The 114,825-nt window shown below is 60.8% G+C and carries 105 protein-coding genes, 1 tRNA gene and 3 pseudogenes (2 of these 109 cut by a window edge); 65 read left to right on the top strand and 44 right to left on the bottom strand.

All coding sequences use genetic code 11. The features are described from left to right. Positions 1-138, bottom strand: the beginning of a protein-coding gene (locus tag FN060_RS21375) for a GNAT family N-acetyltransferase (RefSeq protein WP_183949855.1). Its footprint begins 294 nt before the window's first position; 138 of the gene's 432 nt are visible here — the first part of the coding sequence; the start codon lies at positions 136-138; the stop codon falls past the left edge of the window. Positions 139-286: 148 nt separating this feature from the next. On the opposite strand from FN060_RS21375, the gene FN060_RS21380 reads away from it, so the two are divergent. The 7 genes and pseudogenes from FN060_RS21380 to FN060_RS21405 all read left to right on the top strand — a co-directional run bounded on the left by FN060_RS21380 (position 287) and on the right by FN060_RS21405 (position 4,724). Continuing rightward, on the top strand, positions 287-787 hold the full coding sequence (locus FN060_RS21380) for a GrpB family protein (protein ID WP_142589952.1): 501 nt from the start codon (positions 287-289) through the stop codon (positions 785-787). A gap of 554 nt (positions 788-1,341) precedes the next feature. After that, a pseudogene (locus FN060_RS23480) lies at positions 1,342-1,749 on the top strand (AfsR/SARP family transcriptional regulator); the annotation flags it as partial. Between the two features lie 421 nt (positions 1,750-2,170). Beyond that, positions 2,171-2,500, top strand: a complete 330-nt coding sequence (locus tag FN060_RS21385) for an ArsR/SmtB family transcription factor (protein WP_142589953.1) — start codon at positions 2,171-2,173, stop codon at positions 2,498-2,500. Next, complete coding sequence (locus FN060_RS21390; RefSeq protein ID WP_142589954.1) at positions 2,500-2,961, top strand: SRPBCC domain-containing protein; 462 nt, start codon at positions 2,500-2,502, stop codon at positions 2,959-2,961. The genes FN060_RS21385 and FN060_RS21390 overlap by 1 nt, the downstream gene beginning before the upstream one ends. Before the next feature lie 163 nt (positions 2,962-3,124). After that, a complete protein-coding gene (locus FN060_RS21395) occupies positions 3,125-3,568 on the top strand; it encodes a Ros/MucR family transcriptional regulator (RefSeq protein WP_244665923.1) in 444 nt (147 codons plus the stop codon). A gap of 433 nt (positions 3,569-4,001) precedes the next feature. Continuing rightward, entirely contained in the window at positions 4,002-4,367 is a 366-nt protein-coding gene (locus tag FN060_RS21400; protein WP_235864363.1) for a response regulator, read from the top strand. A gap of 96 nt (positions 4,368-4,463) precedes the next feature. After that, a complete protein-coding gene (locus FN060_RS21405) occupies positions 4,464-4,724 on the top strand; it encodes a hypothetical protein (protein ID WP_077549632.1) in 261 nt (86 codons plus the stop codon). Between the two features lie 384 nt (positions 4,725-5,108). On the opposite strand, the gene FN060_RS23615 is transcribed toward FN060_RS21405, so the two are convergent. Further along, the gene (locus FN060_RS23615) at positions 5,109-5,378 is read right to left on the bottom strand and encodes a DUF982 domain-containing protein (protein WP_077549631.1); all 270 of its coding nucleotides are present in this window, start codon (positions 5,376-5,378) and stop codon (positions 5,109-5,111) included. Positions 5,379-5,706: 328 nt separating this feature from the next. Continuing rightward, a complete protein-coding gene (locus tag FN060_RS23435; protein ID WP_280514353.1) occupies positions 5,707-6,030 on the bottom strand; it encodes a hypothetical protein in 324 nt (107 codons plus the stop codon). Positions 6,031-6,620: 590 nt separating this feature from the next. Here FN060_RS23435 and FN060_RS21420 point away from each other — a divergent pair. From FN060_RS21420 to FN060_RS21460, 9 genes are all read left to right on the top strand, one after another. Then, the gene (locus tag FN060_RS21420) at positions 6,621-6,983 is read left to right on the top strand and encodes a hypothetical protein (RefSeq protein WP_142589956.1); all 363 of its coding nucleotides are present in this window, start codon (positions 6,621-6,623) and stop codon (positions 6,981-6,983) included. Between the two features lie 50 nt (positions 6,984-7,033). After that, positions 7,034-7,378: a hypothetical protein gene (locus FN060_RS21425; RefSeq protein WP_142589957.1), complete on the top strand. Its 345-nt coding sequence runs from the start codon at positions 7,034-7,036 to the stop codon at positions 7,376-7,378. Positions 7,379-8,130: 752 nt separating this feature from the next. Beyond that, the gene (locus FN060_RS21430) at positions 8,131-9,159 is read left to right on the top strand and encodes a LacI family DNA-binding transcriptional regulator (RefSeq protein ID WP_142589958.1); all 1,029 of its coding nucleotides are present in this window, start codon (positions 8,131-8,133) and stop codon (positions 9,157-9,159) included. Positions 9,160-9,250: 91 nt separating this feature from the next. Then, positions 9,251-9,919 carry an amino acid ABC transporter permease gene (locus FN060_RS21435; RefSeq protein WP_052637060.1) on the top strand — a complete coding sequence of 223 codons (669 nt, stop codon included), beginning with the start codon at positions 9,251-9,253 and terminating at the stop codon, positions 9,917-9,919. Between the two features lie 10 nt (positions 9,920-9,929). Then, positions 9,930-10,586, top strand: coding sequence for an amino acid ABC transporter permease (locus tag FN060_RS21440; protein WP_142589959.1), 657 nt, complete (start codon positions 9,930-9,932; stop codon positions 10,584-10,586). 49 nt (positions 10,587-10,635) lie between these two features. Beyond that, positions 10,636-11,436, top strand: coding sequence for a transporter substrate-binding domain-containing protein (locus FN060_RS21445; RefSeq protein ID WP_142589960.1), 801 nt, complete (start codon positions 10,636-10,638; stop codon positions 11,434-11,436). 50 nt (positions 11,437-11,486) lie between these two features. Then, a complete protein-coding gene (locus FN060_RS21450) occupies positions 11,487-12,239 on the top strand; it encodes an amino acid ABC transporter ATP-binding protein (protein ID WP_142590145.1) in 753 nt (250 codons plus the stop codon). Positions 12,240-12,270: 31 nt separating this feature from the next. Then, positions 12,271-13,209, top strand: coding sequence for a 2-hydroxyacid dehydrogenase (locus tag FN060_RS21455; protein WP_142589961.1), 939 nt, complete (start codon positions 12,271-12,273; stop codon positions 13,207-13,209). A 12-nt stretch (positions 13,210-13,221) separates the two neighbouring features. After that, positions 13,222-13,542 carry an EthD domain-containing protein gene (locus FN060_RS21460; RefSeq protein WP_142589962.1) on the top strand — a complete coding sequence of 107 codons (321 nt, stop codon included), beginning with the start codon at positions 13,222-13,224 and terminating at the stop codon, positions 13,540-13,542. A gap of 117 nt (positions 13,543-13,659) precedes the next feature. On the opposite strand, the gene gabD is transcribed toward FN060_RS21460, so the two are convergent. From gabD to FN060_RS21520, 12 genes are read right to left on the bottom strand one after another with little or no spacing between them, the layout of a single operon-like run. Then, positions 13,660-15,114 (bottom strand): NADP-dependent succinate-semialdehyde dehydrogenase, encoded by a 1,455-nt coding sequence (gene gabD, locus FN060_RS21465; protein WP_142589963.1) that lies wholly within the window; start codon positions 15,112-15,114, stop codon positions 13,660-13,662. 35 nt (positions 15,115-15,149) lie between these two features. Beyond that, on the bottom strand, positions 15,150-16,757 hold the full coding sequence (locus tag FN060_RS21470) for a GMC family oxidoreductase (RefSeq protein WP_142589964.1): 1,608 nt from the start codon (positions 16,755-16,757) through the stop codon (positions 15,150-15,152). Next, positions 16,757-18,181 carry an FAD-binding oxidoreductase gene (locus tag FN060_RS21475; RefSeq protein WP_142589965.1) on the bottom strand — a complete coding sequence of 475 codons (1,425 nt, stop codon included), beginning with the start codon at positions 18,179-18,181 and terminating at the stop codon, positions 16,757-16,759. The genes FN060_RS21470 and FN060_RS21475 overlap by 1 nt, the downstream gene beginning before the upstream one ends. After that, entirely contained in the window at positions 18,178-19,023 is an 846-nt protein-coding gene (locus tag FN060_RS21480) for a shikimate dehydrogenase family protein (protein ID WP_142589966.1), read from the bottom strand. Before FN060_RS21480 ends, FN060_RS21475 begins: the two co-directional genes overlap by 4 nt. Positions 19,024-19,068: 45 nt before the next feature. Beyond that, entirely contained in the window at positions 19,069-19,878 is an 810-nt protein-coding gene (gene fabG / locus FN060_RS21485) for a 3-oxoacyl-ACP reductase FabG (protein WP_142589967.1), read from the bottom strand. A 1-nt stretch (position 19,879) separates the two neighbouring features. Beyond that, positions 19,880-20,584 (bottom strand): ABC transporter ATP-binding protein, encoded by a 705-nt coding sequence (locus tag FN060_RS21490; protein WP_142589968.1) that lies wholly within the window; start codon positions 20,582-20,584, stop codon positions 19,880-19,882. Then, positions 20,571-22,328, bottom strand: a complete 1,758-nt coding sequence (locus tag FN060_RS21495) for a branched-chain amino acid ABC transporter ATP-binding protein/permease (RefSeq protein WP_244665926.1) — start codon at positions 22,326-22,328, stop codon at positions 20,571-20,573. Before FN060_RS21495 ends, FN060_RS21490 begins: the two co-directional genes overlap by 14 nt. 50 nt (positions 22,329-22,378) lie before the next feature. Then, positions 22,379-23,266, bottom strand: coding sequence for a branched-chain amino acid ABC transporter permease (locus FN060_RS21500; RefSeq protein ID WP_052637072.1), 888 nt, complete (start codon positions 23,264-23,266; stop codon positions 22,379-22,381). 57 nt (positions 23,267-23,323) lie between these two features. Continuing rightward, positions 23,324-24,526, bottom strand: a complete 1,203-nt coding sequence (locus tag FN060_RS21505; RefSeq protein WP_052637073.1) for an ABC transporter substrate-binding protein — start codon at positions 24,524-24,526, stop codon at positions 23,324-23,326. 42 nt (positions 24,527-24,568) lie between these two features. Then, entirely contained in the window at positions 24,569-26,314 is a 1,746-nt protein-coding gene (locus tag FN060_RS21510; RefSeq protein WP_210310743.1) for an acetolactate synthase catalytic subunit, read from the bottom strand. Further along, positions 26,311-27,339, bottom strand: coding sequence for an NAD(P)H-quinone oxidoreductase (locus tag FN060_RS21515; protein ID WP_142589970.1), 1,029 nt, complete (start codon positions 27,337-27,339; stop codon positions 26,311-26,313). Before FN060_RS21515 ends, FN060_RS21510 begins: the two co-directional genes overlap by 4 nt. After that, entirely contained in the window at positions 27,336-28,379 is a 1,044-nt protein-coding gene (locus FN060_RS21520; RefSeq protein ID WP_142589971.1) for a zinc-dependent alcohol dehydrogenase, read from the bottom strand. The genes FN060_RS21515 and FN060_RS21520 overlap by 4 nt, the downstream gene beginning before the upstream one ends. Before the next feature lie 127 nt (positions 28,380-28,506). Here FN060_RS21520 and FN060_RS21525 point away from each other — a divergent pair, with 127 nt between their 5' ends. Beyond that, the gene (locus FN060_RS21525) at positions 28,507-29,223 is read left to right on the top strand and encodes a GntR family transcriptional regulator (RefSeq protein ID WP_142589972.1); all 717 of its coding nucleotides are present in this window, start codon (positions 28,507-28,509) and stop codon (positions 29,221-29,223) included. A gap of 535 nt (positions 29,224-29,758) precedes the next feature. Here the strand turns inward: FN060_RS21525 and FN060_RS23325 are convergent. Next, positions 29,759-30,007 carry a hypothetical protein gene (locus tag FN060_RS23325; protein ID WP_244665907.1) on the bottom strand — a complete coding sequence of 83 codons (249 nt, stop codon included), beginning with the start codon at positions 30,005-30,007 and terminating at the stop codon, positions 29,759-29,761. A 306-nt stretch (positions 30,008-30,313) separates the two neighbouring features. Between FN060_RS23325 and FN060_RS21530 the strand changes: the two genes are divergently transcribed. The 10 genes from FN060_RS21530 (at position 30,314) to FN060_RS21575 (ending at position 47,708) form a co-directional block, all read left to right on the top strand. Further along, complete coding sequence (locus FN060_RS21530) at positions 30,314-34,918, top strand: RecQ family ATP-dependent DNA helicase (protein WP_244665927.1); 4,605 nt, start codon at positions 30,314-30,316, stop codon at positions 34,916-34,918. A 516-nt stretch (positions 34,919-35,434) separates the two neighbouring features. Beyond that, positions 35,435-36,172: a hypothetical protein gene (locus FN060_RS21535; RefSeq protein ID WP_142589974.1), complete on the top strand. Its 738-nt coding sequence runs from the start codon at positions 35,435-35,437 to the stop codon at positions 36,170-36,172. Further along, positions 36,169-37,290, top strand: a complete 1,122-nt coding sequence (locus FN060_RS21540) for a hypothetical protein (RefSeq protein WP_142589975.1) — start codon at positions 36,169-36,171, stop codon at positions 37,288-37,290. Before FN060_RS21535 ends, FN060_RS21540 begins: the two co-directional genes overlap by 4 nt. Further along, complete coding sequence (locus FN060_RS21545) at positions 37,287-38,018, top strand: hypothetical protein (RefSeq protein WP_142589976.1); 732 nt, start codon at positions 37,287-37,289, stop codon at positions 38,016-38,018. The genes FN060_RS21540 and FN060_RS21545 overlap by 4 nt, the downstream gene beginning before the upstream one ends. Before the next feature lies 1 nt (position 38,019). Further along, entirely contained in the window at positions 38,020-38,904 is an 885-nt protein-coding gene (locus FN060_RS21550) for a ComEC/Rec2 family competence protein (RefSeq protein WP_142589977.1), read from the top strand. 547 nt (positions 38,905-39,451) lie between these two features. Continuing rightward, positions 39,452-40,666, top strand: a complete 1,215-nt coding sequence (locus FN060_RS21555) for a nucleotidyltransferase domain-containing protein (protein WP_142589978.1) — start codon at positions 39,452-39,454, stop codon at positions 40,664-40,666. Further along, positions 40,663-42,381, top strand: a complete 1,719-nt coding sequence (locus FN060_RS21560; RefSeq protein WP_142589979.1) for a ThiF family adenylyltransferase — start codon at positions 40,663-40,665, stop codon at positions 42,379-42,381. Before FN060_RS21555 ends, FN060_RS21560 begins: the two co-directional genes overlap by 4 nt. Continuing rightward, on the top strand, positions 42,362-42,853 hold the full coding sequence (locus FN060_RS21565; RefSeq protein ID WP_142589980.1) for a M67 family metallopeptidase: 492 nt from the start codon (positions 42,362-42,364) through the stop codon (positions 42,851-42,853). Before FN060_RS21560 ends, FN060_RS21565 begins: the two co-directional genes overlap by 20 nt. A gap of 36 nt (positions 42,854-42,889) precedes the next feature. Next, the gene (locus tag FN060_RS21570; protein ID WP_142589981.1) at positions 42,890-44,020 is read left to right on the top strand and encodes an SAVED domain-containing protein; all 1,131 of its coding nucleotides are present in this window, start codon (positions 42,890-42,892) and stop codon (positions 44,018-44,020) included. A 169-nt stretch (positions 44,021-44,189) separates the two neighbouring features. Next, complete coding sequence (locus FN060_RS21575) at positions 44,190-47,708, top strand: DUF3427 domain-containing protein (RefSeq protein WP_142589982.1); 3,519 nt, start codon at positions 44,190-44,192, stop codon at positions 47,706-47,708. Positions 47,709-48,010: 302 nt separating this feature from the next. Here the strand turns inward: FN060_RS21575 and FN060_RS21580 are convergent, their stop codons facing one another. Beyond that, entirely contained in the window at positions 48,011-48,607 is a 597-nt protein-coding gene (locus FN060_RS21580) for a hypothetical protein (protein ID WP_244665908.1), read from the bottom strand. A 3-nt stretch (positions 48,608-48,610) separates the two neighbouring features. Beyond that, a pseudogene (locus FN060_RS23620) lies at positions 48,611-48,748 on the bottom strand (HNH endonuclease signature motif containing protein); the annotation flags it as partial. A 908-nt stretch (positions 48,749-49,656) separates the two neighbouring features. On the opposite strand from FN060_RS23620, the gene FN060_RS21585 reads away from it, so the two are divergent. The 6 genes from FN060_RS21585 (at position 49,657) to FN060_RS21610 (ending at position 55,684) form a co-directional block, all read left to right on the top strand. Beyond that, positions 49,657-50,706, top strand: coding sequence for a hypothetical protein (locus FN060_RS21585; RefSeq protein ID WP_142589984.1), 1,050 nt, complete (start codon positions 49,657-49,659; stop codon positions 50,704-50,706). A gap of 120 nt (positions 50,707-50,826) precedes the next feature. Further along, positions 50,827-52,716 (top strand): AAA family ATPase, encoded by a 1,890-nt coding sequence (locus FN060_RS21590; RefSeq protein ID WP_142589985.1) that lies wholly within the window; start codon positions 50,827-50,829, stop codon positions 52,714-52,716. Continuing rightward, positions 52,713-53,480, top strand: coding sequence for an ATP-dependent metallopeptidase FtsH/Yme1/Tma family protein (locus FN060_RS21595; RefSeq protein WP_183949853.1), 768 nt, complete (start codon positions 52,713-52,715; stop codon positions 53,478-53,480). The genes FN060_RS21590 and FN060_RS21595 overlap by 4 nt, the downstream gene beginning before the upstream one ends. Before the next feature lie 95 nt (positions 53,481-53,575). After that, a complete protein-coding gene (locus FN060_RS21600) occupies positions 53,576-53,896 on the top strand; it encodes a DUF6634 family protein (RefSeq protein ID WP_142589987.1) in 321 nt (106 codons plus the stop codon). A gap of 550 nt (positions 53,897-54,446) precedes the next feature. Further along, entirely contained in the window at positions 54,447-54,797 is a 351-nt protein-coding gene (locus FN060_RS21605; protein ID WP_142589988.1) for a hypothetical protein, read from the top strand. Positions 54,798-55,024: 227 nt separating this feature from the next. Further along, positions 55,025-55,684, top strand: coding sequence for a GntR family transcriptional regulator (locus FN060_RS21610; protein ID WP_142521647.1), 660 nt, complete (start codon positions 55,025-55,027; stop codon positions 55,682-55,684). A 6-nt stretch (positions 55,685-55,690) separates the two neighbouring features. Here the strand turns inward: FN060_RS21610 and FN060_RS21615 are convergent, their stop codons facing one another. The 6 genes from FN060_RS21615 to FN060_RS21640 all read right to left on the bottom strand — a co-directional run bounded on the left by FN060_RS21615 (position 55,691) and on the right by FN060_RS21640 (position 61,576). Further along, on the bottom strand, positions 55,691-56,113 hold the full coding sequence (locus tag FN060_RS21615; protein ID WP_142589989.1) for an allophanate hydrolase-related protein: 423 nt from the start codon (positions 56,111-56,113) through the stop codon (positions 55,691-55,693). Positions 56,114-56,172: 59 nt separating this feature from the next. After that, positions 56,173-57,222, bottom strand: coding sequence for an ABC transporter substrate-binding protein (locus FN060_RS21620; RefSeq protein ID WP_142589990.1), 1,050 nt, complete (start codon positions 57,220-57,222; stop codon positions 56,173-56,175). A 37-nt stretch (positions 57,223-57,259) separates the two neighbouring features. Continuing rightward, complete coding sequence (locus tag FN060_RS21625; protein ID WP_052637097.1) at positions 57,260-58,135, bottom strand: ABC transporter permease; 876 nt, start codon at positions 58,133-58,135, stop codon at positions 57,260-57,262. Positions 58,136-58,156: 21 nt separating this feature from the next. After that, positions 58,157-58,921 carry an ABC transporter ATP-binding protein gene (locus FN060_RS21630; RefSeq protein WP_142521643.1) on the bottom strand — a complete coding sequence of 255 codons (765 nt, stop codon included), beginning with the start codon at positions 58,919-58,921 and terminating at the stop codon, positions 58,157-58,159. A 472-nt stretch (positions 58,922-59,393) separates the two neighbouring features. Beyond that, positions 59,394-61,343, bottom strand: a complete 1,950-nt coding sequence (locus FN060_RS21635; RefSeq protein WP_142589991.1) for a DUF6538 domain-containing protein — start codon at positions 61,341-61,343, stop codon at positions 59,394-59,396. A gap of 159 nt (positions 61,344-61,502) precedes the next feature. Continuing rightward, a tRNA-Gln gene (locus FN060_RS21640) sits at positions 61,503-61,576 on the bottom strand. Between the two features lie 250 nt (positions 61,577-61,826). Between FN060_RS21640 and FN060_RS21645 the strand changes: the two genes are divergently transcribed. Together FN060_RS21645 and FN060_RS21650 are read left to right on the top strand one after the other, a co-directional pair. Beyond that, complete coding sequence (locus tag FN060_RS21645; RefSeq protein ID WP_210310742.1) at positions 61,827-63,341, top strand: Ppx/GppA phosphatase family protein; 1,515 nt, start codon at positions 61,827-61,829, stop codon at positions 63,339-63,341. Beyond that, positions 63,338-64,063 (top strand): RlmE family RNA methyltransferase, encoded by a 726-nt coding sequence (locus FN060_RS21650; RefSeq protein WP_142589993.1) that lies wholly within the window; start codon positions 63,338-63,340, stop codon positions 64,061-64,063. The genes FN060_RS21645 and FN060_RS21650 overlap by 4 nt, the downstream gene beginning before the upstream one ends. Here FN060_RS21650 and FN060_RS21655 read toward each other — a convergent pair whose 3' ends face one another. Continuing rightward, a complete protein-coding gene (locus FN060_RS21655; RefSeq protein ID WP_142589994.1) occupies positions 64,064-65,470 on the bottom strand; it encodes an MFS transporter in 1,407 nt (468 codons plus the stop codon). Positions 65,471-65,662: 192 nt separating this feature from the next. Here FN060_RS21655 and FN060_RS21660 point away from each other — a divergent pair, with 192 nt between their 5' ends. From FN060_RS21660 to FN060_RS21685, 6 genes are all read left to right on the top strand, one after another. After that, positions 65,663-66,661, top strand: a complete 999-nt coding sequence (locus tag FN060_RS21660; protein WP_142589995.1) for an MBL fold metallo-hydrolase — start codon at positions 65,663-65,665, stop codon at positions 66,659-66,661. Between the two features lie 177 nt (positions 66,662-66,838). Next, positions 66,839-68,344, top strand: coding sequence for an IMP dehydrogenase (gene guaB, locus FN060_RS21665; RefSeq protein ID WP_077548209.1), 1,506 nt, complete (start codon positions 66,839-66,841; stop codon positions 68,342-68,344). A 107-nt stretch (positions 68,345-68,451) separates the two neighbouring features. Then, on the top strand, positions 68,452-68,814 hold the full coding sequence (locus tag FN060_RS21670; protein ID WP_077548208.1) for a hypothetical protein: 363 nt from the start codon (positions 68,452-68,454) through the stop codon (positions 68,812-68,814). Between the two features lie 78 nt (positions 68,815-68,892). After that, positions 68,893-69,312, top strand: coding sequence for an MAPEG family protein (locus FN060_RS21675; protein ID WP_142589996.1), 420 nt, complete (start codon positions 68,893-68,895; stop codon positions 69,310-69,312). A 106-nt stretch (positions 69,313-69,418) separates the two neighbouring features. Beyond that, complete coding sequence (gene adhP / locus FN060_RS21680; RefSeq protein ID WP_142589997.1) at positions 69,419-70,447, top strand: alcohol dehydrogenase AdhP; 1,029 nt, start codon at positions 69,419-69,421, stop codon at positions 70,445-70,447. 109 nt (positions 70,448-70,556) lie between these two features. Continuing rightward, positions 70,557-71,432, top strand: a complete 876-nt coding sequence (locus tag FN060_RS21685; protein ID WP_142589998.1) for a dienelactone hydrolase family protein — start codon at positions 70,557-70,559, stop codon at positions 71,430-71,432. A gap of 18 nt (positions 71,433-71,450) precedes the next feature. Here the strand turns inward: FN060_RS21685 and FN060_RS21690 are convergent, their stop codons facing one another. Further along, positions 71,451-72,350, bottom strand: coding sequence for a hydrogen peroxide-inducible genes activator (locus FN060_RS21690; RefSeq protein ID WP_142589999.1), 900 nt, complete (start codon positions 72,348-72,350; stop codon positions 71,451-71,453). Between the two features lie 111 nt (positions 72,351-72,461). Between FN060_RS21690 and katA the strand changes: the two genes are divergently transcribed. After that, the gene (gene katA, locus FN060_RS21695; protein ID WP_142590000.1) at positions 72,462-73,955 is read left to right on the top strand and encodes a catalase KatA; all 1,494 of its coding nucleotides are present in this window, start codon (positions 72,462-72,464) and stop codon (positions 73,953-73,955) included. A gap of 54 nt (positions 73,956-74,009) precedes the next feature. Here katA and FN060_RS21700 read toward each other — a convergent pair whose 3' ends face one another. Further along, complete coding sequence (locus FN060_RS21700; RefSeq protein ID WP_142590001.1) at positions 74,010-74,960, bottom strand: LysR substrate-binding domain-containing protein; 951 nt, start codon at positions 74,958-74,960, stop codon at positions 74,010-74,012. Positions 74,961-75,152: 192 nt separating this feature from the next. Between FN060_RS21700 and FN060_RS21705 the strand changes: the two genes are divergently transcribed. Further along, positions 75,153-75,449, top strand: coding sequence for a YjiS-like domain-containing protein (locus FN060_RS21705; protein ID WP_142590002.1), 297 nt, complete (start codon positions 75,153-75,155; stop codon positions 75,447-75,449). A gap of 70 nt (positions 75,450-75,519) precedes the next feature. Here FN060_RS21705 and FN060_RS21710 read toward each other — a convergent pair whose 3' ends face one another. The 5 genes from FN060_RS21710 to FN060_RS21730 all read right to left on the bottom strand — a co-directional run bounded on the left by FN060_RS21710 (position 75,520) and on the right by FN060_RS21730 (position 80,883). Beyond that, complete coding sequence (locus FN060_RS21710) at positions 75,520-76,407, bottom strand: DUF937 domain-containing protein (RefSeq protein ID WP_142590003.1); 888 nt, start codon at positions 76,405-76,407, stop codon at positions 75,520-75,522. A gap of 82 nt (positions 76,408-76,489) precedes the next feature. Next, positions 76,490-77,863: a glutamate--cysteine ligase gene (locus tag FN060_RS21715; RefSeq protein ID WP_142590004.1), complete on the bottom strand. Its 1,374-nt coding sequence runs from the start codon at positions 77,861-77,863 to the stop codon at positions 76,490-76,492. Between the two features lie 113 nt (positions 77,864-77,976). After that, a complete protein-coding gene (locus FN060_RS21720) occupies positions 77,977-78,714 on the bottom strand; it encodes a 16S rRNA (uracil(1498)-N(3))-methyltransferase (protein ID WP_142590005.1) in 738 nt (245 codons plus the stop codon). Between the two features lie 12 nt (positions 78,715-78,726). Then, positions 78,727-80,232, bottom strand: coding sequence for an inorganic phosphate transporter (locus tag FN060_RS21725; protein WP_142590006.1), 1,506 nt, complete (start codon positions 80,230-80,232; stop codon positions 78,727-78,729). Positions 80,233-80,382: 150 nt separating this feature from the next. Then, positions 80,383-80,883, bottom strand: coding sequence for an NUDIX hydrolase (locus FN060_RS21730; protein WP_142590007.1), 501 nt, complete (start codon positions 80,881-80,883; stop codon positions 80,383-80,385). Between the two features lie 275 nt (positions 80,884-81,158). Between FN060_RS21730 and FN060_RS21735 the strand changes: the two genes are divergently transcribed. Genes FN060_RS21735 through glcF form a run of 3 tightly spaced genes read left to right on the top strand, consistent with a single transcriptional unit; the run spans position 81,159 to position 85,099 of the window. Then, positions 81,159-82,598, top strand: a complete 1,440-nt coding sequence (locus FN060_RS21735) for an FAD-linked oxidase C-terminal domain-containing protein (protein WP_142590008.1) — start codon at positions 81,159-81,161, stop codon at positions 82,596-82,598. Next, positions 82,595-83,797, top strand: a complete 1,203-nt coding sequence (glcE, locus tag FN060_RS21740; RefSeq protein ID WP_142590009.1) for a glycolate oxidase subunit GlcE — start codon at positions 82,595-82,597, stop codon at positions 83,795-83,797. The genes FN060_RS21735 and glcE overlap by 4 nt, the downstream gene beginning before the upstream one ends. Positions 83,798-83,800: 3 nt before the next feature. Further along, positions 83,801-85,099 carry a glycolate oxidase subunit GlcF gene (gene glcF, locus FN060_RS21745; protein ID WP_142590010.1) on the top strand — a complete coding sequence of 433 codons (1,299 nt, stop codon included), beginning with the start codon at positions 83,801-83,803 and terminating at the stop codon, positions 85,097-85,099. Between the two features lie 48 nt (positions 85,100-85,147). On the opposite strand, the gene FN060_RS21750 is transcribed toward glcF, so the two are convergent. The 3 genes from FN060_RS21750 to FN060_RS21760 all read right to left on the bottom strand — a co-directional run bounded on the left by FN060_RS21750 (position 85,148) and on the right by FN060_RS21760 (position 87,592). After that, positions 85,148-85,873, bottom strand: coding sequence for an outer membrane protein (locus tag FN060_RS21750; RefSeq protein ID WP_142590011.1), 726 nt, complete (start codon positions 85,871-85,873; stop codon positions 85,148-85,150). A 142-nt stretch (positions 85,874-86,015) separates the two neighbouring features. Next, entirely contained in the window at positions 86,016-86,663 is a 648-nt protein-coding gene (locus FN060_RS21755) for a L,D-transpeptidase (RefSeq protein WP_425312207.1), read from the bottom strand. Between the two features lie 170 nt (positions 86,664-86,833). Next, complete coding sequence (locus FN060_RS21760) at positions 86,834-87,592, bottom strand: L,D-transpeptidase (protein WP_142590012.1); 759 nt, start codon at positions 87,590-87,592, stop codon at positions 86,834-86,836. A 209-nt stretch (positions 87,593-87,801) separates the two neighbouring features. On the opposite strand from FN060_RS21760, the gene FN060_RS21765 reads away from it, so the two are divergent. Then, positions 87,802-88,431 carry a DNA-3-methyladenine glycosylase I gene (locus FN060_RS21765; RefSeq protein WP_142590013.1) on the top strand — a complete coding sequence of 210 codons (630 nt, stop codon included), beginning with the start codon at positions 87,802-87,804 and terminating at the stop codon, positions 88,429-88,431. Here the strand turns inward: FN060_RS21765 and FN060_RS21770 are convergent. From FN060_RS21770 to FN060_RS21785, 4 genes are all read right to left on the bottom strand, one after another. After that, the gene (locus FN060_RS21770; protein WP_142590014.1) at positions 88,418-89,128 is read right to left on the bottom strand and encodes an HAD family hydrolase; all 711 of its coding nucleotides are present in this window, start codon (positions 89,126-89,128) and stop codon (positions 88,418-88,420) included. The two genes, FN060_RS21765 and FN060_RS21770, sit on opposite strands and share 14 nt — an antisense overlap. Before the next feature lie 64 nt (positions 89,129-89,192). Next, positions 89,193-89,564: a CopM family metallochaperone gene (gene copM / locus FN060_RS21775; RefSeq protein WP_142590015.1), complete on the bottom strand. Its 372-nt coding sequence runs from the start codon at positions 89,562-89,564 to the stop codon at positions 89,193-89,195. Between the two features lie 42 nt (positions 89,565-89,606). After that, on the bottom strand, positions 89,607-89,975 hold the full coding sequence (locus FN060_RS21780) for a hypothetical protein (RefSeq protein ID WP_142590016.1): 369 nt from the start codon (positions 89,973-89,975) through the stop codon (positions 89,607-89,609). 40 nt (positions 89,976-90,015) lie between these two features. After that, positions 90,016-90,780 (bottom strand): hypothetical protein, encoded by a 765-nt coding sequence (locus FN060_RS21785; protein ID WP_142590017.1) that lies wholly within the window; start codon positions 90,778-90,780, stop codon positions 90,016-90,018. Positions 90,781-90,906: 126 nt separating this feature from the next. On the opposite strand from FN060_RS21785, the gene hisS reads away from it, so the two are divergent. From hisS to FN060_RS21805, 4 genes are read left to right on the top strand one after another with little or no spacing between them, the layout of a single operon-like run. Continuing rightward, a complete protein-coding gene (hisS, locus tag FN060_RS21790; RefSeq protein WP_142590018.1) occupies positions 90,907-92,520 on the top strand; it encodes a histidine--tRNA ligase in 1,614 nt (537 codons plus the stop codon). 2 nt (positions 92,521-92,522) lie between these two features. Then, positions 92,523-93,644: an ATP phosphoribosyltransferase regulatory subunit gene (locus FN060_RS21795; protein ID WP_142590019.1), complete on the top strand. Its 1,122-nt coding sequence runs from the start codon at positions 92,523-92,525 to the stop codon at positions 93,642-93,644. Continuing rightward, on the top strand, positions 93,641-94,339 hold the full coding sequence (hisG, locus tag FN060_RS21800) for an ATP phosphoribosyltransferase (RefSeq protein WP_142590020.1): 699 nt from the start codon (positions 93,641-93,643) through the stop codon (positions 94,337-94,339). Before FN060_RS21795 ends, hisG begins: the two co-directional genes overlap by 4 nt. Before the next feature lie 4 nt (positions 94,340-94,343). Continuing rightward, positions 94,344-94,946: a class I SAM-dependent DNA methyltransferase gene (locus FN060_RS21805; protein WP_142590021.1), complete on the top strand. Its 603-nt coding sequence runs from the start codon at positions 94,344-94,346 to the stop codon at positions 94,944-94,946. 67 nt (positions 94,947-95,013) lie between these two features. Here the strand turns inward: FN060_RS21805 and FN060_RS21810 are convergent, their stop codons facing one another. The 3 genes from FN060_RS21810 to groES form a co-directional block, all read right to left on the bottom strand. After that, a complete protein-coding gene (locus FN060_RS21810) occupies positions 95,014-95,469 on the bottom strand; it encodes a DoxX family protein (RefSeq protein WP_077548182.1) in 456 nt (151 codons plus the stop codon). A gap of 224 nt (positions 95,470-95,693) precedes the next feature. Then, positions 95,694-97,334: a chaperonin GroEL gene (gene groL / locus FN060_RS21815; protein ID WP_052637125.1), complete on the bottom strand. Its 1,641-nt coding sequence runs from the start codon at positions 97,332-97,334 to the stop codon at positions 95,694-95,696. Between the two features lie 60 nt (positions 97,335-97,394). Then, complete coding sequence (gene groES, locus FN060_RS21820; protein WP_077548181.1) at positions 97,395-97,691, bottom strand: co-chaperone GroES; 297 nt, start codon at positions 97,689-97,691, stop codon at positions 97,395-97,397. Between the two features lie 251 nt (positions 97,692-97,942). On the opposite strand from groES, the gene FN060_RS21825 reads away from it, so the two are divergent. From FN060_RS21825 to FN060_RS21850, 6 genes and pseudogenes are all read left to right on the top strand, one after another. Next, on the top strand, positions 97,943-98,791 hold the full coding sequence (locus FN060_RS21825; protein ID WP_142590022.1) for a TIGR01459 family HAD-type hydrolase: 849 nt from the start codon (positions 97,943-97,945) through the stop codon (positions 98,789-98,791). 10 nt (positions 98,792-98,801) lie between these two features. After that, complete coding sequence (locus FN060_RS21830) at positions 98,802-99,797, top strand: bifunctional riboflavin kinase/FAD synthetase (protein WP_142590023.1); 996 nt, start codon at positions 98,802-98,804, stop codon at positions 99,795-99,797. 101 nt (positions 99,798-99,898) lie between these two features. Then, positions 99,899-100,140, top strand: a pseudogene (locus FN060_RS21835) (BrnA antitoxin family protein). Between the two features lie 248 nt (positions 100,141-100,388). After that, positions 100,389-103,382: an isoleucine--tRNA ligase gene (gene ileS / locus FN060_RS21840; protein ID WP_142590024.1), complete on the top strand. Its 2,994-nt coding sequence runs from the start codon at positions 100,389-100,391 to the stop codon at positions 103,380-103,382. 138 nt (positions 103,383-103,520) lie between these two features. After that, positions 103,521-104,141 (top strand): hypothetical protein, encoded by a 621-nt coding sequence (locus FN060_RS21845; protein ID WP_142590025.1) that lies wholly within the window; start codon positions 103,521-103,523, stop codon positions 104,139-104,141. A 64-nt stretch (positions 104,142-104,205) separates the two neighbouring features. Then, the gene (locus tag FN060_RS21850; RefSeq protein ID WP_142590026.1) at positions 104,206-104,685 is read left to right on the top strand and encodes a GNAT family N-acetyltransferase; all 480 of its coding nucleotides are present in this window, start codon (positions 104,206-104,208) and stop codon (positions 104,683-104,685) included. Between the two features lie 13 nt (positions 104,686-104,698). On the opposite strand, the gene FN060_RS21855 is transcribed toward FN060_RS21850, so the two are convergent. Next, positions 104,699-105,148, bottom strand: coding sequence for a nucleoside deaminase (locus FN060_RS21855; protein WP_142590027.1), 450 nt, complete (start codon positions 105,146-105,148; stop codon positions 104,699-104,701). A 151-nt stretch (positions 105,149-105,299) separates the two neighbouring features. Here FN060_RS21855 and FN060_RS21860 point away from each other — a divergent pair, with 151 nt between their 5' ends. The 3 genes from FN060_RS21860 to FN060_RS21870 are packed head-to-tail and all read left to right on the top strand — an operon-like array spanning position 105,300 to position 108,591. After that, positions 105,300-107,138: a pseudouridine synthase gene (locus FN060_RS21860; protein WP_142590028.1), complete on the top strand. Its 1,839-nt coding sequence runs from the start codon at positions 105,300-105,302 to the stop codon at positions 107,136-107,138. A 5-nt stretch (positions 107,139-107,143) separates the two neighbouring features. Further along, the gene (gene rsmD / locus FN060_RS21865; protein ID WP_077548174.1) at positions 107,144-107,704 is read left to right on the top strand and encodes a 16S rRNA (guanine(966)-N(2))-methyltransferase RsmD; all 561 of its coding nucleotides are present in this window, start codon (positions 107,144-107,146) and stop codon (positions 107,702-107,704) included. A gap of 8 nt (positions 107,705-107,712) precedes the next feature. Beyond that, the gene (locus tag FN060_RS21870; RefSeq protein WP_077548173.1) at positions 107,713-108,591 is read left to right on the top strand and encodes a patatin-like phospholipase family protein; all 879 of its coding nucleotides are present in this window, start codon (positions 107,713-107,715) and stop codon (positions 108,589-108,591) included. Here FN060_RS21870 and FN060_RS21875 read toward each other — a convergent pair. Beyond that, positions 108,588-110,402, bottom strand: a complete 1,815-nt coding sequence (locus tag FN060_RS21875; protein WP_077548172.1) for a monovalent cation:proton antiporter-2 (CPA2) family protein — start codon at positions 110,400-110,402, stop codon at positions 108,588-108,590. The two genes, FN060_RS21870 and FN060_RS21875, sit on opposite strands and share 4 nt — an antisense overlap. A gap of 102 nt (positions 110,403-110,504) precedes the next feature. Between FN060_RS21875 and FN060_RS21880 the strand changes: the two genes are divergently transcribed. From FN060_RS21880 to FN060_RS21900, 5 genes are all read left to right on the top strand, one after another. Continuing rightward, complete coding sequence (locus FN060_RS21880) at positions 110,505-111,851, top strand: TldD/PmbA family protein (RefSeq protein WP_142590029.1); 1,347 nt, start codon at positions 110,505-110,507, stop codon at positions 111,849-111,851. A gap of 4 nt (positions 111,852-111,855) precedes the next feature. Next, on the top strand, positions 111,856-112,662 hold the full coding sequence (locus tag FN060_RS21885; protein WP_077548170.1) for a 3'(2'),5'-bisphosphate nucleotidase CysQ: 807 nt from the start codon (positions 111,856-111,858) through the stop codon (positions 112,660-112,662). A gap of 59 nt (positions 112,663-112,721) precedes the next feature. Beyond that, the gene (locus FN060_RS21890) at positions 112,722-112,961 is read left to right on the top strand and encodes a DUF4170 domain-containing protein (RefSeq protein WP_052641717.1); all 240 of its coding nucleotides are present in this window, start codon (positions 112,722-112,724) and stop codon (positions 112,959-112,961) included. A gap of 166 nt (positions 112,962-113,127) precedes the next feature. Further along, positions 113,128-114,447 (top strand): lipid IV(A) 3-deoxy-D-manno-octulosonic acid transferase, encoded by a 1,320-nt coding sequence (waaA, locus tag FN060_RS21895; RefSeq protein ID WP_077548229.1) that lies wholly within the window; start codon positions 113,128-113,130, stop codon positions 114,445-114,447. Next, a protein-coding gene (locus tag FN060_RS21900; protein ID WP_142590030.1) for an HAD family hydrolase crosses the window boundary here: on the top strand, positions 114,444-114,825 show its 5' portion. The gene runs 335 nt beyond the window's last position; the window shows 382 of its 717 coding nt (coding positions 1-382); it begins with the start codon at positions 114,444-114,446; its stop codon lies off the right edge, out of view. Before waaA ends, FN060_RS21900 begins: the two co-directional genes overlap by 4 nt.

A 114,825-nucleotide genomic window follows, 5' to 3' on the forward strand; every position in this document is an offset into this window, starting at 1 on the left:
CAGATTCTCGTCTTTGACCTCCTCCGGGCCGTTGCGAATATACGCGTGGCTCCCACCGAATAAGACGTGGTGCCTTATCTGATCGTAGGCAGCGGCATCGGCAGCGTCTTCAACCAAGGTTAGTACGTAGTTGGCCATCCGAACAAAGTATGCTCGCCAACAGAGCTGTCTATCAAGAAAGTCAGCGTCTGCTTCGAGCCGACGGCCATTATGGCGCAGAAGCGCCATAACGTCCTTTGAAATCATGCTCACACGCAGTAGTTTCTGACCGCCTGAGGGGGCTACAATGGCTTTGACCAGTAAAATAACACCCTACGATGCTCGATGGCCAAGCCTGTTCGATGCTGAAAAGGTCCGCGTGCAGAGGGTGTTTGCACCGCAGGTGGACGTTGAGCATGTCGGAAGCACGGCGGTCCCTGGTCTTGCCGCGAAGCCAGAAATTGACCTCCTGGTAGTGTCAGATCATCAAGATGAAGATCGGGTTGATCAGGAGATGGCGTCGCTTGGATACGAGAGAGGAAAGAACCTCTCAGTTGGGCACATGTTTTACCGACGTGATGTTGGAGGCATCCGGACCCATAAGGTTCATGTGTGTCGGCCAGGGCATTGGCAGGTCTTCAGGATGCTACGCTTTCGTGACATGCTCCGGGAGGACGGCAAATTACGGCACAAGTATCAGCGTCTGAAGCTGGAACTCGAGGCGAGAAATGAGAGCGGCATCAAAGAATACCTAGCCGACAAAGCCCCCTTCATCGATGCCGTGGTAGGACCGCCACCGGAGGCCTGAGAACCGCTTGGGCCGACAGCCGCCTTGACGCCGATTACACCACTACCGGACGTGGTCCGTCGGAGGCTACCTCTGGGGCGAAGGTAGGGGTCAGCTACGTGCCTCAAAAAGCAACTTGCACTCATCCAACCCAGGATTCTCGCACAATTTCAATGGTTTAGCAAACTTACCTTTGAATTCTCTATATTTTCCTACCGCGAGCGACCGTGGATGCCACCTCTGCCCTGGCTTCGGACATCAGTCAACAGGACGGGCGAGCGGCAATAATTTCCGCTCAAGTGGCGAATTCGGGAGCAGGTAACAAACCATATAGACGTCCCCTTTGCGCCCCCAACTCGGTCATAGAGCTCTTCACCACACCTACCCAGAAGCGGACATTGCCCCGGCGGTCGCGTGACATTGCCTGTGCACTGCTAGCGGACGTCGCGATCGCAGATATCATGTGACTGACAAGTCGCCGCGAGCGGAACATCCCCTAAGAATATGATCACGATGGGGCATCGGAGCTGATATTCCACTACCTTTCGAAGTAGTGCAGTGGTGCGAGATACAGCCTGTACCTTTTGGGCTCCTTTGCCCTGACGGATAGCACCGGTAGATCCCTCGCCCCAAAGTCGCAGAAAGCACAAGCGTTGCTGGCGATGCTCGCCTTGGCGCGACGGGGCTTACGTTCACGGGTTTGGCTGCGCGACAAGCTCTGGAGCGACCGATCCGAAGAACACGCGTTCGCTAGCCTCCGACAGACTCTGCTGGAAATCCGAAAATCGCTTGGCTCTGCACGTGAGCTCGTGCAGGCGGACAAGCTGAGCGTATGGCTGGATCTGGAGCAGGTGGAGTTGGATCTCGATCAAGCTACGGCTTGGGACAGAGCGAATGATCAACTCCTGGAGGGCATTGACGTCCGCGATCCGGAGTTTGAGGAATGGCTTAGGCTCGAACGGCAAATTTGGCAAACAGGGCTGCGGCGTGTTCGAGGGCCCGCGATGCCTGATAGAGTTGACGCGGCGGGAAGTTGGGGGGAGCATGGCCGTGCCACGTCCCTGCCGCATACTGCACAGGTGCACCGGGGGTAGGCAGAAGCGCCCGCTCCAGCCAATCGAACTTGGTCGATCTGCGTCAGGTAGGAAATGAGCGGATCAACCAGGAGGTTCAAAGTGCGCAAAGGCAGTCGGGGGAGAATCATTGGTTTAGTTCGCTTTACGTAGTCAGTTCGTCGTCACGTACGAGGACGATCAGTAGAGTGCATCGGCGGACACCCCCGACGATTCAACCTCGCTCCCAGTTCCTAGCTTTGCGCCGCCGAGATAAGTTCTAGGCGTCGAAAAAGGTAGCCGCAAGGCTATCTTTATTGACGGTTCTCAATCTCGTGTTATAGGTATCCTTATGGCTACCTTTCATCCTCACTTGCCCACGATCTTTGCTGCACTTTCAGACCCGACGCGACTGAAGGTCGTCGAACGTCTGGCAATGGGACCTGCTTCCATCTCAGAGCTTTCCAAACCTTTCGAGATGGCGGGCCCCTCCTTCCTCAAGCACATAAAGGTGTTGGAGAACGCGGGTCTGGTACGGTCCCAGAAACTAGGGCGGGTGCGGTCGGTCACATTGGTGCCGGATGCGCTGCGATGGGTAGATGAATGGGCCGACCAGCATCGTGGGCGATGGGAGCAACGCCTTGATCAACTGGGTTCTTTCCTGTCACAAGGGGACAATTGATGGACGGGCAATCACAATACCATCGCGAATTCACGCTTGAGCGCCTCTACCCCAATTGTAGGGCGCACGCCTGGTCAGCCTGGAGCATTCGCGAAAAGAAGGCCGCTTGGCTTAGGAGCGCTACGCTGGAGATGGATTTCTCGGTCGGAGGCGTAGAGCGCAGTGGATTCCGCACGGCGATGGGTCAGCACACGAGCGAGGGTCGCTATTTCGAGATCAAGGAAGGCGAGCGTATCGTTTTCGCTTACTCGATGGCCGTGAATGGGCGCGTCCATACGGTATCCTTGGCCACGATCCTATTCGAAGATGAAGGTGGCGGGACGCGCCTAACCTACACCGAACAGATGTGCGTAATCCCGCCCAGTGATGGCGCGGAGGGACGCGAACATGGGTGGGGTGCGTTGTTGGACGGGTTGGCGGGGTTTCTGGCGGCAGATACCAAGCAAGCTCGACTGAAATAATCTAGCTAGAATGTCTTCTGCAGGCCGTATGCTGAATAGCGTCTTCCTGGAAGACGGATTTACCGCCAGGCAAGCATTACAAGTTTTCGCACATTGCTTTCTGTCTGATTACGGCCAATTACAACTCCTTACATTCAAATATTGCGGATATAAGGAACGCGAATTGTCCAGCTCAGACACCTACACCAACACCGACGATTTGCTCGTTCTCACGACCGATATCGTATCCAGCTACGTCTCAAAGAATGTTGTGCCTGCTGCTGATCTTCCGAAGCTCATCCAGACAGTGCACAGCTCACTCTCCGGAGTCGGCTTGAAAGCAGAAGAGGTCAAAACAGCAGCACCAGAACCCGCTGTTCCAGTCAAGAAATCAATCAAACCAGATGCGATCACTTGCCTGGAGTGCGGGAAAGGCTTCAAATCTCTTCGCAGACACCTGAATACCCATCACGACCAGACCCCTGATGAGTATCGCGCAAAGTGGTCGTTGCCTGCCGATTATCCGATGGTCGCACCAGAATACTCTGAAGCGAGATCGTCCCTGGCAAAATCGATGGGTCTCGGACAGCGCCGAACGAAGGCCAACAAAAAGCGGAAGAGCGCTTAGGCATTTTCGAATGCAGTTACGCGGTTAGGCTCGAAACCCATTGAACTCTTTTAGTTTCTCGGGGGCACGCGGGTCGCTCAGTTCAAGCATAACTGACGGTTCTCAATGATGCCGCTTCTGGTGCTATGAAGCCCGCGAGTGGCCTGGGAGCGTTTTCCGCTTCGCGCCACAAGCGGTCATGGCGACCACCATGGTTTTGTGCAACACGGCGGCTGGCCAGACGAGCGTAGGAAGTTGTCAGATCGCGTTTTCCTCGCTCAAGCGGCCGCAGACTGGATTGGAGGCCTTTGCGCTACGCGTACTTCATGCCGTTTCGTTAGGCGGCTCTACCAAAGCCTCATCGAAATGATTCGGCAGCGCTGCAATCTCATGGTACCGTGCGAGGCACGATCCGCCGCGCCGCGTTGGACGCCCTCTGTCGAAAGAGATCACAGTGCCTGTCGCCGCCACCGTGCTAGTGGTGGAGGACGAACCACTGATCCGTTGGACCATCGCAGAAGACTTGCGCGATGCCGGGTTCAATGTTGTCGAGGCTGCCAATGCGGATGAAGCGATCCTGTGCTTGATCGATAACCGCCAGATCAGCGTCGTTTTCACTGACATCGACATGCCTGGAGCGATGGATGGGCTGAAGCTCGCAGAGTTTGTCCGAGACCGTTGGCCACCCATCAGAATAATCGTGACGTCCGGAAACTGGCGGGGCGCGGATATCGCTCTTCCGGAGACGGAGCGTTTCATTACAAAGCCTTACGATTCCAAAGTTGTCGCAAGGACAATCAACCAGCTCGTCCTGGACTAGGCCGCAGGATGGCAAGCCGCAGTGTGGCGTGGTCATCGTGTGACCTCCCAGTCGTGGAAGTATGAGCAGCGCATTCCCGTTGAAGGAGCGTACCCAATGACAATGTTGACCAGTGTCGAGCATTCAGACTTGTCCGGCGAAATCGAAGACGATGGCGTTACAGTTCAGGTGGACATCTTCCGCGCCGTAGGGAGGCAAGGGGGATGGCTCTTGGAGGTTACCTCTGAGGAGGGTGACATCACCAGGTGGGATGAGCCCTTCGCGAGTGACGAAGATGCGTGGGCGGAGTTTCTGGCGACTGCCGCGCGTGACGGCATCAGATCATTCCATTGCCACGAAAACGAGACGCTCCACTAAAATCGACTCCTCATGACCTTTCGAGCCGCTGTCCGCAAGAGCTTTGCGTTCAGGGATTCCGAGGCCTGTGTAGGAGTTTTCGCCGGAGCCTCGCCTGATGACTAGAAGCTGGAGGGGATATTCTCATGGAGCGCTTTAACATCCTAAAGAACATCGCCAGATTCGTTGAGATTCTCGGGAAGACCGAGGACCCCACTGAACGTGCTCGTCTCGAAGAGTTGCTCCGTTTGGAAGAGGTGAAGCTTGCCAACTTGAATGGGAGATGAGAGTTGAAGCGAACCGATGGCATCCGCCGGTGGAAATGGCGCTGCCGTTCTCAACGGCTGTACGAGAAGCACAAACCAGTCCATCACCCGGCTAGCCGACCTACCATTCGGTCTGCTTTTACCCGCCTCTAGCGACTGCATCATCTTCGGCACATGCAGCAACGAATGGAGCGCGTGCGAATTCCGTCTGCAGTTCTCCTCTGACTGCGGCATGGCATAGCTCGAAGGCGTGCCAATAGGTGGGCCCGGATTTACAGCGGAAGTTCTCACGCATGTGTCGTATAGCATCTGCCGGGCCGCGTATTTGCAGACTTAGGAGATCATCGGTGCCGACGTTGACCGACCGTCTCCATCGCGAAGAGAACAGAATTGTGATCACCGAGGCCATGCAAGGTCCTCTCCTAGCGAGCAGAGGGAAAATCCGCGACAGCTATTGGTATCACGACTTCACCGTCCTGTCCGATTATCCTTCAGAAGCGACCGGGATGCCCCCTTGGAGGACTGAATAGCCTCAGTTTTCCTGGACACCCTCGGGTCGACTTTTCTGCTGCTTGTCCGCCTCGACGGGTGACTGCATCCTGTTCCTGACGTGTTTGCGTTTCGGTTTCGGGAGCTTCATCGCGCGAAACGGAGACCCTGCGGCGTATTGCTCTCGCTTCAGAGGTTAAGGAAGCTTTTGGCAGCCGCGTTGTCTCGGCAGTTTCCACGGCGGCTCATCAAGTGGTGAACCAGTGGTGCTTCAGAAAAAGGCCATTTCGTGCCGGTGAATTGGGGCCCTGATCGAAAACGACTAAACCTGATCCTTCGACTTGCCTATACGTGCATTCGTAGAGCCTGCCGATCAGATGGAACGGGAGCTGACCGGATGCGTGGTTGAATGGCAGGTATCCGGGCTGGTCGAGGATGCTGAAGCCGAGACGATTGGGAAATCTGTCGTCCGCCCTCGCTTGCCGCTGCGCATTTCCGTTTTCCAGCCGATTGACCGAGCCAACAACTTTGCCTGCCGGTATGGCTATTGCTTTCGGCGTTGAGAAGCGCATAGTGCTTGCTCCAGCAGCCACTTTACGGGCGCTGTTGGCGGGGGTTGCGAGACCCCAGCCCCAACCTGAAGGAGGACCAAGATGTCTTCCGCATTTTCAGCAGCACAACTAGCATCCAGGGACGTGCGGGCAAGAACCGCAGCGATCTTTCACACGTGGGCACCAGCGCTATCCATCGGTTTCATCCTATACCTAGTGCTTCGCGATCTGCTCTAGGTGGAGCCCACGCAGAAAAGCACCTACAGGGCTTCATCATGCGGACTTTCTCAAAACGAGTGACTTTCTTGAACCCGTTTCTGCTCCCGGGCATGGTCCAACCTCACCCGCCTGGTGAATTCGACGTTCTAGTCGAGGAAGAACCACTCGACGTTATGTGGGAAGCCTATCACAGGACGCTCACCTTCATGGTGACCTCGCAAGGGCTCACTGAAGCATACAGGGTCAACGAGGAGTCCCTCGATGCACTCATAAGTGCGGATAGGGCGATCCCCGCGAACCCTACCTCGCCCGCGCTGGGACGTTGAACACGCCGCCGCCCGGCAAACCCAGTGTCGCGTCTAGCTCTGATGCAACCTTGAACGAGTTCTTCCTTGAACGTCGGCACCGCCCTTGGATCAAACGCTCGCAAGCAGCATGTTTCAACTGGAGAACATCAAATGTCGCAGCCACGTTACAAGCTTGGAGATGTCGTTGCTTTGAGGAGCAGCCCGTTTCGCCGACTGACGCAAACGGCCGACGGGCGGATTAACTCCGTCCGGAGGGATATCCAGGGAGGCGCTGAGTATCGCGTGCGTCTGACGGGAGAGGTTTTTGAACGATATGTGACCGACGCCGAGATCGACCACGCGGCATCTCAAGCACGCAATCTTGACCTGGCTGAGGCGGTGAACGGCGAATTGCCGGTGACCGGACCATCGCCCTCCTCACTCGGCACGTCCCGATGTCGGAACTGACGCGTTGCCTGGAGCTTGAGCGTCGAAACCACGGAGGAAGACGAGGGCCAATGCGTTATCTGCTTTTCCCGCTAATGGTCTTGGCCACCCCAGCCATGTCGGAAGTTGTCACCCCGAGTGACCCTTACCTTGCTGACGCCGCCATTGTTACTCTTTATCTCGACCAAGACGACAACCGCCACTGGGTAGTTGTCGGAGTCTCGAACAGGACAGAGCGGCCTTTCGATGCCAACTACTCCTGCACCCTTGCAGACGCTGAGGGGTTTGCCGCCGGAGAAGCGGGCGGTGTTGCCAGGGCAGTTCCACCACAACAGATGATTATCTCAAACAGCGTCATCTTCGCCGCGAATGTTGAAAGTGCCGACTGCCGGATCGAGTTCACCACACCGCTCTAATTCTCTGAGCGCCCGAAGGTTGGTTCGACGAGGGATGGTTCTGCCGGTGTCTACGCAATGAAGTCTAATCAGACAGCCAGAAGGTGGGAGACTTCGCTGACGGCTTTTATGACACCGCTCGGCAGGAGCATGAACAAATATGGGTTCCCCGTCAGACGGTACTTGATCTCGCGAAGCCGCAAGACCTTAGGGCTGGAGAAAGCAACCTCGTCAGCGGGGCGAGTGTGAACCGGCAGGTCCGCTTTGGGCCGTTAGCGGACAACAGCAACATTTGCTTCACTGTCAGAGTTACCTCTTTCTCCAACGCAATATCCGACGGCCAGACTCCGGCCCGTTGCGGTCGTTGCTTGCGATCCCTAGCCAGTTTTCCTAGCCCCCCGAACAGGACGGATGGCCCCGGGAACTGCCGCCAAGATTGTCCAAGTTATTGAGGAGACGTCACTTTTCCGTCCAGGAGATGGTTGCCAACTTGGATAGAAAAACCGCTCAAGAATGGCTGGCCTAGGGACCTTGGATCCTCAAATGATTTCAATAGCTAGATAGCCATTGATTTCCTATATTTTCCTGCCGCGGACGACCGTGGACGCCACCTTAGTGCCCCGGGTTTGGGCATCAGTCAACAGGGCTAACGATCGGCAATAATTTCCGATCCAAGGGCGCAAGGCTGAGGCCGGATCTCCGCGACCTTGGCTGCTGCTCTTGCTGACTGAAGTGATGCTCATTAACGATGGCGACCCTGTGGGTGCGATGAGATGTCCAGGCAAGATCAGAAACGGAACAAGGTAACGCTGCTTGACGTCGCCAAACACGCCGATGTTTCGCGTGCGACAGCGTCGCTCGTTGTTCGAAAGAGCCCGCTGGTGGGGGCTGAGACGCGAGAGCGCGTCGAAGCCGCGATGCGTGAACTCGGCTATGTCTACAACATGGGTGCTGCGAGGCTACGCGCCGAACGAAGCCACACCATCGGCGTGGTCGTGCCCAACCTCACCAATCCATTCTTTGCGGAGTTGCTGGGTGGAATGGAGGCCTCGGTCGACGCGGCCGGATTGGTAATGATCATTGCCAACAGTGGAGACGGGCCACCTCGGCAGGCGACGGTCCTGCAGCGCTTGCGCGAGCATGGCGTCGACGGGATCATTCTCTGTCCTGCTGCCGGCACTCCGAACGATCTCGCAAGCAAGGTCAGTGACTGGAAGCTTCCGGTCGTCCAGGCACTGCGACATGTGACACAGGACATTGATTATGCCGGGGCGGATTACGCAGCGGGTATGGAGGAAGCCGTGGAGTATCTCGTCTCCCTTGGCCACCAAGCTATCTGCTTTGCCGTTCATGGCCCGGTTCACTCGGCATACCATGAGCGCGTCCAGGGCTTCCGGGAGTCGATGAAGCGATTTGACTTGAAGCCTGATCTTGTCATTCGTGTTCCTGACCGCGTGGACCAGATCGCTCAGGAAGCCGATGCGCTTTTTGCGCAGGGCAGGGTGCCAACCGCAGTGATCTGCTTCAACGACCTTGTCGCGCATGGACTGGCCGCCGGCTTCTATGATCGCGGTTTAAAGATCGGTCGTGACATCTCACTGATCGGCTTCGACGATGTAGCCGACGCCGAAGCCATGCGGCCCCGTCTCACTTCCGTCTCGACCTCGCCAAGCGATATCGGTCACAACGCTGTCGCCTTGCTGCTGGAACGTATCGCGCAGCCTTCTTTGCCGCCGCGCTGCTGGATCAGCACGACGAAGCTCCACATCCGCGATTCCTGCAGTCCGCTATCATCTTCGTGAAACCGGTGGGCCACTTGGCAGTTGACTCACTCACAGCAGAAATTTAGATCGATCTAAAGGCGCGAGGAGCGCCGGGCTCGGGAGGCGCTACGTGTACGATTTCAATTTCGCGCCAGTGTTCGCTTCGTTCGACCAGTTGCTTGTGGGCGCCTGGCTGACGATCCGTTTGTCGTGCGCTGCCATGCTGCTCGGTCTGATTGTCTCGATCGTCTGTGCTTGGGGAAAGACGTCCGGCCCGTCGCTGATCCGGTTCGTCATCAATGCGTACATTGAGATTATCCGCAACACGCCATTCCTGGTCCAGATCTTCTTCATCTTCTTCGGTCTTCCATCGCTCGGCCTACGCCTTTCCCCGAATAGCGCGGCTCTGCTGGCGCTCGTCGTCAACTTCGGCGCCTACGGTACCGAGATCATCCGCGCAGGTATCGAATCCATTCAGAAGGGGCAGGTGGAGGCGGGGACAGCCCTCGGTTTGTCGAGACTGCAGGTCTTCCGCTACATCATCATGAAACCGGCCCTGCGCACGGTCTATCCGTCTCTGACGAGCCAGTTCATCTACCTGATGCTGACGTCGAGCGTCGTCTCGGTGATTTCCGCAGACGATCTTGCGGCGGCCGGAAACGATCTGCAGTCGGCCACCTTCGCGAGCTTTGAGGTCTATATCGTCATTACGCTGATGTACCTCGCCCTATCGATCGGCTTCTCGGCAATCTTCGCTGCGATCGAGAAGATGGCGTTCAAGTACCCGCTGAGCCGATAGGAGCGCAAGGATGATCAGACCCTTTGGCTGGAACGAGTTTCTCATCATCGTCATGGCGGCGCAGTGGACGATCGCGCTCTCGGCGATCGCCTTTGCCGGCGGCGGGATCGGTGGTTTGCTGATCGCACTTGCCCGCGTTTCCGATGTCCGGCCTCTGCGACTGGTGGCTCTCGGTTTCATTCGCGTCTTCCAGGGAACGCCGCTTCTGATGCAGCTCTTTCTGGTGTTCTTTGGGATGAACATCTTTGGCCTGGCGATCAACCCATGGATTGCCGCGACGATTGCACTGACACTGCACGCCAGTGCGTTCCTGGGTGAAATCTGGCGGGGCTGCATCGAAGCGGTTCCGTCGGGCCAGCGTGAGGCGGCGACGGCACTTGGCCTGAAGTATTACAACCGGATGCGCTACATCGTCCTTCCTCAGGCGGCGCGGATTGCTGTGGCGCCGACCGTCGGGTTCCTCGTCCAGCTCATCAAGGGCACCTCGCTTGCCGCCATCATCGGATTTACCGAGCTCACACGGCAGGGGCAGATCATCAACAACGCCACCTTCAGCCCGTTCATGGTCTTCGGAACGGTGGCCGCCATTTATTTCATCTTGTGCTGGCCGCTTTCGCTGTTGGCGCGGCGCATGGAAGTCAGGTTTTCTCGGGCAACACAACGTTGACGAGACCCCGCCGGCGGGAGGGCCGGCAGATCAAGAAAGGGTAGGAAACATGAACATTACCAGACGCGCAGCAGTCGCTATCATGGGCGCAGGCTTGATGGCTGCGGCGGCCTCTCTCCCCGCAGTGGCGCAGACTGTCGAGAGCATCAAGTCCGCAGGAACCGTCAAGATCGGGATGTTGGTGGACTTCCCGCCATTCGGCATCATGAATGAAAACAATCAGCCTGATGGCTACGACGCGGATGTGGCAAAGCTTCTTGCCAAGGAGTGGGGTGTCGAAGCGCAGATCGTTCCGGTCACCGGTCCCAACCGCATTCCCTACCTCCAGAGCAACCAGGTAGACCTGCTCGTCGCATCCTTGGGTATCACCGAGGAGCGTGCCAAGAGTGTCGACTTCTCTGAACCCTATGCAGGCATCTCCATCGGCGTCTTTGGTGCCGCGGATGCGGAAGTCACCAAGGCGGAGGATCTTTCCGGCAAGACCATCGGTGTGGCCCGCGCTAGTACGCAGGACACTGCAGTCACGAAGATCGCTCCCCAGGATGCGACTATCCAGCGCTTCGATGATGATGCGAGTGCCGTTCAGGCCCTGCTGTCCGGTCAGGTTGAGCTGATCGGCGTCTCGAACGTCGTGGCCGCCCAGATCGAACAGGCAGCGCCCGGCCGCTTCAACCAGAAGCTTGAGCTGAGCCAGCAGGTCCAGGGTATCGCTGTTCGAAAGGGTTCGAGCGAACTGCTAGAAGCCGTCAATGCCTTCCTCGAGAAGGTCAAGGCGGACGGCCAGCTCAGCGCGATCCACGAAAAGTGGCTCGGCACGCCGCTGCCGAACTTCGTCGCCGAAGGCAAGTAAGAGAAAGAAGGGGAGTTCCTCGCGTGGCTGATACTCATGCTAACACATCGATGACGGGCGTGCGGGGAGCTTCTGGTCCGGCGGTGACGATGGAGGGCGTCAACAAGTGGTACGCCGAATTCCACGCACTGAAGGACATCAACCTGTCGGTGGATCCCGGGGAGCGCATTGTCATCTGCGGTCCCTCCGGTTCCGGCAAGTCGACCCTTATCCGGTGCATCAACCAGTTGGAGATGATCCAGAAGGGACGGATCGTAGTTGACGGCCACGACCTGACGGCGGGCGGCAAGAATGTCGATATCGTGCGGCAGGAGACGGGTATGGTCTTCCAGAGCTTCAATCTTTTCCCCCACATGACCGTGTTGGAGAACTGCACGCTCGCACCAATCAAGGTGCGCGGAATATCCAAAGCGGAGGCTGAAGCAACGGCCATGCAATTCCTGGAGCGGGTGCGCATCCCTGAGCAGGCTCAAAAGTACCCGGCCCAGCTTTCGGGCGGTCAGCAGCAGCGCGTTGCGATCGCCCGTGCGCTGTGCATGAACCCGAAGATCATGCTGTTCGACGAGCCGACCTCGGCGCTCGACCCGGAAATGGTCAAGGAGGTGCTCGACACCATGATCGACCTTGCCAACGAAGGGATGACCATGCTGTGCGTGACGCATGAAATGGGCTTCGCCCGCCAGGTCGCCGACCGGGTGATCTTCATGGACCGGGGCGAGATCGTTGAAGTCGGTGTGCCCGAAGACTTCTTCAACAATCCTCAGCATGAGCGGACCCGCAACTTCCTCGGCCAGATCTCCTGAGCCGACCAGGCTCAGGGACGGAGTATCCAAGATGAAACCGGAAATCCTGCTCATCGAGCCAATGCTCGATGTCATCGAGGCTCGCCTCGACGAGGCTTATGTTGTCCATCGACACTATGCTGCCACTGAGCAAGAGGCCATCGCAAAAGCCCTGCCGTCAATCCGTGCTGTCGTGACGGGCGGGGGCACCGGACTTTCGAACGACCAGATCGATCGTCTGCCGGCGCTGGGCATCATTGCCATCAACGGCGTGGGTACAGACAAGGTCGACCTTGTGAGGGCCCGAGGCCGAGACATCGACGTTACAACGACGCCAGACGTGCTGACGGATGACGTCGCCGATACCGGGATAGCGCTGATGCTTGCGGTTCTCCGTCACATTGCGAAAGGCGATCGCTTTGTTCGCGAGGGGTGCTGGGCATTGGGCGAGGCCTTTCCTTTGGGAACGAGTCCGAAAGGCAAACGCCTGGGCATCCTCGGCCTAGGTCAGATCGGGCGTGCCCTTGGCCGTCGCGCGGAAGCCTTCGGGATGACCATCGGGTATTGGAATCGTTCACCACAGACTGATACCGGCTGGACAGCACATGCCACGCCTACAGAACTTGCCGCGTCCAGTGACGTGCTGGCGGTTTGCGTTGCGGCCAATGCCTCAACGCAAGACCTCGTCAATTCCGAGGTGCTGGAGGCTCTCGGGCCGAAAGCCATTGTCATCAACATCGCGAGAGGCAGCGTCCTCGACGAGGATGCATTGATTCAGGCTCTCCGGAACGGCACGCTCGCCGGAGCAGGCCTTGACGTGTTCGTCGGCGAACCGCGAATCCGTGAGGACTTCTTCACAGCACCCAACACCGTTCTGATGCCGCATCAAGGTAGCGCAACGCGCGAGACGCGGATTGCGATGGGTGAGATTGTCCTTGCTAACCTCCAGGCATTCTTCAACGGCGAAAAGCCGCCCACCACCGTCAACTGAATCGGACGTGACATGATCATTCGCCAAGCACTCTTCGAAGGTCGCATCCACGAAGGTAAGGAAGCCGCCTTCAAGGCATATGTGGCAGATAAATTGATGCCGATGTGGCTGGAGTTCCCCGGCGTTCGCGAAGTCCGCGTGCTCTATGCTATTGAGCGGGACGAGGGCGCTCCCGCTTATCCCATGGTGCTGTCGACTATGTACGACAGCCGGGAGGCACTGGATGAGGCACTGAACTCCCCGGTTCGATATGCAAGCCGGGATATGACCAAGGGCTTGCTCGCCATGTTCGACGGCGTCATCCACCACCATGTTTTTGAGCTAGAAGCTTGATTCTGCGCGACGACGGCGTTGCCGCCGCCTGAAATGTGGGGCGACGGGTAAGGAGCAGTCAATCATCTCTGCTCCTCATGCTTCTGCATACTCTATGCAGCGGGAGTCCGTCTACCTTCAGGCTACACCGCCGAGGCAGACGTACTTGAGTTCCAGAAACTCCTCGATGCCGTAGCGTGACCCCTCGCGTCCGAGGCCGGAGAGCTTGACACCTCCGAAGGGAGCTTCGGCGGTCGAGATAAGGCCGGTGTTGACGCCCACCATGCCGTACTCAAGAGCTTCCGCGACCCTGAACACCCGGGCCATGTCTTTCGCGTAGAAATAGGATGCAAGGCCGAATTCCGTATCATTGGCCTGCCGAATGACGTCTGCCTCGTCCTTGAACTTGAACAGAGGCGCGACGGGACCGAAGGTTTCTTCCCGAGCGACCGCCATCTCGGCCGTGACGTCGGCAAGTACGGTAGGTTCGTAGAATGTGTTGCCGATCGAAAGGCGCTTGCCTCCGGTGACGGTCCTGGCTCCCTTGCCCAAGGCGTCAGCCACGTGTTCTTCTACCTTTTCCAGCGCTGCCCGGTCGATCAATGGTCCGAGGATCACGCCCTCGTCAAAGCCGTTGCCCGTGACGAGCTTGCCCACAGCACCGGCCAGCTTTTCGGCGAACGCATCATAGACGCCGTCCTGCACGTAGATGCGATTTGCACAGACGCAGGTTTGGCCGTTGTTGCGGAACTTGGCGATGATCGCCCCCTCAACTGCCGCATCCAAATCCGCATCGTCGAAGACGATGAAAGGAGCATTGCCGCCAAGTTCAAGGCCGAGCTTCTTGATGGTCGGCGCCGATTGCCTGTAGAGTTCCGCACCGACTTCCGTAGAACCCGTGAATGTAAGCTTCCGGACAGTTGGGTTCGCTGTCATCTCGCCACCGATTTCTCGCGCCGAGCCGGTGATGACGCTGAATAGTCCCTTCGGAAGGCCAGCTCGCTCGGCTAGAATTGCAATGGCGACAGCCGAAAACGGCGTCTGCGACGCTGGCTTCAATACCATTGCACACCCAGCCGCAAACGCCGGCCCGGCTTTGCGAGTGATCATGGCATTCGGGAAGTTCCATGGCGTGATCGCGGCAACCACCCCAATGGGCTGCTTCATGACCATGATCCGCTTGTCGGGCTGGTGGCCAGGAATGATGTCCCCATTGATACGGCGACCTTCTTCTGCGAACCACTCGATGAAGCTTGCACCATAGGTGATCTCTCCCATGGCCTCAGCAAGTGGCTTGCCCTGTTCGAGCGTCAGGATCTTTCCAAGGTCCTCCTTGTTCTCCATCATCAATTCGAACCACTTGCGCAGCACGACACCGCGTTCCTTTGCAGTGCGTGCGGCCCACTCTATCTGCGCAATGCGAGCCGATTCAATTGCGGCGCGGGTTTCGGCCGCGCCAAGCTTCGGGACGTGCCCGATGATCTCACCGTTCGCCGGATTGTCGACCGCAATATAGTGGTCCGCGTTTGCCTGAACCCATTCACCACCGACCAAAGCCGCTTCACGGAAGAGAGATTGATCCTTGAGCTTCATTTCTTCCAACTCCTGTTGTCTTGCGCATCGTGGTGTTAGCGGGCCTCGTCGAGGATCAGGTCTGCAGCCTTTTCCGCAATCATGAAAACAGCGGCCTGCGTGTTCCCAGAAACCATGGTGGGCATGATCGAGGCGTCGGCAATGCGAAGTCCCTCGATGCCACGGACCTTGAGCGCAGGATCGGTAACGGCACCTTCGTCCACCCCCATCCGGCAGGTTCCGCAGATATGGTAGATCGTCTGGCCGTCGCGTCGGGCGAAATTAAGCCAGTCTTCATCCGTCCTGCATTCAGGACCGGGGCTCATCTCCCTGTCTCGGAAAGCGTCTAAGGGAGCCTCCTCGACGATCCTTCGAGCGACCTTCATTCCGTCCACGATAGCTCGACGGTCCTCCTCCGTTGCTAGAAAATTAGGTCGTATGGCTGGTGGCGCAAAGGGGTCGGGAGATCTGGAATGTATGGTTCCCCGCGACTCCGGCCGAAGCTGAGTGACGCCGATGGTCATTCCAGGAAGCCGATCAAGCTTACGCTCCGCTGCATTGGCGTAACTCGCATGTATGAAGAAGTACTGGACGTCGGGCCCATCCAAGCCCGGTCGGGTCCGGACGAAGCCATGGACGAGCCCGGTACCGAGCGTCAGGATGCCACTCCGCGTCGCGAAGTAGCGTGTAACCGCGAGTCCGAGCTTTAGGCCACGCGTCTGCTCGTTGAGGGTGACCGGCAGCTTCACGCGCCAATTCATCCGGGTGCAGAAATGGTCGATGTAATTTGCACCCACGCCCGGCAGAAAGTGCCGCACCTCAATCCCTAGCGGCTGCAATATCCGTGGGTCGCCTATGCCAGACAGCTCCAACAACTGCGGCGTCTGGGCAGCACCTGCGGCCAGAATGACTTCGCGTCGAGCGTGGACCTCGACGGAGCTGCTGCCCAGGCGCAGTTCGACGCCCGTCGCCCGACCGTTCTCCAGAAGAATACGCGTTACGTGCGCATTGGTTCTGACCTCGAGGTTGGGTCTGCTCATGGCAGGTTGAAGATAGGCAGCAGCCGCGCTCACCCGACGGCCACGTCGTTGGTTCACCTGATAGTAGCCGAAGCCGTCCTGACGATCTCCGTTATAGTCGGCACTGCGTTCGTAGCCCGCGCTCTCCGCCGCAGAGATGAACGCTTCGGCGATTAGCGGACGTTCCTTGACTTCAGTGACTGGCAGCGGACCACCTCGCGCACGCAAAGACGAAGCTGGGCCGTCGTAGTCTTCAAGTTTTCGGAAATAGGGGAGCACTTCCTCGAAGCTCCACCCCCGGCAGCCCTGTTGCGCCCAACCGTCATAGTCCTGCGGCTGCCCGCGTACGTAGATCATGCCATTGATCAAGGTGGAGCCACCGAGCCCCTTGCCGCGGGGAACCGAAATGACCCTGTTGCCGGTGGCCTCCTCCGGCTCGGTTTGAAAGCGCCAGTTGAAGTCCGGATTAGTGAGCAGCTTACTGAAGCCTGCGGGAATCTCGACCCAGAGGCTTCGCGCGGCCTTGCCGGCTTCCAGCAGCAGGACTGTGTACTTCCCAGATGCCGTCAGACGGTTTGCAAGAACGCAGCCAGCCGTGCCACCGCCGACGATGATGTAGTCGAATGACTCGCGATCCTGCTGCATTAGTTCACCCCCCTGATCGCTTTGGTGTGTGGGAGCGAGAAAGGAAGGATCTTGCCCGGATTGAGCAGGCCACTTGGGTCGAGCGCAGTCTTCAATGTGGAAGCGAGGCGCAGGTCGCTTTCGGGAGCAAGCCGCAGCCATTCATCCACCCGATATTGCCCCAATCCATGTTCCGCAGAGATGGAGCCCCCGTGCTTGACGACGGCATCGTGTACTATGCGGTTGATTGCCTTTTGATCGTGATCCGGTCGGAACAGGACATTGTAGTGGAGATTGCCGTCGCCCAAGTGGCCGAAGATATTGAGCCTCGCTCCGGGAGCTGCATCTACCAGAGCGGCCTCAGCATCATCCAGGAATTCGCGCAAGTGCGAAAGTGATACGGATATGTCGTGCTTCAGGCTAGGGCCGTTTCGCGCTTCCGCTTCGGTGACGTGCTCGCGCAGAGCCCAGAGCTGCCGAGCCTGCGCCTCCGATTCCGCAACAACGCCATCGATAACCCAGCCATTCTCGAACCCGCCCGCCAACACACCTTCGGCTGCGTCGCGCAGTCCGGAAAGACTGGAGGCTCCTTCAAGAAGGATGAACCAGTCACCAGTGGTGATAGGGGGCTTCAGATGCGCATGCCGGCTGACGAGATCCAGAGAGTTGGCAGAGATAAGTTCGAAAGCTGAAAGCGCTTCTCCGATCTCCTGCTGGGCGTGGCCGAACAACGAAATGGCGGCTTCAAGACTGCTAACGCTGAGGAGGGCTGTGACGGAGTGACGAGGAACGCTCACTAGCCGCAGAACTGCGGCGGTGACGATGCCCAAAGTACCCTCGGAACCGATAAACCAGTGCTTCCAGTCGTAGCCGGCATTGTCCTTGCGCAGATGGCGCAAGCCGTCTGATACACTACCATCAGCAAGAACGACCTCAAGCCCGAGCGTAATATCGCGCGTCATCCCATAGCGCAGAACATTCAATCCGCCGGCGTTCGTGGCTATCACGCCCCCGACAGTAGCGGAGCCTTCTGCTGCGATGGCGATCGGAAGCATCCGGTCCATAGTAGCCGCCTTCTCGCGAACGGTCTGGAGGATCGCACCCGCTTCTACTTCCACGGTCATGCCGATCGGATCGAGCGAGCGGATCGTCTGCATACGGTTCAGGGAAAGGACGACCTGGCCCCCAGTGGTGTCCGGGATGGCCCCGGCGGCAAGGCCGGTGTTGCCGCCTTGGGGCACGATGCTGATGCCAGAATCACCGCAAAGTCGGACGATGGCGGCCACCTGGGCTGTTGAGGCAGGGCGTACCACGCATGCTGGCACCCCCGTGGTGCTTCGCTTCCAGTCCGTCGCATAAGGTGCGGTGTCTTCTGCTGTGGTCAGGACGTATCGCTCGCCCACGATGCCCGAGAGCGCCGAGAGAAGATCGGTTCGGCTCGTCATGCCAGTGCACCCATGTGCTGCGCCATCAGCACGATCTGGGACTCCAGCATTGGTTTGCCGGGAAAGATCCTGCACCCTTTCGCCTTCGCCGCCTCAAGCAGTGGTGTCATGGCGGGTTCCATGATGGCATCCGCGACAAGCTGATCCCGATGAAGCTGTGAGAGGTCTAAGGGTGGCTCATCGCCGGAACGCATTCCCAGCGACGTCCCGTTGACGACCAGTGCATGGTCCGCAACCCGCTGAGCATTGGTTGCGACCGTAAGAGCCGGATATGCAGCTTTAAGGCGTTCGGTAAGGCTCACTGCACGCTTCACGGTCCGATTTGCGATTGTGATGTGGGTCACTCCTGCCTCGGCGAGGGCGAATGCGATGGCGCTGGAAGCTCCCCCCGCGCCCGCAACATAGGCCCTCATCCCTGCCGGATCCGCGCCTCCAACACGCAAGGCTTCAACAAAGCCGATACCGTCAAGCATGGCCCCGACCATGCGACCGTCAGGCTCGCGGCGAACGCAATTGACGGCGCCGATGTTGTGCGCAGCGTTCGTGACCTCGTCACACAGCGCGAGCATGTCCGTCTTGTGCGGCACCGTCGCAATGAAGCCCCCGAAGTTCTCCATACGCCGCAGACCATCAACAAGCTCCTTCAAGCCATCCGGTTTGACATGAAATGGCACGAGCACCGCATCCACGTCCTTCGACTTCAGCAGGGCGTTCATCACTTCCGGCGTCTTCACATGATAGATGGGATCGGCGAGAATGCCGTAGATGCGGGTGCGTCCTGTGACTGGCGGCAAGAAGCTCCGGTAGAGCTCATTGTGATCCGCGGCGATCGGAGAGGTCATGAGAGGATCCTATGCATTGCCTTGTGCGACACGTCTCGGCGTGCCTCAGGTCATGTACAGGCCACCGGCAACGTCGATGGTCTGGCCAGTCACAAAGCTTGCTTCTGGCGAGGTAAGGTAGAGGGCAAGATCGGCAACTTCCTCGGGGGCGCCCAATCGCCCCATCGGCGTCATTCGCACCTGTTCCTCGTTGACTTCGCCGGCGACGGCGCGAACCATAGGGGTTTCGATGCGGCCCGGCGCTATGGCATTGACCCTGACTCCGAAGGGTCCGAGTTCTGCGGCAAGATGCTTCGTAAAGCCGATCAGGGCAGATTTCGTTGCGGCATAGTGGCAAGCTACGATGGGCGAGTATGTCTTGCCTGCAACCGAAGACATGTTGACGATCCAGCCGGCATTCGCCTCCCGCATGCTGGGGGAAAGCGCACGGATAGTATTGAAGCAGCCCGAAAGATTGACGGCGATGACCCGGTTCCACTCCGCTGAATCCATCTCCCAGACCTTGTGTGCGATGCCTTCATGCTTCGGCGAAATCCCGGCGTTGTTCACGACAGTGTCGAAGGGGCCGCCGATCCGGCCTGCCGCATCCCCGAGTGCCTTCTCTACGGACGGATAATCCGCGACATCCAGCACCAAGGGGATGGCACCGCCCTTGCCGTCAGCTTCGATCAGCCGGACCGTTTCATTGATGTCGGCTTCGTTCATGTCAGCAACGCCGACCATAGCGCCACGTGCTGCGAAGCGCTGCGCAATGGCCCGACCGATGCCGCGCCCTGCGCCGGTCACCAGAACGCGGCGTCCAGCATGGCTCGGCCTGTAGGCGATTTCTTCCGGATTGATTTCTCGATGAGACATTTCAGATTCCCAGATATGCTTGACGGACATGGTCGTTGTGGAGCAGCGCATCGGACGTGTCGGCAAGGACGATCTCCCCGTTCTCGAGCACATAGCCCCTGTCAGCCGCCTTCAGTGTGTGGAAGACGTTCTGCTCGACGATCAGGACGGTTGCCCCTGTCTTCACAATCGTCTCGATGACATCGAACACCTGCGTGACGATGATCGGGGCAAGTCCGAGAGAAGGCTCGTCGAACATCAGGAGTTTGGGTCGAGCCATCATGCCACGGGCGATTGCGACCATCTGCTGTTCGCCGCCTGACAATGATCCGGCTTTCTGGGCAAGACGCTCGCGCACTCGCGGAAACAGCGACAGGACCTCCTCCAGAGCAGCGTCCTTGTGTTGCCGCGCCGCCTTCCGATAAGCGCCCATCAAAAGGTTTTCCTGGACCGTCATGTCCGGGAAAAGCTGACGCCCTTCCGGGATCAAGGTGATGCCTCGATCAACCATCTCGTGCGAGGAAAGCCGGGTTACATCCTCACCTTCGAAGGTGATCTTGCCTGCGGTTGGGCGGATCAGACCGGCAATGGTACGAAGGGTGGTTGTCTTGCCAGCGCCATTTGCGCCCACAATGGTGACGACTTCCCCGGCCTCCACGGCCAGCGAGATATCGTGAAGAATGGTTGTCGGGCCGTAGCCGGCGTGAATGTTCTCAAGCCTGAGCATCGATGAATTCCTTTCCAAGATAGGCCTCGACGACCACTGGATCCTTGACCACCTCGCGAGGCTCGCCCTCGGCGATGATCTTGCCGGAATTCAGAACGATCACGCGATCCGAGAGGGACATCACCGCCTGCATGACGTGCTCGATGGCAACGATGCTGACGCCGCTGTCGCGGATGGACTTCATCAGGTCGATCGCCCGGCGAACATCCGTCTGGTTGATCCCCGCCATCACTTCGTCGAGCAAGAGGATGCGTGGCTTCATCGCCATGACACGAGCGACTTCCAGCCGCTTCAAACCGCCTATCGTCAACCCGCGTGCCTCGGCATCGAGCCAGGGGCCAAGTCCCATCCGCTCAGCCGTCTCACGCGCAACTTCGCGGGCTTCTTCGACATCGGAATATCGATGGAACGCGCCGACCATGATGTTCTCTTCAACGGTCATCGCGGCGAATGGCTGGACGATCTGGAAGGTGCGGCCGACGCCAATCGTTGCGAAGTCGCCAGGAGTAGCAGGACTTTGCCAGCTACCGTCGGCGGCGCGAACAGTTACCGATCCGCTATCTGGTTTCAGGAAGCCCGAAATCATGTTGAAGACGGTTGTCTTGCCTGCACCATTTGGGCCGATCAACCCGAGAATTTCTCCTTCCCGGAGCGTGAATCCGACGTCGTTGGTGACATGAAGGCCGCCGAAATGCTTTTGCAGGTGCTCCACACGCATGACGTCGGAACCGATCGGTGCCCTCTGGCCTGCGTCTGGCGTAGCCGCGCTTGCGGCAATCGTGCCTGCCGACACGCCCCGCTCTCGCCTCTGCTTCGTGAAGCGAGAGATCAGTCCCATCAGGCCATTCGGCATGAACAGAACGACCAGCATCAAGACGACGCCATAGACGAAGCCGTGGAGGCCAAGCGCATGGGCCCCAAGCCAACCACGCGCGAGTTCGCTGATGGGTACGAGAAGAACAGCGCCGAGGAGGGGACCGAACACGGTTCCCAAGCCGCCGATCAGGGCAAACATCGCGATCTGGATCGACGTTTGCAGTGAAAACATCGCAGCGGGCTCGATGAATGTCAGATACATGGCATGAAATGTACCGACAAAGGCCGTGAGTGCGGCAGATACCGCAACGGCTGCGAGCCGCACCCGTATCGTTCCAACGCCAGCGGCCAGTGCGGCCGACTCTCGCTCGCGGGTCGCAACGAGGTAGAAGCCCATCCTGTGCGAGCGGATCCACCAGGCGACCGCCAGCGTCAGCAGAAGCAGACCGAACGCGATGAGCAATTGGGGGAGCCGGTCCCGAAAGACCATCCATTCCCAACCGATCTGCAAAGGGATCATCAATCCAGTTGCGCCACCAGTGAGTTCACGCCAATGAAGGGCGAGAACCCGGAACACTTCCAGAAAAGCAATGGTAGCAAGAGCGAAGAAAGGACCGTGCAGGCGGAAGCAGGGATAGCTGATGATTACTGCGGCCACGACGGCTATCGCAGCGCCGGCGAACATCCCGATCCACGGACTGATCCCCATGTTCATCAAGATGACACCGGTGTAGGCGCCAATCCCGTAGAAGATGGCATGGCCCAACGAAAGCTGGCCGGCAAAGCCACCCACAATGTTCCAGGCTGTTGAAAGGGCAGCGAAGATGCAGATCGTGATGAAGATATGGTAGACGAACTGGTTGCCGACCATGACGGGGATGAGGAGCAGCGATGCAAGGATCACCGCAAGGGGGATGGCCTTCAGCATCCAGCCATTGGAGGCTGCCTGCGGTCTGGGGGAAGTGGAGGAAATATCTGTCATGGCGACACGTGCGATAGGTTGAGACGCGAGCTGAACAGGCCCGACGGCTTCAGGATGAGGATCAAGAGGAACACGCCAAAGACGGCGACCTCACGAAGGTCGGAGCCGATGTAAAATCCCGCAAAGCTGTCGATCAGGCCGATGATCATGGCGCCAGCAAAGGCCCCTCCGATCGATCCAAGACCTCCCAGAACGACCACGACGAACGCGGTCAGGACGAAATATGTGCCGATACCAGACGAGGTTGGATAGAGCGGGGCGATGAGGACCGAGGCGACTCCCACACAGGCTGCGCCGATGCCAAAGGTCAGGATGTAGATCCAATTGACATTGATACCCATCAGCTGAGCAGCCGCGCGGTTTTGGGCGACGGCGCGGATGGCACGCCCGGTCTGGGTGCGCGAAAGGAAAAACTGGAGAACCACGACAACTGCAATGGAAGCAACTAGGATGGCGACCTGGCCCGAGAGCAGGCGTACAGGACCGAGCTGCAGAGGAGTTCGGAGTCCACTTGCCGGCGTGCTAGCGATGTCGGCACCGAAGACCAACAGCGCCAGGTTGATAAGCGCGGTCGAAAGTCCAACAGTAGCGAAGATCTGTATGTGATCGTCGTCGGCAGACATCAGGGGCTGTATCAGGAACCGCTGTGTCACGGCGCCCAGCAGAAAGAGGGCCGGTGCAACGAGAATAACCGTCGCAAATGGGTGGATCCCCATCCAGGTCGTCAGGACGTAAGTCAGATACATGCCCACCATGAGGAATTCCCCGTGGGCGAAGTTGACGACTTTGACGATGCCGAAGATCAAGGTCAGGCCCACGGCGACGATGGCGAATAGACTGCCGAGCATGATCCCGTTGGTGAGAACTTGTAAGAAAGTGTTCATTGGCCTCTCCAGAACAGAAAGGTGCCGGGCGGTGACCGCCCGGCACGTCAGAAGGGCTTACTCACCCAGCTTGATTGGCGTCATGGCAGCGGAATCCGGGAACACGGTGACCAGCTTTCCATCCTGCCACTGCATTCCCATCATTTCAGCGCGTTCGTTCTGATTGTCGTCGCCGAACTTGAAGCCATAACCGGCAGCGGTGACGCCAGCCTCGATGTCGATGGCCTTCACGGTGTCGACGATGGTGTCCGGCTCAAGGTCGGAGGCTTTTCCAAGGGCTTCAAGAATGACTTTTGCGCCCACATAGTTGTTCAGGGAATGTCCCGAACGGGGAGCCGAGCCGTATTTCTTCTGATACGCCTCAACGAACTGTTCCAGCCCAGGCGTGTAGCTCGTGTTGACAGTGTATTGGGTGAAGTCGACGTCCAGTACGCCTTCGATCACGTCATGGCCGACTGCGTCCGCGGTAGGTTGCATCGAGTAGCCGCCGCCGCCGCCAATGATGGCGGAAGGCTTGTACCCCGCCTCGTTCGCCTGCTGCAGAAAGAGAACCGAGTCGTTCTGGTAGGACGTCTGAAGAACGATATCGACCTCTCGGTTCTTCAGGTCGAGCACCAGGGACGACATGTCCACGATAGCCGCGGGATAGGCCTGGGTCGTCACGATGTTGAGACCGGCTTCTTTGGCGTAGGCGTTCTGCCGCTCGGCAACGGATGTACCGTAGCTGGAGTCTTCGTGGATGATCGCGATCTTCAAGTCAGCCGGCTCTTTGCCGATACCGGGTCCGACTTTCTCTACCACCATCTGAATGATCATCTTGGCCATGTCGTCAGCGGTGGGATTAGTACGGAAGAGGTATTTCATGCCGCGCCCGGTGACTTCCTCGGCCACAGCACCAAGCTCGAAGTAGGGAATACCAGCCAGCTCGGTCACCTGGCTGGCTGCAATCGAGCGTGCAGATGAATAGGTGCCAAAGATGGCTTTGACGCCTTCGAGCGAAGTCAGGCGCCGCGCCTCGCCGATTGCCTGGTTGTTGTCGACCGCATCACCTCGCACCAAGGTTATCTGTTCACCTTGAATGCCGCCGGCGGCATTGATTTCTTCTACGGCCAGTTCAAGACCACGCGCACTCTCTTCACCCAAAAGGGCGAGCTGTCCGCTGAACGGGTAAAGCGAGCCGAATTTGACTTCGGCTTGCGCCGCGGTTGCGGTCAACGCCAGAGCGATGGCAGTAGTCTTCATTAGGTACGACAGTTTCATTGTTTCCTCCCGTGAAAACGTCGTTGCTGATGGGTCTGTAGGTTAGTAGTTCAGGGCTTCCTTGCCTTCGAAGCTGGTGATTGGAGGATAGGCCCGCTGGTCGGTGATGACGTCCAGTACCGTCGTCTGTCCGCTTGCTAGCGCATTCTTCAGCGCAGGCAGGAAGTCCGATGGCTTCTCAACACGGATGCCGTCGCAGCCAACGGCACGCGCGATTGCCGCGTGATCGACGGCTTCGAAGTCACATACGTCTGTAAAGTCGCCGAAGAGGCTAAGCTCTGCGTGTTTCTGATATCCCAGAATCTGGTTGTTGAGCACGACCACCACGACTGGCAGCTTCATGCGCCGCGCGGTTTCCAGTTCCGACCAGACATGGCCGAAGCCGCCGTCGCCCGTAAGGCAGATCACGGGTGCATCCGGCCGGGCCGTCTTCGCACCGATTGCGTAGGGTAGCCCCCAACCGAGCCCTGCAATGCCTCGCGGCGTGAGAAAGCGCTGCCCGGCCTTTTGGGCCGTAAGGAAGTTTGCGATCCAGATCGACGAGTAGCTTGCATCGGCAACCGTGATGGTCTCCGGGGTCAGAACAGCGTCGATGTCGGCAAGAATACGCTCCGGGCGAAGAGGAGCCGCATCCATGTCGACGAGACGCTTCATGTCTTCGTCGTGGGCCGTGCGTCCGCTGGCGATAGTGGCTTCTAGCCTCGAGCGTCTCGACGCAACGGCCGAGAGGTCCCGCTTCCTCAGCTCGGCTTCCAACGCAGCAAGCGTCAGCTTGGCATCCCCGACCAGGCGGAGAGCCTCATAGTTTCGACCAACTTCGCTGCTCTCGATGTCAATATGGATATAGGTGGCGTTCTTCGGGTAGAGCGACCAGCTATCCGTACCGTTCTGGTTCGTCCGGTTGCCAACGAGGATGACGACGTCGGCTTCAGTGACCAATGAGCGCAGGTGGGATGAGCGGCCCCGCGGCGCCATGAAGTAGCCTACGACGCCTACGGAAAGTGGGTTGCCCTCGGCCACCGCGCCTTTGCCCATGACCGTGGTCGCAACTGGAAGGCCGAGCGCTTGCACGGCTTCCAGTTGCGCCCACGCCTGGGAGGAATGTACCCCGCCACCGGCGATGACGATCGGCGCCTTGGCAGCGGCAATCAGGTCGGCTGCGGCCGCTATCCGTTCCGGATCAGCGACAGTCCGGTCGAGCGGGAAGGCGCCGAGCGAGGCCGAACGTTGCGGCGCCGCAGGATCAAGATCAGGTCGCTCGTCCAGCACATCGAGTGGCACCAGCAGCACCGCAGGACCGGCGCGACCGCTGGCGGCTGCCGTAAACGCCATGTCGACGTAGTCATCGATGCGTTGAGGATCGGCGACCCGGCGCACCCATTTTGCGACCCCGCCAAACAAGGCGAAATGATCGAGTTCCTGGAAGGCGTTCTTGTCGGTGAACCGGCGCGACACATCTTGTACGATTGCCACCATAGGAATTGATGCCTTGAATGCTTCAGCAAGACCTGGAACGAGAAGCGTGGCCGCAGGCCCGTTTTGGGCAGTGACAACGGCAACCTTGCCAGAGGTGCGGGCATAGGCGTCCGCCATGGCAGCGCCTGCATTCTCCGTGCGATAGCCGATCTGGCGGATCCCATAGTCCGGGGCCGCGAGAAATAGTGCGGAGGGAATGCTCTGACCGAAGATTTCCTTCACGCCATGCCTTTGAAGTGCAGCCGCCAGAAGATGGGCTCCGGTCATGTTGCTGCCGGCGGACTTGACCGGATGATTGGCGACCATGTTCATGCCTTTGCTCCCTGTTGTGGCGTGTCTTCGCCGTTCGGCATGGAAAGAACGATCTTCCCAATATGTGCGCCCGTATCCATGCGGGCATGTGCATTTCGGACGTCTTCGAAGGCGAAGACGGAATCGATTAGCGGCTTCACCTTGCCTGCCTGAATGAGTGGCAGGACCTTTTCGCGTAGCGCTTTGGCGAGCTTCGCTTTCATTTCGATTGGACGAGCACGAAGCGTGGATCCGGTGAGGGTGACGCGCTTCATCAGCAGTGGCGTGAAGTCCACCTCCGCTTTCGCGCCTCCGAGGAAAGCGATCTGCGCGATCCTGCCATCAACGGCAACCGCTTCCAAGTTGCGGGCGATATAGTCACCGCCAACCATGTCCAGGATGACATCCGGACCACGCCCATCGGTTAGACGTCGACTTTCGCTGACGAAGTCCTGCGTTCGGTAATTGATCGCCGCGTCCGCTCCCAGGTCGAGGCAGGCCTGGCATTTTTCGTCCGAGCCCGCCGTTGTGATCACTTGCGATCCTAACGCCTTCGCCAGCGATATAGCCGTAGTCCCGATCCCTGATGTGCCGCCGTGGATCAAGATCGTCTCACCCGCTGCCAGGCGAGCCCGTTCGAAGACATTGCTCCACACCGTAAAGAACGTTTCCGGGAATGCGGCAGCCTCAGTGAAGTCAAGGCTGTCTGGAACTGGTAGCGTGGCCCCCTCCTGAACGATCGCCCAATCTGCATAGGCACCGCTATGAACGAGTGCCATCACTCGATCACCCTGCTTGAATTCACGGACGTCCGGGCCAACCGCTTCCACCGTACCGGCAAGCTCCAGTCCCAGAACGTCAGAAGCTCCGGGAGGTGGTGGGTAGTTGCCCTGCCGCTGCATGACATCGGGCCGATTGATGCCCGCAGCACGGACACGTACCAACATCTCTCCAACACCAGGATTCGGGCATGGACGGTTGACCAATTCCAGAACCTCCGGTCCACCCGGCTGTCTGGAAATTACGGCTCGCAAAGTAGAGGTCATACGTGTTGTCCTTCAGGAATTAGGAGGACCTTGACGGCCTCTCGGCTGCGGGCGAGTTCGAACCCCTCGGCGGCTCGTGAAAGGGGGAGGCGGTGTGTCGCTAGAGTCGACAGAAGGTGTGTGTGTTCAGCCAAGAGCAAGATTGCCTCCAGGAGCGCCTCATTGGTCGTGTCATGAGCTGCTCGGAGTTGCTTCTTCTCACGCACAAACCGGGTGAGGTCGAGCTCCAGAGGACGCGAGTGAATGCCTGCTACGACGAAGATGCCGCTGGAACGAAGAATGGCGAGACCTTCCGCCACAGACGTGCTGATGCCAGTGGCTTCCAGGACGCGGTCAACCGGCCGACCAAAATGTCGTTGAACCGCTTCAGCGAGTGTTTCAGTTGCGAGATCTACGGTGCCAGCAATGCCAAGATCCCGCGCATGTTGCAGGCGCACATCATCATTGAAACCAGCGATCAACACGTCGGCGCCGCGTTGGGATGCGACGAAAGCCATACCAAGTCCGATTGGACCAGGGCCTAGAACGACAACTCGGTCACCGTCCGAAATCTCCGCGACATTCACGGCGTGAACCGAAACCGCAAGCGGTTCTGCCAATGCAGCGATATCTAATGGAAGATTATCGGGCACCTTTCGGCAGTTGAACGCGGGGACGGTGACACGCCCGGCGAAGGCACCATCAACGTGAAGGCCGATGATGCGCCGATCGGTGCAATCCTGAGGGCGTTCGGACGAACATGCGAGGCACTTGCCACAGGCGATCGTAGGCCAGCATACCACTCTGTCACCTATCTCAATATCGAGGACGCCTGCACCGACACCCTCGACGACGCCAGAGAACTCGTGCCCCAGCGTCAGGGGCAGGCATGCTTCCATGAACTCGTAGCCTGGCGTCCACTCATAGGCGTGAATGTCGCTGCCACAGATCCCGGCTGCCGCCACCGCGACAGTCGCCATGCCTGCTGCTGGCAAAGTGGGCTCGGGGATTGTAACGATATCGGCGCCGAAAGCCGGCGTCGTCTTACGAAAGGCAAGCAAATGTCACTCCTCCGACCGCACCTTAATTGGACCTCCTCGTCCAAGTTCATGCGAGAAATAAGCTTCGCTTGAACATCTTTGGTGCTATATGTAATTTGTTATAACACTTTTTCTTAAAGGATCTCGGGTGTCAAGACGGCTGGTGCAGAATTATGAGCAGACCGGGGAGGGGGGGGACTGGGCTCGCCCGCTCGTCAAGGAAAACCTGAGCGAAAGGGCTTACTCTGACCTCAAGAACGCGCTCATGCACGGCAAGTTGAAGCCGGGCGAGCGATTAAGATTGCGCCCGATGTCGGCGCGTTTTGGGATCAGCGCGACCCCCATGCGCGAAGCCTTGCTGCGCCTCGTCAGCGAGAAGACGCTCACTTTGGACGCACGAGGCACCGTCGTCGTTCCCACCTTGAGCCTAGAGGAGCTTGTTGAGATCCGCAGTATCCGCGTCGATTTGGAGGGACGGGCGGCTGCGGCGGCGGCCGAACGCGCCACGGAAGCCGAGATCAACACCTTAGAAGCGATTCATTCAGAAATATCGGAATGTCATCGCCTTCAACAATTCGAACGGGCAATCGTTCTGAACACGGAGTTCCACCTCGGGCTCTGCCGTTCAGGGCGAATGCCCATCACCTACGATATCGTGGAAGGCCTGTGGATGCGCTGTGGCCCGATCTTATCACACCTGTACGACGGTGGCTTGCCCGACTGGGAACCGCATCCGCACAAGAGGATCATCGCTGCACTGAAGGCCGGTGATGCAGCGGCAGCCGAGGCCGCCATCAAGGAAGATATTGTCCGAGGCGGACAAGGGCTTCTTGCGCATGTGAAGGCGGCGGACAAAACGGATTGATGGAGCACCTGTTCGCTGAAGGCGCATTCCTGCGGGCATGACCAACGCGGTAGGGTCCCCAGCCAATCGTGAGGATACTCAATCTTCCGCCAGAACCGTCAGACTCTCAGCGGTCAAATCAAGCAAGTAGCTGCAATGACGTCACTTTTCTTGGTGGGGAATTGTGGCGATTGAAGTGGAGGAGTGGGTCCAAAAACGGCTTGCCTGGGCAACCTGGATTCTCACATGATTTCAAGGGCTTATCGAGTGGGCCTTGAAAGTCTCTTTGTTTTCCAATCGCGAGCGACCTTGGATGCCACCTTTGTGCCCTGGCTTTTGGCATCAGTCAACAGGGCGGGCGAGCGGCTATAATTTCCGCGTGCGGACGTGATGATTGTGGTCAGGCGGCCATAACAAGCCCTGCGGCCTCGCGCCTTCAACGCAGACTTTGTAGTGGCACAGTATGGGACTGACCCGCACACGTGGCCATCCTGCAAAGCTTCTGTGTCCCACAACTTGAACGTTGACCTTTCGCCAAACACACGACCATGATCGCTCATCGTTTCATGACGTGAATAAAACTTGATACATGGCTGAGCCTTACCAACTCCTGCTGCAGAGTTGCGTTTCGATCGACCTGGAAGTTGATCCTGCAACCGCAAGCATCTTCGCTTTTGCAGCGGTGCGAGATGATAATCGTCCCCCGATCCTGGCAAAAAAACGCGATCTCGTGATAGCCCTCGACCGCTTGGAAACAGAAGCAACCGAAGGTGTGAATCTGCTCGGCCACAACATACTTCGGCATGACTTGCCTCATCTGTTCGCGGTGCGGCCTGGGTTGGCGAATCTTCTGCGATCACCGATAGACACTTTATGGCTCAATCCCCTCGCATTTCCGCGCAATCCCTACCATCACTTGGTCAAGCATTACCATGACGGGCGTCTGCAAGCGGGTCATGTCAACGATCCTGAACTGGATGCGCGACTGGTGTTTCAGGTGCTGCGCAATCAACTCGCGGCTTTGACGCAGCAGAACGCCGACCAGCCCGATGCCATTGCGGCCTTTCATTTCCTTGCGACGAGGACGGAGAATTCAGGTGGGTTCGACGCAGTGTTTCGGGAGGTTCGCGGGGCTCACGCACCCGATCCTCTTGCAGCACAAGAAGCGATTTCCCGGCTTCTGGCGGGTCGCGCCTGCCAGAGAAGGCTCGAGCAGACGCTGGACCGTCTTTCTAATCCTCAGCTCGGTTGGCCGATGGCCTATGCTTTGTCCTGGATACTGGTCGCGGGCGGGGATTCCGTCATGCCGCCTTGGGTACGGGCGCAGTTCCGCGAGGCTGCGCTAATCGTGCGGCATCTACGGGACACCAATTGCAATAGCTCGGATTGTACTTGGTGTAGCGAGAACAACGATCCTGTCCGTGCGCTGTCGCGCTGGTTCGGGTTCGATGCCTTCCGCGCTGAGCCAGTCGATGACATGGGTCGCAGCCTGCAGGAGCGGATCGTCGATGAGACGATGCGCGGGGCAAGTGTTCTCGGTATTCTACCGACCGGCACCGGCAAATCGGTCTGCTATCAAATCCCCGCACTCTCAAAGTTCGACAAGACCGGCGCGATGACGGTGGTAATCTCGCCGCTGGTCGCATTGATGGCGGATCAGGTGCAGGGCATGGCGCGGGCAGGGATATCCTCTGCCGTAACGGTCAACGGCATGCTTTCGATGCCCGAGCGTCAGGATGCACTGGATCGTGTGCGCATGGGAGAGGCTGCGATGCTGCTGATCTCACCCGAGCAGTTGCGCAGCAACTCGGTGAGATCCGTCCTGGCACAGCGCGAGATCGGGCTATGGGTGCTGGACGAAGCGCATTGCGTGTCGAAGTGGGGCCACGATTTCCGACCTGACTACCGTTATGTCAGCCGCTTCATCAAGGAATCTTCGGGCGATGAAACGCCCGCTCAGGTGCTCTGCCTGACCGCCACCGCGAAGCCAGAAGTGGTGCGGGACATACGAGATCATTTCAAGTCATGGCTCGGACGCGAACTTCTGCTGCTGGACGGTGGCGCAGTGCGCACCAATCTCAGTTTCGAGGTCCGGGCAACGCAGCGCGGCACCAAGCTGGCGGACATTCTCGATGTGATCGAGACAAAGCTACCACAGGAGGGGGCTTCTGGTGCCGTGGTCTACTGCGCCACCCGAAGCGAGACACAGCGAGTAGCCGAGTTCCTCAAGCAGCAGGGTCTGCCGGCGGAACGGTTCCATGCCGGGCTGACACCTGAGGAGAAGGGTGACATTCAGGAACGATTTCGCGTCGGCGAGCTGCGAATTATTGCTGCGACCAACGCCTTCGGCATGGGGATCGACAAGCCCGATATCCGATTGGTGGTTCATGGCGACATTCCCGGATCACTGGAGAACTATCTGCAGGAAGCGGGGCGAGCCGGCCGTGACCGTGCCCATGCCAATTGCGTTCTGCTCTTCACCGAGGAGGACGTCGAGCGCCAGTTCTCGCTTTCTGCCCGCTCGCGTCTGGCCCGGCACGAAATCGGCGCGATCCTGAAGGCCCTGCGGCGGCTTGACGAGCGGTCGAAAAAGACTGGCACAGTCGTTGCCACCTCGGGCGAAGTCGTGCGAGCTGAACGCGATCAGGAATTTGAACGCGACACCAACACCGACGACACCAGGGTGAAGACCGCGGTGTCATGGCTGGAGGAAGCCACGCTGCTGAGCCGCGAGGAGAACAAGGTTCAGGTATTCCCCTCATCGCTCAGGATCCGCAACCTGGAAGAAGCCGAGGCGATCCTGACCAGAGCCGCCATCACCGGAACCCGTCGTAAGCAGCTTCTGGATATCACGCACCACTTGATGAACACGCCGCCCGATCAAGGCATTTCCACCGACGAGCTGGCCGGGATCAGTGGACTCACAGGTGGTATGCTGAACAAGGCATTGGCAGATCTCGAGGCGCTCGGGATCGCCCGCAACGACGTCGTGGTCACGATATTTGTCCATGTTGCGGTGGACGGTCATTCGCAGCAGCGTCTGAAGCAGGCCGCGCAGCTTGAAACGGCGCTGATCGCCCTGATGCGGGAGGCCGCCCCGGATGCGGAAGGTGCCGGAGACATTCCTTTGCATCTGGCTGAAACCTGCCAGTTGCTCCGTAACCAGGGGCACAACGCAGTGCGGCCCGACATCGTGGAAAAGCTATTGCGCAGCATGGGCCGCGATGGGCGCGATCAGGATGGTGGCAAGGGCAATCTGCGACTGCGCAAGGCTTCGCGCAACACGTTGATGGTCACGCTGCAACGGTCCTGGCAGGCGTTGGAACAGACCGCAACCCTGCGTCAGCAGGGGGCGGAACGATTGTTAGGGCACCTTCTGGGTAAGTTGCCGAAGGGTAGCCGCGGCAAGGACATCCAGGTCGAAACCACGATGGGTGACCTGCTCGCCACCCTGACAGGAGACGCGCTGCTGCGCGGCAGCGGCATTCAGGACATGACAAAACTGATGGAACGCGCACTCCTGTGGCTGCACGAGCAGGAAGTGGTGGCACTCGGCAAGGGACTGACGATTTTTCGGCAAGCGATGACGGTTCATTTGAACCCCTCGGGCGGCCAGTTCACCGTGAAGGATTTCAAACCGCTTGAGGATCACTACGCGGAGCAGACAATCCAGACCCATGTGATGGCGGCCTATGCAGAAAAGGGCCTTGCTGCGATGGAACAGGCGCTGCGGCTGTCCGAGGACTACTTTGTGCTGGAGCGCGACGCCTTTCTGCGCCGCTGGATGCCCGGCAAGGTTGGTGAGATCCGGCGTCAGACTACTGGCAGCTCTTGGAAGACGATCGTCGAGGCGCTGAAGAATCCGGTCCAGCAGGAAATTGTCGCTGACGACCGCGAACAAACAAGCGTCCTGGTTCTGGCAGGGCCGGGCTCGGGCAAGACGCGCGTTCTGGTGCATCGCATCGCCTACCTGATCCGTGTCCGTCGTGAGGACCCGCGCGGCATCCTCGTGCTGACCTACAACCGTCATGCCGCTGCCGAGATACGCATCCGGCTGCGGCATCTGATCGGCGATGATGCGGCTGCGGTGACCATATCCACCTGCCACGCATTGGCGATGCGACTGGTGGGGGCGAGCTTTGCCGGAACGGCAAGCGAGACGTCCCCCGACTTCGATGGGATCGTTATGGAAGCCGTGCGCCAGTTGAACGGGGAAGGACTGAGCAAGCCGGAGGCTGAAGCACAACGTGATACACTAATTCAAGGCTTCCGCTGGATCCTGGTAGACGAGTATCAGGACATTGGCCCCGAGGAATATGCTTTGATCTCGGCCGTCGCAGGCCGCTCGATTGACGATAAGGAGCTTAGGCTCAGCCTGTTTGCGGTGGGCGATGATGATCAGAATATTTACGCTTTCGCGGGGGCGTCCATCCGCTTCATCCGTCAGTTCGAAGCCGACTACAGCGCACGACCGATGTTCCTAGTCGAGAACTATCGCTCGACTGCGCACATCGTTGCTGCGGCCAATGCAGTCATCGCGCCGGCCGCCGCCCGTATGAAAGCCGGTCACGACATTGCCATCGATCGCAAGCGCAGCAAGGCTCCGCCGGGCGGCGAGATGGAGGCACTCGATCCGGTGGCCCGTGGGCGTGTGCAAGTGCTGGACTGCCCATCCGGCGATAATGCGCAGGCGATGACCGCGATCGATGAACTCGTGCGACTATCGCGCCTTGATCCGGAGTGGAGTTGGTCGCGTGCGGCAATCATCGCTCGCGACTGGCGGAGGTTGGCTCCGGTTCGCGCTTATGCCGAAACGCTGGGCATTCCGGTGGAGATGGCTAACGAGAGCCTGCCCAGCATCTGGCGTCTGCGCGAAATGCAGCAGTTCATCGACGTCCTACGCCGCGATAATACACGTCTGCTGGGTGTCCGTGATCTGGTGGGCGTGCTGAACGCGATACCGTCCAATCGCTGGACTGATCTGATTGGCGAAGGCATTGCCGCTTTGGCAAAAGAGCTAGCGAACAAAGCCATGCCTGTGCCTGATCTTGTCGAGTGGTTCGCCGAATGGAGCAATGACGCCCGCGGCGATCAGCATGGCCTGTTGCTGTTGACGGCGCATCGGGCGAAAGGCCTGGAGTTCGACGATGTCGTCATCCTGAATGGCGGTTGGGACCGGCCCTCCAAGGGCGAGGATGCCGACGCGCCGCGGCGACTCTTTTATGTGGCGATGACGAGAGCGCGACGTAGCCTTTCCATATTGGCCGATGGACAGCATCCTTTCGTGCCGCACGGCGAAGAGTATGTGCTGCGTCGCGCCGCGCCAACCATTGCTGATGCCGTCGATTTTCCCGCTGCGCTATACCAAGTGCCGAACCTCAAAACTGTGGACCTGTCGTGGGCCGGACGCCTCGGGGCCGGTCATCCCTCGCTTGCCGCAATCTCGGCGGCAAAGGTAGGAGACCGACTTCAGATCGTGCGCGATGGCCCCACTTGGATGATACAAGATTCTCGGGGACAAGCGCTCGGACGCATGGCCAAAAGTTGGTCGCCTCCCGAAGGTCTCAACTTCCTCCGCGGCGAGGTCGGTGCCATCGTACGGTGGCGCAGGGCCGACAACCGGGAAGAGTTCCGGGCGCATCTTCAACGAGATGTTTGGGAGGCGGTCGTGCCGGAGCTTGTGTTCGGACAAGAGATCAGGCTTGAGCCCGTTTGAGACCTTCGATTACTGAAGCGGAAGCAATTTCCGCTTTTGGCCTGAAGTTTACCCTCCCGCGGTCATCGCGGGGATGGTCGCTTCCGCGCCCCATTCCGGCCGTTCAAGTATCCTTAGCTGGTCCTGAAAGCAGACCTCGTCCGCAACACGCTACAGCCGGATGAGTGACGACCTTCGAATTCGCACGGCTGTATTGCGTGAAAAACTACTCCATCGCGCACAGAATGATGTGCGCATCTATTGGGGGATATGTGCAATGGCGGATGCGGACGCTGAGTCGGACAAGCAACAGCTAAAGGATGCTGTTCGCTCAATCATTCTTGTGCAAGGCAATGAGTTTATCAAAGAGCTATTGCGCAAGCACAAGCTACAGATCGGCACGAAAAAGGCCGACTTCTCTAAGAACATCCTTGCGGCCATCGACGCCGGAACGTTGACGAGGCCGATGATCGAGGACTGGCTCTCCGAGGTAGAGGGTTGGGGTAACCAACACATTATCTCTTCAAGCCACCCACGGTGCCTAAGGCGGAAATCAGGGGGAAGTTCGAGAAATCTGATTTCGCCAAGCTCATCGACACGGCTGTCAGCTACGAGTTCCCCAAGGACCTCGAACTTAGCGCTGTTTCGCTAACAGCCGACCACCTTTTCATCTCCTGGCACAAGGGCGCGGGCGGGTGGGAACGAACGCCGTCGAAGGACTTCGAACGGATAGAGGATGAGGAGCGCTACAAGTACCAAGCCTATCGAGAGCGGTTCGACCGTTCCGTGGTTCGCTTCGCCTGGCGCTTCACGGACCCGTTCTGCGCGGTGATGATCCAGCTGGCCGCGGAGGGTGACGCCCATACACCCATACATCTCCACGTACGCGACGATCTCAAGCACATCGGGCTCTTCGATGCGAACCCGGAGCGCATCCAGCTGAGTCAAGCATTCAAGAAAATGACCCTACAAAACGATACGTTGGTCCAATCAACCCGAATGATGACGGACGGCGGCCACGTCGACGTCGTTTCCACATTGAGCGAGGGTGGTATCGGTGATGTGGAAGCACTCCTTGAGGCCCGGCGAGGCGTCAACGATAACAGCTTTGCGGGCGCCGACGGGCAGTTCCACTTCCTCCAGACCAAGCACGACAAGCTCAGCCGCAACGTAAAGGTGCAGGGTTACGGGGTTGAAAGCCGCGTCCGGGTTTGGGTTCAGTGCAAGCGTGAGGACGTCTACATCGTTCTCGGCGTGATCTGGGCCAACCAATGAGCAAGTCAGACTTACGGAGAGAGTTCGGCAACCGGGCAGTGGATGCTCTGCTGGCTCGGATATCGAGTGGATCGTCGCCGGAGATTGACCCGAAGCTATCGGCTCAGCACTTCGATCTTCAACCGGGAACAGCGGCGGCGTTCCTGGATGCCGCTTCGGTGGCCGGCTTGGTCGAGCGCCGTGATGTTCAAGTCTGTCCGGCTTGCAGAGAAGACTTGGGTGCGCTGGATCCAGACACGGTTCTATGCCCGCTTTGTCAGGAGGCTTTTTCGGACCACGGCGGTACCGTGACTAAGGTCATTTACCGGGTAGGCGGACATCCTCCCCGCGTGATTCCGTGGGTGATCGTGATCCATGGCTTCAACACTCAAGGGGAGTGGCAGCAGGATCTCAGCTGGCGCCTGGGGAACAAGCTCAAGTACAGCGCCCCTGTGCTGATCTATAAGTATGGGCTCATTCGCTTCAGCGTCCTCGTGCGCTGGCGTCATCGGCAGCTGGCAAGGCAGCTGGGGGAAGCCATCCGTGCTGCAGTTGCGCACGCGAAGGCCAATCGAATACCCGAACCACCGGACGTAATTCTCCACAGTTTCGGGAGCCAGTTGTTTGTCCAGCTGCTCGCAATGCCGGAGTTCGACGACCTATCGTTCGGACGCGTGATAGCGGCCGGAACTGTGATCCGACCCGACTACCATTGGTCCGAACGAATCTCCCAAGGTCGCCTCGAGGGAGTGCTCTGTCACTGCGGCGGCAAGGACTGGGCAGTTCCGTTCGCACAATACTTCATACCAGGAGCTGGGCCCGGCGCGTGTTGGGGATTCAGCGACGTCGCCGCAATCAATGTAATGGACGCCGGCTACGAACATGGCGGCTGCTTTGAACTCAAGGAGTTGGAAGCCAATCTTGGGCCTGGAGGATTGTGGGATCGTTTCTTGAGGCGTCACTTCAGTGCGCTAAACGGCGATCCCAAACGGTTTCAACCGAAAGTATGGCGTCCCATGTGGGCGCCCGTTCGGGGCCTCGTCCGCGCGACCGGCGTGCTCTTGATGGCCGGACTCGCGGCGGTAGCATTGACGTTGGCTTCCTGGGCATGGCTCGCCGTTGTCGAGAGGTTCGTATGATTTCGATGCGTTCTCATTATCCATGGTGGCCATGGGAACTTCACAAGCACATCGCCGACCATGTCGGCGGGAGCGAATACTACGTGTTCGTCGAGGAGGCAGGGCCGGCAAATCCGGAAGGGCTGATGGGCCCAGACGAAAAGCCGATCGACAAGAATGTCTTTGTCGAGGAGCTCAGCCATCGGTCGTGGCGCATTCGCGCAAGTGGTATCGACGCAGCTAAATTCCGTCAGAGTGCGGACTCTTTCGAAGAGCTGGACCACAATAACGTCACAGACGGTGAGCGCAGGCGGCGGAGGAATCAGCTGAACGAAGTATTCGGTGAGCAACCACTCCCCATTTTCGACCTCTATTTGGGACCGAAGGATGCGGACTATCAATATCTCCGAGACATCCTCGTCCCGGGGTCATGGTATTGGGTTGTGGTGAGGCACCGATCTCCTGGCGAGTTTGCGCTGCCCATCTTTGTAGGCGCTCCAGAGCTGCCGGGCGGCCTGTATATGCCGGGCGCCCTCGAATTCGTGGATGCAGTGCCGCTCCCAATAGAATACCGTCTCAGGGACATATTCTCCTTGGTACACATCTCTGACGCCGAGTTTGGAGAGGAGACTGGCGGCGAAGGGGAGCCGCTCCCCCCTGAACCCGATGGGCCCCAACTAGGCCGTTGGGAGCAGCCCGCTCGGCAGCTCTACCTGACTCCGCAAGCACTCAAGAGCGCAGGAAACTGAAATGGCTGTCCGCACAAGAAAGGCGATTGCAAGTCCGGACCTGGCCAGTGTTTCCGGGGTCGCGCCATTGTCGGCTGCATCGGGGATCCTCGGGGTCCGCGTTTTCGATGTCGGCCAAGGAGACGCGATAGCTATCCTGGCGAAGGTTGGCGGCACCGAGCAAGTGGCGCTTCAACTGGACTATGGCGGCCGTGAGCGCAACCCGTTCACGACCAACGCGGACGTCGATACCCGTATGCCGGTGTCACAGAACAGACTGCTGATGCTCACGCATTGGGATGAGGACCACTGGTCATCAGCGCCAAAAGGAAGCCAGGCGAAGGGTGCCAGATGGGTGGTCCCGCGCCAAGTGACCTCACCGCGAGCGGTGCGGTTCTCTGCGTCACTCAACGACATCCATTGCATCCCCGAAAAGCATGTCGGCCAAACAATCCGGTTTACTGCCGGAAACGGCGACTACATCCTTGCGGAGAAGATTGGTTCGTTCCCCGGAGCGTTTGCCAAGAACGAGGATTGCAATAAGAGCGGTGTCGCGCTCGCCATCGTTCACCGTTCGAGCAATGGCGACGAAGCCATTCTGCTTCCTGGCGACGCTCCATTCGACAAGGTCGCCCCCTTCGTCCGTTTGGAAAAGCAGGGAGTGAGGCTCAGGGCCATTATCGCGTTTCATCATGGCGCTGGCACGAACTGGACGGCGTCCACGGACAAGCTCCTGCAGAACTGGTCGAGGGCGCCGATCCTGGATGTAGTCTTCTCTTGCTCGCGGCCTAACAGTTACAGCCATCCAGACGATGGGCGATATAAAGCTCTCTTGCCCGGTGCGAACTTCCACATGACTGCCGATCTGCGGACAAACGCGGCGGTCTCTAGGGACATCCTGTTCTGATCCGCGGGCAACACCGCGATGCTCTTGCGCCGTTGCAAGGCGCCGATAACCGTTCCGCGGCCGCATTCGGTCGTTCCGCGTTGCCCCCGTAGCTGCCAGGAGCGAACATCAGTTTGGTGCCCGGGCCTCGGTTACGTAGAGGCTGGACAGTCCGCCCTGATTGGTGCGGCTACTATTCGGCCTTCTCAAACCCGCCGCGAATCGGAATGCCTGAAGGAGACTTGCGTCGCCTTCGGCGTAACGATCAAGGGCGGAGCCGCTTACCTTTAACCGCATGTGTGTGTTCTTGCTGTGATTGGCGATTTCGTTACTTGCTCAACCCATGTGCGAGTCGCCGAAGGATGCACCTTGAACGACTGCTGACACCAACCTAGTTATGGTTAACATACGGTAAATCGCCGAGGGGCATTATCCATTCAGGTTCGTCAGTTGCGACGCACTCGGTCAGGCTTCGGGACGTAGCAACCCGAGTTGTCGGACGACATGCGCCTTCGGGCGCGAGCGCCGATGGTCGTGCTCATCAATGGGTCAGCAGGATGAGGGCGCGATGGTTACGATTACCAAGGAAGCCGAAGGCTACCTCGAGGCATTGGCGGACGAGCTCACGATCTCACCCACCAGGTACGAGCAGGCAGTCGCCCGGTACGAGTCGCTGGGCAAGTGGCTGCATCGCGACGCTTCAACGGTGAAACAGTACGACCCGCAGGTGTATTCGCAGGGTTCCTTCCGGCTGGGCACGGTGATCAAGCCCGAGGACGAAAACGGCCAGTATGATATCGACTCGGTTTGCGAATTGGCCGCTCTCAAGAAAGACCAACTGACCCAGTATACGCTCAAGGAACTGCTTCGGGTCGAGCTCGAGGCCTATCGGACGGCTCAGGCAATGGTGAAGCCGCTTGGCGAAGGCCGTCGCTGCTGGACGCTTGAGTATGCCGATGGCGCTCAGTTCCACATGGATATCGTGCCGGCGCTACCGAACGGCACATCCACGCGGTTGTTGCTGGAGTCCCGCGGCCTGGACGCCCAGTGGGCCGGCACTGCGATCGCCATCACCGACAACAAGCACCCGATCTTCTATCAGCCCACCACCGACTGGCCCCGATCCAACCCGAAGGGCTATGCCGCATGGTTTCGTTCGCGGATGGCCGTCGCCTTCTCTCGCAAGCGCCGGAAGCTCGCCGAAGCAGCGGAGGCCAGCGTTGAGAGCATTCCCGAATACCGGGTGGTCACCCCGCTGCAACAGGCAATCATGATCCTGAAGCGCCACCGCGATCAGATGTTCGCGGACCGCAAGGATGTCAAACCCATTTCAGTGATTCTGACGACCCTGTCCGCCCACGCATATGAGGGCGAGGAAACCATCGGTCAGGCCCTGGTCTCCATCTTGACCAAGATGGACCTGTTCATCGGCTTCGATGGCGCTCGGTCATATATCCCTAACCCATCTGACCCGCTCGAGAACTTCGCCGACAAGTGGACCGAGTACCCCGAGCGTCGTGCTGCATTCTACGAATGGCTGGGAGCAGCCCGGCACGACTTCTTCTATGCAGCCCAGGTAAGCAGCCGGCAGATGATCACGGACTCCGTTGCCCCCCGCATCGGTCGTGGCCTTGCCGAAAGGGCCAGGGACCGTGCGGAGCCGAAACCGGCTTCATCGCTCCTGCGCACCGCCACGGCAGCATCCGCGACGGTTGCGGCTACACCGACTTTTCCCGCGGAACGGCGCGTTCCGGGCAAACCGGCAGGGTTCGGCGGCATATGAGCTGGTGGATTTCGGATCCCGGCCGTGGCTTATCAGAACGTCGGAAGGTCGCTCGCCTCGAGCAGTCTGCAGACTGGCTCCAAAACGTACGGTGGCGCCTTGACGACCTGAGGTTACTATTAGATTTCGACATCGTCGAAGGCGATTCCAGATGGCGTCTCGTCATGCACTACCCGGACTTCTTCCCCTCTATCCCGCCGCTGGTTTTCAACAAAGACGGCGAACGTTTGTCGGGACATCAATACGGTTTATCAGGCGAACTTTGCCTGGAGTATCGGCCCGACAACTGGCAGCTCGATTGGACGGGCGCCATGATGATCGAAAGCGCTCATCGGCTCCTCGTCGGAGAGAGCGCTGAGCTGGCGGGCCAAGGGGTTCCCTCAGCTCATGTCGTCTCCGAAGGACAGCGTCTTCGCGGGACTTATCTCAGGCTGGTAATACCCGAAGAACCGTTGCGCCTGATCCAGGCAATGGACGACGGACAAGTGGTGCCTATCGAGATCGACGAACACTATTACGGCGAAGCCGCCGTGGCTCATCTGACGGCCCTCGGCCCCGATGCGGCTCGGATCTGGCATCGGAGCAAGCCCGTGTCGACGGCGGCTAACTACAAGGGTACCGCTATTCGCATCCCGCGAGGCCTTGAGTTTCCGGGGCCGATCACCTTGACGACCCTCGAGATCGCGCTCATGGCTGCGGGCCTTACGATCGACTATCCGGAGTGGCCGCCTGCCAACTATCTGCTGGTGGATGACGCGACCGCGTGGTTGGCGATGGTGCATCGCAAGGCGGATGGTAGAGTTCAGGATTACGGATACTCCACGTTTGTCATCGACGCCGACCAACAGCGACTACCCGCCGCGAACGCGGCGCTGGCCGACAAGCGGATCGCCCTGATCGGATCCGGTTCACTTGGGTCAAGGATAGCAGCGATGCTCGTAAGGTCAGGAGCCCGCAAATTCGAACTGTTCGACGACGACATCCTCTCTCCCGGCAACCTGGTGAGGAACGAACTGGATTGGCGCGGCGTAGGGGCACATAAGGCCAAAGCTTTGCGGGCTAGGCTGCTCGAAATAGCCCCAGACGCGAAGGTCACGGTGCAGATCGTGAACCTTGGCGGCCAGGAGAGTTCCGAGTGGACCGCCACCGCGCTTGAGACGCTGGCCAATTGTGACCTGATCATCGACGCCACGGCGGACGCCACCGTGTTCGGCCTCGCATCGGCCGCAGCGAGATTCAAGGGCAGACCGATGGTGTGGGGCGAGGTCTTCGGGGGCGGGATCGGCGGCATCATTGCCAGATCTCGACCAGATCATGATCCGTCCCCCGACGTGGCCCGCCGCCAGATCCTGAAGTGGTGTGAAGACAAGGGCGTAGAATGGGAGAGGTCCTCCCGCCAGCTGGATTACGGCGTGATGCGGGCGGACCAGCCGCCTTTGATCGCCGACGATGCCGACGTTTCCGTAATGGCAGGCCACCTGGCGCGTCTCGCGATTGATACGTTGCGGGGTGGCGCGAGCCAGTTTCCTGCTCCCGCGTATGCGGTCGGTCTGGGTGAGGGTTGGATTTTCACCGCCCCGTTCGATACCCACCCCATCACCTATACAGGCACGGAAGGCTGGAACGCGGGATGGTCACCCGACGAGGTGAAGCTGAAAGAGCTCGTGACCCTTCTTTTCCCAAGACAGGCCGAAGATGCAGATCGCCCTGCCTAGCGCCGTCCGCAAGAAGATCTGCAGGGAACTGGCCCTGTCTGGACGCCGGGAAACCGGCGGCTTGCTGCTCGCTGAGCAATTGGATGACCAAGGACGATTTCGTGTCGTGGACGTTACCGTGGACCCAAACGGCGGCGAGGGCGCCTACTTCGAGCGCCGCCCGGAACTGCACGCCCAGGCATTGGAAGCATTCTTCGAGAGGAACGGCAACGACTTCGGTCGTTTCAATTACCTAGGGGAATGGCATTCCCATCCGAGCTTTCCAGTAGATCCGAGCATCACCGACATTAGAACCATGCAGGCGATGGTCGAAGACGTAGGAAACATCGACTTCTCGGTCTTGATGATCGTCCGGCTGCGGATGTTCGTCATGCTGCAGGTGGGAACCTACCTGTTCATGCGGGGCCAGCACCCGCAACGCGTCGAGATGATCGACGACCCGATCCCACGGGCGAAGAAGAGATTCATCTGAAAGGGGTCGCCTCGGTGCGGCAATTGAAGGAGCAACATGTCCAAGACAGCTATCCCGGCGAAGGTTGCAAATGCCCTCTGGGCGAGGGCTGCGGGGCGGTGCCAGTTCCGAGGTTGCAACAAGCTTCTTATCGGTGACCTGATCACTGGCAAAAAGACGGGCAAGTACGGCTACATCGCCCACATCGTCGCCGACGAGGCAGGTGGCCCCCGCGGCGATGCGGTGAGATCGCCGCAGCTTGCTCAGGACATCGACAACCTGATGCTTATGTGCCCGGTCCACCATAAGGCAATCGACGTGGACCATGTGGCAGACTACGACGAAGTCGCCCTTCTGGCCATGAAGGCCGAACATGAGGACCGCATCGAGATCGTCACCGATATGGATGTCGACCGCGTCTCCCATGTCGTCAGGTTCGCGGCTGACATCGGTCAACGTGACGCCATTATTACGACGCGAGCGATCTTCGCCGCGATGCCACCTGATCACCATCCGGCGGATTTTCGGACAATAGATATCGAACTTATCGGCTCCGAATTGAAGGACCACGAGGAGGCATATTGGGCCGCACAGGACCGGAACCTGGAGGCGGCTTTCGCCCGGAAAATCAAGGAGCGGATCGAGCAAAGGGAGATCCGCCAGCTAAGCGTCTTCGCCCTGGCTCCGCAGCCGTTGCTCATCCGTCTCGGGACGCTCCTCGGCGACGTGGTGCCGGTCTCCGTGCATCAGAAGCACCGCGAACCGGACACTTGGAAATGGCTACCTGACCAGCCCCGCATCGCCTACAAGGTCAACGAATACAGTGGCAGGAAGGACGTGCAGGTCGCGTTGAAGCTCGCCCTGAGTGCCACGGTGAACGACGAGCGCATCACGTCGGCATTGGGTGAGGATACCGCCATCTGGTCGATCACCTGCGAGCAGCCTGGCAACGACATCATGCGGAGGAAGGACGACCTCGCCGCCTACAAGAAGTTGGTGCGCAACCTGTTCGACCGGATCAAGGCCTATCACGGGGAAGGCGTGATGCTGCACGTTTTCCCGGCGTTGCCGGCGTCCGCGGCGGTGGAGACGGGACGCGTCTGGATGCCGAAGGCTGACCTCACGATGAAGATCTACGACCAGAACCGTACTGCGCAGGCATTCCTCCCAACGATCACCATCGGGTAGGATACAGCGGCTAGGCTGGTAACCTCCTACTCAAGCTTGAATGTCCGCTTTTGCAACTCGCGATCGCAGCCGCTCCAGCGCAACACTCAACGCATGCTAGCCTCGGTAATTGTGTGGAAAAGCACTAGTTGTCCTGGGATACGTTGGCGACGCGGCCCATAATCTGTCAATGATCCAATGCCCATTTTGCACTGCCAAACCAGACCGCATCGCATTCATTGACGATCAGGTTGTCGCCCTGTGGGACGCCTTTGCCGTGTCGCCAGGGCATCTGCTTATCATCCCGCGACGACATGCGGCAACCTGGGACGATCTTTCAGCAGACGAGAAGCAGTCGGTCTGGCGGAACATCGACAGGGCAAAGAGTGAGATTGAACGAAAGCATCAGCCCGACGGGTACAATGTCGGGTTTAATCTAGCTGAAGCTGCCGGGCAAACGGTCCCGCATTTCCACCTGCACGTCATCCCTCGCTACGTGGGTGACGTCGAAGATCCGAGAGGCGGTGTCAGGCACGTTATCCCGCACAAGGGAAACTATCTTGCCCAGGAAGTGAGCAGCGCCGGAGCATTGAAGCGTTTAGTCACTGGCGGAACCGACCACCTTCTGCCCCATCTGATCATGCATCTGGACGAAGCAAACGCCTGCGACGTCGCAGTTTCATTTCTGCTTGATAGCGGTGCCAGACTGCTTGTCGAACATCTAAAAGATTTTTTGGCCCGTGGTGGAAGTGCCCGAATTCTCGTCGGCGACTACATGGGCGTAACTGAACCGATGGCGCTGCGGCGTCTAGCTGACCTTGACGGGGATCTGACGTTTCGGGTTTTCGAGGCGGCGGCGCAGGGATTTCACCTCAAGACGTATATCTTTTTGGCGGACAAAGAGGGTGTGGCATTCGTAGGCAGCTCGAATCTGTCAGAGGCGGCGCTGACGACATCCATTGAGTGGAACTACAAGGTCATTTCCAGCCACGACCGATCAGCATTCCCCCAGATCACCAAGGGTTTCGACGACCTCTTTGATTCATACAGCGCCGTGCCCGTCACGCCCGAATGGATCGATCGCTACGAGAAGCGAAGAAACCCGATCGGCTTCAAGGAGGCGGGCGTTGCATACGAGCCGCCGTTGCCTGCTCCCGAACCCCACGCCGTCCAACAGCAGGCACTCGCAGCACTTGAGCGCACGCGGCAAGATGGGTTCACCGCAGGGCTCGTTGTGCTTGCAACGGGCCTCGGCAAGACTTGGCTAGCCGCCTTCGACAGCGATCGCGCTGATTATCGTCGCATCCTCTTCGTCGCGCATCGCGAAGAAATCTTGAACCAGGCCGTAGAGACGTTCCGGCGCGTCCGACCGACCGCGCGGATCGGGAGGCTGTCTGGGGAGCATAAGGACGCGGACCCCGATCTCCTTTTCGCCTCCGTTCAGACCCTCGGCAAGGCCAGCCACATCAGACAGTTCAGATCCGACGCCTTCGACTATATCGTGGTTGACGAATTCCACCACGCAGCGGCGAGCACTTATCGACGCATCATCGATCATTTCGAGCCGAAATTCCTTCTCGGTCTCACTGCGACTCCCGAACGGAGTGATGGAGCAGACCTTCTCGGCCTGTGTCAGGAAAATCTTGTTTTCCAGGCCGGCATCCATGCCGGAATCGAAGGCGGCCATTTATGCCCGTTTCATTATTTCGGCATTCCCGACGATGTCGATTATCGAAACATCCCCTGGCGCAGCGCCCAGTTCGACCTAACCGAGCTAACCGCCGCCGTCGCCACGGACGCCCGCGCCAAGAATGCGCTCGAACAGTACCGCCTGCGTGGCGGGAGCAAGTGCATCGGCTTCTGCTGCTCCCAGACGCATGCCGACTTCATGGCTGCCTTCTTCAGTCGGCATGGCGTCGCTGCCGTCGCCGTACATGCCGGCGGCAACTCTGCGCCAAGGGCGACGTCCCTGCAGAGACTAGAGGCGGGCGAAATCGAAGTGGTCTTTGCCGTCGACATGTTCAACGAAGGCATCGACATCCCGAGCATCGACACGGTGCTGATGCTGCGCCCGACGGAATCGACCATCATCTGGCTACAACAGCTCGGCCGCGGCTTACGAATGTCTGCGGATAAAGACCGTCTCGTCGTCATCGACTACATCGGCAACCATCGCATCTTCCTCACCAAAGTCCGGGCGATCGCTTCCATCGCCAATGTCGACGCGTCGTCCAGCGGCCGCATCCGAGAGCTTCTGGAAAAGCTTCAAGGCGATCTGGTCAGTCTACCGACCGGTTGCGCAGTGACCTACGATCTTGCGGCGATTGAAATACTGCGCCTGCTAGTCAAGCCAACCAGCACCGAGAACGCGCTGGAAGATTTCTACCGTGACTTTCTGGAGAGGCATGGTCTGCGGCCCACGGCATCGGAAGTCTTCCACTCAGGCAACAATCCGAGAAGCACGAGCGAGCGTTCCTGGCTCGGCTTCGTGGAGCGCATGCGCGGGTTGAACGATCTGGAGCGAAGAGCCTGGTTGGAGCATCAGGAGTTCTTCCGGGAGATAGAGAAAACCGAACTGACTCGCAGCTACAAGCTCATTACTATGCTGGCTCTGCTCGACGAGGAGGCCTTGCAGAGCCGCTGCTCCGTCGATGAGATTGTTGAGCGCGTTGGACGATTTGTCTCCCGCATTAACAAGCTCCAGCAGGACTTTTCTGTCGATCTCGCGGATCAGATAGCGCTAAAGGCGCTGCTGCTCAAGTATCCGATAGATGCCCTCACGAGGCTGCGTGACAGCAACGGCGATGCCTATTTCATTCTGGATCGAGAGCACTTGGGTTTGGCACGGCCGCCACAGGACAAAGAGGCTTTCGGCAATCTACTTCGGGAAATTCTAGACTGGCGTCTGGCGCAATACCTGAGCAGAAGCGGTGGGCCCGATGAATCGGCGGACGTCGTCTGCCGCATCGCCCGGAACGCAAGCGGGCGACCCATATTGTTCCTTCCGACGACCACGGGATTGGCCCAACTAACGGAGGGCCCTCTGGATATTGTCGTCAATAGTCAGCCGATGGAAATGGTGGTTGCCAAGATCGCGATCAACGTTGTGCGAAAGGTTGGTAATGCGACCAACCTACTACCCACCATTCTACAGGGATGGTTCGGCGACGAAGTCGGGCTACCCGGCAAAAGCAATCGCGTCCGGCTCCGTTTCCAAAACGATTCTTGGGAGATGGAACCGATAGGCGCACAGAGCCAAGCGCAGGTCGGCCTGCGACTTTGGGAACGGTATTCACGGGAAGCCGTTCCTCGGGCTTTCGGCATGACCTTCGATCAGGCGACCTGGAATGCCGGCTTTGTGCCAAAGCCGCCTCATATCTTCCTTTTGGTAACGCTGGAGAAGGAGGGAATGATGGATGAGCACCGATATGCGGATCACTTTGTCTCCGCTACGGAATTCTCCTGGCAAAGCCAGAACCGTACCAGGCAACAATCGAAGCACGGTGAGATGATACGGGATCATCGTGCGCTGGGCCATCACATCCATCTGCTGGTTCGCAAGACGAAGAAGATAGGACCCAAGCCGGCACCATTCATCTATTGTGGCGAGGTCGATTTTGAAGCTTGGACAGGCGAAATGCCAATTACGGTTACGTGGCGACTGCGGGACGCGGTGCCTTCGATGCTTCTGTTACAATTGAAGGCATAGCGAGTCGGCTGCGCGAGGTGAGATGTGATTCAGCGGAGCGGCATCGGCTGGTGAATACAACAATGGCTTGAAGACCATACGTTACCCTGCTTGCACAAAAATGGCGGCTCGTACTTCGTGATCACGAGGGGTTGCTGCATAGACCTGTATGGATGGTGGTACTATAAAAGCGAACTCCACGACAAAGTCGAAGATAGCGCTGACAGCCAGCGCTTCGGGTGAAGCCTCTCGAAAAATCAGCAGTAGTCATCGATGGTTTCCTCTCCTCCCAGGGAAGCCCTTGAGCCAAGACAAGTGCCTTCTCAGCACCTTTCATATGAAAAGAAGGTGCCTAAGCTTTCGTGCACGAATTTGCCGTCTTCGAACGTCACAGACGCCAGAGACCACGGCTTGATCTCGTCGTCGCCGTGCGACCCAAGAATATACAATTTGGCGCCATCCTCAGAGATGGCAGCTTTATCGACAAGGGTCGTGGTATAGGGAGGTACTGCCACGACTGTTCCAGGTGTTAGGCGCTCATAGTATCGCGTCAGCTGCGCTTCTCCGGCTATTGAGGGGCATTGGGGGAACTCGGCCGGAATCTTCCAATTGCGCTGTACCGCCCCAATAGTTTTTGACAGGACAAGTTCTGGTGGAGGGGCTCCCACGGGAGGCATGCTACGGCCAAAGATCCAAGTGCCCAGACTTCCGCCTTGCGAAGGCCGGTCGGATTTTGCCCAAGCAAGCATGCGCTCCAAACTATAAGCCGCCTCGGCCTGGGACACCGTTCGCATCCATTCAAACTCACGGCTCAAGGTGCCATTCTTCGGATTGCGCGGATCCGCGAGAAACTCCTCGATACTACCATAGAGAGCCTCGACCCGCTTCGCGGTAATGGGATTGAGAAGAATGTTCTCCAATCTGGTGACCCAGCGAAGGTTAGCTGGGCGGTTGTTGCAACGGTTTGTGTCAATGTGATCGACAACGTGTCCGCTGCTTGGTTGCTCTCCCAGGAAAGCCGTAGCGGCTATGCGATGAACTTTGTGCCCAGAGATGCTCATTTAGCCATCGCTGGCGCTACGGGTGCCGAACGTCCATTAACTATCAAGAGAACGCTTTCGCGTGGTAGTTGACGGCTGGCGAAGAACAGCGCCATTTTCTCGCACCGAGTAACGCTCACTTCGATAAGTGCACGATTTCTCTTCTTCGAAAGTATGTAGGTGAGCATATGCGGATATAATGAAATGAGCCTAAACAGAGGATTTGCTTCTTGTGGAGCCGAGATTCACATCGGCCAGCGCCCGCAAGATTTTGCGTTCCTGCCTAGTTGAACTACTGCCCTAGAAAAAGCCAGACACCTTCTGCTGCAATCCCCGCCATGAACGCGCGACGGTAGCGGAAGCGAAGATGGCGGCTGTAGTGGAAAAGCGTCCGCTTCTTCATGAGAAGGAAGCGTCATTCTCGGAGATGTAATATGTGTTCCCGGAGTGTTCTTTTTTTGCGCCCGGGCCCCTTGCTTGTCAACATCCAGTATGACATAGAAGAACTGTCTTCATCTTCGTGAAGACTTAAGCGGCCCCCGCCCAGTGTTGACGCACCGAACGAGGGCCTGACCCGCAACCTTGATGAGAAGGAATTGGGCTATGAGTACATCTACTCTTTCCCCCGCTTTCTGGAAAGTTCTGCGCTCCGGCTGTGAACAGCTGGGTGCATCGGCGGCGTGCGTGCTGCCGCTTGCTCTCCCCCAGGCATCCGCCTGATCCTCCACATCCCTGGCTTCATTGCTGATTGACGCGCCATCCTGAGCGCTTCGCATCGTTCCGGCATCCGCATGGCCGCCGGGACGCTGCCTGGGCTCCGGTATTCTCGTCACACGCGCTGCCTGACCTCGTCGACAGGCGGGTGGAGCAGCGTGCATCCACGGCAATGAGCCAGGGCATGGCCAACCAGTTTCCATGAAGGCTATCCCATGACATCCAGACATGACCAGCGCACCGCAACCATCGTCGAACTCACCTCGGTGCCGACAAGACGCAAACGCGGGCGACCGTCGAAGGCGTCGATTGCAGCCGCCGCAGAAGCCATCCTGCCGCCGAACCAGGCGGTCCCTAGCAATTTGTCCTCCCGGTCTCGTCCCGCCTCTCATCCCACGGTGCCCGATCTGAGCGGTGCGCATGCCCTGTTTGATGGCCTCATCGAGGATGCAATGACGGCAATCGAAAAGGGTCCGTCCGTTCCGGACCAGGTCCTGGGCCGCTATGCTCCGCTGGCGTCACTGCTCCGCTCCGTCAGCTTCCATGAGGGCAGGTTGCTGGAGAGGGGGCTGGCTGTGGTTGCGGCCCTGCATCCCGATCTTCAGGTACTGGGCAAGCCCCTGAAGCTGCCACTGGTGGAGGCAGCAGTGCAGGCGATCTCGACGAATAGGTGGGAGGTTCTCGACGGTGTCTGCTTCGACGCCGATGCCGGGACCAAGGGAACGTACCGTCCCGACCTGGTCATCGTGAACAGGAAGACACGCAAGGCATTTGTCATCGACCTGAAGCGGTCGCTGGCGGCCTACGGCGATTCCACGCTTGCCGATCTGACGAGCCGCATGATGGCGACAGGCCTGGTGCTGCCTGACTTTCTCTACAAACGACACAAGCGCCTCAGCATCACCAGTGTTGACATCGCGGTGATCGACGGAGCAAGTCGCAAGAGCGACCATACCCAGGGCATCTGGAAGCTTGGCGAGCTTGACGATCTCCTCGGGCTTCCCGGCGCGGCCGCGGCCATGGAGCGCCTGCGCTCGACATTCGGCGAGAGGGTGAGGGCATTGATCGAACGCCGGGCGCTCGGAGCCCTCGGCCTGCAAAAGCCACCGCCGACCACGTCCAGCACTGCGTCCACCCGTTCGCCCAAGCATGATGGTCCGCAGGTGGAAAAGGCGGGCAGGGCCGAGGATGGCCGGAGCAGCGGTGAGACGCCCGTTGCCCGCATAGTGGTCGGTTTTGCACGATCAGCCTCTAGTTCCGGCTGATCGCCGTTTGGTGCCCGGCGGTCTTCGATCCCGATCGGGGCCGCGGAAACCTCGAGCGCAACTCACCAAGTTCAAATCCAGTGCGACGTGGAGCCTGTGGCTCTGCGAATGGAGTAACACATGCCAAATCCCGCCAAACCAGCGGTTCCACCGCCCGACACGGGCGACGATACACTCACTCATCGCGAACGTTCCGGCACATCGGCCGAGCGGATAGCAAATCACCTCATGAGACGCATTCGCCACGAGCAATTGTGGAAAAGGGTCGAGGTGGCTCGGTCCCTTGAATTGCTGGTGCCAACTCAGGTCAGCGTCAACGGCTACAGCCTGCGTCGCTACGTTGTCGCACGAAATCATGGGCTGTCGGGCAAGCCAATTACCGACCTCGCCGTGCTGCGGCGGATGTTCCTGAGCGGACGCCGGGCCCTCGGGCAGCAACTGGAAATCCCCGGGGAAGGACTGACCTCCGCTGGCGAAGCGGAGGCGCTGGCCGCTGAGCGATGCAGTATCGAATGGCCGTATATGCTGGCCCTCCTTGACGCTCTCTCTAGCGCTGACGAAACCGCCAACTTGGCGATCGTGCGCTTGTTGAGCCGGGCACTTGCCGAATGCGGGCTTCCAAGGTCATCGATGCTGTCTCGCCTCAGCCAGCCCGGCAGCCTTATTCTCATCCGCTCCGAAGTGGAGGGATTTGCCGAGAAGCTGGTGGAGTTGCTGAAGGCGGACCTTCTCTTCGGGCGCAGGACGAGGATCGAACGCCAGGGCAGCCCCGCTTCCACCGGTCGCAACCTTGGGATCAGGCCGGACCGGACGATCCGGCTGGTCAATGACGAGGATCTTGGCGACACGGACCATCGCGAGCTGGAGCAGCAGGCGGCAGAGGCGCTTTCAAGGGGCGGCCAGGTCCTGGTTCTTCATGGAGCGGACATCATCGTTCCACCCGCGCTGCTTGCAGCGGCCGACCTGGAACTGACCATCCGTCCGATCGACGGGCATCTGATCCAGCCTCTCCTGGAGATGCTCCATGTCGAAGGTGGGGAGGCGTCCTTACCCACTCCCGCAGAACTCTCCCTTCGTCGTCTCGACCACCTGATCCTTGCCCTGCGGCCGTCCCGCAGTCGTGAAGATGCCGTGCGTCTCCTCGGCGAACTGGCCCGTCTCGAGCTGGCGTCACGAGGCGAAGGCGACGGCGGATCGTCCGGCCGGTCAGGGGCTGGCGCGGGCTCAGGGAGGGAAGGGCGCAGTATCTCCACGGGAAAACCGACCGGATCGCAGCTCATCGAGCCCGAGGCCCTCGCCGACGCCTGCAGTACCAACTCCTCCTCTTCCGGCAACCCGGTTTCCCCACCAGTCAAGCCTCCCCGCCATCCGCTGACCGTGGAAACCCTGAGCGGTTACGGCGAAGCCAGGTCTTGGGCCCTCGACCTCAGGAGCGACCTCGAGCTCTGGAGGGACGGGGCGATCGGTTGGGAAGAGATGAGCACGCGCCTGCTTTTGTCCGGTCCTCCGGGGACAGGCAAGACCACCTTCGCGCGGGCGCTCTGCAACAGCCTGCAGCTGCCCATGCTGGCGACCTCCGTCGCGTCATGGCTGCAGCCGAGTTACCTCGGCGACGTCCTGAAGCGCATGTCCAGGGCTTTCGAGGAAGCGCAAAGCAACGCGCCATCCATCCTGTTCATCGATGAATGTGACGCGATCGGCAGCCGACAGGACAATGCAAGGGACCATGCGGACTACTGGAATACGGTCATTGCCCGATTGCTGGAACTGCTGGATGGCGCTGCCAGGACCAGCGGCGTCATCATCGTCGGAGCGACGAACAGGCCGGAGTTCATCGACAAGGCACTGACGCGCTCGGGCCGCCTGGAGAAACATGTCGCCATCCCGAAACCGGATGTCGATGCGCTCTGCGGCATCCTTGCCCACCATGTAGGAAGCGACCTCGCATCGGTGCTGGAAACTGCGCCCCAGGCATGGACGAGCCAAGGGGAAGCGGAGGCTGCCCGATGAGCAGCGACCGAAATCCGGCCCTCAACATCATGGATAACCAGGCCGGTGGCCTGCGGCGGCTTGCGCTCCTGTCAGCCGGTCGCACCGGAGCCGACATCGAGCGGCTGGTTCGCGAAGCCCGTCAGCGGGCGCGTCGCGAGCGCCGGTCAATGACATGGGATGATCTCGAGCAGGCTATCCGGCGGCGGCAGGCTCGTCTTCCGAACGATCTTCGCTGGCGCGTTGCTGTCCATGAATCCGGCCATTGCATTGCCAGCCTGCGCCTCAAGTTGGGGCAGGTCCGGCAGCTCTCCATCGAGGCGTCGGAGGCTGCCCTCGGATTCTTGGCCGCCGAGGCCGAGGTCCGAATCCTGACGGAGGCCAGCGCCCTCGACATGTTGTGCCTGCATCTGGCCGGACGCGCCGCCGAAGAGGTGATCCTCGGCAGCATATCCCTGGGGTCAGGGGGATCTGCAGGAAGTGACCTCGCGATCGCCACGGAGCTTGCCCTTGCACTCGAGACTAGGGTCGGCAGGGGCTCCGCCTGGCCGCTTCTCTATCGCGACGCGACCATCATCCCAGCGCTGATGTTCGTGGAGCCCGGCCTCGCTGATCGTGTCAGCGCCAGGCTTGACGAAGCCTTCGACAGGGCTCGGCGTCTCGTTGCCGAGCACAGGGACGACCTGTTGGCGCTGGCCAATGCGCTTGTCGAAAGAGACACGCTGGAAGGACCCGAGATTGCCGCGCTGATGGCCACCCCGTCGTCTGCTGGCCCTTCGTCATAGCGGCACAATCCCGACGCCGGGGCCTTCGCAGCCCATGGCACCATTCCCGACACAACCATCCTGCCGATTGGCAGCCAAACCTGAAGGAGAAGAAGATGATCATATATGGTGATGGTCCGCGCGAGATCCGCCAACTCGAGCGGATGATACAGAAGCTGCAGGCACTACTTGACGACCTGGTTGCCATCGGGGAAGGGGATCTGCCAGGCCAGGACCGCCTCGAGGACGCACCGCTCATCGACAACTGGTACCTGGCAACACGGCAGATCATGTGCCTGCGGGGTGAGATCTCCGGTCATCCGCGGCTGGGATACGCCCCGCACGGGATAACTTCCGATCTCTGGCTGCTTGCGCCGCAACGCGGCTTTGCCCGGACGATGTCACGCTACTATCGGTTGGGCACCAACGCTGAATAGTGCCAGGGATAGCTGCCCGCGCATGAGCTTCCTGCCGGTCGCCTGATGGCAGGGAGCCAAAGCTCAGGCTCCAAAATCGGAATGAGGTGTAAGCAAAGCATTCTGCCTTGCAATCAATCGCCCGCACATCATCCTGATTTGAGATGATTTGTGGTTCCGCGATTCAAGCAGGCTGGCAAGCGATTCAAGGAGCGAGATCGGCGTTACAGAACTCGACATATCCGATTCCGACACAAACGACGTTTGCGCCGCCTGACTGTAATGGCCGTTAGCGTTGCGCAGGGGCTGCTCGTCCTGAGCCGCTTCCCCCACCGGGCGTCGTGATTGCTGCGGGAGATCGACTGCGTCACACCCGCAGGCTGCCAGTGAACTGAATTGGATCGATTTGAAATGCCTTGCCTGCACCTCAGGCCGATTTGCGACGATTTGCGGTAATCCGATTCATCTCCCTGAAACTGCGATTCCGATATCCAGATCAGTGTTGCAGATGTCGAAAAATGCGATTCACATTCAAACGACGTTTGCGAGCGGGCGGAGAGGGAGCGGGCAGGTGGCAAAACGGGGCGACAAGCGGGGCGACAAGCGCCTGGCGGAACAGCGCGAGCGGCAGCAGGCTTATCGCAAGCGGATAAAGACCGAGAGGCGGCCCTCACGGGACGACATCGCCCGGGTGCTGCTGCACGTGGTCATCACCAGGAGCGCTGCCAGGGACAAGCTGGATGAGCTGGAGAAGTTCGGTGACCTGATCGTCGACAGGTTGGTGGAGCAGGGCTTCGACAAGCGTGTTTCCTATGACGCCTTCGATCAGCTGGTCGACAAATACGTGAAGCAGGGCTGGGAGTTCCGGAGAAAGACGCATATCACTACTGAGACCCCGATCGATAGCAATGACACGGAATGATGCCAACGCTCTTGATGGAGAAATCCCTAGGTTCGAATCGGACGCCAGAGCTCCGGTTCTGTCGGCGTCGATCAATTGGACTGAAACCGCCCGGAGCTGGCGTCAAGGGTGCTGTATTGCACAAACGTCGTTTTGTTGATTCATTGTATTCCCCCCGTTACTTCCTGAAACGGCGTTTACGACTGAATCGCAAATCTCGCACCGTGAACAATCACTAGGATGCCGGCATGACGATAAGGCAGAGACGGCTGACGGCAACCGACCGCATTCGGCTCGTTCTGGCGGACGAGATCGTGCTGGGGTCCATCGGCCCGGGTGTTGCGCTGGACGAGGTCTCGCTTGCTGAACGCTTCAAGGTATCCCGAACACCGGTACGCGAAGCTATCCGCCAGCTGGAGGCGATTGGATTCGTCGAAGCCAGACCTCATCGCGGCGCAGTCGTTCCCCACTTCACAAAAGAGAAGATCGACGAGATGTTCGTCGTCATGGCTGATCTGGAGGCGCTTTGTGCACGAAATGCTGCAGTCGCCATTGAGCCGGCAACGAAGCAGCAGTTGATGGACGCACACCTGGCTTGCAAGCAGGCTGCCCTGGACGGCGACATAGATGAGTACTACCGGAGAAATATCGCGTTTCACGAGGTCATCTACATCGCAAGCGGCAACGGTTTCCTGGCGGAAATCACGCTGAACGTGCGCAACCGCGTTGCACCCTTTCGCAAGGCGCAATTCCAGAGTTTCAACCGTCTGATGAACTCCGTCGCGGAACACGAGACGATCGTGAACCATATTCTTTCGGGTGAGGCCGATGCTGCGGCTGAAGCGATGACGCAGCATCTGCGGGTCGTGAGAGATTCGGTGGGGACGGTTGCCCCCACCCTGCGCTGATCCGCGTCAGGCGGCGGCCTCGACGCTCCGGCGGAAAGCACGCCAGCCGCCAAACCGGCTGATGTCCTCGGCCTCCCGGACGGCGATCTCCTCGACGAGGAAGCCCTTCGCAGCCGCCCCGCCACGCAGCTTGACCGTACCGATACCGAGCGGTGATGGAATGCGCGACACGAACAGACCGAAGGCTTTCGGCGTCAATGCCCAGACTTCCACTTCGATGGCCGCGCCAGCTTGGCTCTCCACGCGAAGAAGCCCTGGTTTCCTGGGTGCAGTGCCCGGCAGTTCGAAAAGGCGATACTCCGATGTCGTGGCGTCGACGCGTACGAATTTTGCGCCGAGTTCCACCAGTTCCTTGTTCAGCGGCATGCCGCTCAGATGGGCCCCGACCACCACTAGGTCGATCAGGTCTTCATTCTCTTTTCTTTGCATTGTGCAATTCAAGTCCGCTTGAAAGAGCCCGCCGGTAAGCCCGGCGGGCAGGTTACCCGTCAGTTCTGAGCCGTCGCTTCGGAGGCCTTCAGGACGATATCATCGGTGAGTATCGTGGAGAGATCGACCGGGCCTGCCAGTGCCTTCTGCTCGCCCTCGCCAAGCTGAAGGTAGTCCATGTATACTTTCCAGGCTTCGGGCAGCATCGTGCCGTGGACCTTAACGCTCTCGGGCGCGGTATAGTAGGTCTGGACCAGCGACCAGAACTGCGGTGCGACAGGGTTGTCACCAAGGGAGGCGGCGGCGTACTTCGTTTTCAGAAGCTCGAATGCCTTGTCGGGATTGTCCATGCCCCACTGACGGCCTTTCAGGGTTGCTCGCACGAACTTTACCAGAAGCTCCGGATCGCTGTCGTAGGTCTCGGCTCGAACCGACAGTGCGTCGCCGGGGAATGCTGCGATAGCTGCCGGAGTGATAGAGCGAGTTTCGATGCCCTGAGCCGGTATGAGCAGCAGATCGCGCTTGGCCCCGGCATAGGCTTGGATGCGGTCGGTTTCGAATGAACGGATGGTCGTGGGATCGCCTTCGCCGGCCACCACAAGCTTCACGTCCTCGCCTTCCTTCAGTCCGGTCTCGACGATCGAAGCACGGGTCATCGGAACTTCACCGCCAGCGAGATCCGAGAGGCCGATAGTCTTCCCCTTCATGTCAGCCATGCTTTTGATGTCGCTGTTTGCCGGCACCACGATGTCAAAGGTGTCGGGGTAGTACACCTGCATGATGGCCTTCAGCGGGAAGCCTCGTTGTACGGTCTGCATGGTGGCAGCCGAAGAGAATATGCCCCAGTCGACGTTACCGGCAGCCAGCTGGCGAGCAGCATCCGACGAACCCTTGGAATAGTTCAGGGTCACATCGAGGCCTTCCTCTTTGTAGTAGCCCATCTCCTGGGCCATGTAGATCGGGAACATCTGGGCAGTCGCGCCACCCTGGGCGGTAACGCCGTCGAACTTCACCAGCTCTTGTGCCTGCGATGCCGCACCCATCATGATGAGCGCCGTTGCCGTGGCGTAGGCTGTGAAGCGGGAAAGCATTCTCGTCTTGGCAGTCATTAAACGTTCTCCTAGTTGTTTGTGTGCATGCTCGGGATCAAAGTTGCTTCCAGAAGACGATCTTTCCCTCCAGCCATTCGATCAGCTGGTAGACGAAGAGGGTGAAGAGCGAGAGCAGGATGATGAGCGAGAACACTCCGGCGATATCGAGCTGGAAGTTCATCGCGTAGATCAGGTAGCCGATACCGGCCGAAGCCCCGACGAATTCGCCGACGATCACGCCCAGCACGGCCAGCGTCCAGCAGAGCTTGACCCCGGCCATCATGATCGGCAGCGCGTTGGGCAGCAGCAGATAACGGAACGTCTTCCAGCGGCCGGCGGTGAGCGATTTCATCAGCTTGATCGCGTTCGGATCGACGGAGGAGAGACCGGTCAGCGTGTTGAGAAACATCGGGAAGAAGCTCATAACAACACCGATCGCGATCTTGGATGCCTGATCGAAGCCGAACCAGGTGACGAAGATCGGTGCAAGAACGATCTTTGGCGGAGCTTGGATGGCGACCAGGTAGGGATAGAGAGTGGCGCGGACGCTGGCGAACATCGCCACACTCACGCCGAGGAGAGCCCCGCCGCCAAGTCCGAGCGCGAAGGCCCAGAGTATTTCTTGAACGGTCACCCAAACGTTGGGCCAGAATGAACTGGAGCCCACAACACGAACCGTCGCTTCGATCGTATCTATCGGCGATGGAATGATCAGCGCGTGGACAAAGCCACCCTCTGTGGCGATCGTCCAGGCGATCAGCACGAAGATGCCGAAGCCTATCGCCATCGCGCGATTGGCAATCCGCTCGCGCTTCTGCTTGATTTGCTCGGAAGCAAGAAATCTTTGGATTGTGTCCGCGTGGACGTTCGCCGCAGGCTTCACCTCCGCCGTAGCGGATGCGGAAGAGATATTAAGCGAGGCCATGTTCATTTGTCTCGTTCCTTCTGGTCATCAGTGATCGACGCCGAGCATCCGGCGGATGTCGAACACCAATTCGGAATAGCGGGGGTCGCGCATCACCTCTGGCTTGCGCGGTCGGGGAAGGTCGACGTCCACGATGCCCTCCAGGCGGCCTGGGCGCGGCGTCATCACGAAAATTCGGTCCGAAAGAAAGACTGCTTCGCCGATGTTGTGGGTGACGAAGATGACGGTCTTGCCGGTCTTCTCCCAGATACGCAGCAGCTCGACATTCATCGTCTCGCGGGTGAATTCATCGAGTGCGCCAAAGGGCTCGTCCATCAGGAGAACCTTCGGGTCGTGGGCAAGAAGCCTTGCCAGCGCCACGCGTTGGCGCATTCCACCGGAAAGCTCGCCGGGATATCTGTCGCCGAAGCCGTTGAGCCCGACCATGTCGAGCAACCTGTCGGCTTCTTCCGCCTGTTGCTTGCGATCGAGGCCGAGGATGATGCCCGGCAGCTCCACGTTTTGCCGGATGGTTCGCCAGGGAAAGAGCACGGAGGTCTGGAACATCATCCCGATCTCGGCTCGTGGCCCGTCGTGCTCCTTGTCTGATAGCAGCAGCACGCCTTCCGTCTGATTTTCGAGCCCGCCGAGGATCGACAGCAGAGTTGACTTACCGCATCCGCTTGGCCCGACCAGCGAAATGAACTCGCCTTCATTCACATCGAACGACACGTCAGACAGAGCCACCAGTGGTCCTGTCGCTGTGGCGTAGACTTTGCTGAGATGCGATCCCTCTATCAAACCGGCAGTCATGAACTTCTCCACTCGAATTGCATGCAAAATAGAATGCAATACGCGTGCCAGTTGGAAAGAAGCTATGTAAGCAGTTCGTTAGCGGAAGGGGCGTCAGGTGCCTGAAGACAAAAAATCCACCTTCGGTCGTCCATCAAGCAGAATGAGCAAAACTTGAGCGTCGATAGGGGGCGTCATACCGAGCCAATGCACCGCCGTCTGATTTAGTGCGAAGTCTGCTGTATTTGTCCTTGGTAGGGCATCGATTCATCTGAATCTGAGCGCAGGGCGGGCTTCCAGTACCATTGGCGGCTTTGATCCGAACCTTGGCGGCCGCTATGCCGACGCTGCTTGATACCGCCTTTCGCGTGTAATGTCGCAAGCGCTTGTGCGCCCAGGTGAATAGCTAACGGATGGAAGAAGCATGCCGCTGTTATTCCTGAGAGCTTGGCAGCAGCTATGAAACCGTCCTCCAACCAAGACGGCGTGGAAATCAGGCTTTTCCCTTACGCGCCCATGGCGGGGCCTGCTTGTTTTCCACCCATGGGAGAAGCTGCAGTGGAGCGGGTTCAATAGTGGCGGTGATGACCGGGTATTTGGTCAATGCGCTGCGCATCAACGGGAGGCCTGCTGGATTGGTGTAGCGTGTATTTGTTTCGCTGCCCTCGCTCAGCCTTCCCGAAATATCGTCAATCACCTCTGTTGGTACGCCTGCTTGCTTCAGTGTATCCGCCATGCCGTGGCGAAGGGCATGTAGGGAGCGCTTCCACATGTTCTCTCCGAGCGCCTCCTGCATGATCGGGGTAAACGTGTCGTAGAAGCGGTCCCCAGGGTCATTCCTGGTCCTGTCGGAGAACAGGTCTGGGAACAACGCTTCATAGCCAAGCCGCTTGATCGCCGCGTGATACTCAAGGAATCCAAGCCGAACCAGCTCATCTGGGACGGGGAGTGTCCTGTGAGATTGCGCGTTTTTCAGCCGCCGCAACGCGTTCGTCCTCAGTTGGATGACAAGTCCGTTTTCATCTTGCTCCACGTCTTCAACCGCCAGACCGGCGAACTCGTTACGTCTCGCTCCAAGATAGGTGAAAAGGATCGGGAGATAGTACAGGGCATCATGGAAGATGTGCCGGCCGGGCTTCTTTCTCCCACGCCTGCAATCCAGCGAGCCAGTATAGATCGGACTCGCAAATATGGGTGCGATGTCCTTCGGCGACGGCTTGTACTGCTGCAATCGGATCAGCCCCGCTTTCGGCTTCTTCGGGCGCAGACCCTCAAAAGACCAGTCAGCGACATCGAAACCGTGACCGCGCACGTGCTTCAGAAAGTGTTGCAGGTTCCCGAAATGCTTGCGGATAGTTGCGCTGGAAAGACCAACCTTTGCCTTCGTTCCCGCGGCCTCAGCAGCCTTCCGCAACCTGTCGCCTTCCGCCCGGAGTTCGAGCGCCGACATGGCTCTCATTCGGCTGCTTCGGCCCCAGTCCGTCGGAATGTCGTTGAAGTGCTGACGCAGGCGGCCAATGTGATACTGCTCGATCTGCCCGGAATGCTCCACGCCATGTTCTGCAAGGACAGACTTGAACATCCGCACCAGCGCCATGGCGTCTCGCGCGGTCGCCGGCTCCCATTCCTTTCCCATGTTCGCGATCAGCTCTTCGCATTCCTGCTCAAAAGCCGACACTGCAACGACCCGCTGTTCGCCGCCCTGAGGCTTAGGTGCCTTCCCCGTGCTTCTGGCGTCGGCACTGGGATCGTCCGTTCTGCTCCTCAATTTGAATTCGCTCAGGCTGCGATCCACTAGTTCGTGGCGGTCGTTGATATCCAACAGGGCTGCCGCCCGACCTTCGAAGATTTTCGACATCGCCCGCTCACGGTTAAGCGCGGTGTCCGGAATGTCGAAGTTGTAGATCAGCCGTCGGATACCGTCTTCGAAGCCCGCGCTACGCGCAATGGACAGTTCCGCGCGATAGTTCGCACCGATAGCCTCGATATGGGAAGCCGGAACTTCGCTCTTCAGGAGAAAGGCGAGGCCGGGGCAATTCCCTTCGAGGCTGAGGTCTGAACGGGTCCCGAACTTCGCGAGGAGCTGATATGCCCAGCCGACCTCAAGGTCGAGTTCCATCTCCATGACGTCGGCACCGCGCCCATTGCGCTTGGCCATGGTGCTGATGTCATCGAGCCTCTCCAGTTCCCTGTCCCGCTCGTGTTCGAAGAGTTTCTGGAGTTGCTGCTTGGACATCGTTTCCTGCGACTGCATCTTCAGTTCGGCCAGCCGCGTGTTGAGTTTGCGGCCGATGATCTGTGCCTTCCTATGATCCGAACAGTGAAGGGTCAGTGAAAGCCGGCTGCGTGGTGGGCATTGAATGAAGGCGGCTGGAATGCGTGGTCGCCAGTAGAAGATGTTTCCGCGGCGGATGAGATTCTCGACTTCGTGGCGGACAGCCATGACGAAGATACCCTGTGTCGGGCCCAAGGTGCTTGCCGCGCCAACTCCGGCTTGGGCATCACCTTTGGGCATCAGTTCTGGGCATCAGGTCGCCAATGATGCCAAAACGGGATCCGGCACGGCTGGAAAAACAAGAGAATCAGGGCTTTTTGGGAGAATTGGCTGGGGAACCTGGATTCGAACCAGGACTAACGGAGTCAGAGTCCGTGGGTCTACCGTTAACCTATTCCCCAAGAATGGCGCGGCGGCATGCGTCGCTCGGTCTGCGCGGCTTATAGCCAAAGCGCGGGCGGATGCAAATACCCTTTTTGAAAAAGTTTGTACCTTGACCGAACGAGCACTCAGGATGGCGGTTGTTCGATGGAGGGCGGCCGAAAAAGCGATTGGCGAAACCGCCGCTCGCTGTTATCTTCCGCTCAACGAAACAGATGGACGCCTGCTGCATGCCCGTGATGGCGTTGCGCGGCGAGATGGATAGAAGTGATGGACCCCGAGGGCGGCGGAAAGCCGCAGCAGGGCGGGGCATCGGCTGAACGGCGGGGCGACGCGAAGACCCGCCGCCGCAGGGCGAAGCGGAACGGCAAACGCCGTCACGCGGCGCCCAGCATGCATGGCGGACCCGCGCAGGATGCTGGTCAGCCCCATGTCGAGCCGAGCAACGCCGAAAGTCCCAAACGCAAGCGAAAGCGGCGGCGCGTGCGCTCGGCGTTAATAGCCGAAGCCATGCCGCAGGCAACCGCCGGCACACCTGCGTCTCGACCCGCCAGCGCCGATACCGGCCACCACGCGGACAGCAACCGGACACGCAAGCGCCGCAAGAAGAACCGTCATGGGCGCGAACTGCAGGGCCGTCCGCTCGCCCAGCCACGTCATGCGCCTGCTTATGCGCCCGAAAAGGCCGTCACGACGTCTGCGTACCCTCAGGCGCCGCAGGTTGCCGCGGAGCCGAGCCGGCCGTCCTTCAGGGATGACTACTACGCAGCCCTCGACCTCGGCACGAACAACTGCCGGCTTCTGGTCGCCCAGCCGACGCGACCGGGTCAGTTCCGGGTCGTCGATGCCTTCTCGAGGATCGTCAGGCTCGGTGAAGGCTTGGCCGCGAACAGTAGGCTTTCCAACGAGGCCATGGACCGGGCCGTCGAGGCGCTGAAGGTCTGCGCTGCGAAGCTTGCAAGCCGGCCCATCCGCAAGATGCGCCTCATCGCCACCGAAGCGTGCCGGGCAGCCGAGAATGGGGAAGAGTTCCTCGATCGCGTGGTGCGCGAAACCAGCCTCACGCTCGAGATCATCGACCGCGAGACCGAGGCCCGCCTTGCTGTCTCCGGCTGCTCCTCGCTGGTTGGACGGGAGACCCGATCCGTGGTGCTGTTTGACATCGGCGGTGGCTCCTCGGAGATCGCGGTCATCCGGATCGGTGATAGCCGCTCCAACAGGCTTGCCAACCATATCACCCACTGGACGTCGCTTCCTGTCGGTGTCGTGACCTTGTCGGAACGCCACGGCGGACGCGACGTGACGCCGGATGTCTTCGCCGGCATGGTCGCAGAGGTGGAGGACATGCTGGCCGGTTTCGAAGCGCCGCCGGTGACGGGCCTCCACCAGCACGATGCCGAAGGCTTCCATTTGATTGGAACCTCGGGCACGGTGACGACGCTTGCTGGGGTCCACCTCGACCTGCCGCGCTACGATCGCCGCAAGGTCGACGGGCTGTGGCTTTCGGATGCTGAGGTTTCGGCGATGCAGGCGAAGCTCTTGTCCTGGGATTTTGCCGGCCGCGCGGCCAATCCCTGCATCGGGCCGGACAGGGCCGACCTGGTGCTTGCCGGATGCGCCATTCTCGAGGCGATCCGCAGGCGCTGGCCGAGCCCGCGCATGCGTGTTGCGGATCGTGGGCTGCGCGAAGGGATTCTGACCGACATGATGGCGGATGACGGGGCCTGGCGCCGCAGCCGCCCGCGCCGCGACCTGGAGTGGCAGGGAGAGGGGAAGCGTCGATGACGAAACCACCGGTCGCGGGCAACCGGACTGGCCGCAAGCTCGGCCAGAAGGTCAAGAAGGGCAAGCTGAAGGCGTCTTCTCGGCGCTGGATCGAGCGGCATATCAACGATCCCTATGTCCAGAGGGCAAAGCTTGAGGGGTACCGCGCCCGGGCAGCCTTCAAGCTTCTTGAAATCGACGAGAAGCACCAGATCCTCAAGGGTGCTCGGCGGATTATCGATCTTGGCGCCGCCCCGGGAAGCTGGTCGCAAATCGCCGCCAAGGTGACGGGATCGACGGATGAGGATATCCGGGTGGCGGCGATCGACTTTCTCGAAATGGCGCCGCTGCCAGGTGTGAAGATCCTGCAGCTTGACTTCCTCGACCTCTCGGCCCCGCAACAACTGACCGAGGCGATCGGTGGCGCGCCGGACCTCGTGATTTCCGACATGGCCGCACCCACCACGGGTCACCAGAAGACGGATCACCTGAGGACGATGCATCTTTGCGAAGTGGCCGCCTACTTCGCGGTCGATGTCCTGAAGGAGGGTGGGCACTTTCTGGCAAAGACCTTCCAGGGCGGGACCGAACGCGACCTTCTCAACATGCTCAAGCAGAACTTCCGGCAGGTGATCCACATCAAGCCGGGCGCCTCGCGTTCGGAATCGGTCGAGATGTTCCTCCTGGCCAAGCACTTCAAGGGGCGCAAGGCGGAGGTGGAGCCGGACGACGCGGAAGCCTGATCACTCGGCCGCTTCGGCTTTGACGATGGCCTTTCGTCCATGTCCGGATACGGCGGCGCCAGCCTCCCGTTTCAGGCCAAGCAGGGGAAGGACGGCAAACACCGATACGCCGGCAACTACGAAGAATGCCAGGTGGAAATCCGCGAGTTGCAGGTGCTCGCCCGACAGAAGGGCGGACAGTTCCAGGATGAACGCGGCGAACGCCACGCCGAGCGCGAGGCTTACCTGCTGGAGTACCGAGGCGATAGACGTGGCCTGGCTCGCCTGGGAATTGTCGATCTCCGAATAACTGAGCGCGTTGCCGCCGGTGAAGAAGAAGGAGCGGCAGAGCCCGGAGAGGACCAGGAACGCAATGATCAGCGCATGCGAGGTTTCAGGCGTGAAGAAGCCGTTGACGGCGGTCGTCAGCGCGCCGAAGAGGCCGGCGGTTATCAGCGTCGCCTTGAAGCCGGTCGCGGCGAACACCCGCCTGGCGACGAACTTGACAGTCAACGCTCCGATCGCACCGGCAAAGGTGATCATGCCGGACTGGAACGGGTTGAGCCCAAATCCGAGCTGAAGCATCAGCGGCATCAGGAACGGGATCGCGCCGGTGGAAATCCGGAAGATGGTTCCGCTGAGCGTTGCGGCCCGGAACGCGTCGTTTCGAAAGATCGCGAGGTTCAGGATCGGCGCGGGGTGGCGCCGGGCGTGACGCACATAGCCTATGCCACAGGCAATGCCGATGAGGGTCGCGGTAATGCCGAAGACCGGCGGTAAAGCGGGAAGGCTGACGACGGAAAGGCCGAAGACCGTCCCTGCGGCGGCCATCGATGCCAGCAAGAAGCCGAACCAATCGATCGGTGGCGGCCGGACGGCTTCCACATTCGGCAGGTACATGCCCGACAGCCAAATGCCCGCGAGGCCGATCGGCACATTGATGATGAAGATCCACTGCCAGGCGAAGTAGGTGGTGATGAAGCCGCCAACCGGCGGTCCGGTCAGCGGCCCGATCAGGGCCGGGATGGTCAGGAGCGCCATGGCCGAGACCAATTCCCGGCGGTCGGTCGTCCTCAACAGCATGAGCCTTCCGACAGGCGTCATCATCGCGCCGCCCATGCCCTGCAGAAAGCGCGACAGGACGAACTGCAGCAACGTTCCGGAAACGGCACAGCAGATCGAGCCGATGATGAATACCACCAGCGCCAGCCGGAAGACCTTCTTGGCGCCGAAGCGGTCTGCCATCCACCCGCTGATCGGAATGAATATCGCCAGCGCCACCATATAGGATGTGAGCGCAAGCTTCAGCGTGATCGGCCCGACGCCAAGCTCGGCGGCGATCGTAGGAAGAGCCGTCGCTATCACGGTCGAATCCATCTGCTCCATGAACAGCGCGACGGCGAGGATGAGAGGGACGATGCGATTCATGACCTCGGTCGTGCGGGCAAACGGACAGGGCTTGTCTAGAGCCATCCTGCCAAATTGCCAATGTCGGTTGGTGTTCCGATCATATCCCCATCACGTCTGCGTGACGCTGCTTTCCGTGTAGGTCCAGTTGATTATCTCAGTCCGCGAAGTCCCCGCAGCCGCGAAGGGACGAGTTTTGAGGGAGACATGATCATGACCATGCCGAAACTGGGACGTCGGGCGCTGTTGGGATCCGCAGGCCTTGGAATGCTGGCTGCGCCAGCCATCGTCCGCGCCCAAGCCGCTGCCCCCGTCGCTCAGGACACAACGCAATTGGAGATCAACCGCGCCATGCCGCCGGAGACGCATCGCTTTAAGCTGGGTGACTTTGAGGTCCTTGTCGTCAAGGACGGAGCACGGCCGTCGGGTGCCCCGAACGAAACCTTCGGGACAAACCAGTCGGCAGCCGATGTCGCGGCGCTCCTTGAAGAGAATTTCCTGCCAACTGATGATTTCGTCAACAGCTTCGCGCCGACCTTGGTCAATACCGGCAGCGATGTCGTTCTCTTCGACACCGGTCTCGGTCCGGGTGGGCGCGCGCAAGGCCTCGGCCGGCTGGTGGAGGGCCTTGCAGCCGGCGGCTATTCCCCCGAGGATGTGACGGTGGTGGTGATCACCCATATGCACGGCGACCACATCGGCGGGCTGATGGAGGACGGCAAGCCCACCTTCCCGAACGCCAGATACGTCGCCGGCCAGGTCGAGTACGATTTCTGGACAGATACCGCCCGCGTCGGAACCCCGGCCGAGAACGGCCACAAGGGCGTTCTGGCCAATGTCCAGCCGCTGGCGGAGAAGATGACCTTCATCGGTGACGGCGCCGAGGTTGTGTCCGGCATAACCGGCATGGCCGCCTTTGGCCATTCACCGGGCCACATGATCTTCAATATCGAATCCGCCGGACGCCGCCTGGTGCTGACGGCAGATACCGCCAACCATTTCGTCCTGTCTCTCCAGCGGCCGGATTGGGAAGTCCGCTTCGACATGGATAAGGAAGCGGCTGCGGAAACCCGCAAGAAGGTGTTCGACATGCTGGCGACAGACAAGGTCGCGTTCCTGGGCTACCACATGCCCTTCCCGGCGGTTGGCTACGTGGAGAAGCAGGAGACCGGATACCGCTTCGTGCCCAAGTCCTACCAGTTCGAACTCTGAGCATTCCATGGCCGCACAAAAACCCGGAGACGCCGTCTCCGGGTTTTTGCTATTCCCATCATGTCATGAACGTGTTACCAGCCCTCGCCAACTTCCGAGCATTGTTTCAGGGACGCCCGGGCGGACGAAGATCGTTCCGGTGCGGTTCCCGCATTTCTGAACCGAAGGAAATTGGCCATGGCACGTATCATTGAATCGGCGACCGGCGCGGACGCGCTTACCTTTGACGACGTGCTTCTGCAGCCCGGCCATTCCGAGATCATGCCGGGGCAGACAAACATCGCCACCACCATCGCCCGCGATATCGACCTCAACCTGCCGATCCTCTCCTCGGCAATGGATACGGTGACCGAGAGCCGGCTGGCGATTGCCATGGCGCAGGCGGGCGGCATCGGTGTCATCCATCGCAACCTGACGCCGGTCGAGCAGGCCGAAGAAGTCCGGCAGGTGAAGAAGTTCGAAAGCGGCATGGTCGTCAATCCCGTGACCATCGGCCCCGATGCCACGCTGGCGGAAGCCCTCTCGCTGATGAAGGCCCACGGAATCTCCGGCATTCCGGTGGTGGAAAATGGTGGCAATGGTGGGCACAAGACCGGCCGTCTCGTCGGCATCCTGACCAACCGCGACGTCCGCTTCGCCTCCGATCCGTCCCAGAAGATCTACGAGCTCATGACGCGGGAAAATCTCATCACGGTCAACGACAACGTCGACCAGTCGGAGGCCAAGCGGCTTCTCCACAAGCACCGCATCGAGAAGCTTCTCGTGGTGGACGGGCAGGGGCATTGCGTCGGCCTGATCACCGTCAAGGACATCGAGAAATCGCAGTTGAACCCGAACGCGTCCAAGGATGCACAGGGCCGCCTGCGGGCAGCGGCCGCGATCAGTGTCGGCGACGACGGCTATGAGCGGGCGGAGCGTCTGATCGAGGCCGGGGTGGACCTTCTGGTGGTCGATACCGCCCACGGTCATTCGCAGCGTGTCCTTGATGCCGTGACCCGTGTGAAGAAGCTGTCCAACTCCGTGCGCATCATGGCCGGCAATGTGGCCACGGCCGACGGCACGAAGGCACTGATCGATGCCGGCGCCGATGCGGTAAAGGTAGGGATTGGCCCCGGCTCGATCTGCACGACGCGCATTGTCGCCGGTGTTGGCGTTCCACAGCTTGCGGCGATCATGGCCGCCGTTGGCGCCGCCCGCGACCAGAACATCCCGGTCATCGCCGACGGCGGCATCAAGTTCTCCGGCGATCTCGCCAAGGCGATCGCCGCCGGCGCTTCCGCCGCAATGGTCGGCTCGCTGCTTGCCGGTACCGATGAGAGCCCGGGCGAAGTCTATCTCTACCAGGGGCGCTCCTTCAAGGCTTACCGTGGCATGGGGTCGGTGGGCGCCATGGCGCGCGGCTCAGCCGACCGTTACTTCCAGGCGGAGGTACGCGACACGCTGAAGCTCGTACCTGAGGGCATCGAAGGTCAGGTTCCCTACAAGGGGCCCGTCTCGGCTGTGCTGCATCAGCTTGCGGGTGGCCTGCGCGCCGCCATGGGCTATGTCGGCGGCGTCGACATCCGCGACTACCAGGAAAAGGCGACCTTCGTGCGCATTTCCGGTGCGGCGCTCCGCGAAAGCCATACCCACGGCGTGACCATCACCCGCGAAAGCCCCAACTATCCGGGCGCCGGCGGCTGACCATCGCAACTCGCTCGTCAAAAGGGCGCAGCTAGGCGATTGCCAACAGCCTGGCTTCATCTAATCTCCTGCTGCCGGCGCTCGTGCCGGTTGTTTGGGGGGATTTCATGAAGAGACTTCTGGCTTGTGTGTTGATCGCCGCCGCCGCGTGTTCGCAGGCGTATGCGCAGTCGGTCAGCGAAGGCACCTATACCGTCGAAGGTACCAATCTCGACGGGTCGCCCTATCGCGGGACGGCAACGATCGAACTGACCAGCGATACAACCTGCTCCATCGAATGGGTGACGGGAGGAACGACATCGACGGGCATCTGCATGCTCTACGAGGACGCCTTCGCGGCCGGCTACGTCCTGGGGGATGCTGTCGGCATCATCGTCTACAAGGTCGTCGGGGACGGGATCCTGGAAGGTGCCTGGACGATTTCCGGCAAGAATGGCTCCGGCACAGAAACACTGACCTTGCGCGACTAATGATTGTTTCATGCTATAACCTCGGGCCATGGCTGACGGCCCGAGGCTCCGATAACCCATGAGCAGAATGAGAAGTCTATGACCTTCAGCACCATGATGATCTGGCCGATGATTGCCCACGCGGTCTTGGTCTTCGGCCTCTACTTCCTTCTCTCCAACCGTCGCATCGGCGCCGTGCGTGCCGGCACCGCCAAGGCGGAGCAGTTCAAGGACAACCGCGAAGAGCCGACCGAAAGCCTGCTCATCCACAACAACATCAAGAACCAGTTCGAGCTTCCGGTCCTGTTCCATGCCGTATGCCTGGCACTCTACGTGACGACGGCGGACAATGTGGTGACGGCGCTGCTGGCTTGGGCCTTCGTCCTGTCGCGTTACGTCCACGCCTACGTCCACATCACCAGCAACCGGCTTCGCCACCGCCGGCCGATCTGGATCACAGGCTTCTTCATCCTCATCCTGCTCTGGCTGTGGCTTGCCATCTGGCTCGTCCTTTCCTGACACTTTTTGAGTTGCGTCAACATCGGCGGTCCATTCCTCCGCTACCACCCTTCATCGGAAATGGTCGCAACGAACGCGGCCATCCTTTTCAGAGAAGGGTCGAGCGATGTCAGCAATGATGAAAGCCGCCGTGGTCCGCGAATTCGGAAAGCCTCTGGTAATCGAGGAAGTGCCGGTCCCAGAGCCCGCTCCCGGACAAATCCTCGTCAAATACGAGGCGACCGGCGTCTGCCATACGGATCTGCATGCCGCTAATGGCGACTGGCCGGTCAAGCCCAATCCGCCGTTCATTCCGGGCCACGAGGGGGTCGGCTATGTCGCCAAGCTCGGCGCCGGTGTCTCCCGCATCAAGGAGGGCGATCGGATCGGCGTTCCGTGGCTGCACACCGCCTGCGGATGCTGCACGCCCTGCCGCACCGGCTGGGAGACACTGTGCGGCAGCCAGCAGAACACCGGCTACTCCGTCAACGGGACCTTTGCGCAGTACGGGCTCGCAGATCCGGATTTCGTCGGGCGCCTGCCGGACAACCTCGAGTTCGGCCCTGCTGCCCCGGTCCTGTGCGCCGGCGTCACCGTTTACAAAGGCCTCAAGGAAACCGAGGTCAAACCGGGAGAATGGGTCGTGATCTCCGGCATCGGCGGCCTTGGCCATATGGCCGTGCAGTATGCCAAGGCGATGGGCATGCACGTAGTAGCCGCCGACATACTCGATGACAAGCTTGATCTGGCGACGAGCCTTGGTGCGGATCTCGTCGTGAATGGCAGGGCTGCAGATGCCGTCGAGCAGGTCCAGAAGGCAACCGGCGGCGTGCATGGCGCACTGGTGACGGCGGTCTCGCCTCAAGCCATGGAACAGGCCTACGGCTTCCTGCGCGCCAAGGGCACCATGTCTCTCGTCGGCCTGCCGCCGGGCTACATCTCCCTGCCGGTCTTCGATACCGTACTGAAGCGCATTACGGTGCGTGGTTCGATCGTCGGCACGCGCCAGGATCTCAAGGAATCCTTGCAGTTCGCGGGCGAGGGCAAGGTCGCCTCTCATTTCTCGTGGGACAAGCTCGAAAACATCAACGACATCTTCCACCGCATGGAGGAGGGCAAGATCGACGGTCGCATCGTCCTCGATCTCGCCGCCTGAGCCTCACGCAGAAGTGTCAGCGCTTTTCGACCGGATGATCTAGCCTTGGTCGTCCGGCCGACTGCTGTTCTCGCGGACGTGGCCGGCCACCACCCGGGAGGAGCCTGTCATGGAAAAGCCGACGATCACCCAGGCGATGATCAACGCCTATGATGAATACACCCACCTTACGCTTGATCGCCGCAGCTTCATGGAGAAGCTGACGGCACTGGCCGGCTCGGGCGCAGCCGCCGCCGCCATTGCACCGCTGCTGGCGGCCAATAGCGCGAAGGCGCAAATGGTCGCCGAGACCGACGAGCGTCTGGCGGCAGAAGACATCACCTATCCAGGCGCGGAAGGCGAGATGAAGGGCTATCTCGTCCGCCCGAAGGATGCGGGCGGCGACCTGCCTGGCGTCATCGTCATCCATGAGAACCGGGGCCTGAACGCCCATATCCGCGATGTTGCGCGGCGCATGGCGCTCGAAGGCTTCGTCGCCCTGGCGCCGGATTTCCTGTCGCCGCAGGGCGGCACGCCGGCAGATGAGGATCAGGCGCGGCAGATGTTCAGCGGGATGGATCTCGACGCCGCTGCCGCGAATGGTGAAGCCACGCGCGTGTTCCTTACAGGTCTCGACGGACCCAATGGCAAGGTCGGCGCAGTCGGCTTCTGCTGGGGCGGCGGAATGGTCAACCGGATGGCGACCCGTTCGCCGGAACTTGGGGCCGGTGTGGCCTATTACGGTTCGCAGCCGCCTCTCGAGGACGTGCCGGCTATCGAGGCACCGCTGATGCTGCACTATGCGGGGCTCGACGAGCGGATCAACGCCGGGATCGACGCCTACAGGCAAGCGCTGGAGGAGAACGACAAGACCTTCGAGATTCACGTCTATGAAGGCGTCAACCATGCCTTCAACAACGATACCTCGTCGGCACGCTACGATAAGGCTGCGGCGGATCTTGCCTGGAGCCGGACGGTGGAGTTCTTCAAGAAGCACCTGTCCTGAAGCCACAAGGGCGGGGAATCAGGTTCTTCCCGGCGCACAACTGGCTATGGCATCGGCCAGCAGCTTCATCTCGTTGCGTCGGCCGCTCGACCGGCGCCAGATCAGCCCGATTTCACGGGAGGGGGCGGGGTCCGCAAACGGCAGAATGCGGATGTCGTTGCGGGCGGTCTCCGTTGGGATCGCCATCTCCGGGATCAGGGTCATGCCCATGTCGTGCGACACCATCTGCAGGAGCGTCGCCATGGATGTCGCACCGAAGTTGACGAGGCTGCGTTTGCGCGCCGTGCCGCAGACGGAAAGTGCCTGATCACGCAGGCAATGGCCTTCCTCGAGCAGGAGCAGCCTGTCCGCGTCGACCTGCGTCTCCGTCATTGGTGACATCAGGATCGTCTCATTGTTGTTGGCTACCGCCATGTAGAAGCGGTCGAAGAACAGAGAGACGTTCTCCAGCCCTTCCGCCTGGATGGGAAGGGCAGCAATTACGGCGTCGAGCTTGCCCTCCTGGAGGTCGAGGATCAGTCGGTCGGTCACTGCCTCCCTCAGCTCGAGCTCCATTCGGGGGTGACGCTCCCGCAGGCAGGGCACGAGCTTAGGCACGAGGTAGGGCGCTACGGTGGGAATGATGCCGATCCTCACCGGACCGTCCAGCATGCTGGCGCCGCCGCGGGTGGACGCGGCCAGTTGCTCGACCTGTTCGAGGATGGCGCGGACCCGCTCAAGGACCTCTTCGCCCTTGCGCGTCAGTAGCGCGCCGCTGCGGCTGCGCTCCACCAGTCGAACCCCCAGACTATGCTCCATGTCGGCGATTTGAGCAGACAGCGCCGGCTGGCTGACATGCACCGCTTCCGCAGCGCGGCCGAAGTGTTTCTCGGTCGCAAGCGCACTGAAATACCGCATTTGCCTCAGGGTAAGAGACATAGGAAAATCCTATCATGAATCCTAGTAAATAATATTGGAAATTATGGAACCGGAGTGAGATGGTCAAGCCGCAACCTAGAACGGTTCCAGATTTCATCCAGGGAGATGACCATGTCCGATCGTCCAACAATGACGACCACGGCCGGTGCGCCGATACCGGATAACCAGAACACGATGACGGCGGGGCCGCGCGGCGGCGTCATGCTGCAGGACTACCAGCTGATCGAGAAGCTGGCCCACCAGAACCGCGAGCGCATCCCGGAGCGCGTCGTGCACGCCAAGGGCTGGGGCGCATATGGTACGCTGAAGATCACCGGCGACATCTCCAAGTACACCAAGGCGAAATGTCTGCAGCCAGGCGCGGAAACGCCGATGCTCGCTCGATTCTCCACCGTTGCCGGTGAAATGGGCGCCGCCGACCACGAGCGCGACGTTCGCGGCTTTGCGCTGAAGTTCTACACGCCGGACGGCAACTGGGATCTCGTCGGCAACAACACGCCGGTCTTCTTTATCCGCGATCCGCTGAAGTTTCCCGACTTCATCCATACTCAGAAGCGTCATCCGCGCACCAACCTGCGCTCCGCGACCGCCATGTGGGACTTCTGGTCGCTGTCGCCGGAAAGCCTGCACCAGGTCACGATCCTGATGTCGGACCGCGGCCTGCCGGTCGATCCGATGCATATGAACGGCTACGGTTCGCACACTTATTCGTTCTGGAACGATGCTGGCGAGCGCTACTGGGTGAAGTTCCACTTCAAGACGCAGCAAGGCCACAAGCACTTCACCAACGAGGAAGGCGAAGCCCTCATCGGCAAGACCCGCGAAGGCTACCAGGAAGCTCTGTTCGGTGGCATCGAGCGTGGCGAGTTCCCGCGCTGGAAGGTGCAGGTCCAGATCATGACCGAGGAGCAGGCGGAAAACACCTCCTACAACCCCTTCGACCTCACCAAGGTCTGGCCGCATGCGGAATTCCCTCCGATCGACATCGGCGTGATGGAACTGAACCGCAATGCGGACAACTACTTCGCCGAAATTGAGCAGGCCGCGTTCTCGCCGTCGAACATCGTTCCCGGCATCAGCCATTCGCCGGACAAGATGCTGCAGGCTCGCGTGTTCTCCTATGCCGACGCCCACCGCTACCGCCTCGGCACGCACTATGAGAACATCCCGGTCAACCAGCCGCGCTGCCCGGTCCATCACTACCACCGCGATGGCCAGATGAACACTTACGGCGGCCTGCGCACCGGCAATCCGGATGCCTATTACGAGCCGAATTCCGTAAACGGTCCCTTCGAGGATGTTTCCGCCAAGGAGCCGCCGCTGAAGATCTCCGGCGACATGGCCCGCTACAACCATCGTGAAGGCAATGACGATTACTCGCAGCCGCGGGCACTCTTCAACCTCTTCGACGAAGGCCAGAAGGGACGCCTGTTCTCCAACATTGCCGCGGCAATGGGCGGCGTACCGGGCGAGATTGTCGAGCGGCAGCTGGCGCACTTCAAGCTTGTGCACCCGGATTACGAAGCCGGTGTGCGTGCGGCACTGGAGCGGCTGCACGGCTACAAGGCCGACACGATTTCGGCACAGCCCACCGCCGCCGAGTAACATCGGTACGTGCTGAAATGGAAACCGGGGCCTCGGCCCCGGTTTTCTTGTTGTCTACCAGCTTGTCGCCATCTGCCCGGCCCGGACCTTGAGGGAACGACCGATCCCCTTCGGTTCGGAATCGAGGTCGTCCGGGACCACCGCCGGCGAGATGTTGTCGAGGCAGGCGGCGATGTGGTCGGTGATGGCATTCATCAGAGACGGCGAGAGGCCCGGCCGCTTCATCAGGCCTATCTGGACCGGCGGCAGCGGCGGAAAGCCGTCGCCCGAGGTTAACACCTTCATGCCGGGTCGCAACGCCGATTCCGGCAGCACGGATACCGCCATCCCGGCCAGCACGGCGGCCGCGACCACGGTCGACGACCAGCTCGTGAACAGAACCTGATATTCCCGTCCATCGGCATCGAGCGCTGAGCATGCGAGCTGACGCCACAGGCAGTCGCGTCGTCCGACAGCAAGCGGAACCGGCGCGTCCTCGCGCAGCGGATGGTTCGCCGAAGCGACCCAGCACAGGGGTTCCGTGCGAACGACGTCCGAAATCCGTGCACGCGGGTTATGCGTCACCAACGCGATGTCCAGTTCCCCCCGGGCCATCCGCTCTGCGAGGCTCGAGGAGTTCTCGCAGACGATATAGAGCTCGACGTTCGGATGCGTCTTGGCGAAGCGTCCGATGATCTCCGGCATGTAGCGGTCGGCGTAGTCGTCCGGCGTGCCAATCCGCAGCGTTCCTTCCAGTCGGTTGTCGTCGAAGGCGGCGATCGCCTCATTATTCAGCCGGATGATGCGGCGCGCGTAGTTGAGCAGCTTCTCGCCCTCAGCCGTCAGGCGATTGCCGCGCCCGTCCTTGGCGAAGAGTTGCTTGCCGATCCGTTCCTCCAGCCGCCTCATCTGCATGGAAACCGCCGACTGCGTCTTGAACACGCGATCGGCTGCCTTCGTGAAGCTGCCGGTGTCGATGATGGCGAGGAAGGTGTGGAGTTGGTCGATGTCGAGTGGAGCGGTCATTAGCGTTCATCCATCAGAGTGGCTGATAGCAACCATTAGAAACATTCGTTGGACTGATCAATAGTGTCGCGACTAAATGGCACTGTACTCACGACATCGGGTGTTCTCCCTCCACCCGTGATGACTTGGCCACCCGTCCACATGCCTCCGTGGACGGGGCGGCTATCCTCGTGCCGATGGAAAGGAATGATCATGCGCACGACCCGGATTGTTGAACTCGACCTCGCCCCGTCGCAGCCGGCGAGCCGCAGCTTCTACGCGACCACCATTGCGTTCGCGGGTTCCATCTGGCGTGTCCTGCGTAACCGTTGGGCATCCGACCGCCTGAACGATCTCGACGACCGTCAGCTCGACGATATCGGCCTGACCCGTCATGACGTCTTTGCCGCGACGCATGCCTCCCGCCTTTTTGATGATCCTGCAGCCTTGCTGGCTGAAAGCGCACGTCGCCGTGCCATGACCAGGTTCGATCGAATTCGGCGAAACTGACATTTTCCCCGCAGGGTGACAGCCAATAACCCTGCCGCTTGCCCGGCCCGGTCTCCTGGCCGGGCTTTTTTTATTCCGATCCTTGTCCGCTCGGGGCGGCCTCGCCGGTGGCCTTGGGCTTGAGGTAGGTATCGAAGATCGATTCCACGCTCTTCTGGTATGCCTTTTGCACCTCCAGTCCGCTGTCGAACATGCTTGCCAGTGCGTCGGCATAGGGATTGGAGCCAGCCTTTGCTCCCGCATCCTCGGTAGGCTGGCCGCCCGAAGACGTGGTGGGCCTGCCCGTCATCATGTCCTGGAACGCCTGCATGAAGGGATTGTCGGCAAATGGATTGGCCGCCGCCGCTTGCGGCTTCGAAGCTGCCGGCTTGTCCAGGCCCCAGGCGCTCCGCACGCTCTGCATGAATGGGTTGTCGAAGATGTCGGCTGGCGCCGCCTGCGGGCTCTGCCTCGGCTGGAGGCCAACGGTCTCCAGCCACTGCTTCGTCATCTGGCCCATCGGCGTGGATGCGAAGAAGTCGCTGCCCTGCTGCATCTGGCCGGTCGCCTGCTTGAACATGCCGCCCATCATCATGTCTGCCATGACCGGCATCATGTTGCGCAGCATGTCCTGCCCGAGCCCGGTCAGTTGTGCCGCCTGCGCGGAGACCGCACGCGCGACTTCCGGAGAACCGAATAGCTTGTCCAGTACCACATTGCCGTCGGCCATGCCCTGTGGCGTGAAAGCCTTGTTCAGGTCTTCGAAGTACTTGGCGTAGCTCCCCGACATCATCGTGTTCATCAGGGCGCCGAAATCATACGGATTGGTGGCGGTGCGCTTGAAGCCGGAGGAGAAGGCAGGAGTCAGCGCCGCCATGGCCTGCGCCACCTGCTCCTGCGCCAGATTGAACTGGCGCGCCATAGCCTCCATGGCGGTTCCGTTCTGTGCCTTCAGCATCATGTCGAACAGTGGCAGCATGGAGCGTTCCTTTCCGGTTGGCACGATAGGCTAATATATCCGGAAACTTAGCGGCGGAAACCGCTTTTTGGGAAGGGGGCGTTCAGTACTTGTATTCGTCGAAGACCGGTTCGACGCTCTGAGCCCAGCGGCCATGATAGAGCATCAACAGGTCGTCCGCGAGGGTCGCCTTCTTAGCCAATACCTCGTCCAGCGTATTCAGGAAGACCGTCTCGTCCTGCCCTTCGTCGTTGAGCCGCTTGCGAGCCGCAAGGCCGCTGCGCGAGATGCCGACGATCTCGCGGGTAATCTCAAGCAATGGCCGTCCGCCGATCTCTGCCTTCAAACCTTTCGCAGGAACCGTGTCGCGAAGCTGCAGGACATCGTCGTAGCTCCAGGTCGCGGTTGCGTCCTCCGCCGCCGCCAGGGCGCCCTCGTCATAGAGGAGACCCACCCAGAATGCCGGCAGAGCGCAGATGCGGCGCCACGGCCCTCCATCGGCGCCGCGCATTTCCAGGAAACGCTTCAGGCGTACATCGGGGAAGAGCGTCGAGAGGTGATTGGTCCAGTCACCGAGAGTCGGCTCCCACTCGGCAATCTCCCCCTTGAGCGCGCCGTTCATGAACTGGCGGAAGGTCACATGGGTGCAATCATGGTAGCGGCCATCGCGGACGACGAAATACATGGGCACGTCCAGCGCCCATTCGACATAGTCATCGAAGCCGAAGTTGGCATTGAAGACGAAAGGCAGGAGGCCTGCGCGCTGGTTGTCGGTGTCGCGCCAGATGTCGCCACGCCAGGAAAGCAGTCCGTTGGGCTTGCCTTCGGTGAAGGGCGAGGAGGCAAACAACGCTGTCGCGAGCGGCTGTAGCTTCATCGAAAGGCGCATCTTGCGCGCCATGTCCTTCTCGGAGGAGAAGTCGAGATTCACCTGGATCGTGCAGGTGCGGTACATCATGTCCAGGCCCTGCTTACCGACCTTGGGCATGTAGCGCGTCATGATCTCGTAGCGCGATTTCGGCATTCGAGGCGTTTCGGCCAGGCTCCATTTCGGGCTGCCGCCGATGCCGAGGAAGCGGATGCCCATGGGCTCGGCAACCTCGCGCAGGACGTCGAGATGCCGGTTGGATTCCTGGCAGGTCTCGTGGATGGTCTCGAGCGGGGCTCCGGAGAGCTCGAACTGGCCGCCGGGTTCTATGGAAATTGCCCCCATGCCGGTACGCTCGGCAAGTCCGATGATGTTGTCGCCATCCATGATCGGATCCCAGTCGAGCCTCGCCTGCATGCCGTTCAGCAGGGCTGAGATGCTGGCTTCGCCCGCATACGGAACGGGGCTATGGTCGGCGGCGAAAAATGCGAACTTCTCGTGCTCCGTACCGAGGCGGAACTGATCGGCGGGACGGGCACCGCTTGCGAGATAGGCGGAAAGCTCGGACACCGAGTTCAGAGGTGTCTGGTCGGTGGTGTCACGGGCCATCGAAACTACCTTGTAAGGCCGACAGGACTGTCGCGTCCGGCTGATTGAACCGGATTGATGTGCGGCGCAAGTGAATTTGTTTCAAGATGCTTTCAGAAATTCACGATGGGTCGTCATCGCCAATCGCCGATGCTGGCTTGGATCACCGCGAGCGCCGCGACGGCTGCGGTATCTGCCCGCAGGATGCGGGGACCGAGAGGGATCGGAGTGACGAAATCGAGACTGCGCAACAATTCGCGTTCCTCTTCCGAGAATCCGCCTTCCGGGCCCACGAGAAGGGCAAGGCGCTCGCCCTCAAGCGCTGCCATGGCGGCGAGGGGATTCTGGCCTTCCTCGCCTTCGTCGCAGAAGATGATCCTTCGGTCCGTCGGCCATTCGTCAAGCAGGTCGCGCAGCCGCTTCGGGGGCATGACCGGCGGAACCGACAATATGCCGCACTGCTCCGCCGCCTCGATCGCATTTGCCTGCAGGCGATCGAGGTTGGTGATCTTGCCCTGGACATGCTGGGTCATCACCGGTTGCAGGAGACCCACACCCATCTCGACGGCCTTCTGGACCATATAGTCGAGTCGACCGACCTTCAGCGGCGCGAAGAGGTATTGAAGATCCGGTGTCTCCGGTTGCGGCCGTGTCTGCTCCACACATTCGACCAACAGTTTCTTGCGCGACGGGAATGCGAGGCGCGCCATCCACTCACCGTCGCGGCCGTTAAAGATGAGGATCTCGGCTCCCTCTGCCAGGCGAAGGACATTGGCGAGGTAGTTGAACTGCTCGGGCTTCGCCTCGATCCGAACGCCGGCCGCGAGATCATTCTCCAGGAAAAGCCGTTGCATTCTAAAGTTGGCGCGCATTTCCGTTCACCCTCAGAGGAAGAACAGAGACATAACCAGATAGAGGAGCGCCGCAAGAGCGCCGGCCGCCGGGACGGTGATAACCCAGGCCGCGACGATGGTCATGAAGTGCGAGCGGCGGACGAGGTAGCGCCGGCGCAGTTCTTCCGCGTTCCGCTCCGGCCGTTCTTCGATCTCCCACTTGTCCGCCTTCATCTTCATGTACTCGACCCGGCGTTTCGAGTTGCGGGTATACCACTCGCGGAAGAAGCCGACGCCGAACACTGCCCCGACGGCGATATGGGTGGAGCTTACCGGCAGGCCGAGCCAGGAAGCGATGATGACCGTCAGCGCCGCCGACAGCGACACGCAGAATGCCCGCATCGGGTTGAGCTTGGTGATCTGCTCGCCCACGAGCCGGATGAGCCGCGGACCGAATAGCAGAAGCCCCACGGAGATGCCGAGAGCTCCGATGATCATGACCCACAACGGAATGGTTACCGCGCCGGAGACGCCGCCTCCCTGCGCAACCGAGACGATGGCCGAAAGCGGGCCGATGGCATTGGCGACATCGTTGGCGCCGTGGGCGAAAGACAGAAGCGCTGCAGAGAAGATCAGCGGCATCTGGAAGAGCTTGCGCAGCGACTGGTTGCGGTTCTCCAGCCCCTGCGACTGGCGGCGGATCAATGGCACGCTCACGGCCCAGGCGAGCGCACCTGCCACCAGACCGATGAGCACGGCGTTCAGCAACGAGACATGGACAAGCTGGCGAAGGCCCTTGAGGGCCAGATAGGAGGAAAACGCCCCGACCATGACGGCGATGAGCACCGGTACCCAGCGACGGGCCGCGGTGATCTTATCATGGCGATAGATGATGAACTCCTTGATGAAGGCAAGGAAGGCGGCCGCAACCACTCCGCCCATCAGCGGAGATATCACCCAGCTGGCGGCGATGCCGCCCATTTGACCCCAGTCCACCGATCCGAAGCCCGCCGCAGCAATGCCCGCGCCGACCACGCCGCCCACGACCGCATGGGTCGTAGAAACGGGAGCGCCTAGCCAGGTCGCGAGATTGACCCAGAGGGCGGACGACAGCAGAGCCGCCATCATTGCCCAGATGAACATGTCCGTATTCTCGAACAGCGCCGGGTCGATGATGCCCTTGGAAATCGTTTCGACGACGTCGCCGCCGGCAATCATGGCGCCTGCTGTCTCGAACACGGCCGCGATGAAGAGGGCAAGGCCCATGGACATCGCCTTGGAGCCGACCGCGGGCCCGACATTGTTCGTTACGTCATTGGCGCCGATATTCATCGCCATGTAAGCGCCGACCGCCGCCGCAGCGATCACGATGATCGCGCCTGGTCGGTCGATCACGGCGACAGCTGCGAACAGCATGGCAGCGACGAGGAAGATCAGCGCGGTTCCGGGGCCTGCCAGGCGTCGGGAGACGGAATGCGTCGCCGCTTCGACCGAACTGATCTTGTCGAGGTCTTTGTCCAGCGTCTGTTTGACGAGGCGCGGGGTCTGCTGTGCCATATCGGTTCCTTTGGCCAGGGAGCCGGCGCGACATCGGCGCCGTTGGTCATTGGTCATCGACCCTCGGGTCTTGCTGCCAGCGACTATTGCCGTTCGCCTAGCGGGATTGCACCCCTAACGCAATATGACACTTTTGTGACAGCGGCCGTATCAGCCGCTCGCCGCCGATTTCAGGGGCGACTGTTGCAGCCTTTCGCCGAAACTCAGCAGGAGCTCCTTGAGTTCCGCCTCATTTACGCGCGCTGCAGCCTCTGCCGGCGATACCCATTCCAGGCGCCGACTGCCTTTTTCCGGGAAATTTCTCGACATGTCTTCCACTTCGAGTACGTGCACCTGGACCCTCACGGGGATCTTGAGCCCTGTCTGCAACGACTTGCGGTAGTGGTAGAAGCCGAGCGGCTCCTTGTCGATCTTGCCTTTGGCGCCGGCCTCCTCGAACGCCTCCCGTTCGGCGACGGCATGTGCCTTCTTGCCCGTCATGGGCCATCCCTTCGGAATGACCCACCGGCCGGTGTCCCGGCTGGTGAGGAGAAGGATTTCGCAGGTCCCCTGCTTCTTCTTCGCCCGATAACACAGCGCGGCATACTGCTGCTTCGGCGGTCGCCGCAGCATGAGGCCGACGTCTGTCTTCAGGCGGTTCAGAAGTTGCAAAGAGGGTTCCTCCCTTGATCGGCGGTTTCCGCCAGTGACGGTCACTCAGATCCCATGATGGCGAGGCAGAAGTGAGTCGTTTTATTTTGATCTTGAAATATAGTGCTTATCCGAGGCTTGTGCAGGGATGGACCTCTCGTTTGCCCAGATAATCGCCGATGACAGGCTTCTGGAGAAAGCGTCCTGGAATGCTCATCCGTCAATGCTCATGCTGACGCATCTTGGTATATCACCATGCTAGCTGCTATGACGGTTCAAACGCGGGAGGAAGTGCCGTGTCTGATGCCATAAAGTTTCTTGAGCCACGTCAGGCCGTCGTGTCGCGGCGGGCGACCATCATCGCGGATCTCGCGGATATCCTGCCACCGGAATGCCTGGTGCACGAACCGCGTGAGCTTGTGCCGTTCGAGACTGACGCATTTGTCTCCTATCGACGATTGCCGCTCGCTGTTGTCCTGCCGAAGACGACGGAACAGGTGGCGGCGGTGATGGAATATTGCCACCGCTACGGTATTCCGGTCGTTCCGCGGGGCGCGGGCACCTCCCTCTCTGGAGGGGCGATCCCGCAGGAAGATGCAGTCGTCCTCGGACTTTCGAAAATGTCGAGGATACTCGAGGTCGATCCAGGCAATCGTACCGCAACCGTCCAGGCTGGCGTGACCAATCTGAGCATCTCCGATGCCGTCAGTCCCCAAGGCTTCTTCTATGCGCCCGATCCGAGTTCGCAGCTTGCCTGCACGATCGGCGGCAATATCGGCATGAATTCCGGCGGCGCCCACTGTCTGAAGTATGGCGTGACGACCAACAACCTGCTCGGCGTGAAGATGGTGCTGGTCGATGGAACAGTGATTGAACTCGGCGGCAAGCACCTCGACGCCGCCGGCTACGATCTGCTCGGTATCGTCTGCGGCTCCGAGGGCCAGCTCGGTATCGTCACGGAGGCGACGGTCAGGCTGATCGCCAAGCCGGAGGGCGCCCGGCCGGTTCTGTTCGGCTTTGACACCTCGGAGCAAGCGGGTGCCTGTGTCGCCGATATCATCGGTTCCGGCATCATTCCGGTAGCGATCGAGTTCATGGACAAGCCGGCGATTGAAATCTGCGAGGCCTTTGCGCAGGCCGGCTATCCCCTGGATGTCGGAGCCCTGCTGATCGTCGAGGTAGAGGGGTCGGAGGCCGAGATGGAGGCGATGCTAAAGAGCATCGTGGAAATCGCCGGCCGCCATCACGTGAAGACTGTGCGCGAGAGCCAGAGCGCAACGGAGGCGGCTCTGATCTGGAAGGGCCGCAAGTCCGCCTTTGGCGCGACCGGTCGGATCGCCGACTACATTTGCATGGACGGCACGGTACCCCTTGGCAAGCTCTCCTACGTGCTGGAGAAGACGTCGGAGATCGTCGCGCGCTTCGGCCTGAGGGTCGCCAATGTTTTCCATGCCGGTGACGGCAACATGCATCCGCTGATCCTGTTCAATGCCAATGATCCGGAAGACGCCGCCCGCGCCGAGGAGGCTGGCAATGAAATTCTCAAGCTCTGCGTCGATGCCGGCGGTTGCCTGACCGGCGAGCATGGGGTTGGAATCGAGAAACGCGACCTGATGCGCCACCAGTATTCCGATGCCGATCTTAACCAGCAGATGGCGGTTCGCGCCGCCTTCGATGCGGGTTGGCTCCTCAATCCGTCCAAAGTCTTCCCGCTGGAGGGGCGTCCGGCCGCATGACCTTCGTACCCCATAATGAAGCCGACGCCGCCTATGTCGTTCGCAATGCCGCAGCACGGGGCACGCGCCTGACGCTCTGCGGCGGAGGTACCCGCAGCGGCTTCGGCAATCCCGTCGAGGCTGACGAGCAGTTGAGCTCGAGGGGCTTGTCGGGCATCGTCGATTACGAACCCGCAGAGATGGTGATGACGGCGCGGGCCGGCACGCCGCTCGCGGTGATAGAAGCCGCCCTCGCGGCGAACGGCCAGATGATGGCGTTCGAGCCAATGGACCATCGGCCGATCATGGGCACATCCGGCGAGCCGACCATCGGTGGCCTGTTCGCCGCCAATGCTTCCGGCCCCCGCCGCTTCGTCGCTGGCGCTGCCCGTGACAGCCTCCTCGGCATCCGCTTCGTCAATGGCAGCGGCGAAGTCATCCGCGCGGGCGGGCGGGTGATGAAGAACGTCACCGGTCTTGACCTCGTGAAGCTGCTGGCCGGGTCACATGGGACGCTGGGCTTCATCACGGAGGTCACCTTCCGGGTCCTTCCCGTGCCGCAGGCGGTGGCGACCATCGTGATCTCGGGGCTGGACGATGCAGCCGCGGCACAAGCCATGGCGGTTGCCATGGCCATGCCCGTCGAGGTCTCGGGAGCCGCTCATCTGCCCCAGAGCGTGAAGGGCCGCTTCCTGAACGGAGCGTTGCCGGAAGGCGAGGCGACGGTGCTGCGACTCGAGGGGCTTCCGGCATCGGTCTCGGTGCGCCTCGAAAAGCTTGAAGCAGAAATGTCCCGCTTCGGCCCGATCTCGCAACTCGGAGGAGACGAAAGCCACAGCCTCTGGCGCGAGATCAGAGACGTCGTCCCCTATTCCGATGCCTCGTACAAACCGCTTTGGCGTGTTTCCGTTGCGCCCTCGACCGGTCATCAGCTTGTGGCCGCTTTACGTCTGGAGGCGGGGATAGACGCCTTCTACGACTGGCAGGGCGGGTTGGTCTGGATGCAGATGGAAGCTGATCCGGAAGCCGAACGTCTGCGGCGCTACATCAAGGCGCTCGGGGGCGGGCATGCGACGCTGGTGAGGGCGCCGGATCGGGTGAGGGCGGCCACGCCAGCCTTTCAGCCCGAGTCGGAGGCGGTTGCCGCGCTTTCGCTTCGCATCAAGGAAAAGCTCGATCCCGCCGGCATATTTAGCCCCGGCAAGATGGCAGGAGCCTGAGACTTGCAGACAAACTTCACGGCCGAACAGCTCGCAGATCCCTATGTGGCGGAATCGGAGAAGATCCTGCGGCGCTGCGTGCACTGCGGCTTCTGTACTGCCACCTGCCCGACCTATGTGACGCTGGGCAATGAACTCGACAGTCCGCGCGGGCGGATCTACCTCATCAAGGACATGCTGGAGAACGACCGGCCCGCAGATGCGGAGGTCGTCACCCACATCGATCGCTGCCTGTCCTGTCTCGCCTGCATGACGACCTGCCCTTCAGGTGTCGACTACATGCACTTGGTCGACCACGCCCGGATCCATATCGAGAAGACCTACCGGCGTCCCCTGATGGACAGGATGATCCGGCAGATGCTGGCCGTGATCCTGCCTTATCCATCACGCTTCCGGCCGGCTCTCGCGCTCGCCAGGCTCGGCCGTCCGTTTGCCCCGCTGCTCAGGGGCGTCAAGCCGCTGAGGCCGGTCGCGGCCATGCTGGAGCTCGCGCCGCAGGGACGGTTGAAGCATTCGGACTCGGCCCACCCCGGGATTCGGGCACCGGAGGTCGCGCGCCGCGGGCGGGTGGCGATCCTGACCGGTTGTGCCCAACCCGTTCTGGACGGCGGCATCAACGAGGCGGCCATTCGCCTCCTGACCCGGCTGGGGGTCGAGGTGGTCGTGCCGGAAGGTGAGGGCTGTTGTGGCGCGCTTGTCCACCATATGGGGAAGGAAGACCCGGCTCTCGACTTTGCCCGCCGCAATGTGGATGTCTGGACCCGCGAGATCGAACGCGGCGGACTGGATGCGATCATCATCACCGCCTCCGGATGCGGTACGACGATCAAGGACTATGGCCACATGCTGCGTCTTGATCCCGCCTACGCAGAAAAGGCAGCGCGAGTATCGGCGCTGGCAAAGGATGTCACAGAATATATTGCGACCCTCGAGCTTCCTGCGCAGGATTCAAAGGGGATGACAGTTGCCTATCATTCCGCCTGTTCCATGCAGCACGGCCAGAAGATCACGCAGCTTCCCAAGGCCCTGCTGGCGAAGGCCGGTTTCAAGGTCCGCGATCCGGCGGAGGGCCACCTCTGCTGCGGTTCCGCCGGCACCTATAACATCATGCAGCCGGAGATCTCCGCGCAACTCAAGGCCCGCAAGGTCCGCAACATCGAAGCGACGCAACCGGATGTTATCGCAACCGGCAATATCGGCTGCATGACGCAGATCGGCAGCGGCACGGCCTTGCCAATCCTGCACACCGTGGAACTTCTCGATTGGGCCTATGGCGGCCCGAAGCCTGCGAAGCTGGCATGAAAAAAGCCGGCGCGAAGGCCGGCTTTTCCAATCATCTCTGTCTCGATATCAGAACTTGAGAGAAATGCCCACGTTGACCGCGTTGGTGAGGAGCTCGGTCTGCAGCGAAGCCCCATTGTCGATGTCCACGTCAATCCAGGAGTAGTTGCCTTTGTACTCGACGAAGGCCGCCCAGCGATCGGTAATGTCGAACTTGACGCCGGCCTGTGCCTGAAGCGTCGCGCCGCCGAACTGGTACTCGGACGTGGTTCCGCTCGGACGTGTCACTTCGATATGCGGAACGTTGATGCCGACGCCCGCGCCCACGTAAGGGGTGAAACGGCTGCCCTCGATCGGGAAGCGGTAGAGCGCATTGAGCGTCAGCAGGTTGATGCCATCCGTCATCTCGAAACGGCTCCAACCGGCCTCGGTCAGCGTATCGTCGTCTGCATAGACCTTGGCATGGGTAAAATCGAGCGACAGGCCAAGGTTCGACAGCCGGCCGCCGTCGAACCAGTAGGTGCCGCGAACACCCCAATAAGGCGGCGCCTCAAAGGAGTTTCCCTCCCACCCGGCGGTGAAGTCTGCCTGGTCGGAGACGTCTATGTCGCTGTGCGGCGCTGTCTGGTAGCCGCCGTAGACGGAGAACTCCCACCCGCCGGTGCTCGCAGGAGCGACCACCGCTTCAACCGGAGCCTCGATTGGCGCCAGGTCAGCGGCTTTTACGGAGGAGACGGTGGCAAGACCGAGAACGACAGCGGAAGACAGGAGCGATACGGAGGCGAGGGTGCGCATGAGGAGCCCAAATGGTTGTGTTTCGATTCGATTATTACTCGTCCACGCGCCCAAGGTCTGTGGCATATCTGCACCACCGCCAGGGAACTTGGCCATTACCTGATCTTTGCAAAGGGAAGGGGGGCAAGTCGCCCCTTTCGCCTCACCCGCCGAACAGCGTCCGGAGGATATCGATACCCCGGTCCTCGAAGGCGACGTCGCCATGCTTGTTTCCGGGTCCGATAACGATCACCTTCGTACCCACGGGGGCCCGTGAATAGAGGTGTTCCACGTCCTTGTTCATCATGCGGATGCAGCCGGAGGACAGGTTGAGCCCGATCGACCATGGCTGGTTGGTGCCGTGGATGCGGAAGATCGTGTCGCGGCCACCCTTGTAGAGGTACATTGCGCGCGCGCCGAGGGGATTGTCCGGGCCGCCCTTCTGGACGGCGGGCAGTATATGGCCACGAGCCGCCTCGCGACGGCGCATTTCCGCCGGGGGCGTCCATGACGGCCACTCTGCCTTGCGGCCGATCTTCACCACCCCTGACCAGCCGAAGCCTTCGCGACCGACGCCGATGCCATAGCGGGTCGCGCGGTTCTTGCCTTCCACGTAGTAGAGGAACTTGTTGTGGGTATCGACGATGATCGTGCCGGGTGCTTCGTTGGTGGAAAAGCGGACCATCCGGCGCTTGTATTTCTCGGGCACGGCGCGATCGCGCACCGAAGGTGCCACGTCGCTTGCCGTCGTCGCCGGCCGGGCTCCAGAACTTTGAGCCGGAGCCTCGCTCGCCATCATCGCCGCCATCATGCTGGCGACGATCATCAGTGTCCTGGTTTTCATCTTACCCCTCTTGCCGCTCTGCGGTGGATGGGGAGCAAGATGTCCCGGCACATGACAAACGGCAAGCAGAGGGAAGCGAATCACGACGTCCCTCGGACGAGAAACCGGCCGCGCCGTGGCGGAGCGGCCACAATCCATCACATTACGATAACCTTCGTCCCCACCTTAACCCGCTCGTAGAGATCGACCACGTCCTCGTTTCGCATGCGGATGCAGCCCGAGGAAACGGCGCTGCCGATGGTCCACGGGGCATTGGTCCCGTGAATTCGGTAGAGCGTCGAGCCGAGATACATGGCTCGCGCACCAAGCGGATTTGCGGGACCGCCGTCCATACTGGCCGGCAGGAAATGCCCTTTCGCAGCCTCGCGGGCGATCATCTCTTTCGGTGGAACCCAGCGCGGCCACTCCGCCTTCCGGGTGACCTTGTGGGTCCCGGCCCATTCGAAGCCTGGCTTGCCGACGCCGACGCCGTAGCGGCGAGCCTTCCCGTTGCCGGTGACGAGGTAGAGGAAGCGGTTGTTGGTGTCGATGACGATCGTGCCAGGAGCATGCTTCGTTTCATAAGCGACCGTCTGCGGCAGGAACTGCGGCTCGATCTGACTGCGGACGACCTTGTTCGGCCGCATGCTGGCCGGCTGCACCATGCCTTGGCGGGTCGTCTGCGGGCGACGCTGGACTTCCCGTTGTGTTCTGGGCTGGAAAAGACCACGTGGCTTTTCCGGACGCGTCGGATAGACCACCGGACGTACGTTCCCGCCCCCGAGCTGCAGGATCCACGGTGCCGCGAGATCGGGACTGACGATCACCGGCGGTCGCTCGCGATAGCGATCATTCGCCTGCGCCATCGTCGCAAAGGCGGGAATAAGGCCGAGGGCCAGCAGAAGCATCTTGTTCATCGTCGGATCCACTCGTTACACATGCACCGATAGGGCGGTCACCGCCCGCTTCGCAGTTCACGCTGCCAATGGAGAACGAGGGAAGTGTAAACGGGTGGCGATTCAAATACGGCTGTGGGCATAAACCTTTCGGCAGGGTTACCGGCTGGTTTGGGGACATGGTTGACCAGGACTGAATCCAGCGCGCGGCGCATTAACAGAGGGCGACAATGGAAAAGACGGGGATCATCATCGGCGAAGACGGCCGTTCGCGGTGCTTCTGGCATGGAGGGCTCGACGACTATCGCCGCTACCATGACGAGGAGTGGGGGCGGCCGGTGACCGATGACTTCCGGTTGTTCGAAAAGATCTGCCTCGAAGGTTTCCAGTCGGGGTTGTCGTGGCTGACGATCCTGCGCAAGCGGGAGAACTTCCGGGCCGCCTTCGCTGGCTTCGATTTCGAGAAGGTGGCGTCGTTCGGCCAGGACGACGTGGAGCGGTTGGTGGCCGATGCAGGGATCATCCGCCACCGCGGCAAGATCGTCTCGACCATCAACAACGCTCGCCGCGCGGTGGAACTGCGAGGCGAGTTCGGCTCGCTCGCGAAATTCTTCTGGGGCTTCGAGCCGTCACCGGCCGACCGTCCGGCCGTGATGGACCTTGCAACGCTGCGGGCGAACCCCACCACCGCAACTTCGATCCGGCTCTCCAAGGACCTGAAGAGACGCGGCTGGACCTTTGTCGGCCCGACCACCGTCTACGCCTTCATGCAGGCCATGGGGCTGGTCAATGACCATCTCACCGGCTGCTTCTGCCAGGCCGAGGTCGATCGGCTGCGGGCCGAGTTCATTCGCCCGTGATCTCCGCCAGGACATCCCGCAACTCCCCCAGATGCTCGATCTGCCGGAAGCGTGGGGCGTCCGTCGGCGGCTCGACATGCTCCACCACCCAGGTCAGTTCGTGCGGCACGAAGACGCCGTAACTGCCGGCGGCGATTGCCGGTACGATGTCGGACTTCAGCGAATTTCCCACCATCATCGCGCGGTCTGGTCCATCGGCGACCTTTGAGAAGATCCGCCGGTAGGTGGTGGCGCTCTTGTCGCTGACGATCTCGATCGCGTCGAAGAGCTCGCCAAGGCCCGATTGCGCCAGCTTGCGCTCCTGGTCGAACAGGTCTCCTTTCGTGATCAGCACGAGCAGGTACTCGCCGTTGAGTGCGCGAAGCGTCTCCTCCACATGCGGCATTGTCTCGACAGGGTGGCGCAGGAGGTCACGGCCGATATCAAGGATTTCCGCGATCGTCTTCGCAGGCACGCGACCATCCGTGATCTCGATCGCCGTCTCGATCATCGAGAGTGTGAAGCCCTTGATGCCGAAGCCGTAATGCTCGAGGTTCCGCTTCTCCGCCTCCAGCAGCCGCTCGGAAACATGACTTCCCTCGGCGTAATCGCCAAGCAGAGTGGCAAAATGCTCCTCTGTCAGGCGGTAGAACTGCTCGTTTTGCCAGAGCGTGTCGTCGGCATCGAAGCCGATGGCCGTGATGGGGCGCATGATCAATCCTCCAGCGTCCCATATGGACCGGAGAGGAGAGCCGGGCAAGGATTCTGCCCGGCTCCGAATGTTACTGTCCGCGTTCTTCCAGCCACTTGCGCATGTCGGCGATCTCCGCCTCCTGCGCCTTGATCACCTCTTCAGCGAGCTTGCGCATTTCCGGATCCTTGCCGTGTTCGAGCTGGATCTTCGCCATGTCGATTGCGCCCTGGTGATGCGGGATCATACTACGCACGAAGTCGATATCGGCGTCGCCTGTATAGTCGATCGCCATATCCTCGTGCATCTTCAGGTTGGCGTCCTCGAACGCCTTGGCCACTGGATCGTCGGACGCAGCCGCAGTGGTGTCGGCGTGGCCGTGGCCTTGCATGTCCTGCGCCATGGCAGGCGTCATGAGAAGGAGCGCGAGCCCGGACGTGGTGATGAGGTGTCTTGCAGACATAATTCTTCCTTTTCGTATCTCTGGTTTGGATTTGAGCGGAATTCACATCACGAACTTCGGTGGGCGCTCCAGAGGTGACGGTTCGGAAGAGGAAATGACCCTGGCCTTGTCTCCCACGCGATAAAAGAGGCGTCCGCTATAGCCGACCTCAAATGGACGAGGCGGCAGGATGACCGGGCAGATGATGCAGAAGGTCATAGGACAGGGGGCTTCATGCGTCTCGTCGGCGAAACGGTTCACCTGCCGTTCACTCGAGGCGCTGGCGGAACGACCCTGATGGAGATGATAACCCGTTGGTCGCTCCGAAAGCGCTGGGGCGGGCACCCGCGCATCGGCACGCGCGGCGGCAGGCGAGACGCCGCCGGCGAATATCCAGAAGACGAGGAGCAGCAGCGCCGATAGATGCTTCATGCGAAACTGCTTACTCCTGAATTGCGGCATGGCAATCGTCCTATCGCAAGACCCGCTTGGCGATGACCTGATGGACAATCTGATAGTCTCTGCCTTGCTCCCCGAACGGCACGACGGGCCATGGCCAATGCTCGTCGGCATTCGGCGCGGATACCCCGTGCATGAGGTCTGCCGACTTCAGCGTCTCGCCGGAGCGGCCGACGATCCTGTAGGCGAGATCCGTCAGGAGAATCGTCGTGCAGGGCAGGGCCGTCAGATCGCGCAGATGTGCCTCGAGGAGTTGCGGTACGACATCCGCCGGTGACATATCCTTGTCTTGTTCAAGGCGGCGCTCGGCACCCACGCCGATCTGCGACAGCAGGTTGGCCGAGATCACCAGGTCCAGGTAGGGGACTTGCCGAAGGAAGGCGAGCGGCTCCGGGCGCTCCCCGGCCAGCGCATCGCTGAATCCCGAGAGATCCCGATGGATGAGCCGCACATTGTCCAGACGCTTGGCTTTGAGCCACAGGCGCACGCTCGCCAGATGCACCAGATCAACCAGTACGACCGTGTCGAAGGTGCGGGCGAGGGCTTCCACGGGCACGTCCCGCAGAAGCCCCGAACCAAGCACCACCGCCGTCCGTCGCTGGCGCATCCGACCGATCGTGTCGGCAACGAACCGCCGGCAGTTTCCCTCATGCGCCGCCCATTCGTCCTTGCAGCGCGTGGCGCGCGACCAGAGGCTGACCGAGGAGCCAAGGAAAGGGCGAAATTCGCTTGGCGTGCCCGGAGTGGTCGCGACGTATTGAAGAGCCTCGGCAATCATCAGGTCGCGTTAGCAAAATGTGGCAGGCTCCGCCAGCCGGCCGCCCTTGCCGCTCTCTTCTCCATCCTCTAAGAAACCGCTCACGAAATCCGGCCCTTCCGGGCCGCCGGCAATGGACATCCGATCATGAGCGAGAAGCAGAAGAAACCCCAGAAGCTGAAGGCCCGCCTGCCGCGCGGCTTCGTCGATCGCTCGGCTGCCGATATCCATGCCACCAACGAGATGATCGCCAAGATCCGCGAGGTCTACGAGCGCTACGGCTTCGATCCGGTCGAGACGCCGCTCTTCGAGTACACGGACGCCTTGGGAAAGTTCCTGCCGGATGCCGATCGCCCCAACGAAGGCGTCTTCTCGCTGCAGGACGATGACGACCAGTGGATGAGCCTGCGTTACGACCTGACGGCGCCGCTCGCCCGCCATGTCGCCGAAAACTTCAACGAGATCCAACTGCCCTTCCGCACCTATCGCGCCGGCTATGTCTTCCGCAACGAGAAGCCCGGCCCCGGCCGCTTCCGCCAGTTCATGCAGTTTGATGCCGATACGGTCGGCGCAGCCGGCGTCCAGGCCGATGCCGAAATGTGCATGATGATGGCCGACACGATGGAAGCCCTCGGCATCCAGCGCGGCGACTATGTGATCCGGGTGAACAACCGCAAGGTGCTCGACGGAGTCATGGAGGCAATCGGGCTTGGCGGCGAGGAGAATGCCGGGCGCCGGTTGAGCGTCCTGCGCGCGATCGACAAGCTCGACAAATTTGGGCCGGAGGGTGTCCGCCTGTTGCTTGGCGAGGGTCGCAGGGATGAGAGCGGCGACTTCACTAAAGGTGCTGGTCTGGACGAGGAGCAGATCAAGATCGTTGAGGAGAAGATCGTGTTCTTCTCGACTGGTGCTCGGTTCACACGTGCCAAGTCGGGTGGACTGGTTGACAATGTTGTACTGGATCAGCGGCAGCTAGATGATCCAGAGGCTCTTTGGCTGGATAACCTCGATCTGGCGGAAATGGTAGGTCAAAGAGGAGCCGACAACGACACTGGCCGGGCTGCGGCTGCAGAGCTCCGTATCATGGCGGAGATTTTCAGCGCGGCAGGGTATGGAACGCATCGTATTACAATCGACCCCTCCGTCGTCCGCGGCCTGGAATACTACACCGGTCCGGTTTTCGAAGCTGAACTCCTCTTCGACGTCACCAACGAAAAGGGTGAAAAGGTCGTGTTCGGCTCCGTCGGCGGCGGCGGGCGCTATGACGGGCTCGTGTCGCGCTTCATGGGACAGCCGGTTCCCGCCACCGGCTTTTCCATCGGTGTCTCGCGCCTGATGACGGCGCTGAAGAACCTCGGCAAGCTGGGACAGGACGAAGTGCTTGGTCCAGTCCTCGTCACCGTCATGGACGGCGATGTCGACAGCATGGGCCGCTACCAGCGCTTCACGCAGGAGCTTCGCAATGCCGGTATTCGGGCCGAAATGTACCAGGGCAACTGGAAGAAGTTCGGCAACCAGCTGAAATATGCCGACCGCCGCGGCTCACCCATCGCCATCATACAGGGCGGCGACGAGCGGGCAGAGGGCGTCGTCCAGATCAAGGACCTGATCGAGGGCAAGCGCCTCTCTGGCGAGATCGAGGATAACGCCGCCTGGCGCGAGGCGCGGGTGGCGCAGGAGACGGTTCCGGAAGCCGACCTCGTTGCCAAGGTAAAGGAAATCCTGGCCGCCCAGGCGGAAGACCGGCGGCGGGCAGGCTGACCATGCCGCTGATCGACATGCCGGCTTTTGCCGGTGACCTGCTGGAGGAGTTCGAGACGCGCCAAACGGCGCGGGTCAACACGCCGGTGATCCAGCCGGCCGAGCCCTTTCTCGACATGGCCGGCGAGGACCTGCGCCGCCGCATCTTCCTGACCGAGAGCGAAACCGGCGCCAGCCTCTGCCTGCGTCCGGAATTCACCATTCCGGTCTGCCTGCGCCATATCGAGACCGCGACCGGCACGCCGAGGCGCTACTCCTATCTCGGCGAAGTCTTCCGCCAGCGCCGCGAAGGTTCGCACGAGTTCTACCAGGCCGGTATCGAAGATCTGGGCGAGAGCGACACGGCCGCCGCCGACGCCCGCGCGATCGGCGATGCGATGGGCATTCTCGGCCGGCTTATTCCCGGACGCACTCTTGCGCTGACGCTCGGCGACCAGGCGGTTTTCGAAGCTGTTGTGAAGGCGCTTGGCCTGCCGCTCGGCTGGCAGAAGCGGCTGATCCATGCCTTCGGCGACATGGCACACCTCGAGGCGCTTCTGGACAGGCTCGCGCGGCCGCAGCCGGTCACCGGTCTCGATCCGCAGATAGCGACCCTTCTCGCTTCGGGCGAAGAGGATGAACTCGTGGCGCGGATCGACCGCACCATGCAGGAGACGGGTTACTCCACCAATGCCAGCCGTTCGCCCATCGAGATCGCGCGGCGCCTGAAGGACAAGCGGGCGCTTGCCGAGACGAGGCTCGACGGTGGCGCCTTGCTTCTCCTGCGGGAATTTCTGACGCTCAGACTGCCGCTCGCCGATGCGTCCTCGGCGCTCGCGGGCTTTGCCGATGCAGCTGGGCTGGACCTAGACCCGGCGCTTGCCCGGTTCGACGCGCGGCTGGCCGCACTGACCGAAAGCGGGCTTGATCTCTCCGGCATGACCTATCGCGCCGCCTTCGGCCGTCCTTTGGACTATTATACCGGCCTCGTTTTCGAGGTGACCGAGACAGGGTCATCGGCCGTGCTTGCGGGTGGCGGCCGCTTTGACCGGCTGCTGACGTTACTGGGGGCGACGGATCGCATTCCGGCGGTAGGCTTCGCTCTCTGGCTCGACCGGATCGAGCAGGCGAGGGACCAGGGATGACGATCACCATCGCACTGCCCTCCAAGGGGCGCATCAAGGACGACACAGCCGCTGTTTTCGATCGCGCCGGCCTCGCCATATCCGCCGTCGGCAATGACCGCTCCTATCGCGGTCGGATCGATGGCATGGAAGGCGTCGAGGTCGCCTATCTCTCGGCGTCGGAGATTGCGCGGGAACTGGCGGCCGGCGCGGTCGATTTCGGTGTCACCGGCGAGGATCTCGTGCGCGAGGGTATGGCCGAGGTCGATGCCAACGTGGAATTCTGTGCTCGTCTCGGCTTCGGCCAGGCGGATGTCGTCGTCGCAGTGCCGGAGATCTGGCTGGATGTGGAGACGATGGAAGATCTGGGGGACGTCGCCGCCGATTTTCGCACCCGCCACGGCCGGCGTCTTGCGATCGCCACGAAATACTGGCGGCTCACGCAGCAGTTCTTTTCGCGCCAGCATGGCATCCAGCTCTACCGGATCGTCGAGAGCCTAGGGGCTACCGAGGGTGCGCCGGCAGCAGGCCAGGCGGATATCATCGTCGACATCACCTCCACCGGCTCCACGCTCAAGGCAAACCACCTGAAGGTGCTTAGCGATGGCGTGATCCTGAAGAGCGAAGCCTGCCTTGTTCGTGCACGCAAGCCTGAGCACGACCGGGACCCTCGGATCGGCCGGATCATCCAGGCAGTGCAAGGCGCGGTTATCTAAACGGATGGCCGAGGACGACAACATCATCGGCCTCTACGAGCGGCACGCGCAGGCTTTCGACCAGTTGCGCGGCAAGAACCTCTTCGAGAAGCCCTGGCTGGATCGCTTCGCCGCGCTTCTTCCGCCGAGCGGTACGATTCTGGATCTCGGCTGCGGCTCCGGAGAGCCGATCGCGGGCCATTTCATTGCCCGCGGCTTTCGTCTGACCGGTGTCGACAGTTCCCCGTCGCTGATCGAGCTGGCAAGACAGCGGTTTCCCGATCAGCAGTGGATCGTCCGCGACATGCGCAGGCTGCCGCCCGGGCGGACCTTCAACGGCGTCATCGCCTGGCACAGCTTCTTCCATCTCAGCCCCGCGGACCAGCACGCCATGTTCCCGGTCTTCGCTTACCTCGCGGCACCCGGGGCAGCGCTGCTGTTCACGGCCGGCCATTTCGAGGGCGTGGCGATGGGGGAGTTCGGCGGCGAGCCGCTCTATCACGCGAGCCTGTCGCGGCAGGAGTATGGGGACCTGCTGGCGGTAAACGGTTTTAAACTCGTGGCGCAGATGGACCAGGATCTCGCCTGCGGTGGCGCCACCGTCTGGCTGGCGCAGCGCGTCATCTGACATACACGAAAAACCGCCGGTCCGTGTGGGATCCGGCGGGTTTGCCTTGGGCAGGGAATGTCGAAGGCTAGGCGGCGATTGCGACTGTACCGCGGCGGCGGGCGTCGAGCGAATAGGCGCCGGCTCCAACAGCGGCAAGCGCCAGGAAGCCGCCGGCGATCGTCAGGTTTTTCATCATCATCAGGCCGTTAAACATGGTCAGCAGGCCATTGGCCGCTTCCGGGAAGTCAGGCACGTTGATGGCGCCGGAGTGGAAGACGAGGCCCGTGAAGGCGGAGAAGAGCGCAAGCAGGATCGCCGAGATGCGAGTCTGGAAGCCGACCAGCACGAAGAGGCCGACGATCAGTTCGAACAGGCCTGCGAGATAGGCGAGCGCGGTCGCGGCCGGGAAACCGGCCCCAGCGATCATACCTGCGGTGCCTGCAGGATCGAGGAGCTTCGGATAGCCGGACAGGATGAACATTGCCGAAAGCAGGACGCGGGCGGCAAGCAGCAGAAGGTTGTTGGTCGAGGTGTTGGGCATGGGGGTTCTCCAGAAATAGATATTGATGTTCAGTGGCATCGAATTCTGGAGCGGAATATGCCCGCCTTTTGCATCGTCAGAAAGATGAACAATCGGAGACAGATCGTCGTCGAAAATTGAACGGTAGAGGGAACTGGGCTTCTTTCACCCCAACAGAAAAGGGCGGTCCGAAGACCGCCCTTCCTGATTTGAACCGGATGGCTCAGATGTAGGACCAGAAGGTCTTACATCATGTCCATTCCGCCCATTCCGCCCATGCCGCCAGGCATGCCTGCCGGGGCATCCTTCTTCGGCAGTTCGGCGATCATGGCTTCCGTCGTGACGAGGAGGCCGGCAACCGAGGCTGCGTCCTGGAGGGCGGTGCGAACGACCTTGACCGGGTCGACGATACCCATGGCGATCATGTCGCCATACTCGCCGGTCTGAGCGTTGTAGCCGTAGTTGTCGGTGTTGCCTTCGAGGATCTTGCCGACGACGATCGAAGCTTCGTCACCAGCGTTCTCTGCGATCTGGCGGGCCGGAGCCTGCAGCGCGCGGCGAACGATGTTGATGCCGGCTTCCTGGTCGGCGTTCTCGCCCTTGACCGAGAGCTGGTGGGAAGCACGCAGCAGAGCGACGCCGCCGCCCGGTACGATGCCTTCCTGAACGGCAGCGCGGGTCGCGTTGAGCGCGTCGTCGATGCGGTCCTTCTTTTCCTTCACTTCGACTTCCGTCGAGCCGCCAACGCGGATCACGGCAACGCCGCCAGCGAGCTTTGCAAGGCGTTCCTGCAGCTTCTCGCGGTCGTAGTCCGAAGTCGTCTCTTCGATCTGCGCCTTGATCTGGGCAACACGGCCTTCGATGTCGGTCTTCTGGCCGGCACCGTCGACGATCGTGGTGTTTTCCTTGGAGATGGAGACCTTCTTCGAACGGCCGAGCATGTCGAGGGTAACATTCTCCAGCTTGATGCCGAGGTCTTCGGAGATGACTGTGCCGCCCGTCAGGATGGCGATGTCTTCGAGCATGGCCTTGCGGCGGTCGCCGAAGCCCGGAGCCTTGACGGCAGCGATCTTGAGGCCACCGCGCAGCTTGTTGACGACGAGCGTTGCGAGAGCTTCGCCTTCGACGTCTTCAGCGATGATGAGGAGCGGCTTGCCCGACTGAACCACGGCTTCCAGGACCGGCAGCATGGCCTGCAGGTTGGAGAGCTTCTTCTCGTGCAGCAGGATGTAGGGATCGTCGAGATCCGCAACCATCTTTTCCGGGTTGGTCACGAAGTAAGGCGACAGGTAGCCGCGGTCGAACTGCATGCCTTCGACGACTTCGAGTTCGGTTTCAGCGGTCTTGGCTTCTTCAACCGTGATGACGCCTTCATTGCCGACCTTTTGCATTGCTTCAGCAATGTCGAGGCCGATCTGGCGCTCGCCGTTGGCGGAGATGGTGCCAACCTGTGCGACTTCTTCCGACGTGTTGATCTTCTTGGCCTTGGCCTGGAGATCGGCGACAACGGCCTTGACGGCGAGGTCGATGCCGCGCTTCAGGTCCATCGGGTTCATGCCGGCTGCAACAGCCTTGTTGCCTTCGCGGACGATGGCCTGGGCGAGAACCGTTGCAGTCGTGGTGCCGTCACCGGCGATGTCGTTGGTCTTCGAAGCGACTTCGCGGACCATCTGGGCGCCCATGTTCTCGAACTTGTCTTCCAGTTCGATTTCCTTGGCGACGGAGACGCCGTCCTTCGTGATGCGCGGTGCGCCGAAGGACTTGTCGATGACGACGTTACGACCCTTCGGGCCGAGGGTGACCTTGACGGCATCGGCGAGGATGTCGACGCCGCGCAGCATCTTTTCGCGCGCGGTGCGGCCGAACTTTACTTCTTTAGCTGCCATTTTGAGAACTCCTGAAAAGGGGTGTCAGCGTGATTTCGGGATGGGCGAGAGGCTGTAAGATCAGCCGATGACGCCCATGATGTCGGATTCCTTCATGATGAGGAGATCGACGCCATCGAGCTTGACTTCAGTGCCGGACCACTTGCCGAACAGGACGCGGTCGCCGACCTTGACGTCGAGAGCGACCTGCTTGCCGCTTTCGTCGCGGGCGCCCGGGCCAACGGCGATGACTTCACCTTCGGCAGGCTTTTCCTTGGCGGTGTCCGGGATGATGATGCCACCCTTGGTCTTTTCTTCAGACTCGACGCGACGAACGACGACGCGGTCGTGCAGGGGGCGGAAATTGGTGCTTGCCATTGTCTAATCCCTCGATCAAATGACATGGACAGGTCTGCGGACCCGTATCTGGTTGCTAGCACTCACTAGAGGAGAGTGCTAGCTGGCGTCGAGATAAGCTCGGCTTGAATGAGAGTCAAGAACGAGCTGGATCGAAATTTCCAGCAATCTCGTTCGATGTTGCCATGTCCCTGGAAGGCAGGAAAAGCCTTGCCATCCTGCACCAGCTTTGCAATGTCAGCGCCGGTTCAGATATCGGTTCGGGAAAAGACATGGCCAAGCGCATCAGCAGTCTCACAGAGATTACCGGCAGTTACGACGTGGTTCTGTCGGATGTCTGGGGCGTGGTCCACAATGGCGTCGATGCCTTCCCGGATGCCTGCAAGGCGCTGGCCGACGCACGTGTGGCAGGGACGACCGTCGTTCTGATCACCAATTCCCCGCGGCCTTCGCCCGGCGTGATCTCCCAGCTTCGGCTGCTAGGCGTTCCCGACAGTTCCTATGACGGCATCGTCACCTCGGGTGACGTGACGCGCCACCTGATCGCTGAAGGCCCGCGGAAGGTTTTCCTGCTGGGCCCGGAACGCGACATGCCGCTATTCGACGGCCTGGATGTCGAGGTGGTCGGCGCGGATGAGGCAGACGCCATCGTCTGCACCGGTTTCTTCGATGACGAGAAGGAGGTGCCGGAAGATTATCACGACATGCTCGTCGCCTTCCAGAAGCGCGATGTTCCCTTCATCTGCGCCAATCCGGATCTGGTGGTCGAACGCGGACACCGCATCATTCCCTGTGCTGGGGCCGTTGCCGCCTATTACGAGGATCTCGGCGGCAAGAGCCGCATTGCCGGCAAGCCGCACACCCCGATCTACGAGGAGGCGCTTGCTTTCGCCCGCCAGGCGCGCGGCGAGGTTGCCAGAGAGCGGGTCCTTGCGATCGGCGACGGCATGCCGACGGATGTCCGCGGCGCCATCAGCCAGGGCCTTGACCTCCTCTACGTCAGCGCCGGCATCCACGTGACCGAATATACGGTGAACGGGCAGATCGACGAGGCGGTGATGAATGCCTGGCTGAAGCGCGAAGGGGCGGCGCCGAAATGGTGGATGCCGCGGCTCGCCTAGGAATACGCCGATGACAGTCTTCCACCGCAACGAGAAGAAGGAGCCGTTGCCGCCAGGCCTGAAGGGCGGTGTCGTGGCGATTGGCAATTTCGATGGGGTCCATCGCGGCCACCGCAGCGTCTTGGAGAAGGCATTGTCCCTGGCGCAGGAGAGAGGTGTTCCAGCCCTCGTCCTCACCTTCGAGCCCCACCCTCGCACCGTCTTTCAGCCGGACAGGCCGGTCTACCGGCTGACTCCGGCACCGCTAAAGGCGCGGCTTCTTGAAGCCATCGGCTTCCACTGTGTCATTGAATACCCCTTCGACCAGGAATTTTCGCAGAGATCGGCGGAGGACTTTGTCCAGTCGGTCCTGGTGGATTGGCTTGACGCTTCAGCCGTCGTCACGGGCTTCGACTTCCATTTCGGCAAGGGCAGGGAAGGTGGCCCGGCCTATCTGATGGCCGCGGGTGAGCGGCTCAGTTTCACCGTCAGCCTCGTGGATGCCTACCGCGACGAGAGTGCGGACGTCATCTCCTCGAGCCGTATCCGGAACCTTCTGGCAGGGGGTGAGGTGGTCGCAGCAGCCGGTCTTCTGGGTTACCGTTACACGGTCGAGGCGGAGATCATCGGCGGCGAGAAGCTTGGCCGCACCCTTGGCTATCCCACCGCCAATACGGCACTTCCGCCGGAAACGGAACTTAAGTCGGGTATCTATGCGGTCCGCTTGCGTACCGCCGATGGGAGGATGCACGATGGCGTCGCGAGCTATGGCCGCCGCCCGACGGTGACGGAGAATGGCGCACCGCTGCTTGAAACCTATCTCTTCGACTTCACCGGTGACCTCTACGGCCAGACCTGCTCCGTCTCCTTCTTCGGCCATCTGCGCGACGAGGTGAAATTCGACGGACTGGAGCCGCTGGTCGAGCAGATGAAACGCGACGAGGAGGAGGCGAGGGCGCTCCTCTCCGGCGTGCGGCCGCTGGGCGAACTAGATGCGAAGATCGCTTTCGGACGCCGTTCGTTGTGATCCTGACGCGTAGGCAGGAGGTGGCGGGGCAAGTTTGACCTTCCGGCCTTTCTGGGAGCCTAGTCCGTAGTCCTAACAATACAGCACGAAAGTCGACCATGATGGCCAATCCGCCGCGCCGCCCGCAGAATCCGATGGATGCCGCCGAGGCACTATTCAGGAAGCGGTGAGCAAGCCCGCCGCGCCGGCGGTGGAAAGACGCGCCTTGCCGGAGGCGAAGGAACTCGTCACGATCAAGCTGGACAGCGCAGTGATCGAGCATTTCCAGAAGGACGGGCTGGGGTGGCAGGACCGGGTCAACGAGGTTCTTCGTGCCGCCGTCGCGATAGACACCGGCGAATAGACGCGGCTTCTCCACGTTGCGCTAGGCCTCTTTCTTTTGAGGCCAAAAACCCCTAAGGAACGCGGCACCATGACATATCCTTCGGTGGCCCGGATCATTCGAATTATCGGCCCGGCCTTTCCGGCAGCTTGAAAAGCAGCGGAAAGGTCCGGGTTTCTTGGCGCTGGGATATCTCCTTGCGCGCTGGCCGCCACTCCATGACACAATTCCGCGCGACCACGCCGGTCGCCTCTTCCGATGGCTGATCCATGACCGATACCGCAGACAAGCTCGACTATTCCAAGACCCTCTACCTGCCCGTGACCGAGTTCCCGATGCGCGCCGGACTGCCGCAGAAGGAACCGGAACTGGTTAAGCGCTGGCAGCAGATGGATCTCTACAAGAAGCTCCGCGCCTCCGCCGCCGGTCGGGAGAAGTTCGTGCTGCATGACGGCCCGCCCTATGCCAACGGCAACATCCATATCGGCCACGCGCTGAACAAGATCCTGAAGGACGTCATCACCCGCTCCTTCCAGATGCGCGGCTATGATTCCAACTATGTCCCCGGCTGGGACTGCCACGGATTGCCGATCGAGTGGAAGATCGAGGAGAAGTACCGCGAGAAGGGCAAGAACAAGGACGAGGTTCCGGTCAACGAGTTCCGCCAGGAATGCCGCGAATTCGCGGCGCATTGGATCAAGGTGCAGTCGGAGGAGTTCAAGCGGCTCGGCATCGAGGGCGACTTCGACAATCCCTACACGACGATGAACTTCCACGCCGAGGCGCGGATCGCAGGCGAACTTCTGAAGATCGCCAAGTCGGGCCAGCTCTATCGGGGCTCGAAGCCGGTCATGTGGTCGGTCGTCGAGCGCACTGCCTTGGCCGAGGCCGAAGTGGAATACGCCGATGTCGAGAGCGACACGATCTGGGTGAAGTTCCCGGTTGTGCGGATGAGCGAGCCGGGCGTGGCGCTTGAGACCGGTGAGGCATACAGGCGGGCGGTCATCGCACAGAACGCCGATGATGGTGTCCTCGGCGACCTTCAGGGTTCCTTCGTCGTCATCTGGACGACCACGCCCTGGACGATCCCCGGCAACCGGGCGATCAGCTATTCCCCCAAGGTGTCCTACGGTCTGTATGAAGTCACGGCCGTAGAAAATGACTTCGGGCCGCTTCCCGGGGAAAAGCTCGTCTTCGCCGACAAACTGGCCGAGGAGTCCTTTGCCAAGGCGAAGCTGCAGTACCGAAAGCTCCGCGATGTCACGGCCGAAGAGCTCGCGTCCCTCGTGTGCGGGCACCCGCTGCGCCAGTTCGGTGGCGGCTATGAGTTCCCCGTCCCGCTTCTCGCCGGCGATCACGTCACCGATGACGCCGGCACCGGCTTCGTGCACACCGCACCCAGCCATGGCCGCGAGGACTTTGACGCCTGGACCGATAATGTCCGCGAGCTCGAAGCGCGCGGCATCGACACGAAGATCCCGTTCCCGGTAGACGATGCCGGCTTCTACACCGCCGATGCCCCCGGCTTCGGTCCGGACCGCGAGGGTGGTCCCGCCCGCGTCATGGACGACAACGGCAAGAAGGGTGATGCCAACAAGGCCGTCATCGAGGCGCTGATTGCCGCCAACAATCTGTTTGCCCGCGGTCGGCTGAAGCATTCCTACCCGCATTCCTGGCGCTCGAAGAAGCCGGTCATCTTCCGCAACACGCCGCAGTGGTTCGTCTACATGGACAAGGACTTCGGCGACGGCACGACGCTGCGCTCGCGCGCGCTGAAGGCGATCGACGATACGCGTTTCGTGCCGTCCGCCGGCCAGAACCGCCTTCGCGCCATGATCGAGCAGCGCCCCGACTGGGTGCTGTCGCGCCAGCGCGCCTGGGGCGTGCCGATCTGCGTCTTCGTCGACGAGAAGGGCGCGATCCTCCAGGACGAGGCCGTGAACGCACGCATCACGGAAGCTTTCGAGCAGGAGGGTGCCGACGCCTGGTTTGCCGAAGGGGCTCGCGAGCGCTTCCTGGGCTCCCGCGCCAACGAAGGCTGGACACAGGTCCGCGACATCCTCGATGTCTGGTTCGACTCCGGTTCGACCCATACCTTTACGCTGGAAGACCGGCCGGATCTGAAATGGCCGGCGGATGTCTATCTGGAAGGCTCCGACCAGCATCGCGGCTGGTTCCATTCTTCGCTCCTGGAATCGGCTGCCACCCGCGGTCGCGCGCCCTATGACGCCGTCATCACCCATGGCTTCACCATGGATGAGAAGGGCCAGAAGATGTCGAAGTCGCTCGGCAATGTCGTGGCGCCACAGGACGTCATGAAGGATGCCGGCGCCGACATCCTTCGCCTCTGGGTCATGACCACCGATTACTGGGAAGACCAGCGCCTCGGCAAGACGATCATCCAGACGAATGTCGATGCCTATCGCAAGCTTCGCAACACGATCCGCTGGATGCTCGGGACGCTCGCCCACGACGAAGGCGAAGAGATTGCCTATGCGGACCTGCCCGAACTCGAAAGGCTCATGCTGCATCGCCTGGCCGAGCTGGACCGGCTGGTGCGTGATGGCTATGACGCATTCGACTTCAAGAAGATCGCCCGCGCCCTGATCGACTTCGCGAATATCGAGCTGTCGGCCTTCTACTTCGACATCCGCAAGGACGCGCTCTACTGCGACGCGCCGTCGTCGCTGCGCCGGCGGTCCGCACTTGCCGTCATCCGCAAGATCTTCGACTGCATGGTGACCTGGCTCGCCCCCATGCTGCCGTTCACCACGGAAGAAGCCTGGCTGTCCCGCAATCCGCAAGCGGTCTCGGTGCATCTGGAGCAGTTCCCCGAGGTGCCGGCAGAATGGCGCAACGAAGCGCTCGCGGAAAAATGGTCGAAGGTCCGCCGCGTGCGTTCGGTCGTCACGGGCGCACTGGAGATCGAGCGCAAGGAAAAGCGGATCGGCTCGTCGCTGGAGGCGGCACCGGTCGTGCACGTGTCGGATACCGCCCTGATGAACGCGCTCGAGGGGCAGGATTTCGAAGAGATCTGTATCACTTCGGCCATCCGTGTGGTCGCCGGCGAAGGGCCGGAAGCAGCGTTCCGTCTTGCCGAGGTGCCGGGTGTCGCAGTCGAGACGAAGCTGGCGGAAGGGACGAAGTGCGCCCGTTCCTGGCGCGTCACGAAGGATATCGGGTCTGATCCCGACTACCCTGAAGTGTCGGCACGAGATGCCGCAGCCTTGCGTGAACTGGCGGCCCTTGGCCGCCTTGGCTGATCCGCTTTCGCTACCGGATGATTGCGCTTCGCCGCGTCATCCGGTACATCTGCCCGAAATTGGCCGGAATTCTCGGTCAGGCGGTACTGATGGGAAATCTGAAGGCGTCGAAGGACGGGCGCTGCTGGAAGGGTTTTGATGAAGACGTCGCATGGGTTTCGCGCCGCATTGAGCGCCACCGGGCTGATGGCCGGTATGCTGGCCCTATCGGGTTGCATGGGCAGTCCCACCTACGGGACCGGGACCAGTGCAATGGAGCAGCTGAGCAATGACCTGACCTCGGCGGTCTCTCTGGGCCCGCAGGAGAAGCGCGACGTGAAGTACAATCCGCGGCCGGGCCTGGTGGTCACGGCGCAGGACAAGTCCCTTCCGCCCCCGCAGGCCTCCCTCGCCAGCCGCGAGACCAATCCGGCGTGGGTGGAATCGCCCGAGGAGACCCGCCAGCGTCTCCGCCAGGAAGCGGCCGAGAACGAAGGTAATCCCGGCTACCGTTCGCCGCTTCTTGCCGGCAAGGGCAAGGCCGGCCAGATGACGGAATCGGAAAAGTGGGAAGCTTTCCGGCAGGCTAAACAGAATCTCAACAGTGCCGACGTGACACAGACACGGCGTTCGCTGACCGATCCGCCGGTGGAGTATCGCGCCGTCGACTCTGCAGCCCTTGGAGATCTGGGCGAGCCCGAGCTGAAGAAGGAGCGCCGCCGGAAGAAAGAGGCCGAGGCTGCCAAGCAGACCTCCAGCTGGTGGAAGCCCTTCCAGTAGCCAGGCATCCTGGAATTATGAAGCGGCAGGCCCGGTGGCCTGCCTTTTTCTGTTGAGCCCGCCCATGAATTACACGATCCGCGCTGCGACCGCCGACGATGTCGGGATCATTCTCCGCTTCATTACCGAGCTTGCGATCTACGAAAAGGCGGAAGAGGAGGTCGAGGCGACGGAAGCAAGCCTCGCTGCATCCATGTTCGGCCCGAACGCGGTGACGGAAGCGGCCATACTGGAGGCGGATGGCGCTCCCGCAGGCTTCGCCGTCTGGTTCTTCAATTACTCCACCTGGCAGGCGCGCAACGGCCTCTACCTCGAAGACCTCTATGTCTCGCCCCGGTATCGCGGTGCGGGGGCAGGCCGGCTGCTTCTGCGCCATCTTGCCAGGATCGCGGTGGAGCGAGGCTGTGGCCGTTTCGAATGGAGCGTCTTGGACTGGAATGAGCCGGCAATCCGCGTCTATGAGGCGATCGGTGCGAGACCGCAGAGCGAGTGGGTTCGGTACCGGCTGACCGGCGACAACCTGAAGGCCTTCGCTGCGAGCTGACCGTCCCGCCGGCTTATCGTTTTTCCTGGAAGAAGCGCTTCAGCAACTGCGCAGCCTGCCGTTCTGCGATGGCGGAATAGACCTCCGGCACATGATGGCAGGTTGGCTGCGCGTAAAACCTGCCGCCATGATCGACCCCGCCCCCCTTCGGGTCCTCGGCGCCGTAGTAGAGCCTGCGGATACGCGCAAAGGAAATCGCCGCCGCACACATCGCGCAGGGTTCGAGCGTCACGTAGAGGTCGGCACCCGTTAGCCGCTCCTGCCCGAGCAGCCGAGAGGCCGCTCGGATGACATTGATTTCGGCATGGGCGGTGACGTCGTTTTCGGCGCGAGTACGGTTCCCTGACCGCGCAAGGATCTTGCCATCCATGACCAGTACGGCGCCGACGGGGATCTCGCCCCGGCTGCCGGCTTGTTCCGCCTCCTGCAGCGCTTCTGTCATGAAACCGTCGTTCTTGGCCATTCTCGGCGATTTCCTCTTAACCCGGCACCCTTGAACTGGTAGGAAGCGAACAAACGGGCCCCGCCGCATTGTGCGGGCAGCCGGGACGCACCTCAACCCGCATGAATGTCCGGAAGCTTCCGTCGACTTCATCGCTTCAGGCAAACAACAAATGACACCCAAAGACAAGCCAAAGCGCGGCGGAGCAAAGTCCTTCGAACGCGCCACGAAACCCGGATCAGTGACGAAAGGCAAGCCCACCGGCAAGGCCGCCTTCTCCGCCAAGGCGGGACTGAAGCAGCGGCCGGTGAAGGAAGTCGGCAAGAGCGACAAGCCTGTGGCGAAGCAGCCGGCAAAAGCTGCGACGGCCCCTGTCGATGCCACTGGATCGAAGCCGGAGCGGATTTCCAAGATCCTTGCTCGTGCCGGTGTGGCGTCCCGCCGTGACGTCGAGCGCATGATCATGGAAGGCCGGGTGCGGCTGAACGGCACTGTCCTCGAGACGCCAGTGGTCAACGCTACCCTCGAGGATCGCATCGAGGTTGATGGTCAGCCGATCCGCGGCATCGAACGCACCAGGCTGTGGCTTTACCACAAGCCCGCCGGACTTGTGACGACCAACTCCGATCCGGAAGGACGCCCGACGGTCTTCGAGAACCTGCCGGAGGACCTGCCGCGGGTCATGTCGATCGGGCGCCTCGATATCAATACCGAGGGACTGCTGCTGCTGACCAATGACGGTGGCCTTTCGCGTGTGCTGGAACTGCCGACCACCGGATGGCTGCGCCGCTATCGCGTGCGCGCCCATGGTGAGGTAGACCAGGCTGCGCTCGACAAGCTGAAGGAAGGCATTGCCGTCGACGGCGTCCTCTACGGCGCGATCGATGCGACGCTCGACCGCCAGCAGGGCCATAACGTCTGGATTACCGTCGGATTGCGGGAAGGCAAGAACCGCGAGGTCAAGAACGTCCTCGGCGCGCTCGGCCTCGAGGTCAACCGGCTGATCCGCATCTCCTACGGGCCTTTTCAACTGGGCGATCTGCCGGAGGGGCAGGTTGTCGAAGTGCGTGGACGGATGCTGCGCGACCAGTTGGGGCCGCGCCTGATCGAGGAAGCGAAGGCCAACTTCGATGCGCCGATCTACAGCGATGTCGGTGGTGGCGAGGAGCCCGAACCTGTGCCGACTCGTGCCGCGAGCCGGGATGACAGGGAGCGTACCGGCGGATGGTCGCAGGATCGTTCGTCGAACCGGCAGGATTCCAGACGTGACGATCGCCGCGGGAAGCCGGTATCGCGCGGTGACAAGCGTGACGATCGTGACTTCGGCGAAAAGCCGAAGAAGCGCCCGCCCATGGGGACCTCGCGGACCGCGAATGTCTGGATGGCGCCCGGTGCACGTCCGACGACGGATGCCAAGGGGAAGAGGACTTCTGCACGGGCTGAGGCGGAAAAGCTGTTCGATAAGCCCAAGCTTCCGAGCGACCGGAGGGTCCTCGTGAACCGGGCGGAAGAGGACAGCGACTGGATCCGCGCTGAATCTCCTGCGCGGGATAGCAGGGATGGCGACTTTCCTCGCAAGCGACCTGCCGGCGATCGACCTGATCGGGGCGAGCGATCTCCGCGGACCGAGCGCCCGTTTGCGGATCGGCCGCGAGGGGAGGGCTCGTTCCGCGAGAAGCCCCGCGGCGACCGCAAGCCTCGCGAGGAGGGAGAGCGTGCCCGTGGTCGGGGATATTCCGATGACGCGCGGAGTGAGCGACCCCGCGGCGATCGTCCGTTTGGTGACCGGCCCCGCGGCCCACGCACCGAGCAAGACCGTTCCCGTGGCGACCGGCCACGCGGCAGCAAGCCGGCGGGAGATCGTTCGTTCGGAGGCAAACCCGGCAGCGGAAAGTCCTTCGGCGGCAAGCCATCCGGCGGAAAGCCCGGTGGAGGTCGCGGTAAACCCGGCGGCGGTGGCGGCAGGCCCGGCGGGGGTCCCGCAGGCGGCAAGCCTCGGACAAGAGGATAGCACAGATGCGCATCGTCGGGGGCGAATTTCGCGGCCGGACGCTGGCCGCGCCGAAATCCAACGACATCCGGCCGACGGTCGACCGGACCCGCGAAAGCCTGTTCAACATCATCGGCCACGTCTATCCGGAGGCCCTGAATCAGACCCGGGTCATCGATCTCTTCGCCGGGACAGGGGCAATCGGCCTCGAGGCGCTTTCCCGCGGCTGCAGACAGGCTCTGTTTGTCGAGAACAGCGTCGAAGGGAGAGGCCTGCTGTGGGAGAATATCGATCACCTCGCGCTCCACGGGCGCGCCCGTATCCTGAGGCGCGACGCCACGAAGCTCGGGCCGAACGGCACGATCGAGCCGTTTAATCTGCTTTTCGCCGATCCGCCCTATGGCAGGCGCCTCGGTGAAGCAGCCATGCTGGCGGCCTATTCCGGCGGATGGCTTGCTCCCGGGGCGCTGGCGATCCTTGAGGAGCGCGCCGATGTCGCGCCTTCCGTGGATCCCGTGTTCAGGCCGCTGGAACAGCGCCTGTTCGGCGACACCCGCATGCACTTCTTTCGCTACCAGCCAGGTTGAAGCTGCCAATGACCACCAAGCTTGCCCTTGCCGATGCCAAGGTTGAGAAATCACAGCGAGACCTGACCTTCGCGATCGCCTTCGGCGCCGGCGGCGCTCGCGGACTGGCGCATGCACATGTGATCGATGCTCTGGACGAGCTCGGGATACGACCTGTCGCTATCGCAGGTTCCTCGATGGGCGCCATTATGGGGGCGGGGATGGCCGCCGGCATGACGGGCAGCGAGATTCGCGCCTACACGCTGGAGACGGTCGGCAACCGAGGAGCGCTCGCCAACAGGCTCTTGAGTCTTGGTCCTTCCTCCATGCGCGGTACCGATGGCGGGTTTCGTTTTGGCCAGTTCAACATCGAGCATGTGCTGAAGGCGCTTCTGCCGCAGGCCATTCCGGCAGATTTCCAAGACCTCGGCATTCCCCTGAAGGTAATCGCCACCGATTACTACGGGCGTTCCGAAGTCGTGCTGGAAGAAGGTTCACTCGGACCGGCGCTCGCCGCGTCTGCCGCGATCCCCGGCATCTTCATGCCGGTGACGGTGAACGGCCGCATCATGGTTGATGGCGGAATCTTCAATCCCGTGCCTTACGACCACCTGATGGATCTGGCGGACGTCGTGATCGGGGTGGACGTGGTCGGGGCGCCGGAAGGGGACGGTTTATCACCGCCAAGCCGCATGGAGAGCATTTTTGGCGCCAATCAGTTGATGATGCAGTCGACGATCTCGTTCCAGTTGAAGCTGCAGCCGCCGCACGTTCTCCTGCGTCCGCCGGTCAACCACTTCCGGGTGATGGATTTCCTCAAGGCGAAGGACATATTCGACTACACTCTTCCGGTGAAGGAGGATCTGAAGCGCGCCGTCGATGCAATCCATCTGGCTGCCAGGGCCTAATCGGCAGCTTCCTGCGGCTTGTCCTGCGCCCTCATCGCGGCCTCCTCATTTGGGGAAGGGTGCTTGGGCTTTATCAGTGGCTCCGGCTTGACCGGGCGGTTGTGCAACATGTGTCTCCCGGCCGCGAGGCCCTCCGCGGCCTGAAGCAGCAGGCGTTCCTCGTCGCGCTTGCGGATATCGTCTTCAATGGCTTCGGCCTCCGCTGACCCCATCCCCAATGCCTCAAGCGTCTTACGTCCGAAGATGAGTCCGGAGCCCAGAGTTTCCCGAAGCTCGTATTCCACGCCCCGCTCGCGGAGCGAAAGCGTGTGGATCCGGTCATAGGAGCGGGCGAACAACCGGACATTGGGGAACTCCGACCGGATAAGATCGACGATCTTGTCGGTGATCTCGCGCTTCTGGGTCAGCACCGCGACGATCTTTGCCTTCTCGATGCCTGAAGCAAGAAGCACGTCCTTGCGGGTGCCGTCGCCGAAATAGATGCGGAAACCGAACGACGCCGCCTGCCGGATGCGGTCGGCGGAATCGTCGATCACCGTGACGTCCCGGCCTCCCGCCAGCAGGATCTGCGCCGTGATCTGCCCGAAGCGGGAAAAGCCGATCATCAGGACGTCGGCGCCGGCACCCTGGAAATCCTCTTCGATTTCCTCACGTTCCACGGTCAGGAGTTTTCGGGACAACGCGGCGCCGAGGGGCGTCAGAGCCATGGACAAGGTCACGATTGCAATCAGCAGCGACGCTGTGGCCGACGATAGCAGGCCCGCAGCCATTGCGGTCGTGAACAGCACGAACCCAAATTCACCGCCTTGGGGCAGAAGAAAGGCAATCCGCATCGCATCATTGTGCGGCGATCCCATGAGGCGGCAGAGCCCGTAGATAATGCCGCCCTTGACGATCATGAACACCGGGACCGCAAGCACGATAAAGCCGATCTGGCTCCACAGCACATGGATATCGAGGGAAAGCCCGACGGCCATGAAGAACAGCGCCAGCAGAAGCCCTCGGAAGGGCTCTATGTCAGCTTCAAGCTCGTGCCTGTAGGAGGATTCGGCAAGCATCAGGCCGGCAAGAAAAGCGCCCATTGCCATCGACAGCCCCACGGCCTGCATCGCAGCCGCCGAACCCAGCACGATCAGCAAGGCCGTCGCGATCATCACTTCGCGCGCTCCCGTTCGGGTAATGACCTGGAACAGCGGCGTGAGGAGGTAGCGACCGGCGATGATCATGACTCCGACCGCAGCAACCGCGACTACCAGCCCGGTTAAGGCGGATGGGCCGGTTTCGTCCACGCCTTTCCCCAGGATGCTGACCAGCGCCAGCAGCGGCACGATGGCAAGATCTTGAAAGAGAAGGAGTGAGAAGGCCCGTTGCCCGTACTTGCTGTTCAGGTCACCGTTATCGTTCAGGATCTGGACCGCGAAGGCCGTCGACGACAGAGAAAGGCCGAAACCGATCACAAGGGCTCCCTGCCAGTCGGCCAGCCCGGCCGCTATCGCAAGCCCCGTGAGCGCCAGGCCGGCGATGATAACCTGCGCGGGACCGAGCCCAAATACGTCGGAGCGCATCTGCCAGAGCCGAGAGGGTTTGAGCTCAAGGCCGATCACGAACAGCAGGAAGACGATGCCGAACTCGGCGAAATGCAGCACCTCCTCCGCATCGGTGACTTCATGCATGACCGGTCCGATCACGACGCCTGCGGCTAGGTATCCAAGGATTGTACCAAGCCCAAGCAATCGGAAGATAGGGGCCGCGATCACCGCTCCGGCCAGTAGCACCAGCGTCTGGGTGAAGATTGTGCCACTGCCGCTCATGCAACGCTCGCCTTGATGGACTGCCGGATCGGAAGAATCACCTTCTACGTCTTGATGCCTTCCTTGCCGCACAATAAATGGTGCCGCAACGAAAGGTACACAATGACCTCCGCAATCGACTCCCAGGACCTTCTCTCCCGCGCCAGCCAACTCGTCGATCTTGCCAGGGCGGCCGGTGCCGATCAGGCGGATGCCGTGGTTGTCCGCTCCCGCTCCCGCTCGGTCAGCGTCAGGCTTGGCAAGGTGGAGGGCACGGAGTCCTCCGAGAGCGACGATTTTTCGCTTAGGGTCTTCGTCGGCAACCGGGTCGCCAGCGTCTCCGCCAATCCGGGTTTCGACGTCAAGGTACTGGCAGAGCGTGCCGTCGCCATGGCTCGTGTATCGCCCGAAGATCCCTATGCCTGCCTTGCCGACGAAGCAGACCTGGCAAGAAGCTATCCCGATCTGCAACTGCTTGACGCGACGGACGTGCCGACTGAGGCATTGCGCGAGGCTGCGTTGGAGGCAGAGCAGGCGGCACTTGAAGTTTCTGGTGTCACCAACTCCTCTGGTGCAGGCGCCTCCGCAGGCATGGGCGGCCTTGTCCTTGCTACGTCTCATGGCTTCTCCGGCAGCTACATGGCCAGCCGGTTCGGGCGCTCGGTGAGCGTCATTGCCGGTGAAGGCACCAAGATGGAGCGCGACTACGATTTCGACAGCCGGCTCTATTTTGCTGATCTCGACGACCCCCGCGTGATCGGCCGCCGGGCAGGCGAGCGCGCGGTCAAGCGGGTCAATCCGCGCCAGGTGGAAACCGGCAGCAATGTCACCGTCGTGTTTGATCCGCGCATCGCCCGCGGTTTCGTCGGCCATATCGCCGGCGCGATTAATGGCGCGGCTGTGGCGCGCAAGACGAGCTTCCTGCGTGATCGCATGGGCCAGCAGGTGCTGAAAACCGGCCTGAACATTACCGACGACCCACTGGTGGTGCGCGGCTCCTCCTCGCGTCCGTTTGACGGCGAAGGGGTGTCCGGCAAGCGGCTGGTGATGATCGAGGACGGCGTGCTCAAGCACTGGTTCCTGTCGACATCGACGGGCCGCGAGCTTGGATTGCCCACGAACGGACGCGGCGTGCGTGGCGGGACATCCGTGACGCCCGCCTCCACGAACCTTGCACTGGAGCCCGGCGAAGTCTCGCCGGAGGAACTGATCCGCAGCGTCGGCAACGGCTTCTATGTGACTGAGCTGATCGGTCAGGGCGTCAACATGATCACGGGCGAGTACAGCCGGGGCGCAAGCGGGTTCTGGATCGAAAACGGGGCACTCGCCTATCCGGTCTCGGAGGTCACCATCGCCTCCAACCTGAAGGACATGTTCATGCGCCTCACGCCTGCCAACGACATCGACCGCAAGTTCGGAATCGCCTCGCCCACCATCGCCATCGAGGGCATGACACTGGCGGGACGTTGATCCGATGGAGAGCGGGCAGCACGATTGGCAGGCCGATCTTGAACTTATTCGCCGGGCCGCCACCGAGGCTGGCGAGGTGGCGCACTCCTTCTTCGGACGATCCCCCGAGGTCTGGTGGAAGAACGAGGGACGCTCGCCGGTCAGCGCTGCCGACTTTGCCGCCAACGAGCGCCTGGAAAAACTGCTGATCACCGCACGGCCGCACTATGGTTGGCTCTCCGAGGAGACCGACGACGACAATGCGCGGCTTTCCCACGAGACGCTGTTCGTGGTCGATCCGATCGATGGCACGCGTGCCTTCATTGCCGGCGAGCGGACATGGTGCGTGTCCGTCGCGGTCGTTCATCAGGGAAGACCTGTCGCCGGCGTCCTCGTCGCTCCGGCGCTGGACGAGGAATTCTACGCCTGCCTCGACGGGCCGGCGCTCATGAATGGCGACCTGATATCGGTATCCCATCCGGATCCGTCCCTGCCGCTCACGCTGGCGATCGCGGAAGACCTGCTGCGCAAGCTTCCAGCCGCGCAGACGCAGGCGGTTCGCCGGGTGCGCCATGTCCCGTCGCTCGCCTACCGGCTGGCACTGACGGCCGACGGCAGGATCGACGGGACGATCGTCAAGAAAAACTCCCATGACTGGGATCTGGCGGCAGCAGACATCATTCTCCAGCGCGCGGGCGGAAAATTGCTCGACAGCGCCGGCCATCCTCTCGTCTACAATCGCGAAAGCGTGAAGCACGGAATGCTCTACGCCGGCGCCGGCCCCGCACTGGACAAGCTGTCCAGGTTCATGCCAGACGAACCGACCGATTGACGTTTTTTCCTGGATGCCTATGAGACATGTCCGGGGGGAATGAACTGAAGGGACTGACCATGCCGGAAACCGAAAAGAAGCAACTCCTGCACCTCGTGTTCGGGGGTGAACTGTCCAGCCTTGAGGGCGTACAGTTCAAGGATCTCAGCAATCTCGACATCGTCGGCATCTTTCCCGACTATGCCAGTGCTCTCACCGCATGGCGGTCGAAGGCGCAGCAGACTGTGGATAACGCCGAGATGCGCTACTTTATCGTCCACATGCACAAGCTTCTCGAGCCGGAAGCCAAGGGCGCATAACCCCCAAAGCAGGGGATATCCGGTCGTGGTGGCTGGATGCCACACCCGTTCTGCTTCATGGTTCCCCGGCGCTATTTTGACGTATTTGTAACCGAGTAGATGAGTGCTGGCCGAGCGGAGGATTTTCCACATCAGCGGACATGAACGGCGATCGAGGACGGGCGCGATACGCAGGGGTCTGGCGCGTCTGGCGCTGACCGGCTATCGCGTGGCCGGGATTCTCGTCTATCCGCTCGCTGGCCCGTTTCTCGCCTACCGGAGCTGGAAGGGCAAAGAGGACCGCTTGCGTCGCTCTGAGCGGCTTGGCTATGCGAGCCAGCCCCGGCCTCGAGGTCCGCTCGTCTGGGCCCATTCCGCCAGTGTCGGGGAAACGCTTGCGCTGATCCCATTGCTGCGCGAACTCGGGCGGCGCGACATACACGTGCTCCTGACCACCGGAACGGTGACGTCGGCGGAACTGGTCAAGAACCGGTTGGGGGGCCAGGTCATCCACCAGTACGTGCCGCTGGATCTGAAGTTCTCGATGAAGCGGTTCATTTCCTACTGGCGGCCGGATGCCTGCATCACGGCCGAGTCGGAGATATGGCCGACAACGCTTCTTGAACTTCATCGCCGCAAGATCCCCCAGATCACCGTCAATGCACGCATCTCCGACCGTTCCTTCGAGCGCTGGCAACGCCACGACACGATTGCGGAAGCCCTTTTCGGAAAGATGTCGCTCGTCGTCGCGCAGTCGGACCTCGATGCGGAGCGGTTTCGGGATCTGGGCGCGTGGCCGGTCCTGGTCTCCGGCAACCTGAAGGGCGATACGGATCCGCCGCCCTGCGATCCTGCTGCGCTGCAGCGCTATCGTGAGGAGATCGGCGAGCGCAAGACCTGGGCTGCCATCTCCACCTTCGAGGGCGAGGAGAAGGCCGCCGCCGGCATTCACAAGGCGCTCAAGCCGCGAAATGGGCAGTTGACGATCATCGTGCCACGCCATCCGGAGCGGTCGGATGCGATCGAGGACATGTTGAAGGCCCAGGGCCTGGTGGTGGCGAGGCGTTCCCGCAATGATCCGCTCACCCCCGAGACCGACATCTTCCTCGGCGATTCCATGGGCGAGATGGGCCTTTACCTCCGATTGACGGAACTGGCTTTCGTCGGACGGTCACTGACCGGGGAGGGCGGGCAAAACCCGCTGGAGCCTGCGATGCTCGGCTGTGCCGTTCTTTCGGGAAGCCATGTCCAGAATTTCCGCGACGCCTACGCCAATCTCGCCCGCAAGGGTGGTGCCCGGCTGATCCGCGATGTGGAGATGCTGGCAAAGGCGGTCCATTACCTCCTGTCCAATGATGTCGCCCGCCGCAAGATGATCGATGCGGGCCAGGAGACCATCAACGAGATGCGTGGGGCTCTTTCGGTGACTGTGAAGGCGCTCGAACCCTATATCAACCCGCTGACTGTGACGGCCCGGTTGCAGCCGAAGAGTGCGACCGCCCGATGACCGGAGGGCGGTTTCCCGGGATCGCCGGCATCCTGTTCGACAAGGACGGCACCCTGATCCGCTACGATGAAAGCTGGGGCCCGGTAAACCGGGAGGCTGCAAGGATCGCGTCAGCCGGTGATCCCGATCTGGAGCCGAGGCTTCTGCTTGCCGCCGGCATGGATCCCGTGTCCGGCGAGACCCGCGCAGACAGCCTGTTGGCAGCCGGCAATGCGGCCGAGATTGCACTCGGTTTTGCCGCGGCGGGTTCCCCCATCGATGCGGCGGAATTGACGGTTCTTCTCGACGACCTCTTCGTACGGGCAGTGGAGTATGCTGTGCCCGTCACGGATCTGCGGGTGCTGTTCCAAAGGTTGAAGGCACAGGGACTGAAGATCG

This window comes from Pseudorhizobium halotolerans (assembly GCF_902153235.2).
Taxonomy (GTDB): Bacteria; Pseudomonadota; Alphaproteobacteria; order Rhizobiales; family Rhizobiaceae; genus Neorhizobium; species Neorhizobium flavum.

Excerpts from the sequence above, each read along its gene's own strand:
- FN060_RS21390 (WP_142589954.1), top strand. The coding sequence starts at position 2,500 with ATGGACGGGCAATCACAATACCATCGCGAATTCACGCTTGAGCGCCTC.
- adhP (WP_142589997.1), top strand. The coding sequence starts at position 69,419 with ATGTCAGCAATGATGAAAGCCGCCGTGGTCCGCGAATTCGGAAAGCCT.
- glcE (WP_142590009.1), top strand. The coding sequence starts at position 82,595 with ATGACCTTCGTACCCCATAATGAAGCCGACGCCGCCTATGTCGTTCGC.
- ileS (WP_142590024.1), top strand. The coding sequence starts at position 100,389 with ATGACCGATACCGCAGACAAGCTCGACTATTCCAAGACCCTCTACCTG.
- FN060_RS21635 (WP_142589991.1), bottom strand. The coding sequence starts at position 61,343 with ATGGCTGTCCGCCACGAAGTCGAGAATCTCATCCGCCGCGGAAACATC.
- FN060_RS21650 (WP_142589993.1), top strand. The coding sequence starts at position 63,338 with ATGACGAAACCACCGGTCGCGGGCAACCGGACTGGCCGCAAGCTCGGC.
- FN060_RS21705 (WP_142590002.1), top strand. The coding sequence starts at position 75,153 with ATGCGCACGACCCGGATTGTTGAACTCGACCTCGCCCCGTCGCAGCCG.
- fabG (WP_142589967.1), bottom strand. The coding sequence starts at position 19,878 with ATGTCTCATCGAGAAATCAATCCGGAAGAAATCGCCTACAGGCCGAGC.
- FN060_RS21710 (WP_142590003.1), bottom strand. The coding sequence starts at position 76,407 with ATGCTGCCACTGTTCGACATGATGCTGAAGGCACAGAACGGAACCGCC.
- FN060_RS21545 (WP_142589976.1), top strand. The coding sequence starts at position 37,287 with ATGATTTCGATGCGTTCTCATTATCCATGGTGGCCATGGGAACTTCAC.
- FN060_RS21450 (WP_142590145.1), top strand. The coding sequence starts at position 11,487 with ATGACGGGCGTGCGGGGAGCTTCTGGTCCGGCGGTGACGATGGAGGGC.
- FN060_RS21660 (WP_142589995.1), top strand. The coding sequence starts at position 65,663 with ATGACCATGCCGAAACTGGGACGTCGGGCGCTGTTGGGATCCGCAGGC.
- FN060_RS21555 (WP_142589978.1), top strand. The coding sequence starts at position 39,452 with ATGGTTACGATTACCAAGGAAGCCGAAGGCTACCTCGAGGCATTGGCG.
- FN060_RS21595 (WP_183949853.1), top strand. The coding sequence starts at position 52,713 with ATGAGCAGCGACCGAAATCCGGCCCTCAACATCATGGATAACCAGGCC.
- FN060_RS21685 (WP_142589998.1), top strand. The coding sequence starts at position 70,557 with ATGGAAAAGCCGACGATCACCCAGGCGATGATCAACGCCTATGATGAA.
- FN060_RS21615 (WP_142589989.1), bottom strand. The coding sequence starts at position 56,113 with ATGCAAAGAAAAGAGAATGAAGACCTGATCGACCTAGTGGTGGTCGGG.
- FN060_RS21480 (WP_142589966.1), bottom strand. The coding sequence starts at position 19,023 with ATGACCTCTCCGATCGCCGCGGATCACAATGAGCTCTACCGGAGCTTC.
- FN060_RS21670 (WP_077548208.1), top strand. The coding sequence starts at position 68,452 with ATGAAGAGACTTCTGGCTTGTGTGTTGATCGCCGCCGCCGCGTGTTCG.
- FN060_RS23435 (WP_280514353.1), bottom strand. The coding sequence starts at position 6,030 with ATGCGCTTCTCAACGCCGAAAGCAATAGCCATACCGGCAGGCAAAGTT.
- FN060_RS21830 (WP_142590023.1), top strand. The coding sequence starts at position 98,802 with ATGACAGTCTTCCACCGCAACGAGAAGAAGGAGCCGTTGCCGCCAGGC.
- FN060_RS21675 (WP_142589996.1), top strand. The coding sequence starts at position 68,893 with ATGACCTTCAGCACCATGATGATCTGGCCGATGATTGCCCACGCGGTC.
- copM (WP_142590015.1), bottom strand. The coding sequence starts at position 89,564 with ATGTCTGCAAGACACCTCATCACCACGTCCGGGCTCGCGCTCCTTCTC.
- FN060_RS21425 (WP_142589957.1), top strand. The coding sequence starts at position 7,034 with ATGCGTTATCTGCTTTTCCCGCTAATGGTCTTGGCCACCCCAGCCATG.
- groL (WP_052637125.1), bottom strand. The coding sequence starts at position 97,334 with ATGGCAGCTAAAGAAGTAAAGTTCGGCCGCACCGCGCGCGAAAAGATG.
- FN060_RS21805 (WP_142590021.1), top strand. The coding sequence starts at position 94,344 with ATGGCCGAGGACGACAACATCATCGGCCTCTACGAGCGGCACGCGCAG.
- FN060_RS21850 (WP_142590026.1), top strand. The coding sequence starts at position 104,206 with ATGAATTACACGATCCGCGCTGCGACCGCCGACGATGTCGGGATCATT.
- FN060_RS21625 (WP_052637097.1), bottom strand. The coding sequence starts at position 58,135 with ATGAACATGGCCTCGCTTAATATCTCTTCCGCATCCGCTACGGCGGAG.
- guaB (WP_077548209.1), top strand. The coding sequence starts at position 66,839 with ATGGCACGTATCATTGAATCGGCGACCGGCGCGGACGCGCTTACCTTT.
- FN060_RS21825 (WP_142590022.1), top strand. The coding sequence starts at position 97,943 with ATGGCCAAGCGCATCAGCAGTCTCACAGAGATTACCGGCAGTTACGAC.
- FN060_RS21460 (WP_142589962.1), top strand. The coding sequence starts at position 13,222 with ATGATCATTCGCCAAGCACTCTTCGAAGGTCGCATCCACGAAGGTAAG.
- FN060_RS21810 (WP_077548182.1), bottom strand. The coding sequence starts at position 95,469 with ATGCCCAACACCTCGACCAACAACCTTCTGCTGCTTGCCGCCCGCGTC.
- FN060_RS21880 (WP_142590029.1), top strand. The coding sequence starts at position 110,505 with ATGACCTCCGCAATCGACTCCCAGGACCTTCTCTCCCGCGCCAGCCAA.
- FN060_RS23325 (WP_244665907.1), bottom strand. The coding sequence starts at position 30,007 with ATGCCGAAGTATGTTGTGGCCGAGCAGATTCACACCTTCGGTTGCTTC.
- FN060_RS21645 (WP_210310742.1), top strand. The coding sequence starts at position 61,827 with ATGGACCCCGAGGGCGGCGGAAAGCCGCAGCAGGGCGGGGCATCGGCT.
- FN060_RS21385 (WP_142589953.1), top strand. The coding sequence starts at position 2,171 with ATGGCTACCTTTCATCCTCACTTGCCCACGATCTTTGCTGCACTTTCA.
- FN060_RS21570 (WP_142589981.1), top strand. The coding sequence starts at position 42,890 with ATGTCCAAGACAGCTATCCCGGCGAAGGTTGCAAATGCCCTCTGGGCG.
- FN060_RS21860 (WP_142590028.1), top strand. The coding sequence starts at position 105,300 with ATGACACCCAAAGACAAGCCAAAGCGCGGCGGAGCAAAGTCCTTCGAA.
- FN060_RS21690 (WP_142589999.1), bottom strand. The coding sequence starts at position 72,350 with ATGTCTCTTACCCTGAGGCAAATGCGGTATTTCAGTGCGCTTGCGACC.
- rsmD (WP_077548174.1), top strand. The coding sequence starts at position 107,144 with ATGCGCATCGTCGGGGGCGAATTTCGCGGCCGGACGCTGGCCGCGCCG.
- FN060_RS21855 (WP_142590027.1), bottom strand. The coding sequence starts at position 105,148 with ATGGCCAAGAACGACGGTTTCATGACAGAAGCGCTGCAGGAGGCGGAA.
- FN060_RS21495 (WP_244665926.1), bottom strand. The coding sequence starts at position 22,328 with ATGCTGAAGGCCATCCCCCTTGCGGTGATCCTTGCATCGCTGCTCCTC.
- katA (WP_142590000.1), top strand. The coding sequence starts at position 72,462 with ATGTCCGATCGTCCAACAATGACGACCACGGCCGGTGCGCCGATACCG.
- FN060_RS21785 (WP_142590017.1), bottom strand. The coding sequence starts at position 90,780 with ATGATTGCCGAGGCTCTTCAATACGTCGCGACCACTCCGGGCACGCCA.
- FN060_RS21540 (WP_142589975.1), top strand. The coding sequence starts at position 36,169 with ATGAGCAAGTCAGACTTACGGAGAGAGTTCGGCAACCGGGCAGTGGAT.
- hisG (WP_142590020.1), top strand. The coding sequence starts at position 93,641 with ATGACGATCACCATCGCACTGCCCTCCAAGGGGCGCATCAAGGACGAC.
- FN060_RS21885 (WP_077548170.1), top strand. The coding sequence starts at position 111,856 with ATGGAGAGCGGGCAGCACGATTGGCAGGCCGATCTTGAACTTATTCGC.
- FN060_RS21565 (WP_142589980.1), top strand. The coding sequence starts at position 42,362 with ATGCAGATCGCCCTGCCTAGCGCCGTCCGCAAGAAGATCTGCAGGGAA.
- FN060_RS21600 (WP_142589987.1), top strand. The coding sequence starts at position 53,576 with ATGATCATATATGGTGATGGTCCGCGCGAGATCCGCCAACTCGAGCGG.
- FN060_RS21585 (WP_142589984.1), top strand. The coding sequence starts at position 49,657 with ATGACATCCAGACATGACCAGCGCACCGCAACCATCGTCGAACTCACC.
- groES (WP_077548181.1), bottom strand. The coding sequence starts at position 97,691 with ATGGCAAGCACCAATTTCCGCCCCCTGCACGACCGCGTCGTCGTTCGT.
- FN060_RS21720 (WP_142590005.1), bottom strand. The coding sequence starts at position 78,714 with ATGCGCGCCAACTTTAGAATGCAACGGCTTTTCCTGGAGAATGATCTC.
- FN060_RS21870 (WP_077548173.1), top strand. The coding sequence starts at position 107,713 with ATGACCACCAAGCTTGCCCTTGCCGATGCCAAGGTTGAGAAATCACAG.
- FN060_RS21760 (WP_142590012.1), bottom strand. The coding sequence starts at position 87,592 with ATGAACAAGATGCTTCTGCTGGCCCTCGGCCTTATTCCCGCCTTTGCG.
- FN060_RS21725 (WP_142590006.1), bottom strand. The coding sequence starts at position 80,232 with ATGGCACAGCAGACCCCGCGCCTCGTCAAACAGACGCTGGACAAAGAC.
- hisS (WP_142590018.1), top strand. The coding sequence starts at position 90,907 with ATGAGCGAGAAGCAGAAGAAACCCCAGAAGCTGAAGGCCCGCCTGCCG.
- FN060_RS21750 (WP_142590011.1), bottom strand. The coding sequence starts at position 85,873 with ATGCGCACCCTCGCCTCCGTATCGCTCCTGTCTTCCGCTGTCGTTCTC.
- FN060_RS21795 (WP_142590019.1), top strand. The coding sequence starts at position 92,523 with ATGCCGCTGATCGACATGCCGGCTTTTGCCGGTGACCTGCTGGAGGAG.
- FN060_RS21470 (WP_142589964.1), bottom strand. The coding sequence starts at position 16,757 with ATGCAGCAGGATCGCGAGTCATTCGACTACATCATCGTCGGCGGTGGC.
- FN060_RS21765 (WP_142590013.1), top strand. The coding sequence starts at position 87,802 with ATGGAAAAGACGGGGATCATCATCGGCGAAGACGGCCGTTCGCGGTGC.
- FN060_RS21845 (WP_142590025.1), top strand. The coding sequence starts at position 103,521 with ATGAAGACGTCGCATGGGTTTCGCGCCGCATTGAGCGCCACCGGGCTG.
- FN060_RS21515 (WP_142589970.1), bottom strand. The coding sequence starts at position 27,339 with ATGACCTCTACTTTGCGAGCCGTAATTTCCAGACAGCCGGGTGGACCG.
- FN060_RS23615 (WP_077549631.1), bottom strand. The coding sequence starts at position 5,378 with ATGGCCTCGGTGATCACAATTCTGTTCTCTTCGCGATGGAGACGGTCG.
- FN060_RS21700 (WP_142590001.1), bottom strand. The coding sequence starts at position 74,960 with ATGACCGCTCCACTCGACATCGACCAACTCCACACCTTCCTCGCCATC.
- FN060_RS21610 (WP_142521647.1), top strand. The coding sequence starts at position 55,025 with ATGACGATAAGGCAGAGACGGCTGACGGCAACCGACCGCATTCGGCTC.
- FN060_RS21475 (WP_142589965.1), bottom strand. The coding sequence starts at position 18,181 with ATGACGAGCCGAACCGATCTTCTCTCGGCGCTCTCGGGCATCGTGGGC.
- FN060_RS21380 (WP_142589952.1), top strand. The coding sequence starts at position 287 with ATGGCTTTGACCAGTAAAATAACACCCTACGATGCTCGATGGCCAAGC.
- FN060_RS21890 (WP_052641717.1), top strand. The coding sequence starts at position 112,722 with ATGCCGGAAACCGAAAAGAAGCAACTCCTGCACCTCGTGTTCGGGGGT.
- FN060_RS21875 (WP_077548172.1), bottom strand. The coding sequence starts at position 110,402 with ATGAGCGGCAGTGGCACAATCTTCACCCAGACGCTGGTGCTACTGGCC.
- FN060_RS21445 (WP_142589960.1), top strand. The coding sequence starts at position 10,636 with ATGAACATTACCAGACGCGCAGCAGTCGCTATCATGGGCGCAGGCTTG.
- FN060_RS21780 (WP_142590016.1), bottom strand. The coding sequence starts at position 89,975 with ATGAAGCATCTATCGGCGCTGCTGCTCCTCGTCTTCTGGATATTCGCC.
- FN060_RS21620 (WP_142589990.1), bottom strand. The coding sequence starts at position 57,222 with ATGACTGCCAAGACGAGAATGCTTTCCCGCTTCACAGCCTACGCCACG.
- FN060_RS21505 (WP_052637073.1), bottom strand. The coding sequence starts at position 24,526 with ATGAAACTGTCGTACCTAATGAAGACTACTGCCATCGCTCTGGCGTTG.
- FN060_RS21655 (WP_142589994.1), bottom strand. The coding sequence starts at position 65,470 with ATGAATCGCATCGTCCCTCTCATCCTCGCCGTCGCGCTGTTCATGGAG.
- FN060_RS21755 (WP_425312207.1), bottom strand. The coding sequence starts at position 86,663 with ATGATGGCGGCGATGATGGCGAGCGAGGCTCCGGCTCAAAGTTCTGGA.
- FN060_RS21575 (WP_142589982.1), top strand. The coding sequence starts at position 44,190 with ATGATCCAATGCCCATTTTGCACTGCCAAACCAGACCGCATCGCATTC.
- FN060_RS21455 (WP_142589961.1), top strand. The coding sequence starts at position 12,271 with ATGAAACCGGAAATCCTGCTCATCGAGCCAATGCTCGATGTCATCGAG.
- FN060_RS21490 (WP_142589968.1), bottom strand. The coding sequence starts at position 20,584 with ATGCTCAGGCTTGAGAACATTCACGCCGGCTACGGCCCGACAACCATT.
- FN060_RS21590 (WP_142589985.1), top strand. The coding sequence starts at position 50,827 with ATGCCAAATCCCGCCAAACCAGCGGTTCCACCGCCCGACACGGGCGAC.
- FN060_RS21630 (WP_142521643.1), bottom strand. The coding sequence starts at position 58,921 with ATGACTGCCGGTTTGATAGAGGGATCGCATCTCAGCAAAGTCTACGCC.
- FN060_RS21550 (WP_142589977.1), top strand. The coding sequence starts at position 38,020 with ATGGCTGTCCGCACAAGAAAGGCGATTGCAAGTCCGGACCTGGCCAGT.
- FN060_RS21510 (WP_210310743.1), bottom strand. The coding sequence starts at position 26,314 with ATGAACATGGTCGCCAATCATCCGGTCAAGTCCGCCGGCAGCAACATG.
- FN060_RS21440 (WP_142589959.1), top strand. The coding sequence starts at position 9,930 with ATGATCAGACCCTTTGGCTGGAACGAGTTTCTCATCATCGTCATGGCG.
- FN060_RS21430 (WP_142589958.1), top strand. The coding sequence starts at position 8,131 with ATGTCCAGGCAAGATCAGAAACGGAACAAGGTAACGCTGCTTGACGTC.
- gabD (WP_142589963.1), bottom strand. The coding sequence starts at position 15,114 with ATGAAGCTCAAGGATCAATCTCTCTTCCGTGAAGCGGCTTTGGTCGGT.
- FN060_RS21560 (WP_142589979.1), top strand. The coding sequence starts at position 40,663 with ATGAGCTGGTGGATTTCGGATCCCGGCCGTGGCTTATCAGAACGTCGG.
- FN060_RS21715 (WP_142590004.1), bottom strand. The coding sequence starts at position 77,863 with ATGGCCCGTGACACCACCGACCAGACACCTCTGAACTCGGTGTCCGAG.
- FN060_RS21405 (WP_077549632.1), top strand. The coding sequence starts at position 4,464 with ATGACAATGTTGACCAGTGTCGAGCATTCAGACTTGTCCGGCGAAATC.
- FN060_RS21500 (WP_052637072.1), bottom strand. The coding sequence starts at position 23,266 with ATGAACACTTTCTTACAAGTTCTCACCAACGGGATCATGCTCGGCAGT.